Origin of the sequence: Paraburkholderia sp. GAS448 (assembly GCF_050435685.1) — a bacterium.
In the GTDB taxonomy this organism is placed as follows: Bacteria; Pseudomonadota; Gammaproteobacteria; order Burkholderiales; family Burkholderiaceae; genus Paraburkholderia.
In genome coordinates, this window is sequence record NZ_JBNDKT010000016.1 from 1 (window position 1) to 115,343 (window position 115,343).

Here is a 115,343-nt window from a genome sequence, read left to right on the forward strand (position 1 = left end):
ATAATCACCAGCAGGCATTGGCCGTCCGAGTTCTCGCTGCGCAGCCCCGTATGAATGCCGTCGACCCACCAATAGACGTAGTGCGACTCCGACAGGTCACGCCGGCTCCAGGCCACATGCTCCTCGGCCCATTGCGCCTTCAGCCGGCTCACCACGTTGGCCGACAGGCCCCTGGCGTCCTCGCCCAGCAGCACGCTTAACGCTTCGCCCATGTCGCCCGTCGAGATGCCCTTCAGATACAGCCACGGCAGCGCCGCGCTTACCCGGGGCGACTTCCTCACCTACGGCGGCACAATCGACGAATTGAATTTCACGCCTGATCCTGATCGATCGCGCACCTTCGGCACCTTCACCCGAATCGGTCCGGCCGCCGTCAACACCTCGCGTTCCGGCAAGTACCCGTTGCGCACCACGGCCCGTTGCGCGTGCAGAGTCTTGACGTTCGCGAAGCGCTCCAACAGCTCTCCCAGTTCCGCTTCGATCGCCTGTTGAATCACTTGCCGCGCCCCTTGACGGACCAATTCGTCCAGGCCCAGACCGGTTTCCGATAGACCGATGACTGCTTTTTCCGTAAACTTGCTCATGGTGGATGGTTTTGTTGTTCGCTGGTTTCCGACTTCGACAATCAGATTCTCAGCTGAAACCTCCACCGCCTTCAATCTCCCGCCTCAACTCCCCCGTACACCAGATCCGAGCATATCTCCGTAATGGCTGTGCGTGCGCCGTTATCAATTGGTAAAACGCGGCCGCAGCATTCGCAGGCTGACCCAGTTTGCATTTGTGTCGGCACGCCCGCCCGGTATCGGGGAAAGCACCGCTCGCCCAGCGTATCGGCACGTCCTATGCCTAGGGTATCGCAGGACCAGCAGAACGCGGTGATCGACATGTCAGACTCAGCAAAGGGAATGTGCCAACGCGGCGATGCTTCCTTGACCATAGGGGCTCACCTGGTAACACGGCGCCTCGGTTACACGCATCACGGCATCTATGTCGGCGATGGCAAGGTCCTGCATTACGCAGGATGGTCCCGTTCGCTGCGTCGCGCCCCCGTGCAGGAGACTTCTCTGAGAGAGTTTGCCGACGGCCACGAGATCCGCGTCGAATGGACGCCCAACACAAGGTACTCGCGTGGCGAAGTGGTTCAGCGGGCCTACTCGCGCCTCGGCGAAGACTGCTACCGGGTGACCACGAACAACTGCGAACATTTCTGCGCGTGGTGTCTGTGCGGCGAAAGCCGAAGCGATCAGATCGACGCCCTGATCGCCTTTCCGCAGCGCTGCCTGCATTCAGTGGTCAACATGCTCACGCAATTCGTGCGCGCAAATCCGATCCGTGTCTCCACCGATCGGCTCGCCTTCTGACGGAGCCATCCGCTCTGCGCGTCTACACCAAATGAACGGGCACGCGCGTGCGCGGCGCTCTCACAAGTGTGGCCGCGAGCGCCAACCGGCGTAAGACGCTTCACCAAATGGACAGGCCATTCCGCGACGTTTTGACCATTTGATCAACTGGGTGCCGGGGTAAGTACTGACATAGCCATGGCGATTCGCCGCGCAAGTGGCGGCAGGCGAACAGCCAACCCCAAAAGTCGACGGCGGACCCAGCCCTTGATAATCGAAGTCCTGAGCCAGGACGGCGAGCCGATCCTGTCGGCATGGATTTTGCCTAGAATAGAGACGGAGACACCCGAATAGACATAAAAGGAGGCGCTGTGACAGACAGCACTGCGCGGTTTTCGGCGAGCATGCGGGAGGGGATCGAGAACCTTTCGCGACGCCTGAAATTCGTCAGACAGGAGGGACACATCTGGCTCGGCGAGAATCGCATGATTCTCCTTCACACAGCCACGCTGGGCGCCTTGCGCAAGGAACTCGTCGACACACTCGGCCTCGAACGCACGCGGGGCCTGTTCACGCGAATGGGCTTTCAGTCCGGTATGCGCGACGCAGAACTCGCCCGCGCATTACGCCCCTCAGCGAGCGATTTCGGCTTGCTTGAACTTGGGCCTTGCCTGCACGTGCTCGAAGGCAACGTACGGGTAACGCCTATCGAAGTTGATATCGATATCGCCCAGGGAAGGTACTACGGGGACCATCTGTGGGAAGACTCGTTCGAAGCCGAAGTGCACCGGAAAATCTTCGGGCTGAGCACCGATCCTGTCTGCTGGATGCAGGTCGGCTATGCGAGTGGGTACACGTCGGCGTTGATGGGGCGCACCATCCTCTACAAGGAGACGCTGCGTTCGGGCTGCGGCGATCCACATTGCCGCATTGTTGGCAAGCCCGTCGAAGAGTGGGCCGACGGCGACGAGATGCTGAAGCTCTATACGCCCGATCCGGTCATCGAAACGCTGTTACAACTGCAGAGCGAAGTGGAGAACCTGCGCTCGCTGCAGCAGGAAGTGGCGCAGCCGGAGGAACTGGTCGGCACGTCCACGGGATTCCTCGCAGCGTGGGGACTCGCGCAGCGCGCGGCGTCGAGCGACGTGACTGTGCTGTTACTCGGCGAAACGGGCGTCGGCAAGGAGCGCTTCGCGCGCGCATTGCACAGCGTGAGCAGGCGGCGCGACAAACCCTTCGTTGCAATCAACTGTGCCGCCATGCCCGAGGAGTTGCTCGAAGCCGAGCTGTTTGGCGTTGAGCGCGGCGCGTTTACCGGCGCGCATCAGACGCGGATCGGCCGTTTCGAGCGGGCGGATACCGGAACGCTTTTTCTCGACGAAGTCGGCGAACTCTCGGCGTCGGCGCAGGCCAAGCTGCTGCGTGTACTCCAGGAGGGCGAGTTCGAGCGCGTCGGCGATGACCGCGTGCGCAAGGTCGACGTGAGGGTGATCGGCGCGACCAATGTCGATTTGACCGAAGCGGTCCAGCGCGGCGCATTTCGCAAGGATCTGCTGTACCGGCTCAATGTTTATCCAGTCACGATTCCGCCGCTGCGCGGGCGGACCGACGACATTCCGCGCCTCGTCGAAAGATTTATCGCGAAGTACAGCGTGCGGCACAGCAAACGCGTGCTGGGCCTCACCGATCGTGCAATAGCCACATTGCGCGCCCATGCGTGGCCCGGCAATGTGCGTGAACTCGAAAACGCAGTCGAGCGCGGCGTGATCCTCGCCCGCCCGGGTGGCCAGATCACTGAGCACGATCTGTTCGCCGCTCTGCCGGAATCCGTGGACGACAGCGCCGCGTCGCTCGACGAGCGCGGCCATCCCTTGCGCGAAAACTCGGATTTTGCCGATGCCTTGTTCGATCACATGATGCGTGAAGGCGTACCACTTGACCGGGTTGATAGCATGCTTATCGAAGCGGCGGTCGAACGTGCGGGCGGCAATCTGAGTCAGGCGGCGAGAATGCTGGGCATCACGCGGCCGCAGCTTGCTTATCGCTGGCGTAATCGCGACAAGGCCGTCCAACCCGCGGACAAATGATCACGCCGCTCCAGTTGACCATGCGGGCCGCCCATTGGGCGGTTTTTTTTCGTGCGATGCGTGGCTCGCACAGTGTTTGATCAATTGATCAAACACCCTGCCAAGTCATAAGTGCGGCCTGTGCCACGCATGACTCGCGCACCACACCGCAATGCCTGTTTCGCCAACTCCAGAGGTCATCAAGCACGCCGCTGCAATCACGTCGTACGCAAACAATCATCCTCACGGCCGCGCGTCTGCGGGCTCTTCATCAAATGATCAAACAGCTGGCCATCGCTTGATGCTTTGATCATCGCTTCGTGCTGCGATATCGCCAGATTCGCGGTTTTTCTTCGGGCAAACCCTCGCCTTTTTCTGCAAAAACGCACATGGCACAGGTCATGCAATAGAGAAGAAAAACGAGGAGGCGACGATGCAAGATCCGAGACCGCTGTTCGATCGAACTCAACGATTCGTTCGGATAACTGCACAACGGGAAGACGGCTATGTCGAATTCGATTTCTCTGTCGGCGACCCCGATCTCGCTGTCGAACTGATCATGAACCGAACCATGTTCGATCGCTTTTGCCACGTGAACGCGGTTCGCACCATCACGCAAACCGACGAACAGATCGACCTCACGCGCGAACGCTGGCGATACGAGGGCTAGCCCAAGCGAAGCAGCTCATTCAGAAAAGTAGTGGACAAACACGGAGACAATCTCATGCAAATCGAAATCAAGACGCTCAAGTCCCAGCCGCTGCGTCAAACCTATGGGCATGTCGCGCGCCGGTTTGGCGACAAGCCTGCTTCGCGTTACCAGGAGGCGACCTACGACATCCAGCCCACCACCAACTTTCACTATCGGCCAACCTGGGCGCCGGAATTCGAGTTGTTCGACGCGAGCCGCACGCAGATCCGCATGAAGGACTGGTACGCGCTGAAGGACCCGCGCCAGTACTACTACGGCGCGTATGTAACGGCGCGTGCGCGGCAACAGGAAGCGGCCGAAGGCGCGTTTGATCTTGTGGAGCGTCGCGGACTGCTTGCCGCACTGTCGTACGAATGGCAGGAACGCCTGATCGCCGGGATGCTACCGCTGCGCCACATCGAATGGGGCGCCAATATGAACAACACGCTGTGCGCCGATTATGGCTACGGCACGGCGATAACGCAGGCCTGCACGTTCTGCGCGATGGACCGGCTCGGCATTGCCCAGTATCTGTCGCGTATCGGTCTCGCGCTCGACGGCAACACTGGCGTCGCGTTGGAACGCGCAAAGACCGCGTGGCTGGAAGCCGAGGCATGGCAACCCATGCGGCGCCTCGTCGAGGACATCTTCGTGGTCGAAGACTGGTTCGAGTCTTTCGTTGCGCAGAACCTCGTGCTTGACGGCCTGCTGTATCCGCTCGTGTATCAGCACTTCGACGCGTTCGCGGCGCAGCACCTAGGCCCGAGCCTCGCGATGCTCACCGAGTTCACCCAACAATGGCAGTCCGATCACGCGAAGTGGGTCGACGCGGTGATCCGCACGGTGACCGCCGAATCGCCAGAGAACCGGCAACGAATTGCCGGCTGGGTCGAGCACTATCGTGCACGCACGCTCGAAGCGCTTCTGCCCGTTGCCGGCACGCTGCTCGACGGTGCGGGCGCTGCCGCACTCGAAGAAACGGGCGCGCAATTCGCCGCGCGTCTTACGAAGCTCGGCGCATTGCCGGTGGCGGCAGTCCAACCCTGAGGCCGTCATGCAGAACGTCTACATCGCATTGCAGAACACCGACGAAACGCGCGCGATCGTCGCCGCGATTGCCGCCGTGAATCCCGAGGCTACGGTCCACGAGTATCCGGCGATGGTGAAGATCGACGCCCCAGGCAAGCTTGTGATTTCGCGCACACACGTATCGGATGAACTGGGCCGCGACTGGAATATCCAGGAGCTGCAACTGAACCTGGTGTCGCTGTCGGGAAACATCGATGAAACCGACGATGCCTTCACGCTGCAATGGCACGCCTGACATAAACCGGAGACGAATGATGGACGCACGCAAGAAGCTGAACCTGAAAGACAAGTACGCGCTAATGACGCGCGATCTCGGCTGGGAGACCAGTTATCAGCCGATGGACAAGGTGTTCCCGTTCGATCAGTACGAGGGCATCAAGATCCATGACTGGGATAAATGGGAAGACCCGTTTCGCATGACGATGGACTCTTACTGGAAGTATCAGGCGGAAAAGGAACGCAAACTGTACGCGATCATCGATTCGTTCGCGCAGAACAACGGGCACATGAACGTCTCGGACGCGCGTTATATCAACACGCTCAAGCTGTTCCTGACCGGCGTAACGCCGCTCGAATACGCAGCGCATCGCGGCTACGCCCATCTGGGTCGTCATTTTCGCGGAGTCGGTGCGCGGGTAGCCTGCCAGATGCAGTCGATCGACGAACTGCGCCACTGTCAGACACAGGTCCATACGCTGTCGCTCTACAACAAGTATTTCAACGGTTTCGCGGAGTGGCCGCATATGCACGACCGTGTCTGGTATCTGTCGGTGCCGAAGTCGTACTTCGACGATGCGATGAGCGCCGGTCCGTTCGAATTCGTCACGGCCATTTCGTTTTCGTTCGAATACGTGCTGACGAACCTGCTATTTATGCCGTTCATGTCCGGCGCGGCATACAACGGTGATATGGCGACCGTCACGTTTGGCTTCTCCGCGCAGTCGGATGAATCGCGGCATATGACGCTCGGCCTCGAAGTCGTGAAGTTTCTCTGTGAGCAGGATCCCGGCAATGTGCCGATCGTGCAGAAGTGGCTCGACAAATGGTTCTGGCGCGGCTTCCGGCTACTGACGCTGGTAGGCATGATGATGGACTACATGCTGCCAAAGCGCGTGATGTCGTGGTCGGAGGCTTGGAAGATCTATTTCGAGGACGCAGGCGGCGCGCTCTTCAAGGACCTTGAGCGCTATGGCCTGCGTATGCCGAAGTATCACGAGATCGCAACGCAGACCAAAGACCGCGTCACACACGAGGCGTGGGCGACGTTCTACAACTATGGCGCAGCGGCTGACTTCCACACCTGGGTGCCGTCCGACGAGGAACTCGACTGGCTCGCTGCCAAATATCCGGAGACCTTCGACAGCGTGTACCGGCCGCGCTTCGAATACTGGCGCGAACAGCAGCAGGCGGGCAAGCGCTTCTACAACGCCAGTCTGCCGATGCTGTGCCAGACCTGCCAGGTGCCGATGTTCTTCAGCGAGCCGGACGACCCGACTAAGATCGCCTACCGCGAATCAACCTATCACGGCATGAAGTTCCACTTCTGCTCGGATGGCTGCAAGGACATCTTCGAAGACGAGCCCGAGAAGTATGTGCAGGCGTGGCTGCCGGTGCACCAGATCTATCAGGGCAACTGTGGCGGCGCGTCGCTCGACGACGTTCTCAAGTACTACAACCTCAACCCCGGTCACGACAATCTCGACTTCGCGGGCTCGCCCGACGAGCGCAACTGGAACGCGTGGAAAGACGCATCCGGCGCCCACGCCCCGAGCGAATGAGCGCGGCGCGAACCGAGAACAGATTAGACGAAGGAGACAAGCATGAGCATCACCGCGATCAAACCCTACGCGTTCGAACCGGCCGACCGCGAGTCGCAGTTTCATGGCAACCGGCTGCTCTACATCGGCTGGGAGGGCCACCTGATGTTCGCCGCACCGATTTGCGTGCCGGTGCAGCCTGACATGACGTTCGGCGCGCTGATGGCGGACGTGCTGCCGGGCCTGTATGGCGCGCATCCCGATTTCGCCGTGATCGACTGGCGCGCCGCACAGTGGTTCAGATCCGGCGAGCCGTGGCAGCCGGACAGCGAGCGCTCGCTTGCCGATAACGGTCTCGTTCACAAGGACGTGATCCGTCTGCGGACACCCGGCCTGACCGGCATTGGTGGTTCGTGCAGCTAACGCGGGAGACAGAGATGGACTACACCGTACGTATTCAACCGCTCGGCCAGACCATCGGCATTGAAGCGGGGCAGACGCTGCTCGATGCCTGTTTGCGCCAGGCTGTGTGGCTTCCGCATGCCTGCTGTCACGGGCTGTGCGCGACCTGCAAGGTGCAGGTCGTCGATGGCGAGATCGAGCAGGGCGACGCGTCGGACTTCGCGTTGATGGACTTCGAGCGGGAAGAGGGCAAGTGCCTGGCGTGCTGCGCGACGCCGATGTCCGATCTCGTGATCGAAGCTGACATCGACGAAGACCCCGACGCCCAGAATTTGCCGCTGCAGGACTACACCGGCACGGTCGTCGCGATCGAAGACGCGACGCCGACCATTCGCGTGATCCGGCTCGCAGTGGAGAGCGCCGAACGTGTTGCGTTTCAGGCAGGCCAGTACCTGAACCTGCATGTGCCGGGCTGCGGGCAGCCGCGCGCATTCTCACTCGCCAATGCGCCGCATGACGGCGAGATCGAGATGCACATCCGTCGTGTGCCGGACGGGGCCGCGACCGGCTGGCTGCATGACGAACTGCAACCGGGCGCGCAACTCAACTTCGCCGCGCCGTTCGGCCGCTTCTTCGTGCGCAAACAGGCGCAGGTGCCGACAATCTTCCTCGCGGGCGGCTCGGGACTGTCAAGCCCAAAGTCGATGATCCTCGATCTGCTGAACGAGGGCTCGAGCTTGCCGATCACGCTGATCCACGGTGCCCGCACACGCGACGAACTCTATTTCGAAGCCTTTCTCAACGAACTGGCCGAGCGCTACCCGAATTTCCGCTACCTGCCAGCCCTGTCAAGCGAACCATCCGACAGCGATTGGCGAGGCTCGCGCGGTTTCGTGCACGAGGTTCTGAAGGCGCAGTACACCGACGCCGCGGGCATCACCGATTTTCGCGGCCACAAGGCGTATCTGTGCGGGCCGCCGCCGATGGTCGAGGCGTGCATCAAGACCCTGATGCAGGGCCGGCTGTTCGAACGCGACATCTACACGGAGCAGTTCCTGTCGGCGGCGGAGGCGAGCGCGGCGGCTAAAAGCCCGCTGTTCCGCATCTGACGGGCTTCGTCGGCTCACTCAAGGAGAGCGGTGATGACGTGGCGGATCAAAGTTGAAAACACCGGCGACACGTTCAGCTGCACGGAGGACGCCACCGTGCTTCATGCGATGGCGGCAACAGGCGGGCGAGGCATTCCGCTCGGCTGTCGCGGCGGCGGCTGCGGCGTGTGCAAGGTGCAGGTGCTGAGCGGCCGCTATCACGCCTGCAAGATGAGCCGTGCGTTCGTGAGCCCCGACGACGAGGCGCGCGGCACGGTGCTCGCGTGCCGTATCAGGCCGCTCACGGATCTGTCGGTGCGCGTGGTCGGCAAGATGGCGCGCTGCATCGACAAGGTGCGTGCACGAACGGTGGCGGAAGAACGCCACGAAGCAACTCACCAGCAACAGGCGCCGGGCGGCGTCTGAACCAGAACGATCAAGGAGACACATCATGGCATTGCAAGGCGTACTGCGACCCGGCCATATTGCGCTGCGGGTCCTCGAAATCGGTCCGGCGTTGAAGCACTACATCGACGTGCTCGGCCTGCATGAAACCGGCCGCGACGCGCAAGGACGCGTCTATCTGAAGGCATGGGACGAACACGACCATCACAGTGTCGTGCTGCGCGAAGCGGACGAGCCGGGCATGGATTACCTCGGCTTTCGCGTCGACAGCGAAGCGACACTCGACCAGCTCGCGAACGCCGTGAAGGAATCCGGTTATGCGAAAGACTTCGTCTGGATCGAAGTCGGCGAACATCTGCATACGGGCCGGCGTTTCCGCTTCACCGTGCCGACGGGCCATTCGATCGAACTCTTCGCGACGAAAGACAAAGTTGGCTGCGCGACCGGCGATGTCAATCCCGACCCCTGGCCCGACGGCCTGCGCGGGATGTCGCCGAGCCGCTTCGATCATTGCCTGCTTTATGGCGACGAACTCGACGATACCGTGAAGCTCTTTCGCGATGTGCTCGGCTTTTCGCTGGCCGAGCAGGTCGTGACGCCGGAGGGCATGCAGATCGCCGCGTTCCTGACGTGCTCGAACAAGGCACATGACATCGCGTTTATCCGCCACGCCGAGAAAAACAAATTTCACCACGTGTCATTCCAGCTCGACAGTTGGGGCGACGTGCTCAAGGCCGCGGATCTGATTTCCAAGCACGACGTTGCGCTCGACATCGGACCGACACGTCACGGCATCACGCGCGGCGCGACGATCTATTTCTTCGATCCGTCCGGCAACCGCAACGAGGTCTTCGCGGGCGGCTATATCCACTACCCGGACAAGCCGACTATCACGTGGCACGACAAGGACCTGGGGCGAGCGATTTTCTATCACGACCGCAAGCTCAACGAGGCCTTCCTGAGCGTGTTGACCTGAGCCGTGCAACTGGTGCAACGAAACGATCGAGACTATTCATGACTGAATTCAAGAACTTTATTGGCGGCGAGTGGGTCGGCACGGATCGCACCTTCGAAGACCGCAATCCGGTCGACAACCGTGTGATCGGGCTCGTGCACGAGGCTGGCCGCGCACAGGTCGACGCGGCGGTGCAGGCCGCGCGCGCGGCCATGCATGGGCCATGGGCGCGCATGACGCTGCCGCAGCGGGTCGAACTGCTGTATGCGGTGGCCGACGGCATCAACCGGCGCTTCGACGACTTCCTCGCCGCCGAAATCGCCGACACCGGCAAGCCGCACGCGCTGGCGAGTCACGTCGATATTCCGCGTGGCGCGGCGAACTTCAAGGTGTTCGCCGACATGATTCGCAATGTCCCCACCGAAAGTTTCGCGATGGCGACGCCGGACGGTGGCGAAGCGCTCAACTATGGTGTGCGCACACCGCGCGGTGTGATCGCGGTCGTGTGTCCGTGGAATCTGCCGCTGCTGCTGATGACATGGAAGGTTGCACCGGCGCTCGCATGTGGCAATACGGTGGTGGTAAAGCCGTCCGAAGAGACACCGGCTAGCGCAACGCTGCTTGGCGAAGTGATGAACGAAGTGGGCGTCCCGAAGGGTGTCTACAACGTCGTGCACGGCTTCGGACCTGACTCGGCGGGTGCGTTCCTGACCGAGCATCCCGGCGTGAACGCGATCACTTTCACCGGCGAGACGCGCACCGGCGAAGCGATCATGAAGGCCGCAGCGAACGGTGTGCGGCCCGTGTCGTTCGAACTTGGCGGCAAGAACGCGGGCATCGTTTTCGCCGACTGCGATTTCGACGCAGCCGTGGCGGGTATCGCGCGTTCCGCATTCGAAAACACCGGACAGGTGTGCCTCGGTACGGAGCGCGTCTACGTACAACGGCCGATTTTCGAGCGTTTTGTCGACGCGCTTGCGGCACGCGCGAAGGCGCTGCGTCCAGGCCGCCCCGACGTGGAAGGCACGACCTTCGGTCCGCTGATTTCGCAGACGCATCGCAGCAAGGTTCTGTCGTACTACGAGCAGGCGCGCGCTGACGGCGCGGTGGTCGTCACGGGCGGCGGCGTACCCGACATGGCGGCCGGGTTGAAAGAGGGTGCGTGGATCGAGCCGACGATCTGGACGGGCCTGCCGGAGAGTGCGCGTGTGATCCGCGAGGAAATCTTCGGCCCATGCTGCCACATCGCGCCGTTCGACGACGAAGCCGAAGTGACCGCGAAAGCCAACGACACGCCTTATGGTCTCGCCGCCACCGTATGGACGCGCGACACGGGCACCGCGCATCGCATGGCGCGCTCGCTCGACGTGGGCATCTGCTGGATCAATTCGTGGTTTCTGCGCGATCTGCGCACTGCGTTCGGCGGCGCGAAACAGTCGGGGATCGGCCGTGAAGGCGGTATCCATTCGCTCGAGTTCTATACCGAGCTGCGCAATGTCTGCGTCAAGTTGTGAGGAAAGCAATGAATCCGTCAAATACAGAAGGACTCGCGCCCGAAACGATTGAGCGCTACGGCGATGAACTCTATCGCGCGTTGCGTCATGCTGAGCCGGTCGCGCCACTGACCGCACGCGAACCTGGCATCACGATCGCCGACGCCTACCGTATCCAGTTGCGGATGATCGAACGCCGCATCGCGCTCGACGGTGAACGCGTGATCGGCAAGAAGATCGGCGTGACCAGCGAAGCGGTCATGAACATGCTCGATGTGCGTCAACCGGACTTCGGGCATCTCACATCGGCGATGGTGTTCGCAGACGGCGCCGCCATCGACGTGTCGCGGCTGATCGCGCCGAAGGCCGAAGGCGAAATCGCGTTCGTGCTGAAACACGATCTCGCGGGGCCGGGCGTGACGAATGCGGATGTGCTGCGAGCAACCGAGGCCGTATTGCCGTGCTTCGAGATCGTCGATTCGCGCATTCGCGACTGGAAGATCCGCATTCAGGACACCGTGGCCGACAACGCGTCATCGGGCGTATTCGTGCTCGGCGATCAGGCGGTGGATCCGCGCGAACTCGATCTCGCACTGGTCGGCATGACGCTCGAGAAGAACGGCGAGATCACGGCGACCGGCGCGGGCGCCGCCGCGCTCGGGCATCCGGCCAACGCGGTGGCGTGGCTCGCGAACACGCTCGGCCGGCTCGGCATGACGCTCATTACGGGCGAGGTGATCCTGTCCGGCTCTCTCGCGGCGATGGTGCCGGTGACTGCCGGCGACTCGCTGCGAATCAGTCTCGGCGGCATCGGCAACGCGTCGGTGCGCTTCATTCAGGGAGATAGACCATGACGCTCGATCAAGCAACGATCGACGCTCTCGCGCAGCGGCTCGACGAGGCGGAACTGCAACGCGAGGCAATCACGAAGATCACCGACGCGTATCCGCAGATCGACTGGGCAGACGCGTATGCGATTCAGGACGCACTGCGTGCACGCAAGGAAGCGCGCGGCATGAAGGTCGCAGGCCTGAAGATGGGCCTCACGTCGCACGCGAAGATGCGCCAGATGAGCGTGACGGACCCGGTGTACGGTTTCCTGACCGATTACGGTTCGTGCATGGACGGTGCGGCGATCGACACATCGTCGCTGATCCATCCGAAGGTGGAGGCGGAAATCGCATTCGTGACGAAGCGGGCGCTTGCCGGTCCCGGCTGTCATATCGGCACGGTGCTCGCCGCGACGGACTTCGTGTTGCCTGCGGTGGAGGTGATCGACTCGCGCTACGAAAACTTCCGCTTCGATCTGAAGAGCGTGATTGCTGACAACACGTCGTCGGCACGCTTTGTGACGGGTGGCCGGCATCGCAGGGCGGAAGGCCTCGACCTGAAGAATCTCGGCGTGGTGCTGGAGAAAAACGGTGAAATCGTCGCGACGGCGTCGGGCGCCGCAGTGCTCGGCCATCCGGCTGCGAGCGTGGCGATGCTCGCCAACATGCTCGGCGCGCGGGGCAAGTCCATTCCCGCTGGCACGCTGATCCTGACCGGCGGCGTGACCGAGGCCATTGCCGTCGCCGCGGGTGATTCGGTCACCGCGCGCTTCCAGCATCTCGGCAGCGTTTCAATGCGCTTCGTCTGAGCGAAACATACCTGCATAAATGGAGAACACTTGTGCCCATCATCCACGTTCATCTCATGGAAGGCCGCACCGACGAACAGAAGGCGCGCCTGATCGGCGCACTGACCGATGCCGCCTTCGAATCCATCGGTGCGCCGCGCGAATCCGTGCGCGTGCTACTGATTGAAATCCCGAAGACGCAGTTCGGGATCGGCGGCAAGACTGCGTCCGCGCTCGGGCGCTAGCGCACCGCACATCAAAGGAAACCTGACCATGACAACCCTACACGGCGCATGCGCGCCGCAAAAAGTCGCCATCATCGGCTCCGGCAACATCGGTACCGACCTGATGATCAAGATCCTGCGTCACGGCAAGCACATCGCGATGGGCGCGCTCGTGGGTATCGATCCGCAGTCGGACGGCCTCGCGCGTGCGCAGCGGCTCGGCGTGCCGACGACCGCCGGCGGCATCGACGGTCTGCTTGCCATGCCGAACTTCGGCGACATCCGCATCGCGTTCGACGCCACCTCGGCAGGCGCGCACAAGCATCACAACGCGCTGCTGCAGGCGCACGGCGTTAAGGTCATCGACCTGACGCCGGCCGCAATCGGCCCGTATGTGATTCCGTCGATCAATCTCGACGACGAGCTCGACGCGCCCAACATCAATATGGTCACGTGCGGAGGGCAGGCGACGATTCCGATGGTCAACGCGGTGTCGCGTGTGGCGAAGGTTCACTACGCGGAGATTGTTGCGTCTATTTGCAGCCGCTCTGCGGGCCCAGGCACGCGCGCCAACATCGACGAATTCACCGAGACCACGTCGAAGGCGATCGAGGTGCTCGGCGGCGCGACGCGCGGCAAGGCCATCATCATCCTGAACCCGGCCGAGCCGCCGCTTATGATGCGCGACACTGTCTTCACGCTGTCCGATCCCGCGGACCGCGACGCCATTGAAGAGAGCGTCGCCGCGATGGCCGAGCGCGTGCAGCGTTACGTGCCTGGTTATCGGCTCAAGCAGCGCGTGCAGTTTGATCTGTTCGACGCAAGTCAGCCGCTGAACGTGCCGGGCGTCGGCCCGATCACGGGCCTGAAAACCTCGATCTTTCTCGAAGTGGAGGGCGCCGCGCACTATCTGCCGGCCTATGCGGGCAACCTCGACATCATGACCTCGGCCGCGCTTGCGTGCGCCGAGCGTATCGCCGAAACGCGGCTCGCGCCGCTCGCGGCCTGATCGCGCAACGGAGCGACACCATGCATAACCGCAAACTTTATATTTCCGACGTGACGCTGCGCGACGGCAGTCACGCGATCCGTCATCAGTACAGCATCGCGAACATGAAGGCGATCGCGCGCGCACTCGACGATGCACACGTCGATTCGATCGAGGTCGCGCACGGCGACGGTCTCTCCGGATCGAGCTTCAACTACGGCTTCGGCGCCCACAGCGACGTCGAATGGATTGCTGCCGTCGCTGAAACGGTCAGCCACGCAAAGGTCGCCACGCTGCTGCTGCCGGGCGTCGGCACCGTTCACGACCTGCGCAACGCTTACGATGCGGGCGCGCGCGTCGTGCGCGTCGCGACGCATTGCACCGAGGCGGATGTATCGAAGCAGCATATCGAGTACGCGTGCGAACTCGGCATGGACACTGTCGGCTTTCTGATGATGAGCCACATGACGACGCCTGCCGCCTTGGCGCAGCAGGCAAAGCTGATGGAAAGCTATGGCGCAACCTGTGTCTATGTCGTGGACTCGGGCGGCGCACTTTCGATGGATGGCGTGCGTGAGCGCTTCCGCGCGTTCAAGGACGTGCTGAAACCCGACACGCAGACCGGCATGCACGCGCATCACAACCTGTCGCTCGGCGTGGCGAATTCGATCGTCGCGGTCGAAGAAGGCTGCGACCGGATCGACGCGTCGCTGGCGGGTATGGGGGCGGGCGCGGGCAACGCGCCGCTCGAAGTGTTCATCGCGGCGGCGGACCGGCTTGGCTGGAATCACGGCTGCAACGTGTACGGCCTGCTCGACGCGGCCGATGACATCGTGCGGCCTCTGCAGGACCGACCCGTGCGCGTTGATCGCGAAACGCTGGCGCTGGGCTATGCGGGCGTCTATTCCAGTTTTCTGCGCCACGCCGAGGCCGCCGCTGCGAAATACGGCCTGAAGACGATCGACATCCTCGTGGAGCTGGGGCGGCGGCGCATGGTCGGCGGGCAGGAGGACATGATCGTCGACGTCGCGCTCGATCTGAAAAAGTAAGTCCCGGCGCGGGTGGCCGCCCAGCCGCCCGCTCATAAAAACTCACGAAAACAATACCCAGGAGACGGCAAGATGGAAGTTCGAAGTGCGTTCAGGCGAGCGATGCTGCTGGCTGGCATTTGCGCCGCGCTCAGCACCAACGTGCATGCTACCGAAGGTGGCAGCGACACGATAGGCGAAGGCGCGGAGGCATTCTTCGCCGGGGCGTTGCCGCCCGCGGGGCTGTACGGACTGCTGTACTACACGCATTACTTCGCGTCGCGCTTTAACGATTCGCATGGCAACAGTTCCGTGTCGGGGTTCAAGCTGAATGCCGATGTGCTGATTCCACGGCTCTTGTACATGTCGAATCTGTCGCTGCTCGGCGGACGCTTTGGCGCATATGCGGTGCTGCCCATAGAGCATCTGTCTCTGGACGCGGGAGGGTCGTCATTCGATCGCACCAATCTTGGCGATCTGATTTTGAGTCCGGCGCTGATTGCGTGGGGTGACGGTTCGCTGCGAACGGTTGCCGCGCTCGAATTCGTGCTACCGACCGGCCAGTACGACAAGAGCGCGGTGCTAAACACCGGCAAGAACTACTACACGGTGAGACCGATATTCGGTGTCAGCTGGTTTCCGATCACTGGACTGGAGATGTCGGCGAAAATCACCTACAGCTTCAATTCGATGAACACCGCGACCGACTACCATTCGGGCCAACTGTTCCACGTCGACTATGGCGCGAGCTACGCGGTGACGACAAAGGCGCGAGTTGGTATTGCGGGCTATTTCGTCAAGCAGACCACAGACGACACGCAATACGGCGCGTCGGTGAACGGGGACGGTTTTCGCGGTCAGGTTTTCGCTGTCGGGCCGGGCTTTCGCTACGAGTTTGCGAAGGGCAGCGTGGACGTGCGCGTAGTGAAGGAGTTTTTCGTGAGAAACAGACCGGCGGGCGAGGCGGTGTGGGCGCGCGCTGTCATTCCGTTCTGACAATCGATCGATGCTGCAGCCACGCAGGCGGCGGCGAAGGAGTTCATCATGACACAGCAAAACGATCCGGAAATCGGCCTGCGGATTCACGCGACAGGACTGGACACGAACTATCACGACGTCGGCGCCGGCGAACCGGTGCTGCTGATTCACGGCTCCGGGCCCGGCGTGACCGCGTGGGCGAACTGGCGTCTCACCATGCCGGCGCTCGCGCGCACGCGCCGCGTGATCGCGCCGGACATGGCGGGCTTCGGCTACACCGAGCGCCGCGCGGGCACGCAGTACGACATGGATCTGTGGGTGAATCATCTGGTCGGTCTGCTGGATGCGCTTGACATCGAGCGCACCGATCTGGTGGGCAACTCGTTCGGCGGTGCGCTTGCGTTGGCGACGGCGGTCCGTCATCCACAGCGCGTACGCAAGCTCGTGCTGATGGGTGCGGCGGGTGTGCGCTTCGATCTGACACCGGGGCTCGATGCTGTATGGGGCTACGAACCTTCAGTCGAAAATATGCAAAGCATCATGAACGTGTTCGCATTCGATCGTTCACGCCTCACGCCAGAGTTGGCGGAGTCGCGCTATCGGGCAAGCATTCGGCCCGGCTATCAGGAGTCGTTTTCCGCTATGTTCCCGGCGCCGCGGCAACGCTGGGTGGATGCGCTAGCATGTCACGAGCATAAACTGGGTGACGTCCGCCAATCGACGTTGATCGTGCATGGCCGCGACGATCAGGTGATTCCGCTAGCCAACTCACTGCGCCTGCTCGAACTGATCGGTCCGTCGCAGTTGCACGTTTTCGGCCAATGCGGACATTGGACGCAGATCGAACATGCCGATGCGTTCAATCAGTTGGTCGACAATTTTCTGACTGATTAGAGAAGCTTGGGGTGTGGTCGATCCACTGCGTGGCGAGGCGCGCACTCCCAGACACCTTCGGCGCAGCCGGGTATGCAGTGTGTGTCACGCCGTTCAGTCAGTGAGTTCGTCCTGCCGACAGGTTAGGGTTTAATCTCGACGGCGCATCCACGTTCATGTCGATTAGTGGATCGCCTAGGCGGAACACTCGCGTCGGCGACGCTTCGGTTTTTCTAGATGGGACAAGCATCTGGGTATGTACCGCTACAGAATCAGTGGTTGTTTGCAATAGACAGGCTCAACTGAACCCTGGCGTACCGACCGGACTCAGTCGGTAACCACATGAGAGACGTGGATGAAAACAACAATAGAAAAAGGACCCGGAGATCGGGAGAGCCCTTATACGCCCCGAACAGCCGAGGACGCGATTGCTCATCTCGAACGGATCCTGTCAGCGGATGGCGCAGATTCATTGTTCAGCCGGACCTACTGGCGCGGACGTGTTCAGCAGGTGAGCGCTACACGAGGGCTGACTCCGCAGCAGCGGGCAAGGCTTGAGAGACTACTTGAGTCTCTCCCTTCCCCGGTTCAGGGCGAAGAGCCACTCGTAGTGGACCCGTACCTTCAGGGTTCTGGTGCAAATAGCTGGTGTGGGCGAGAAGTCTCCAACAAATAAGGATGCTTTATCGATCGAACAGGACAGAATTCCAGACGGCGGGCGCAGCGGTTTCCTTGAGCCTGAGAGCGGAGAAGTCGAACTGCCCCTTGCGAATGCGGTGCATCAACTCGATGCCTGAAATCGTGGTCGCGGCGCTCCTGAACCGTTTGAAGCCGAGCATCACGTTCGTTGTGGACTTGATGTTTCGATGGTCCTGTTCGATCAGATTGGTCAGGTACTTCGAGGACCGAACCTTCGTTTCCTCCGGCAGCAGACCGTCAGCGATCATCTCCCGCACGGCCCGGTGCGAGGCCGCATACCCATCGAGCGTGATCGTCTCCGGTGGCTGGCCCTGATGCTGGATTGCCTTGCTGAAAAAGGCTTTTGCCGCAGCCACGTCGCGCTTTGCCCTGAGCGTGAAATCCACCGTCTGGCCGGCCCGATCCACCGCCCGGTACAGATAAACCCATTTGCCGAGAATCTTCAGATAGGTCTCGTCAACACGCCATGACCGACCTGACGGTATCGCAAAACGATTCCATCGCTTCACGAACTCCGGTGTGAAACGCTTCACCCAGCGCATGATCGTGGTGTGCGCCAGCGACAGTCCCCGTTCGGCCATCATCTCAACGAGATCGCGTAGGCTGAGCTTGTAGCGAAGGTACCAGCGCACCCACAGAACAATGATCTGCCGATCAAAATGCCGTCCATCGAACAACCCCTCCAGACCTTTCCGCTTGCTCATCACCGACCACCAGTTCGTCAAGCTCGCAACTTTAACCCATTCCCCCGAGCCTATTTGCACCAGAACCTGGGTGCCTACCGCTGGATGCTCTCCTCGATCTGCTTCTGGCGCTTGTCGACCTTACAGTTCGAGGTCGTTGTCGATCTGGACAAACGCCACCGACATTTCACCCGGGCGCCGTCGGGCACTCAGGAACACCTCGCGGAACTGATCGTCCTTCACCGCCTGGTCGCGCTTCATTTCGTGCGAGTAGTGTTTCGCTGGCCATCCTGTAGACAAGGCTGGCCGTGAAGCGCGATTCGAACGTAGACCGGCCGCTCCTTGTCGATGAAAACGTAGCGGTCATTCGACATGTCATTACGACCGCATCCGCTTTAGTTCATCGATGCGGAGACGATAGCTTCGTAGAAGACAAGCTTTATCGCCACACCCGTTGCGAGAATTGCGAAGCCATGCCCGTTGATCCGCTCTTAATCGATTCTTGTTGGCCGATACTTTTATCTTTTGATCATAGATTTTTGCCAATGTTTTATCGACATAAGCAAGTTCCGCATCCCCGCATATAAGCTGCGCTTGAACAGTTATGAGCTTGCTGCAATCAAAACTATGCATCAACGCAGGATTCGTCCCATGTTGAGTTTCCAGTAACCCTGGCTTGCATAGCCCTCGCAGAGATTTACACGCGACGTCGCGCCCGGCCCATGCCATGTCTCGCGCACCATATTGCTTGACGAAACGATTGATGCCTGTGTGGCTTACCCCCCTCTGCATCGCATTTGCCGCGATTATTTCGTTACAAAGCGAATCCTCGGCGTAGGTTCGCCCATCGCGCCGGTAGCAACTGTGAAAACCGAGCAGCCCAGTACCAACAACACTTCGGCGTTCCCCAGAAGCGAACAGGATTGAAGCGCAAGCGGACGCGCACCTGGCATTATCTGGAACTACTGTATATACGCGTACTTTATCCATTGCATCGACAACCCGAAAAGCCGCCTCAACATTTCCTCCTGGACTATCTAATACAAGGGCAACGAGTCCTTCGCCATCACGACCAGCCATTTTGGCTAACGCCAGAAACTTCTCTGCATCACCTTCCTGAATCCTCCCTTCCCCGATAACCATTTTCAGCTCAAGTTGTGGTTGGTAGTAGATCTTGAAGTCCATCCCGCGCGCCAGACCGGGAAACATAAACGCAGTGAAACAAAGCCAGGAAAGCAACCGCTGACACAAGCTTTGCGCCGCCGCGTCCTTGGCTGCTGGGTGCTCAGTGCTGCGCATGCACGTCTCCTCGGAATGTCAGAATCACAGCCTCGAATCTGTCATGACCAGTGCAAGGACACAGTAAAAACCTGCTCAGGTATAACCCGTGAAAGGACGTGCATAGAAGCATATTGGTGGACGAGGAAATCGTGCGCTGGATGGCCCGGCGGAAGGCGGTCACGGTGATGGAGATCATCCAGGGCAAGACGATGGTGGCGAAGACCGCCAATCGTTCGATCAGGCGCGCCCTCAGAGATTGAGGGCTGGAAAAATGAATCGAAGACGGGCATAGCGAACGCCCTCACGGCTCTGAATAACGGATATCCCGTCGCACAATACCAACCCCCACCAGTATCGATGAAAGCGGGACGGACTAACTATACAGGGTCGACTGCGGCCGGTCGCGGCAGAGGGGGCTGGGACTAACTAATCGTCACTTATAACGAAAAAAATAGAGGCGGCAATCTGAGGGCAATATGCGTGACATCACGAATAATCAAGCTGCCAATCCAGACACGAAGCCGTTAATTAACGTATCAGATACGAAAAAGATGATCTGGCCCATCAACTGCAGATTTTGCGCGTTGATCGGGATTAGGCCTCCGCCGCCTACGTGCGTACGCTTCTGGTAAGCGGCGCACGCGCCGTGATGGCAAATCTGCGGGATAAGCAAGACCGGCTGAGCCGATGGATCAGAGACCTCGTCGAGCGGCGTGGATACTGGCGCGCGGCGGTGGCCATTGCCGCCATGAATGCGCGGATGGCGTGGGCGGTTTTGAAGTACGGTGATGCTTTCCAACGAGAACCGGTGGAAGCCTGACCGGCACTGCCGCATTGTTCAATCGGACCTTCTCCATGGCGGTCAGAATCATGAACAGATAGAAGATCACTTTGCGCTGCCAACAGTGATGTGAAGTGGGTTGGACCCGCGCGGGGAGTACCTGGAAGATCCTCAAGGTCCAGTTCGTCGACGAAGATGTAATGGACGCCTCCCTCCCGCGTTGGGCGCAGAGGCGCAGCAGGAACGGCGGAGCCCTCGCTGTACCCACTTCATCGCGGGTGATCGACGGCTTTGCCAAGTTGATAGCGATGGACGGGGATGTCAATCGGCCACTGCAAGACGTATGAAATGACAGTTGCCGGATTCCGTGCACGGCGCCGATTGGCGCCGTGCGAACGTCAGGCGGCAATATGCCTCGTCAGAAGTGGTGGCGGATGCCGACACGGCCGACGAACTGGCTGTTCGTCGATGACGGGCCGTATGCATCTGGATTCGCGGCCACTTCGAGGCCCGTACCGGCGGCGGCCTCGCCGTCCGCAACCTTCACGTACCCACCTTGCACATAGACATCGGTGCGCTTCGACAGGTTATAGTCTGCCATCAGGCCGAACTGATGATATTTCGGCTTCGCACTGCCCGACGCGCCTTCGTACTTCGCCTCCGTAAATGTATACATGCCGCCGACGAAGAGCGGATCGTTCACCTGGTACTTCGCGCTCAATTCGAAGTTGTCAAACTTGATCGCCGATGCCGCGCCAAGCGTTGGGCTTGGCGTCAGATTCGCATACTGGGTCGCGGTCGGCGCCTTGATGTCCGAATGCGTGTACACGAAGCCCAGTGTCGTTGACCCAATTACATAGTTGATGCCTGCGCCCCAAACGCGATGGCGTTGCGCGGTCCAGCTGCCGTCCGGTTGGCCGTTCGGGCCGATCGCGACCGCGCCCGCCGACCCGCTATTGGGATTGTCGACGTTGAGGAACGCCGCGGCAGCTGTGAGCGAACCATTCACGTATTGCGCGCCGACGCTTTCCGCGCGATTCAGCGCAAAACTCGATGAATTGCTGAACGCGTAGGTCGCGCCGAACGAGAATCCACCGAACGTCGCGCTGTTGTATTGCACCGCGTTGTTGAGCCGGAAGGTGTTCGACGTATTGTCGTTGTCGTAAGGATGGGCGAAGATCCCACCACCCCAGTTGCCGTTCACAGTCAAACCGGCAAGGTACTCGACTAGCGAATCGTATTGGCGTCCCAAAGTGACGGAGCCCACCGGTGCACTCGACAGACCGACATACGCCTGACGGCCGAACATCTGGCCTTCCTCGCCGAGCTTGCCGTTGTTCACGTTGAAGCCGGATTCGAGAGTGAAGACCGCCTTCAGCCCGCCGCCGAGGTCCTCGGATCCGCGCATACCCCAGCGGGAGCCCTGCGCATCGCCGCTCGACATCACGAACTGATGGTGACCACCGACGTTGTTCGCATAGTCGAGCCCTTCGTCAATCAGGCCGTACAGCGTGACGGTGCTTTGCGCATGGGCGACACCAGCTACGGACATCATCGCGGTCAGCACCGCGAGGGAAGTAATGGTTCTTTTCATAGTGTTAGTCGTTGTTGTTCGAATAAATCAAGGTAATGGGGAACTGTGCTGCGCAACGTCATTCGCCGTAGATGTCAAAATCAAAATACTTGTGGTTGACCCGGCCGTACTCGCCGCTCTTGCGAATGTCGGCGATCGCCTGATTGATTTGCGAGGCAAGTTCGTGGTCGTTCTTGCGGATACCGATCGCCACACCATCCCCGGATACGCGACGATCTGTGACTTCCGCGCCAACGAACGCGAAACCTTTGCCGCGCGGCAACTTGAGAAAACCAAGGTCGGCCTGCACAACAGGCTGGAACGTCGCATCGAGCCGCCCGTTCACCAGGTCCTCATAGACCTGGTCCTGGTTTTGGTACGCCACGATGTTGGCGCCGCCGGGCGCCCATTCCTGTCGCGCGAACGCCTCCTGCGAGGTACCTTGCTGGATGCCGATGCGCTTGCCGCGCAGCGACTCCGCAGTCGGCTGAAGGCTGACGCCCGCGCGGGCGACAAGACGTGACGGCCCGGCGTAAAGTCGATTCGTGAAGTCGATCTGCTCGCGGCGGACCGGCGTCGCGACCATTGCCGACAGCACCGCATCGAACTTCCGTGCTTTGAGTGCGGGAATCATTGCGTCGAAGCTCTGCTCGACCCACTCGCACTTGGCGTGCAGATCCGCGCAGATCGCATTGCCCAGATCGACGTCGAAACCGACGATCGAGCCATCCGGCGCCTTTGACTCGAACGGCGGGAAGGTCGGATCGACGCCGAACCGAATGACCTGTGGACTGCCGGCCATCACGGCACAAGGCATCGCGGCCATCAATACAAAGCTTGCAAATGTCAGTCGTTTCATGGGGGTCTCCTCCCTGTTATGGAACAAAATTGCGCGATGCCACGCGAGGTGGACGCGTTCGGAAAAGCAGATCGCTACGCGAGGAAGCGCTCAACGAGACGTACCCAGTAACTGGCACCGGTCGCAAGAATTGCGTCGTTGAAGTCGTAGTTCGGGTTGTGAACCATGCAGCTGCCTTCGCCGTCACCGTTGCCGATGATCAGGTAGCAGCCCGGACACTGTTCGAGCAGGAATGCGAAGTCTTCGCTGCCAGTCAGCGGCTGGACGTCGTTCAGCACACCGTCCTCGCCCAGCCAGTCGAGCGCGACGCGTCGCGCGAAGTGCGTCATCCCGTCGTCGTTGACAAGCACCGGATAGCCGTCGACCTTGCCAATCTCCGCTGTCGCGCCGTAGACCGCCGCCTGTGCCATCGCGACCTCCGCGATGCGGGTCTTCAAGTAGTGGCGAACCGCAGGCTTGAGCGCTCGCACAGATAGACGCATTACCGCCGAATCCGGAATCACGTTGGGCGCGTCGCCGGCATGGATCGCGCCGACGGTGATGATCGCCATATCGAGCGGCGCGACGTTGCGCGACACAATCGTTTGCAATGCCAATACGATCTGCGCGCAGACGACCACGGGATCAACCGCCTTGTGCGGTATCGCTCCATGACCACCGCGCCCGCTCACGAGGATCTCGAGGTCGTCCGCCGATGCCATGAACGGGCCGGGCAAAAAGCCAAGCTTGCCCGCGGGAAAGCCTGGCATGTTGTGCATCGCGAACAGGGCGTCGCAGGGAAACCGTTGGAGCAGCCCGTCATCCAGCATCCGCTTCGCTCCGGCGCCGCCTTCCTCGGCGGGCTGGAAGATCAGGTTGAGCGTGCCATTGAACGCGCGCGTCTGCGCCAGTTGGCGGGCTGCGGCGAGGAGCATCGCAGTATGGCCGTCGTGTCCGCACGCATGCATCTTGCCGGGGATCGTGCTGGCGTAGGGTAGCCCTGTCCGCTCCTGGATCGGCAAAGCGTCCATGTCGGCGCGCAGGCCAATCCGGCGCTTGCCGTCGCCGACGCGCAGTTGCCCGACTACGCCGGTCCCGCCGATCCCGCGACAGACCGTGTAACCCCACTCGGCGAGCTTTGACGCGACCAGCTCGCTCGTCGCGAATTCCTCGTATGAAAGCTCCGGATGAGCGTGAATCTGCCGGCGCAGCGCAATCATCTCGAGCTCGAAATCGAACGTGTCGCCCAGAATCGGGGTGGTACGCATAGGAGTCTCTGTTTGTTGTACGTGACCGTGAAAGTAGTTGATCCCACAACAGCCGGGTAGGCGTAAAATGCGCACGGTGGCAATTTTTTGTTGTCACCCAGCGTGCCCGCTCAGCGAAGGCATCCGTAATCTCCCCATGTCGAGCGAGTCCCTTCTCATTGAAAGTTCATCAACTCAATGCGCTCATCACCATTGCCGATACGGGCAGCATTCGCGCAGCAGCGCGGACGCTCGGCCTGTCTCCCGCGGCGTTGACCCGTACTATTCGTGACCTCGAAGCGAACTTGCACGTGCCGCTCGTCAATCGCAGTGCGACCGGCATCACCTTTACCGAATACGGCCGATCGCTCATCGTGCATGCGCGGCTCGTCGTTGGACAGATCGCGCAGGCGGAGGCGGAAATCGATGCAATGCGGCATGCACCGGCAGGCAAATTGACGGTAGGTGTAACGCCGTGGGTCGCGTTTGCGTTTCTTCCAGAAACGACCCGCCGCTTTCTGGAGCGGATGCCTGATGTGCAGCTGGAATTCTATGAAGGACTGTTGGGCGTCGTGCAGCCGAAGCTTCGCGACGGCACCATCGATTTCGTGATAGGGCGGCCGGCGCCGGCGACGATGCAATCGGAGTTCAGAAACGTGCCGCTGTTTGTCACGCATTCGACCGTCGTCGCCCGTCGTGGGCATCCGAAGGCACACTCCCGCTCGCTGGCCGAACTCACCGATGCGACGTGGCTGTTGCCATGGGACCTGAGCAGTCAGGATAGCCATGCGCAGATACTGTTCAAGCGGTACGGCCTCAGCGCGCCCAAGCGTATCCACTTCGTTCATTCGCTGGCGATTACGCTCGCTCAGCTGGTCAACTCAGACATGTTGAGCATCTTTCCGTGGCCGCTCGTCGAAATCGACATGGTGCGGGAGCGGGTGTGTGCTTTGCCGATCGGGGAGGATCTCGAGGAAACGTCAGTCGGCATCATTTCGCGGCGTGGGCAGCCGATGAGTTCCGTGGCGGAATGCTTCGTTCAGTGCCTTAGGGACGTCGTCAGCGATGACGTGCGCTCTCAGAATCCAGAGCGGCGGCGGATGTTTCATTCGATCGAAGTGGTAGCTTGAACGGGGGGTGTCGATCCATTCCCTACGACCCATATGCCTATTATCTGCAGACCGATCGAACGGTGATTGGCAAGACTCGGCCGGTTGCCGCCTTTCGACACTTCGGGTCTCGCCTGCCGACCCGTCTGACAACGTTTTCATTGGTCAGAGTGGCACACGAGATGCGAAGAGATCGAGTCTTTCATTACGACGCTTTGTGTTGCACGATCACATGAGCCGTGAGCGTTCGGTCCTTCCAGAATACGGCGTGCACACGCGGTTGCAGGTGGCGCAGCAAATTCGCGTCCACGTTGTCGAATCCGAGCAAAACTGCGGGACTTCGGCCCGTTCCAGCCAACCGCTCTAAGTCTCACAACTATCTCAAGTCGGCGGCGACCGCTGCAAGGCACGAAAGGCCTCTACGTCTCGATGGACGAACGATGAGTTGGTCGAATGTGCTATTGAAGCAACAACGCCACACAGCGGTCTGAACAACGTTACGCGGCTTTGAAGCGATGGAGTATTTCGTGCGGGGAAGCCGACGCGAATTGGAAGTAGCACCATTTTGAGTTACAAAATGGCAGACAGCGTCCAATGCTATGGCGGCTTCGCCGCAAGCGCATTCGATATGCAGGGAGGTGCTCATGAAAATTTGCCTACCGCGGTCGTTCGTAGTTGCTGCGGTGCTTTCTGGATGTCGTCCATGGCGGCGCGTTCGCGAAGACCGAAAGCTCCCATCCCGCATCGGACAAGCAGATTGCTGCACTTTTCGATCGCTGGAACGACACTGAAAACTGGCGACCCGGAGAAGGTCGTGGCGAATTACGCGGAGATACGGTCAAGTCTGGTGTATGAGCGGTTGATGAACGGCGACCTCAGGCGGCGAGTTTCTGCTGACGGGGTTGATCGTCTTGCACCGGTTCGCCGTCCTTGAAGGCAATGCCTTCCAGCAACAGCTTGATCTGTTCGGGGCCGTTGATGCGCCGCCATGTTTTCTCAGCTTCCTCGATCAGTTTGAATGCCAGACCCAGGAAGGTTGGTCGCGACACGCAGTTGCGTGTGCGCGTAGTTCGGTGCCGCACGGTCGCGAACGTCGACTCGATCGCGTTTGTCGTTCGCAAATGCTGCCAGTGGTCGGCCGGGAAGTCATAGAAAGCAAGCAGGCTTTCTCGATCCTTCTTCAACGTCTCAGTGGCCTTCGGATACTTTGCCGCATAGATCGTCACGAACCGATCGAAGGCGGCATGCGCCTCGGCGCGCGTGGCGGCCATCCATATCGCCTGCAGATCTGCTTTAGCTTTGCCTTGCTGCGATTTCGGCAGCGCGTTCAGGACGTTGCCCATCTTGTGGAACCAACAGCGCTGGCCTCGCGTCGCGGGAAACACTTCCTCCAGTGCGGCCCAGAAGCCCATCGCGCCATCGCCGATGGCCAGCAGCGGACCAGCCTGCAGGCCTCGCGATTTCAGGTCGAGCAGCAACGCCTGCCACGACGCCTTCGACTCGCGATATCCGTCGCCGATCGCCACACGCTCCTTGCGCCCATCCGGCTTCACGCCGATGATCACCAGCAGGCATTGCCGGTCTGAATTCTCGCTTCGCAGCCCGGTGTGAATACCGTCGACCCACCAGTACACGTAGCGCGACTTCGACAGATCACGTCGGCTCCAGTTGGCGTGCTCATCGGCCCATTGCGCCTTCAGTCGGCTCACCACATTGGCCGACAGGCCTTTCGCCTCATCACCGAGCAGCACGCTCAACGCCTCGCTCATGTCGCCCGTTGAGCAGGTAACCATTGCGCACCACCGCGCGTTGCCCGTGCAACGTGTTGACGTTTTCGAACTGCTCCCAGCAACGCCGCCAACTCTGCTTCGATCGCCTGTTGAATCACCTGCCGGGCTCCGTGACGGAACAATTCGTCCAGGCCCAGACCGGTTTCCGATAGACCGACAACCGCTTTTTCCGTAAACTTGTTCATGGTGGATGGTTTGTTGTTTGCTGGTTTCCGACTTCGACAATCAGATTCTCAGCTAAAACCTCCACCGCCTTCAGTCTCCCGCCTCAACTCCCCCGTACACCAGATCCAAGCATATCTCCTGATGCAGGCGTACACCCATCACTCCGCATTCAGTCTGCGGTTTGACGATCAGGCCGGGCATATCGCACCTGGCCGCCCCGCGTCGCTCGCGGTGCTGTCACATGACCTCCGCGCGGTGGAATCACATCGACTGGCGGAGGTGGATGTGGCAATGACGCTGTTCGAAGGCGAGGCCGCGTATGGCGGTCTCGATTGAGGATACGACACTTGCCGCGTGTGGAAGACCACGACGGATGCAAACGGTAACCATCCGACGACAGACTCGCCTGAGAGATTGAAGTCGGTTAATGCATGTGCCGGGTCGATACCGTGCCACTACTGCGGCAAGTTCGCGTTGCCGGTCTCGGTAAGCTTGCATGCCGCGACAAGAGAAATCACGAGGCAGGCGATCATGTACCAGGCGGGTGACATCACGTTCCCGGTCACCTTGATCAACCAGGCCGCCAGGAGTTGAGCCGTGCCGCCAAACACCGCCACGGCCACGGCGTATGCACTGCCCAGATAGCCGGCACGCGCATGTTTGGGAAAATTCTCGGGCATGAGCGCATAGGCAGGCGCGGAGCCCATGGTGTAGAAGAACATCATGACAACGACCATGCTGACGACAACCGGCAGTATCGGGTACTGGTTCATCAACCAGAATGCTGGGTAGAGGAGAGCGATAAGCGCAAGGCGCCCGTACACGATCAGCGGTTTGCGGCGCTGGAGCTTATCGGAGAGCGCGCCCCATAGCGGACACAACACCAGCGAGCAGATTGCAGCACCGATTGAGGTCAACATCGAAAGCTTATGCGGTAACTTGAGATATTGGGTTGAGTAGACCGGAATGTAGTAGACCAGCACATACGTGGCGACCGTGGTGCCCATGATGGTAAAGATGACAAGAAACCATTTCCGCACCAGGACCGGGTCAAGAACGGCGATCTTTTGTCCGTGCGCCTGCAGCGGCTCGTCGACCACATGCCTGCGCAGATAGATACCGACTGGCATGATCAGCGTACCGATCAGGAACGGCACGCGCCATCCCCATTCCAGCAACTGGCTGTCCGTAAGCGAATAGGTGAGCAGTGCGGCGGTGCCGGAGCCGAGGAGTGCAGCGGCACCCTGGCTGGCGAGCTGCCAGCTTGCGCGAAAGCCGCGGGCGCCATCCGACCCGGTCTCCAGCAAGGTTGCAGTAGCAGCACCAAATTCGCCGCCCTGGGCAAAGCCCTGCAACAGGCGGGCAGCGATGACCAGCACCGGCGCGGCTAATCCGATCGATCCAAAGCTCGGCGCCAGTCCAATGACCGCCGAGCCAATCGCCATCAGGAAAATGGTCAAAGTCAGTGCTGAGCGGCGTCCCCGCTTGTCGGCATAGTGACCGAGCACGAAGCCACCGAGCGGGCGGGCCAGAAATCCGATGGCAAACGCAGAAAGCGCGAGCAGCGTAGAGACAACCGGATCGTTCGCCGGGAAGAACACTTTGGCGATTGTCAAAGTGAAGAAACTGTAGACCGTAAAGTCGTAAAACTCGAGAAGGTTGCCGACGGTGGCTGCAATGACGATCCGGGTTGCGGAGGTGGACCTGGGCGTGGCTGTGGACGTGGCAGTCGATGTGGGTGTGGCTGACATTCGTTGGGCTCCTGATTCGGGTGCTTCCGATGTGCCGTCCCGGCGTGATACCACGATGGACGGTTCTTTTTTTTGGGGCTATGGGCTGATGCTTATTGACTGGGTGCGAGAAAGCGTTCGACGAGGCGAGTCCAGTAGGCCGCGCCTACGGTCAGGTTCAGGTCATTGAAATCGTAGGACGCGTTGTGCAGCATGGGTACGCCTTCGCCGTTTCCGAGGCGCAGGAAGCATCCGGGCTTGCGTTGCAAGTAGTACGCGAAGTCTTCGCTGCCGGCTATCCGGTCGAATGGATCGATGACACATGCTTCGCCAACCAGTTCTCGCGCCACTTGCGCCGCCAGTTCAGTCTCCGCTGCGCTGTTGATGACTGTCGGGTAACCGGCAACATAGTCGATCTCGACCTCTGCACCATGACCCTCCACAAGCGATTGCGTCAGGGCGCGGATGCGTGTCTCAAGATGCTTGCGCACCTGGGCGTCGAACGATCGCACGCTCAGGCGCAGGTGTGCTTTTTCGGGGATCGCGTTGGCGGCGTGCCCAGCGTTAAATGCTCCCACGGTCACAACGGCCGTCTGCATGGGATCTACGTTGCGCGATACGACAGTCTGGAGCGCGACGATCAGCATCGCACCTATCATCACAGGATCGATCGCCAGGTGGGGGCGTGCCGCATGACCACTGCGTCCGCGTATGACGATGTCTACGATGTCGGAGGCCGACATGAACGGGCCACTTCGGAACATGAAGGTGCCGGCAGGGTAGCCCGGATGATTGTGCAATCCGAAAATCGCATCGCATGGAAACCGCTCGAACAAGCCATCGGCAATCATCCGTTTTGCACCGCTGTCCGAACCACCGATCTCCTCGGCGGGTTGAAACACCAGATGAACGGTGCCGTCGAACCGGCGTGTGCGCGCGAGATGACGGGCGGCGCCCAGGGCCATTGTCGTGTGACCGTCATGACCGCACGCGTGCATCTGCCCCGGTGTGACGCTGGCATAGGGCAGCCCGGTTTGCTCGGCGATTTTCAGCGCGTCCATATCCGCGCGGACGGCCACCGCGCGGCTTGACGACCCGGCTTTCAGCGACGCCACCATACCGGTTCCTGCCAGGCCGCGCGTCACTTCGTAACCCCAACGTTCAAGCGTTTCTGCGACGAAATCCGAGGTCTGAAATTCTTCGTATGCCAGTTCCGGATGCTGGTGCAAACGATGACGAATGTCTTTCAGCTCCGCTGCGAGATCCGTTGTTTCATCGAGGGTGCACAACGTGCAGGTTGATCGCATATTCGCCAGGTGAAGGTGAGTGGGTTCGAGAAATCAGTATCCCAACCCGAAAACTCACGATCAATGACGTTCTCAGGCAGATAATGTTGACCGTGACATCAACATTTTTTTATATGAAGAATGCCTCTGAAGAACCTCGCGTGAGTGGCCCCAACACGCTGACCACCCGCAGCTTGCGGTATCTGCACGAGATTGAGGTTCATGGTGGCGTACGTGCTGCAGCGGACGCCCTGGGCATCAACGCGTCCGTCATCAGCCGGCAGGTGTCGCATCTTGAGCGGGAGCATGGCGTCACGCTGCTCGAGCGACGTGGCCGGCGCGTGGCGCTGACAGAAGTCGGCCTCGGCCTGGTTGAACATTACCGCGAGAGTTGCCGGCGCGACGCCCAGATGCTCGCGCAACTGGAAGACTATCGTGGACTGCGGCGCGGGCGGCTGGGCGTCGGCGTTGGAGAGGGCCGCATGGAGACGCTGATTGCAACCGTGCTTGAACCGTTCAGCGTTCAATTCCCCGACATCATGATCGAACTGCGCAGCGGCACGACTGCGGAAATTGTCACCATGGTGCGCAACGGCGACGTAGATCTGGGACTCTGCACGGGCGGAGGCAACGACCCTGCCATCCGGACTCGCACGTTCCGCGCGGCACCGTGTTGCGCGCTCGTGAGTCCGCATCATCCGCTAGCGGCCAAACGGACTATCCGCTTCAAGCAGCTACAGGGCGAACGCCTGATCTTCATGCCCGCCCACTACAATGTTCAACAATACGTCGACTCGATTCTTCGTGCCGACCGGCTCAATTTGACGCCGTCTTACCGATGCGATCAATTCTCGACCGCGCAAGCGATCGCGGCGGCCGGGTTAGGGGTGGCCTTCATGTCGACGGATGCGGCCAGGCTTTATCTGGAAGCGGGAAAACTCGTGTCACTGGAAATCGACCATCCCATCGCCCGCGAATTCAATAGCCAGGTGATAAGACGCGTAGGCGGGCACCTGTCACCTGCGGCCGAGGCGCTTTGGAAACAACTCATTCAGGCAATGAGAGGTCGCTAGTTTTTTCGCGTCGCTTGGACGCGACTTCGATTTCAGGCGCTTTGCGTTCCGAATCGATCGCGACTTTGAGCGATTCTGTCAACTCATAGTCAGCCGCGTCGGCTAAACCCCTAATACATGCTTCACGAAATTGCAGGCGCTGCACGTATTGACGGCTTGCATAGCGATAAATTTCGGTTCAACCCGGCTTCTGCCTACTAATCGTCCGCTTCGTAGAAGCCTGAACGTCTCTTCAGGGTCGTGAACGAACCGCTCGCGCGGAAGGGGGCTCCGGCAAGCGCGTGTGGTTCACGGGAGGTCCGCCGCGCGGTTCCGTATGTTGGCGAATGAGGCAATCCGCCTCGTTCTCCAGCAGGAGCCCAATCATGACCTCCCCACAGGCAAACGCCAGTCCACTGCGCCAGCGCATGACCGACGACATGCGCATGTGCCATGCTTGCGCCGAAGACGCAGGACACCTATCTGCGCATCGTGCGCGAATTTTCCCGGTTTCTCGGGCGCTCGCCTGACACGGCCACCATCGAGGACCTGCGGCGCTACCAGCTGCATCTGGTCGATCACGGCACGTCGCCGTGGGCGGGACGGATCACGATTGACCGCCGTCCCATACGGGAGTCCATGATCGAGGACGACACGAGAGTCGCCACTGTACGGACCGGTTCTCTGGACGCCGAAATGCCAGCGAACTATCTTGAAAGCGTGTCTTGCGCAACAGTTTTCGACGTGAGAGGAACTGTGCCATGTCAATGTCTGCAACCCTTCAGGACTCCCTGCGCAGCAAGGGCTTCCGGTAGGAAAACGTGCAACATCCGACGGGCACCCGTGACCGGATGCCATCCATGCGCCGGGATGGCGCTGCTGATACCCGGCGACTGGCAGCGCCGGGAATATTGCTTTTGCCTGAAGCATGAACTTCATCACTCTGTTTCTGTGCGGGGACGTGATGTTGGGACGCGGTATCGATCAGATACTGCCGCATCCGAACCGGCCCCATCTCTTCGAACCCTATATGCGTTCGGCGAGAGACTATATGAGCCTCGCCGATGCGAAAACCGGGCCGTTGCCGGAGCATGTCCCGTTCGGCTACGTGTGGGGCGATGCGCTGCGCGAACTGGAGCGCATGAGTCCTGACGCCCGCATCATCAACCTGGAGACGGCCGTCACGTCCAGCGAGGACGCATGGCCCAGGAAGGGCATCCACTACCGCATGCATCCTGCCAACGCGCCCGTCCTGAGCGTCGCGAAAATAGACTGCTGCGCGCTTGCGAATAATCACGTGCTCGACTGGGGCTACCGTGGGTTGACGGAAACCCTGAATACCTTGCGTGCAGCCGCCATTCATACGGCTGGCGCGGGGCAGGACGACGTCGAGGCGGCCGCGCCTGCCTTGATCGAACTGGCGGGCGGCGGCAGAGTGGTGATCTTTGCCTTTGCGACGGAATGCAGTGGCGTGGGCGACGACTGGGCTGCCGACCGGGGCCGCCCCGGCGTGAACCGGCTCACTGATCTTTCCGCTGACTGCGTGTGCGCGATCGCGGCGCAGGTGCGTACGGTCAGGCAGGCCGCCGATGTCGTTGTCGTCTCGATCCATTGGGGCGCGAACTTCAATTTCGGCATACCTGCGTCGCAGCGGCGCTTCGCGCACGGCCTGATCGATTCGGCCGCGGTGGATGTCGTATACGGCCATTCGTCGCACCACGTGAAGGGCATCGAGGTGTATCGGGACAGGCTCATCCTGTATGGTGCCGGGGACTTCATCAACGACTACGAAGGTATCGGCGGTCAGCAAGCGTATCGCGGCGACCTGGCGCTGATGTATTTCCCCACCCTCGACCTTGTCACGGGCAAGCTGGCCGAACTGTCGATGACGCCGACCCAGACACGCCACTTCTGCATCAACCGGGCGCCTGAAGAAGGCATTCAATGGCTACAGGAAACGCTCAATCGGGAGAGCCAGCCCTTAGGCGCCAGTGTGGAGCGCCGCGCGGACGACACGTTCGTCCTGCGTGCGGTCGCTTAGGCGCCCCACCGAAGCTCGTGTGTCTCGCAAGCTCGGCCGGCTTACGCTGGACGGGTGCAGCGTCACGCGTTGCCTCGTGCATCGCCACTCGTTTTGCCGAGGTAGCGCTCGAACCACTGCACGGCGCACCGCGCAACGGCTTCCAGCGTGCCGGGCTCTTCGAACAGGTGCGTCGCGCCGGGGACGATTACAAGATCCTTCGGGCATTCGAGTAGAGCGAAAACCGCCTTATTGAGTTCGATGACGTTGGCGTCGAGCCCGCCTACCACGAGCAACGTAGGCGCTTGCACTGAGGCGAGGACGTCGGGTCCGACGAGATCGGGCCTGCCGCCTCGCGAAACGATGGCCTGGATCGGGACCGACGACACGTGCGCTGCGCGCATCGCCGCGGCAGCGCCCGTACTCGCGCCGAAGTAGCCAAGGGGGAGGGGTGCTGTCTGCTGCACCGCGATCCAGACCGTCGCTTGCGCGAGACGCGCCGCCAGCAGATCGATTTTGAAGCGGGCAGCAGGATCGGTGTCTTCCTGCTCGGAGAGCAAGTCCATCAGCAGCGTTGCGATGCCGGCCCGGTTGAGTTCGGCGGCCACGTACCGGTTGCGCGGGCTGAGCCGCGAACTGCCGCTGCCGTGCGCGAACAGGACCAGTGAGCGAGCGTCCTGCGGCAACGCGAGCGTGCCCATCAGGCGCGCGTCTCCCGCCGGAATCGTGACTTCCTGCAAATGGAGCCGAGATTCCATGACATCCTCCTTCGCCAGGCGGCGCAATGCCGTCCCGTGCTTGCCTCGCCGGCGCACTATCCATAATGGACTCCCCAGGGCCCGCCTGATACTTCGCATGAGACATCGGGGGGCACTGCCTCACCAACCTTTGCAGGCAAGTGGCGGGCCGACGTCTGCATACCGGTCGTCGAGCGGACTCCGAGCGCGGGATTCCAGCCCGCCCAATTGACGATAAAGCCCGGTTGTCGAAAGGAAGCAGTCCCTCGCGCGATGCTTAGTCTCCACGGCGAATTGTCGACAAGAGTCCACTAATACGAAACGTTGAACGGCTGGTTCCCGTGGCTACGACGGTCTGTTTCACGCCCTGAGGTAGTCCGTCAAGGTTTTTCAGCGTTCGTCGGACGGGCTCGCCGCAAAGCCCCATATCGCGGGTATGTGAAGTTCAACGTTACGTGAACATCGACAGCAGGAAGGATCGCCTGTCCGCGCGTCGACGCCTGAGGTTCGATGCTACCTGCTGACAGCCGGTTGGATGCCTTGTTCTGGTGGCGGTTCGACGCTGTTTTCCGGTGCTGGCTGGCCCTCTTCTTCCTGAAGTGGCTCGACGCTCTCCGCGGTGGCCGGCGAAATGCTCTTGACCACGGCGGGCGGCTCAACGCTCTGCACGGCGGCCGGCGGATTGCTGTTGCCCACAACGGGCGCCTCAACAATTGCCGGCGGGGCTCTGTGCTGTCGTTCGGTGCTCAGGCCCGTTCCGACGTTCGAGGTCGTGGTGTTCGCACTCTTGAGGACGCCGCGCGCATCGAACAGGAACACCGCCGCCGACGTGTGCGTGTCGGCACCACCGATCAGCGACCCGATAAAAGGGATGTAGTTTTCGGGGTGCGGCCTCGACGTCACATACGTGTAAACGAGCAGCATCGAACCATCGTCGAGCGCGGTCTGCACTGATGCCGGGCCGAGCGTGGCCGTCACTTCCTGAATCGTCGTCACGCCACGCCTGAAGGTCGCCATCTGTTCAGGCCTCACTTCGACACCCGCGGACATGCAACCGACCAGCAGCGCACCGCTCAGCAGCCCGAGTACCAGTCCATGTTTCATGTCGCCCCCGCCCCCGTGTTATTTAATTCTAGGACGACGCAGTGCGGTCGGCACGCGCGAGAAATCGGTGCCGGTCCACCTGACCTTGCCGGTTACGCAGTTGTGCCCTTTAACCTCGTCCCGGCGTACGATACCGATTTCCGCCACGGCCGCGGCGAGTTTTTCAACACAATACGTTTACAGCAGTCGTTCGCTTCTTCACGCTCTCGGGGGCATCGCCCATTTCAGCGCGAGCCAATCTAACGATTCATTTTGCTTTTCTGCGTGCTGCGAAAATCGGTGCCAGCGGGTGTGGCATTTCTTCGGATCACAATCGACCGGCACCTGGGCGTCTGACGACCTATCCTCAAGGAAACGGAGATAGGTCATGTCCACGCAGACAAGACGAATATTGACGTTCCTTCTTATGGCTTCGGCCATGCTGGTGGCTGGATGCCAGGGCAACCCTGATAACAGTGCCATGGCCGTGCCGCCTACGGGGCTAACCGAAACCGATGCCTCAGTGGTGTACGGGCAAGGTACCGAAATTATCCCCGAGCGGCCCACCAATAGCGGCGGGGCGATCACACAATGCAGCGTGTCGCCGCCGCTGCCCCCGGGCCTCGTCCTGAACCCGCAGACCTGCGAGATTAGCGGCACGCCGACTGCCGTCACCAATGACATGGTCTACACGATCACGGCTGGCAACGCAGGGGGAAGCGATTCCACCAGGCTGGAGATCGAGGTCAAGGACACCGCCATCGCGCCGGAAAATCTGGGCTACCCTGACAGCTCCGTCGTCTATGTGGTCAACCAGCCGATTACCCCCAATGCGCCCATCACCACGGGCGGCGAGATCACGCAGTACAGCGTGTCGCCTGCCCTGCCTTCGGGACTCTCCCTCGATGCGCAAACCGGAGTGATTACTGGCACGCCTGCGACAGTGGCCGCACCGGCGGTCTACACCGTCACGGGCAGCAACAGCGTGGACAGCGTTCAGACCCAGCTCAGCATCGAGGTCGGACCGCAGATCGTAGCGCCAACCAGTCTCACCTATTCGGATATGGTGCCGGTCTACATCGTCGGTGTGCCGATCGTGTATGACGAACCGCAGGCATCAGGCGGGGAAATCACCCAGTTTTCGGTGTCGCCGCCGCTACCGGCCGGATTGAGCATCGACACGCAGACCGGTGTGATCAGCGGCCTGCCAACCACGGCAGGAGAACCGGTGACCTACACCGTGACCGGCAGCAACCGGGCGGGCAGCGTCACTGCCCAGATCACGATTGACGTGAACAATGCCGTGATTGGCGAATGGCTGCCGGCGGACAACCTGAATCAGGGATGCGCCCGGCTGACCGCCACACTGCTCACGGACGGCCGGGTACTCGTGGCAGCCGGAATCCACGGGCGCGCGTTGTCTGCAGCTGAAGTGTATGACGCCGCGTCTGATACCTGGTCGACGAGCGGCAGCCTGAACCAGGCGCGGCAATATCACACCGCCACGCTGCTACCCGATGGTCGGGTGCTCGTGGCGGGCGGCCTGGGCAATAGCGGGGGAACCGAACTCGCCTCGGCCGAACTGTACGATCCGGCCGCCGGCACCTGGACTCCGACCGGCAGCATGAATCAGGCACGTGCAGACCATATCGCGACGCTGCTGGCCAACGGTATGGTGCTCGTTGCGGGGGGCATCGACATAACCGGTGCGGCAACCTCATCGGCCGAACTGTACGATCCGGCTACGGGCACCTGGACCCCGACCGGCAATATGAACCAGGCGCGGGACCGCCCTATCGTCGCGCGGCTGTCCGATGGCAGGGTACTCGCAGCCGGAGGATCTTTTAGCAGCAGAGGCCAGCTATCTTCGGCGGAACTGTACGACCCGGCTGCTGGTACCTGGTCCCCGACGGGCAGCATGAGCCAGGCGCGTTCACTCACTACGGCCACGCTGTTGCCCGATGGCAAGGTGCTTGTCGCGGGGGGCTACAACGGAACCACGCTTGCCTCAGCCGAACTGTATGATCCAGCGGCCGGCGCCTGGTCGCTGACCGGCAGCATGAACCAGGCACGTTACTTCCACACCGCAACGCTGCTGCCCGACGGGAAGGTAGTCGTGGCCGGTGGCGTGGGGCAACGCTCGCTGTCCTCTACCGAACTGTACGATCCGGTGGCGCGGACCTGGGCACTAGCTGGCAGCCTCAGTCATCCACGCAACCAGCACACGGCAACGCTGCTGCTCAACGGCAATGTCCTTGCTGCGGGCGGCTTGGGCCCAGGCTACCTGTCATCGTCCGAACTTTTTCATTGAGTTCGAGGAGACGCCGATACGAGTGATCTTCTCCATGACTTTCCCCTTCTCAGATGGGTTGCCAGCACCAACCATCGTGGCATATCGCTACGCCACGGGATGTGGAAAGCCCTTTCTAATTCGGAAATGCCATTAATTGACACCGCCGCATTATGAAGACGACGTCACGGTCACGCTCGTGATGCGTCCTTCCTCGTAGTGCACGCGCAGGCAACGTGCCTCGCGCCACAAGGGCAGTTGTGACACTGGCACACCGGCAGCCTCGAAGTGCGGCTCGGGTGGCAGCGGCGGCACGGCATGCTCGGCGTCAGGCTGGCGCGACAGGTATGGTCGACGTAGGACTCCAAACCAGGTGATGCAGGCTACGAGGACTGCGGCAGCCCAGAGAAAAGGCTCCAGGTCCACCGTGAATGCGACATTGACCACTCTCCTGAGAAGCGCCCCGAGCCCCGGGTGGAACCATCCGATGAAGATCACGAACGGCTCGCGCAGAATCCACAGATAGGCCAGCCAGGCCGCAATGGTTAGCGCCAGGTCTCGAACACGCATCCACCACGCGGCGTGTGTCGGAGGAATTCGGGGCGGCCATTGCAGTGGCGGCGCCAGCTTGACTGGGGGCTCGCTCTGCCGCGGGCTGTTTCGGGCAGGCGTTTCTGGATGCGTCGATGCTCCTGAAACCAGGCGCACGCCCCGATCGGGACTGACCCAGGTGCCGCGCATCCGGCCAAGGCGCCAGACGGCGCGTGGCAGCCCGACGATCGACGACAGGGCCTGAAGGACCCAGAACGCCAGGGGATACCAGACGAGCCAGAACAATGAGCGAAATATCCCCTGCTCGAAAGGCTGGTCCAGCCACGCACCGGTGATGGCCTGTGCGAGGTAGGTCAATGCGAGAACCTGGCCCCAGTCGTGCGGGTAGGGCCCCATGGCTGGCCAGAATCCCCGGAAGTTCAGCCCCGGATGTGGCAGCAGTGAAACGAGGGTCCAGCTCAGAAAGCCTATCCCGACCGCGTAGGCCCAGCAGGTGGACACCACGAAGTTGATCCAGACCGGCAGCAGGCGTGGCCGCTTCAGCAAGGTAGGAAAGACCGTTAGCATGACTGTCGTCCCTCCCTCGCTCCATCGAATGCGCTGACGCCACAGCCCGCGCAGCGTCTCCGGCATCAGGATCCAGCACAGCGCCTTGGGCTCGAAGGCCAGGCGCCAGCCGGCGAGCTGGACGCGCCAGCTCACATCGACGTCGTCGGTCAGGGCTGTACGTGACCACCAGCCGGCGTCCTGCAGCGCGCGCTTGCGGAAGGCGCAGATGACTCCGGAGACAGTGAAAAGCGATCCATACACGGTCTGCGCGCGCTTGATGAGTCCGACAAGAGACGAAAACTCCCCCACCTGCAAGCGCCCCAAAAGCGTTGCGTGATTGCGCACACGCGGATTGCCCGTGAGCCCGCCGATCCGCGCATCAGTCTGGAAGCGGCGTACGAGCCACGTCAGCGCGTGCGGCTCAAGCAGCGCGTCGCCGTCAATGCACACCAGCAACTCGTGCCGGGCGGCCAGCGCCCCGGCGTTCATCGCAGTGGATTTGCCCTGGTTGGTGTCCAGATGCACCACGCGCAGCGCCGGCATCTGCAGGGCCAATGCGTCGAGCCAGACACCGGTCCGGTCAGTGGAGCCGTCATTGATCGCGATGATCTCGAAGTTCGGGTAGTCGAGGAGCGTTAGCGCCCCGAAGGTCTCGGCCAACTGCTGCTCCTCATTGTGGCAGGGCACCAGAACCGACACCCCCGGATAGTCCCAGAGCCGGGGCGGTTCCTCTGGCCGTGGCTCATGGCGGCCGCGCAGCCAGACGTAGAGCCAGCCGCCGCTGATCCAGTAAAACGCTGCCACGAAGGGATAACCGAAGCAGAAGGTAGTGATGAGGTCGTGGAAGCTCATTTGAGTCACTCGCAAGGCGAGCCTGCATCAATGCCGCACCGGGAAGACAGACGCCGACACCCCGGGCGCCGCGACAGCCGCCTCGGGCAGGTCTGCAACAGGATCGTCAGGGCACCAGCCCAGTGAGACGCCGCCGTGGCGCTGGAAGTCAGCGGCTGTACGGGCGAGCAGCCGTGCGTCAGGCGGCGTGGCGCCGGTGAACCAGCGGGCAAGCGTAGGATCGACCGGCGCGAGGCGATCGTCGGCGACGGGATCGCCGAAGCCCGCGGGCACCAGGCTGATGTCAGCGAGCGGGTGCGGTGTGGTGGTGGCGCGTCTCGGCGCGAGCCATAGCAACTTCAGCCCGGGTCGCGCGGCATCCAGCACGGCGAAAGCCTGCCAGCCCAGCGCATCAGGCCCATCGCCATGCACGAGGGTAGGGAGCATCGCCTCCCGTCGTTTGCGCACCGCCCATGCGGACCCACTCAGGGGAATGTCCGGGCGATGATCGTACAGGGGTGGCGGATCGTCGAAGCGCATAGGTTGCGTCGGCGCGTCGGTGTCTTCAAGCAGCCACCCGTCCAGCGGCACCAGTCCGCCCAGGTCCTCGTAGAGACGCAGGACACGTGCTTCGTCGCCCAGGGCGGCGAGCGCCGCGTGGTGCGGCAGGCGGGCGTACACCTCCACGCCGGCGCGCGTGTGCATCTGCCAGGCCACGCGCGAGAGCCAGTCGCCCGCAAGTGGCAGTTCGCCGGTCGGGAACCAGGCGGCGGTGATTCGCCCCTGGGCGTCGCGGCGCACGGCGTCGACCACGACGCCAGTCACGCCCAGGGCTCGCACCCGCTCGATCGCATGACCCAGGCGTTCGTTGCTGGTGTTTTCGTCGCCTGCCCACAATGCGGCCGGGTCAAGGCAGACCAGACGATCTACCCGCCTCTCGTTCGGATCGGGCTGCAGATTCTCCACCAGTTCCACCAGCGGCGGGTTGTAGGTGGGCAGGTAGCGAGTGATTCTCAGGGGCTCGTTCAGGTAGGCGGGGCCCTGGTCGAGCACGAATGCGAATTCGAAGCCCGCGTCGCGTGCCGCTTGTGTGCCGATGGAGTTGTAGCGACCGTAAGGCCACGCCAGCGCGCGCGGCGCGCGGCCCAGTTCGCGCCGCAGCGTTGCGCTGCCGGCTTCAAGGTCGGTCCGCAAGCCCGTCGCAAAATCCGCCTCGCTCTGGTAGCCGGAGCCGGCCGAATAGCGACGCGTCACGGTTGCCGGCATGGTGTTGCCCTGCGGGTTGCCGACGACTTCATCGTGTAGCGATTGAGTGTGCAGCGCGAATTCGACCAGGCCGGAGCGCTGCATCTCGCGCGCCTGATCCCAGGTGATGAAGCGCTCGCGCGGCACCATGCGGTCGCCATAGTTGACCATCGAGCCTGCGGGCGGGGCCATCCAGTCGCTGACCAGCGTGGCGACGATCGGATATCCGTAGGCCAGCGCGAGCGGATAGACCCGGGTGTACAGACTACGGTAGCCATCATCGAACGTGATCAGCACGGCCCTGGCTGGCAGCGCCTTTTCGCCGTGACGGGCGCGCGCGAGGTCACCGAGTGAAATTACCGTCCAGCCATTGCCACGCAGCCAGTCGAAGAAGCTCACCAGGCGCTCGGCGGTGACCGCCTCATCGTCCAGGTCCCTTCGGGCGTCGACCACGTCGTGGAACGCGACGACGGCGAAGGTCGGGCTGCCGTCCGTCGGCGCAGAGGATCGTTGCGCGAACGCGGGCCGCGCGGCAATGCAGATGCCCGCCAGCATCAGTGCCAGCACCACCCCGTGAGCCAGGGCGCGCATCGCGGTGTTCAAGGAATGGTTCGCGCTCATCGTCCAAACCTGTGTTCGAACTTCAGGTAACCGATCAAGGTGCGCTCGCGCTGGCCGTCGTACACGTTGCTCCCCCACTCGATACCCCAGGTCAGCGCGGTCCAGGGATCGGACCGCCAGCTCTGTTCGTATGCTGCGCCGCCGACTGCATGCGTGCCGAAGCTCTGCTCGTTGAAGGCGCCCGCAGTAAGCCGCAGTTGCTGCACGAGCGCACGTTCGTAGGCGCGCCAGATGACATGCTGGACCTGTACCTCCACGGAAGGATGCCATGCCTCTCTGGGATTGAAGTACGGAGTGAGTGCAAGGCTGTTGCGCTGCCATTCAAGACGCGGCTTGAGCGTAATGTCCAGGTGCGGCCGATCGAGCAGTTGGAGAGCACCGTCAATCATCACCTGCTCCCGGCGGTTGCCGTCGCTGAAGTTCATGTGCTGCACGTTCACGCCCGCCTGCGTCGATTCGTTCCATGCATAGCGCAGGCCGCCGCGAATCGAATCCGCGGTAATGCCATGGAAGTCCGCCTGCAACGGCGATTCAGGTGAATGCTTCGCGGCGTCTGCGAGGAAGGTCCAGTGGTCGGTGGGCTCCCATTGCACGGCAAGCGAGCCGCCTGATGTGTTCAGGGAACCCATCTGAGACCATGCGAGTGCAGTCAGCTTCCAGTCCGGCCAGAGCGCCTGCGCGCCGCCGCCTACACGGTAGCGTTCGGCGTGACCCTCCTCCAGAGAGTCGGTGCTGCTGTCAGCCAGGCCGATTAACCGCCATGTGCCCGCGAAGGTCGCTGACTCGACCCGAAGGCTGGTGTCCGTGCCGTTTCCGGGCCCGCGAAGTGCCTGGCTCGATGCCTGCCGGCCGGCCACATCGAATTGCACGCTGGGGCCCGCTTCAGCGTCGAGTTCCCGCTCCACCTGCTGGACGGCTGCAATATCCGCTCCTTGCTCCAGCAGCGGCGCGAGGCGCTCATCGGCCCGCAGCAGGCGATGGCGGCGTACGTCTGAATCCACCTGCTGGACGCGGATGCCGAAGTCTTGAGGTGCAAGGGCCGCTGCGGTGTCAATGTCGTCCTCGGCCAGACGGGGCCAGCCCTGCTGCGCCGCGGTGCCGGAAGCCTGCGCGCGCAGCCAGGAAAGGGCGGGTGCGCCACGCTCGAGCGGCGCGACGAGTGCCCAGGCGGCAGCCGGCATGTCGGCATAGCTGTGAATGGCGGCGTCGAACGCCTGAGCTTCGAGCCAGGTTTCGTTCGCACGCGGTGTCTGCAGTTCGCCGGCTGCTCGCGACGGTGGCCCTGCCGCGGCGACCAGGGCGGCGACGGTTGCAAAGGCGGCATCGAAGTCCTCGCTTTCTACCTCGGCGTAGGCGCGCCCCCTCATCAGCGACCGCCAGGGACTATCCTCGTCCTCGTGCCCGTTGGTCGGCAGTTGCTCCAGTGCTTCCTGATAGACGCGGCGTGCTTCTTTGGGGCGCCGCAGTGCGAGCAGTGCATCCGCTTCGGCCTGGAGAACATAGACCGGAACGGTGTCCCCTGACGAGCGCAGGGCTTCAACCTGATCTACCGCATCCTGCCAGCGCTCGCGGTAGCGCAGGGCCACCGCACGGTCGCGCTGTAATCGGGTGATCAGCCCGGCGTCCGGCGGGGTAGCGGCGCGTGCCTCGGCGAGCAGTGCGTCCAGGCGAGCGAGGGCGGGATCGACATCGTCGAAGCGATGCCGCGGATCCGGTGAGCGCGTGTGGAAGGCTATGGCCCAGCGCAAACGCTGGCTCGCCACGCGGCTCTGCACGCCCGGATCGACGGACAAGCCAGGCACATGGGCCGCGGCGCTCGGGGCACCAAGTTCCATCAACACGTCAGCCAGGGCCTGGGAAATTTCGGTGTTGCCGGGTTGCAGGCGCGAGGCCTGCGCGATGGCGGCGAGGGCCGCGTAGCGGTCGCCGGCACGTAACGCGGCGCGACCGCGCTCAAGCAGTGCCGACGCATCCGTCCCGAGCTCGGGTCGATTGTCGCGCCCGGATTGCGTGCTGACGGTCTCGGCTATGCCGGTCGCGGCGATGGCTGGGGCATGGGGGGCGATCTGTGCTGCCACACCGCCGCACACGACCATCCCGGCTATTCCGATCCGCCAACGGGGCTCAGCTAGACAACCCCTCATAATCTTGACGCCATGACGGTTGCAAGTTCAACAGGCGTTTGCGGCTGGATCCATCTACCAGGTCCGCTTTGACCTTGTTGGTGAACGTTGGTGCATGAAGGCGACGCTGGGCGGACTCTGCCTCATATCCCCCCAATACTATGTGCCATGAACCTTACTCGAAAGGAACTTCGGACGGCGCGTGAAATTTTTGCCAGCGAGTTCGATCGCCAATTGACTCAAATCATTGGTTTCGCGCATGCGTCCCGTCGGCAGTATCGCTTCTTTGTCCGGCGGCTTCTGGCGCAATACTGCCCGGCGACTGCCCATGACCGGTGGGCTCCACGCGCGGAATGGCTCACCGCCTTCGTTCATCAAGAGGCTGCGCGCCTGCACGGGCACTCACGCTTGTATTGGCGAGCGCACGGAAAACACCCCTAAAGGCCGGTGCCCCCGCTAGCTACTTCCACTGAAGTAACTGTCGCGAGCGGTCATAAACCGCAGTCAGCGCTGCTGGTGCAAGTACGCCAAACCCCTCATGCAGCAACGCTGCATCCCCACGCTATTGCAAATGCGTCCATCACGAGAACCACGCGGGCTCCATCGCCCAGAACATTACCCAACGTAAACGGGCTATTGGGCGACACGCTGACACGACGCCTGGGATATCCGCAAAACCTCAGCTGCCATCCCTGTGCGACTTGCGCGCGGCGAGTGGCCGTGATCGTCGGGAGAAGGGCCGTCAGGCGCATCCCGTTCGCACGCCCGTGGCCACGCATCGAGCTAGTGCCGATCGCGATTTGCACCACAGCCATCAAGATCACCAAAGCTCTTCGTGCGCAGGTAGTTGAAGATGAGCGAGACGCTGGTCGCTTCGTCAAGTAGCGCGGTGTCGATCTCGAGGTCAGGCTGTTCAGGGTGCTCGTAGGGCGCCGAAATTCCCGTGAACGACGGGATGATGCCCGCTTTAGCCTTTACGTAAAGGCCCTTTGGGTCGCGCGCCGCACAGGTGTCCACCGATGCAGACAGGTAGGTCTCGAAAAAACGCTCCGCGCCGATGATGTTACGGGCCATGGCACGGTCTTCCCGCATCGGCGAGATCAGCGAAGTGATGACGATCAATCCGGCATCGTTCATCAACTGTGCAACGTGAGCGACACGGCGGATGTTTTCCCGTCGATCTTCGGGACGAAAGCCGGGATCGCTGGTGAGGCCGTGGCGGATATTGTCCCCGTCCAGAACGTAGCAGGGATGGCCCAGCGCGACAAGATGCCGCTCAAGCTCGTAAGCGATTGTGGATTTTCCAGAGCCAGACAGGCCCGTCAACCACAAAGTCAGCGGCTGCTGCCGGAGCATCGAAGCTCGTGCCTCGAAATCCACCGCACCAGTAAATCGCCGTATGGAGCCTCTGATTTCCCCGCTTTCTGGAACCAGTCGGGGTCCCTTTGCTTGGCGATTATTGACGGGCTTGTACACGGAAGTAGGAGTTGCACCAAAGGGTATTGGATTCGGTTGTGGACTCGCCAATTTACTTCTCCCGCTGATTCACGCGACCAACCGGGCACGGAAAGCCCGGCTTCGTCACGCTTGGGCTTATGTCGATCTTCGAGCGCGGGCCACACGCGTCTTGTGTCGCCGGCGAAGATTCCTGGGTGATGTCATTGGTGACGACCGAGTCCGTGCGGTGTGTCGACATCTCGACCCGGAACGGCTTGACTTTGTGATGTTTTGGAAAGCCCTTGTTCTTGATCTTGATCGTCTCGCCGTGGTAAAGGGCTGCGGCATCCCACTGCAGCGAGTCGACGTGCCTGTATGGCGGTTGGTCGGCGGAGTCCTCAATCAGCCAGTTACTGCGCAGTGGACAGTAGCGCGTCTCGCCCGGCGATTCCTTGAACAGAATCAGATCTTTCGTCGCATACCGTGTATCCATCAGGACGCGACGTACTGGCAGGGCTTTATGATGGACCACGTTGACCAGCATGTCTCGTACGTGATGGAGCCTGGACTTGCCGTCATCGTCCGGATCGTAGATGCGGTGATCGATGATCCAGTACTCGCCGCTGTGCGCCTTCACGCAGGTGCAGTTCACCACGCCGATGACGAAACAATGTAGTGGATTCCGAGGCGGCTGCTGTGGTCCTCTCCCAGATTCCAGAGCACGAGGTGACGCTTAGACCTGAGGCGCGCGATCACCCCGCGCTCGGAGGCCTTCCGAGTAATGTGGAAGCCGTTCCCGGCGCCTCGGTTGTTCAGGATGACCTGGCTTTCCCACGACGCAACGAGACTATCCCGCGCCATGTAAACCCAAGTGAAGGCAAGTGATCCGTTCGCCTGTACAAACTCTGGCGGGCGGCCGAAACGGTGCGGCTTGAATGGCGAGGCGGTGGCAACGTACTTTTCGTTGTCGACCGCCCGCACGAACTCAGCATCGACCGCGTAGGTATAGCGCTGCTGACCCAAGGCCCGAAGGATTTGCTCCACTGTCGGAACCAGACCCTCGAGCCGCTTTGGCAGTTCGTTCTTCTCATCCTCGTGTTTGGACATTAGTTATCTGCTCAATCCGGGTCAGCCACCTCCAGTGCCGCGAGCGCATTGACTTTGTCGAGCCGCACCTTTTCAGGTAGCGACAACATCCGGGATTGTTCCGGCGCTAGCGCGGCACGATCCTCGAACGGCAATCCTGCTAATACCTCTGCAGGGGACAACTCGTTCAATGCGTCCTGCTCGGACACGAAAAAGGTGTTGACCTGCATCCGCGATTTCCTGTTGAGGATTTCGAGCACCTTTGGCAAAAGTGAAGGGACATCACTCACGAACTGCCACGAAGGATAGGCGCGACCGTTCTGCATACCGAGCGGAATCACACTGTAAAACTTCGTGTGATCCCTGCGGTAGAGGGAGCTCTTCGACATGCCAAAGCGCTTGAGTACCTCCTCAGGGCTCAATCTGGAGACTGGCAACGTCTTCGCTTCCGACGCCGGTCGGTTTGTGCCGTCGTCCAGCAGCATTTTGCCCAATGAGGCGGCAACCGCTTCGCGCGCCGCGTCGCTAGCGAACAGGTCCCTGCCGCTTTTGGCGAGAGACTTCTGCAGTCTGTCAGACACGCCCTCAAGAAGGTACTGCGCGACCCGATCAAGCAACACCGCCGGATCACCTGAGTACTGCCCCTTCACAAGCGCGAGCAAATCTGTCTTAGGCGCGCTCTCTTGTTTCGCTTCATTGCCAGTTCCATTTCAGCTCCTGACTGCTCAGGAAATATCAGGAGGTGCACCGATCGGCGCTGCCACACGGGATCGCGGCGCTACGCAGATAGTCCACATTAGTTTTCCCAGTTTTCCCAGTTTTCCCAAATGTCTCATCCACCTATTTTAGGACGCACCAACCATCCCCCTGGTGCCTTAAACCGTGCACCAGGACCGGCGACTTGAATCCGAAGGCTAAAGGGGCATCGCACGACCAACCCCCATATCAGTTCACCCGCCGCCGACATGCAACCCACCTTGAAAACGTCCCGAATACTGTATATATATACAGTATTTTTACATATCCAGACTGGAGGGCGTCATGGAGCATCTGGATTTTGACGACTGAGTCCCTCCCGTGCCTTCCTGTTGAAGCCTTGCGCGGGGACTCGTGCTATCGCATAGCTGCCGTGAGCGTGCGCGGCCGGGGCGTCGGGGATCCCTCGCGCTATCCGGCGGCAACCGGGGTGACAAGGCCCGTGATACGTATCACGGGCCTGAGCATGTTGCCGCGAAGAGTGGTTCAATCGCAGCGCGCGACACTCGCGCCGCGTCACTGAGCACGCGTCCTGCTTGTAATCCGCCATACCTAACATATTCTTTCTCAATGTGATCAGCCGAATGCGAATGTGAACGCGAGGGAACTATGAGCGACGGCCCTGCAATTGACGCTGCCGTCAATATGAAAGCCGCGTCGGGCGACGCGCCCGGCTATGCGTTTCAGCATGACGTAGTGCGCAATCTCATAACCCGTCAGGCGCGCTATCCCGACATCGCGACGTCATACGACTGGTATGCGGCGCTCGCGTTCAGCGTGAGGGACCGCATGCTCGCGCGCTGGGCCGCGTCGACGAAAACCTATGCGGCGAAGGACGTGAAGGTCGCCTGCTACCTGTCGGCGGAATTTCTGATCGGCCCGCAGCTCGGCAATAACCTGCTGAATCTCGGAATGGAAGCCGAGGCGCGCGACGCGATGCGCGCGCTCGGCCAGAATCTCGACGATCTGCTCGCCATCGAGGAAGAACCGGGGCTCGGCAACGGCGGCTTGGGGCGGCTCGCCGCGTGCTATCTGGATTCGCTCGCAACGCTCGAAATTCCCGCGATCGGTTACGGCATCCGCTACGAGTTCGGCATCTTCGATCAGGAGATCCGCGACGGCTGGCAAGTCGAGACCACCGACAAGTGGCTGCAGAAGGGCAACCCGTGGGAGATCGTGCGTCCCGACGTGAGCTATTACGTCGGCTTCGGCGGCAGCACGCAAAGCGAGACGGATGCCGAAGGCCGTCTGCGCGTGCGCTGGATTCCGTCGCGCCAGGTGAAGGGCGTCGCGTGTGATATGCCGATGCAGGGTTTTAACGTCAATACGTGCAACGTCCTGCGTCTGTGGAAGAGCGAAGCGGTCGAGTCCTTCGACTTCCAGGACTTCAATGCCGGCGAATACTACGAGGCGGTCGAGGAGAAAGTGGTCTCCGAAACGCTCTCGAAGGTGCTCTATCCGAACGACGAACCCGAAGCCGGCAAACGCCTGCGTCTCGCCCAGCAGTATTTCTTCGTGTCCTGCTCGCTACAGGACATGCTGCGCCTGATGGACGCGAAGGGCACGCCGATCGAGCACTTCGCGGACCTGTTCGCCGCGCAGCTCAACGATACGCATCCGTCCGTCGCGGTGGCCGAGCTGATGCGCCTGCTTATCGACGAGCGCCTGCTTTCGTGGGACGCGGCCTGGGACATCACGCGGCGCACGCTGGCCTACACCAATCACACGCTACTGCCCGAGGCGCTCGAAACGTGGAGCTTGCCGCTGTTTCAGAGCCTGTTGCCGCGCCCGCTCGAAATCATCTTTGAAATCAACCGGCGCTTTCTCGATGACGTGCGGCGCGCCTATCCGGGCGATGAAGCGCGCGTGAAGCGCATGTCGCTGATCGACGAGACCGGCGACAGGAAAGTGCGCATGGCGCATCTCGCGACCGTCGGCAGTCATGCGGTGAACGGCGTGGCCGCGCTGCATTCGGACCTGCTCAAACAGACCGTGCTGCACGATTTCGCAGACATGTTCCCGGAACATTTCCTTAACGTGACGAACGGCGTCACGCCTCGCCGCTTTCTGATGCTGAGCAATCCGGGACTCGCGCACCTACTCGACGAGACGATCGGCGATGGCTGGGCCAGCGATCTCGCGCGGCTCGACGCGCTGGCCGCCCACGCCGACGATGCCGCCTTCCACGAGGCGTGGCTCGCGATCCGGCGCGACAACAAGGCGGCACTCGCTCAGCGCATCAGGAACACGACGGGCATCGACGTCGATCCGAACGCGTTGTTCGATATTCAGGTGAAACGCATTCACGAGTACAAGCGCCAGCATTTGAATGCGCTCTATATCGTCAGTCTCTACCGACGCGTGTGCCGCAATCCGGATCTCGATACGGCTTCGCGCTGCTTCATCTTCGGAGGAAAAGCGGCGCCGGGGTATGCGATGGCGAAGCTCATCATCCGTTTGATCACCGGCATCGCTGAAGTCGTCAACAACGATGCGACGATCAACGGCCGGATGAAGGTCGTGTTCTACCCGGATTTCAACGTGAAGAACGGGCATTGGATCTACCCTGCGGCGGACCTCTCCGAACAGATTTCGACAGCGGGCAAGGAAGCGTCCGGCACGGGCAACATGAAGTTCATGATGAACGGCGCGCTGACCATCGGTACGCTGGATGGCGCGAACGTGGAGATTCGCGAGGAAGCGGGTGCGGAGAACTTCTACCTCTTCGGCCTCACGGCGCAGCAGGTCGAAGAGGTGAAGCGCGCGGGCTATCGTCCTGCGGAATATGCGCAAGCGAGCGACGACTTGCGCGACGCGCTCGACCAGATCGCGCAAGGGCGCTTCTCGCGCGGCGACAAGGATATGTTCCGGCCGCTCGTCGACAACCTCCTGCAATCCGATCCCTTCCTCGTGCTCGCCGATTTCGCGGACTACGTCGCGTGCCAGGAGCGCGTGAGCGAGGCATGGCGCGACACGCGGCAGTGGACGCGCATGTCGATCATGAACACGGCGCGCTCGGGCAAGTTCTCGTCGGATCGTGCGATCAGGGAGTACTGCGAGCGCATCTGGAAGACGCGTCCCGTGAGGATCGACCTTGCTCAGCCCTGAAGCGCGAGTGTGCCGCACTTACCGGACGCAGCCCGGTTCGCGATTCCCGCCCGGCGCGACGGTCGAGCCAGGCGGCGTCAACTTCTGCGTGTTCTGCCGGCACGCGACGGGCGTAGAACTGCTGCTCTACGAGTCCGCCGAAAGCGCGGAGCCGTTCCAGGTCGTCGTGCTCAATAGCGAAGAGAACCGCACGTTCTACTTCTGGCATGTCCTCGTCGAGGACCTTCCGCTGCGCTCCTGCTATACGTGGCGCGCCTACGGTGCGCACGGCGTGCCGCAAATGGACGACGATGCCGCGAGCCGCAAGGAGCTGCTCGATCCGCACGCGCGCGCCGTGAGCGATCGCTTCTATCGGCGCGACCAGGCCGCCGATGCGCATGGAGCCGAACACGCGTCACTCAGGGCCATCGTCGCGGAGCCGCTCGACAGGCGCGATCACGTCGACGTTCACACGCTCGACGACGCGATCATCTACGAGCTGCACGTCGACGGCTTCACGCGGCATGCGTCGAGCGGCGTGCGCCATCCCGGCACCTTCGCGGGCCTGATCGAAAAGATTCCTTATCTGAAGGCGCTCGGCGTCACGCACGTCGAACTGCTGCCGGTGATGGCCTTCGACGAGCAGGACATTCCCGCATCCGCCGCCGCGCTCGGGCTGCGCAACTACTGGGGCTACAGCACGCATAGCTTCTATAGTCCGCATCCGCGCTATTGCGTCGAGCCGGCGAGAGCACCGCAGGAGTTCCGCGCGTTCGTCGACGCGCTGCATGCGGCGGGCATTCGCGTGCTGCTCGATGTCGTGTTCAATCACACGTCGGAGGCCGGCACGAACGGCCCCGTGATCCACTTCAAGGTGCTGGCGAACGAAGTCTTCTATCAAGTCGACAGGAACGATGCGCGCCACTATCGTGATTACACAGGCTGCGGCAACACGGTCAACTGCAATCATCCGCTGGTGTCGGCGTTCATCATGCGTTCCCTCGAATACTGGGTGACCGAGCTCGGTGTCGATGGCTTTCGCTTCGATCTCGCGAGCGTCTTCGCGCGCGGCGTGCATGGAGAGGTGCTGGAGGTACCGCCGCTGCCCTGGGCGATCGAGGCGTCGCAGGTGCTCGCGCGCGTGCCGTTGATCGCGGAGGCTTGGGATGCGGGCGGCCTCTATCACGTGGGCGCGTTTCCGGGCATGGCGTGGGCCGAGTGGAACGGGCGCTACCGCGACGTGATCCGCCGCTTCGTGCGCGGCGACCCGGGCATCATCGGGCAGGTGTGCTCGTGCATCGCGGGAAGCGCGGACCTCTACCAGAACGACGGCAGGCTGCCCGCCAACAGCATCAACTTCGTGACGTGTCACGACGGCTTCACGCTGAGCGATCTCGTCAGCTACGACGCGAAGCACAACGAGGCGAACGGCGAGGATAACCGCGACGGCAGCAACGAAAACTTGTCGTGGAATTGCGGCGCGGAAGGCGAGACGGACGACCCGGCGATCATCGGCCTGCGTCGTCGACAAGCCCGCAACTTCATGGCGATTCTGCTCACGAGCCAGGGCGTGCCGATGCTCCTCGCCGGCGATGAAATCCTGCGCAGCCAGCGAGGCAACAACAACGCGTTCTGTCAGGACAACGCGCTCTCGTGGATGGATTGGCATCTCCCCGACGATGCGCTCGACATGCTGCGCTTCGTGCGCGAGATGATCGCGCTGCGCAAGCGTCACGCGAGCCTGCGCCGCCGGCGCTTTCTCACCGGGCGTCCCGTGAACGGGCAGAGTCATCCTGATGTGGCATGGCATGGCGAGCGGCTCGACGAGCCCGCATGGCACGACCCAGGCGCGCGCTTCGTCGCGTTCACGATCGCGGGACGGGCACCGGGCGAATCCATGTTGCACATCGTCTTCAACATGAACGACGATGCACGTGACGCCGCGCTTCCCGTCCTTGAAAGTCGGAGCTGGCGGCGCATCGTCGATACGGCCGCCGAACCACCGCAAGATATTGTGCCGGATGTCGAAACAGCGAGAATGGAACGCCGTGCGTGCCGTGTCGAAGCGCACAGCGTCGTCATCCTCGAATCATGCTGAATGCGCACGGTCGTGCTGGACTATCCGCCACAAAGCGCCTTTAATGTTCGTGTACTGCTGCGTTGCGTTGTCCACTCACAGGAGGCGGCATGGATGCAGTCAGAACCTTCCTCGAGAATCAGTCGCTGTTCGCGCTGTTTCTGACCATCGCGCTGGGTTACCTGATCGGCGAGATAAATATCAAGGGCGTGGCCCTGGGTTCCGGCGCCGTGCTCTTCGTCGGGCTGGCGGTCGGCGCATTCGCGCCTAAGTCTGCGCCGCCAGCCTTGCTGGGCACGCTCGGCCTGCTGTTCTTTCTGTATGGCATCGGCATACAGTACGGCGCGCAGTTCTTCAGGGGGCTGACGAGCCGCGAGGGCGTCAAGGCGAACGTGGCCGCGTGCCTCGGCGTGATCATCGCGGGTCTCGTCTCGTGCGGCTTCATCCCGTTCGGCATCACGCTCGCCGATGCGCTCGGCATGTTCGCGGGCAGCGGGACCAGCACGGCGAGCCTGCAGGTGGCCATTGCATCGATGAAGAGCAACGATGCCGCCGTGGCCTACAGCGTCTCGTATCCGTTCGGCGTCGCCGGACCAATTCTGTTTCTCTATGTGTTGAACGTTGCGCTGAAAGTAAAGATCCAGAAGCCGCCGGCGAAGATACTTGAAACGGCAGAGATCGCGCTGAGAAACATGAGCCTCTTCGGTCTCAAGCTGTCGGAACTGGCGAGTCGCCTGCCTTCGGGCGTGTTGATCGCCGCGGTGCGACGCGCGCATCACAATCAGTTGGCCACGGCCGACTTCACGTTGCGAGCCGACGATGTGCTCCTCGCCACCGCCACCGAGCGCAGCCTGCTCGACGAAGCCACGGCCTTGTGCGGCGAGCTGCAGCCGGGGCGCATGGCGAGCCACCGCGAAGACCTCGACTATATGCGCGTGTTCGCATCGAATCCGGCGGTGATCGGCACGGCGCTCGGCCAGATCCGCTTTCCCGATGGCGTGAACTGCTCGATCGCGCATGTGCGCCGTGGCGACGCCGATATGCTCTCGTCGCCCGATCTCATTCTCGAAGCGGGTGACCGCGTCGGCCTGCTCGTCAACCGCACGCATCAGGCAACCATGCGCGCCTTCTTCGGCGATTCGATCAAGGGCACGGCCGATCTCAGCTTCATCTGCCTCGGCATCGGCGCAGCGGCGGGCTTGCTGGTCGGCGCGATCCCGCTGCGCGTGCCGGGGCTCGGCGCCTTCAGCCTGGGCCTCGCCGCCTTGCTGCTGGTCGCGCTATGTCTCGGCAAGGCGCGCCGCACCGGGCCGTTCGTGTGGGTAATGCCCCTGTCGGCGAATCTCGTGTTGCGCAATCTCGGCCTCACGATCTTTCTCGCGCAGGTGGGCATTTCATGCGGGCCAAAGTTCATCGCGACGGTGGGCACCGCAGGTCCGCTCCTGCTGCTCTATGGTGCGATCACGCTGCTGGTACTCGTGGGCGTCACGGCGGTGTGCTGCCTGTGGATCTTCAAGCTGCCCTTCGACACATCCGTGGGCGTGATCTGCGGCGCGACCGGCAATCCCGCTATTCTCGCGTTCGCCAATCGCATCGCGCCGACGGATCAGCCCGACATCATGTACGCGATGATTTTCCCGTCGATGACTATCGTCAAAGTGCTTTTCGTGCAGATCGCCATATCGATTGCAACCGGCTAGCCGCCGCCACGCCGAGCCCGATAGAGGGTTGAAATCCGGATCGAAGAGGAGCCCATCATGGAAGTAGCGATATTCAGCTCGACGCCTTACGAGCGCCAGTTTCTCGACGAGGCGAACAGGGCAGAGCATCACAAGCTCAGGTACATCGACGTGTCGCTGGATATGGACACGGCCGGTCTCGCCGCGGGTTACGGCGCGGTCTGCATCTTTGTCAATGACAAGGCCAATGCCGACGTGCTCGAAGCCTTGCACAGGGGCGGCACGCGTCTGCTCGCGCTGCGCTGCACGGGTTTCAACAATGTCGACCTGGCAGCCGCGGAGAAGCTCGGCATGAAGGTTGTTCGCGTCGTCACGTATTCGCCGAACTCGGTGGCGGAGCATGCGGTCGCGCTGTTGCTCGCAATCAATCGCAAGGTGCATCGCGCCTATAACCGCACGCGCGACTCGAACTTTTCACTCGATGGCCTGACCGGCTTCGATCTGTGCGGCAAGACGGTCGCGGTGGTCGGCACCGGGAAGATCGGCTGCGTGTTCGCGAAGATCATGCTCGGCTTCGGCTGCAAGGTGATCGGCTACGATCCCTATCACTCGGCGGAATTCGAAGCGCTCGGCCTGCGTTACGCGACGCCGGGCGAGATCGGCGAGCAAGCCGACATCATTTCGCTGCATTGCCCGCTCACGCCCGCGACTCATTACATCATCAATTCGGAGACGCTCAAGCGCGCGAAGCCTGGCGCGATCCTCATCAACACGAGCCGTGGCGGACTGATCGATACGGAGGCCGTTATCGAGGCGCTGAAGACCGGTCTACTTGGCGGACTAGGGATCGACGTCTATGAACAGGAAGCGGATCTTTTCTTCCGCGATTTGTCGAGCGAAATCATCACGGACGATGTCTTTCAGCGTCTGGTCTCGTTTCCCAACGTGATTGTGACGGGGCATCAGGCGTATCTGACGCGCGAAGCGTTGACGACCATCTGCGAGACCACGCTGAAAAGCGTCACGGCCTTCGAGGAGAATCAGCCGCTGGAAAACGAGGTGAAGGCTCAGTAGGGGTGCTCAGATGCTCACGAAAAGGCCGTCGGAGGAACAAGCCGCCCGCACGCGAGAACCCGTGCTCGATACCGTCGATCGCGTGTCCGAGCTGTGCTTCGGCCTGTTCATGGCGTTGACTTTCGTCGGTACCGTATCTGCCGCGACGAGCGGAGAAGACGCCGGGCGCAAGATGCTCTACACGGCGCTTGGCTGCAATCTCGCGTGGGGTCTCGCCGATGCTGTCATGTATCTCGTGCGCACTATCGCGGATCGGTCTCGCAGGCATGCGCTCGCGCTCGCCATTAAGCGCGAACGCGATCAGGCGGCGGGCGTGCGCGCGCTGCGCGAACGAGTGTCCGCATCGCTCGACCCGTTCATCTCCGACACCGATCTCGAATCGATACGCAAACGCATTGCCGAAAGCGATAGCCTGCCCGAGCGTGCGCGCTTCGAGCGCGATGACTTTCTCGCGGCGCTGGGCATCTTCATCATCATCGTGCTTTCGACATTTCCGGTTGCGGTGCCGTTCGTCATCTTCAGTCATGTTCCGACGGCGCTGCTCGTCTCGCGCGTGCTGACGCTCGCGATGTTGTTCTTCTGCGGCTTCGCCTTGGGCGGCTACGCAGGCTGGACCGGCTGGAAAGGCGGACTTTCGATGATGACGCTGGGCGTGCTCCTGACGATGGCGATCATCGCTTTAGGCGGGTAACCGTTCCGTCTTATAGGTAGCTCGACTTGGTTGTCCGTTTTAATTGGGGTGTTGCGCCCGTGTATAGCACTCGAAGGCAAACGAGGAATTGTTGAGGGCCGTTAATTCTGCTAGGGAACCACTGATTTATTCCGCCGGACGGTCATCGTTGAGCACGACTAAGACGTTGTAGAGAAGCCCCCCGGAACAGGCATAGTGAATGAAGCGGCAGATCAGTTTTGCGAAAGCGGAATGCACCGGCAAGAAGCGCGTGACTCGTCGACAGCGCTTTTTGACCGAGATGAACAGTGTCGTGCCTTGGGCGCGTCTGCTGGCGGCGCTCGAACCGTACTACCCGAAGGGCACGCGAGGGCGTCTGCCGATCGGGTTGGAGCGCATGCTGCGCATCTACTTCCTGCAGCAGTGGTATGGACTGTCGGACGAAGGCTTGGAAGATGCGCTGTATGACAGCATCGCGATGCGCGCCTTTGCCGGGATTGATCTGGCAGTCGAGAACGTGCCGGATGCGACGACTTTGCTGAAGTTCCGTCGCTTGCTGCTCGAGCATGATCTGACGCGCCGGCTGTTCGACGAGATCGGCATCTCGCTGTGCGAACGCGGGTTGATGATGAAGGAAGGCACGCTGGTGGATGCGACGATCATCGAGGCACCGCCGTCGACCAAGAACGCCGAGAAGCAGCGCGACCCAGAGATGCATCAGACCAAGAAAATGTAACGAGTGGCACTTTGGTATGAAGGCACATGTCGGCGTGGATGCCGACTCGGGGCTGGTGCATAGTGTAGTGGGGACAGCCGCCAATGAATCGGATGTCTCGCAGGCGCATGCCCTGCTGCATGGTCATGAAGCGCACGCATTCGGCGATGCGGGCTATACAGGCGTGGAGAAGCGGGAGGAGATGCAAGGCGCCACCGTAAAGTGGCATGTTGCCATCAAGCGCGGCAAGATCAAGGCGATGCGCGAAGGCGCATTGAAGGATCTGCTGATCGCTGCGGAGCGAACGAAGGCGCAGATCCGGGCGCGGGTCGAGCATCCCTTCCACGTGATCAAGAATCTGTCTGGTCATCGCAAGGTACGCTACAAAGGTCTGGCGAAGAACACAGCGCAGTTGTTCAGCCTGTTTGGTCTGGCCAATCTGGTGCTGGCCAAGAAATCGTTGTTGGCCAGTCATGGGAGCAGTCCGTCCTGAGTGCGCCAAGAGCGCCAGGGGAAGGCGCAAACCGGCGCTTTTCGCGAAAAAAGCCGCTCGGCATGTACTTATATTTTGCATTGCGAAATTACGTGATCAGTTCGACAATCCGATCGACACAAAGACGTTATTGATCAGCGCTTCCCTAGTGGGTGCAGTAATTCGGCTAATGTGGGCCATCTCAGCGGGGCATATGACCTGATGCCGCGTGTGAAGATCACGGATCTGCTGCTCGAGGTAGACCAATGGACCAACTTCACACGTCATTTCACTCACCTGAAAAGCGACTCCGAACCGCCCGACCGGACGCTGTTACTGACCGCGCTCCTCGCTGATGCGTTCAACCTCGGGCTGGAGAAAATGGCCGATGCCTGTCCGGCCACGAGCGGGGCGAAACTGTCATGGCTGGTAGCCTGGTATATCCGTGACGAGACCTATCAGAAGGGGCTGGCCGAACTGGTCAACTATCAGCATCGGTTGCCTTTCGCCGCGTACTGGGGCGAGGGCGTCACCTCGTCGTCCGACGGTCAGCGCTTCCGCGCCGGAGGCGCACGGTCAGGCCGCCGGATATCGAAACGCGAAGTATGGCAACGAACCGGGCGTACTGTTCTATACGCACATCTCAGACCAGTACGCACCGTTTCACACCAAGGTCATTAATTCGCCGGTGCGCGACGCCACGCATGTGCTGGATGGCTTGCTATATCACGAGTCAGATCTGCGTATCGAGGAGCACTACACAGACACTGCCGGCTTTACCGACCACGTGTTCGCGTTGTGCCACTTCCTTGGATTCGAGTTTGCGCCTCGCATCGCCGATCTGGCGGACAAGAACCTGTATGTGCCCGGCAAGCCGGGGGACTGGCCAGCATTGTCGTCGCTGATCGGCGGTTCGATCAGCCGGAAACTGATCGAACGGGAATTCGAAGACGTGGTCCGCCTGGCCGCATCGATCCAGCAAGGCACAATGACGGCTTCCCTCATCCTGCGCAAGCTCAGCGCGTATCCGCGGCAAAACGGTCTCGCTGTCGGCCTGCGTGAACTTGGCCGCATCGAGCGCACGCTGTTCACACTGAAATGGTTCCAGGACCCGGCGCTGCGCCGCCGTGTGTCTGCCGGACTGAACAAGGGCGAAGCCCGCAATTCGCTGGCGCGGGCGGTGTTCTTCTACCGGCTGGGCGAGATACGGGACCGTTCATACGAAAACCAGCGCTACCGGGCAAGCGGCCTGAATCTGGTGGTGGCCGCGATCACGTTGTGGAACACGGTGTATCTGGAGCGGTCGATTGCCGCCTTACGGCGGCAGCGGGAGATCGGCGACAGCCTGATCCCGCACGTCGCGCCGCTGGGCTGGAATCACATCAACCTGACAGGCGACTATGTGTGGCACGCGAACAAACGCGTCGCCAAGGGGCGATTCCGGCCGGTGCGCGCGGTGAAATCGACCAGGGTGCGGTCTTAGCGTACGAAAAAATCCGTTTCTTGAGGGCACCCCTATCTGCCAGCAGATGGCTGAGTACACCCCTGTCATCAAGCGGGGACACGACGGTAGCCGTGCAATGAAGCGAAAGTAGAAGCGTTTTGGAAGTAAAAGTAGAGGCACCCTCGGCGCAAGTGGTCCACGTCGCCCACCCAGACGGTCGTCATGTCCGTTCCGGTCGAACCCTATTCACCGCCGCGTGCGCAGAGCTCCGGCAACTTTTCGCTCGATCCGTCATCGCTACGTTGCGGCCCTGTCGGTGGAACCGCTCTGTTCGTTTTTCTTTCCCGCCGCTCGCTGCGCCGCCCTTCCGCACACTTCACGACGTCCTCCAGAGATTGCACGTGTTCTGGCGTAGTACGACCAAAGCGCTTGTGATAACAATGCGCGATAAATTCCGAGAGGGGGCGCTTCCACGGTTCCTGCTGCCCGTTAGCCAGTGACCCGAATTTTCGGGGATTCAATCCCAGTTCGCGCGCCATCTGGATATGAGCATGGCTCAATCTGAAACGCTGCCTCGCTTCAAACCACCGTTGAAGTTTCGATGGTATCGGCATCAGTGTTCACCTCTGCGCCAGCTTGCGGCGGTCAACCGCTCCACCGCCGCGTAATAACGCGCCTGCGAAGTCGCAGCATCGTCGTTCTGATCCGTCTTCAAAATATCAAACAGATGCTCTGCGACGACTGAGCCGATCGCGTGAACCGCGTCGTGTCGCGTAAGTCCTTCTTTCCCGAGGCGATCCATCGCCCGGACCACGGGCTCAAGGTTCAGGGCGATCTGGTTTTCGACGATCGTGTGTAGTGCAGCGTGTGCCGTGACGTTGGGAAGCTTGATCCGGGCGACCCGGTGATACGTTTCGACGAGCGCAATTCGCTCCTGTTCGTCGAGTTCGAGCCATGATTCAGGTTCGGGCGCACACCCGGGGTTGTACTCTTCCATGATGCAAGTCCTGTGCTGACTTCTGCCTGTCGTAAAACTGCCATTTCCAGCCACTTTGCGCTTGAGTCCAGTCATCGGCGGCAAAACGGGCGCCCGTCCCACACCACCGGGAGGGACCCGTTGATGACAACACGCCGGGGCTCGGGCCGTGCAAAAACCGTCCATGCCGTAACCGGATGCATCGAGACGTTATGCGACCCAATGATGCGCCAGCACCGTGGCGACGAACGAATGCCCCGGAATGGCCGCAAACTGCTCCCGCAGACGCCTGTTGAGCTGGTCACGTTCCATGCCGGAAGCAAGGGCCGCATCCGCCAGCGCGCCGTAAGCATCCAGCACATCGCTCCCCGTGATTTCGTAACCGAAGCCTGCAGCCATCCAGTGCAGCGCTGCCGTGCCACAGGCCACGGCGAATTCAGGCTTGCGCTGCGCGAAATCGCGTGCGGCTCGCGTCAGGGTTCGCGGGTCGGTGGGGCCGCGCATCGCGAGCGACGCCGCCTGATCGAGCAGGCCGGCGTCCTTCGCGGCGGCGAACCATTTCCCCTCAGCGCCGGGACTGCTCGCGACCAGGTCGCGGAGAATGCTGTCGGAACTCCTGTCCGGATATTTTTTTGCGATGGCACGGAATGTCGCGAGATGCGTGGTGGCCTGATTGGCCTCGATTGCGTAACGCCGATCGGCCTCGTCCATCATGCCCGACGACAGAAGGATCGCTTCGCATTTGCGGGCGATTGCAGCAGTGGGCGCGTTCAGCCCCCTCGACACTTCCGCGTAACGCAGTGCTTCGGTCGAACGATTTAATGCGATCAGTGCATCCACTCCGTACTGGCGATACCCCCACCAGTTCAGGCGCGCGCCATTCACGAGAGCGAGTAGTTCCTGATGGCGCCGGGCAGCATCGAGCGCACTCAGGCAGGCGGTGGTACCCGCGAAATGCTCCCCCAGTCCTTCAGCGCCCATCACGCGCGCTGTAATCGGCAACAACCTGTCTGCCCATAAGGACGCGATGTCGGGCGACGTACACAGGTCACCCCAGCGATCGCCCAGCTGTTCGATATACGGCATCGGGTCATCCTGGAGCGCGTCAAACAGGCGTTCCAGCCAACGCATCCGGACCGGAGCAGGCACATCCACCCCGGCAATGACCGGCACAAGCGAGTCGATTGCGCGATTCACGGCGGTGCCAATTGCCCCCGACGAGCTGTCTACGTGTTCAAGCGCCGGCGAAAGCTTTTCCGCGCCGTCCGCGGCGAGAACAGGATCGGCACGGGCGATCTGCCGGATCTCCGCCAGCGCTTCTTTCAGCCGCTGGATCGGCAACGCGGATTTCCAGCCGAACGCGCCACGCCGGAACCGCGTGGCGAAAGCCCATTTGTGAGAGGTTGTGCGTGTCATGCTCCGGGGTGCCAGTTCAGCGCGTCTTCATATAGGCGGCGTACAGCGCCGTGTTGAGCGCCTGCAGTTCGCGCCGGGTTTCCAGCAGTTCGTGATGCCGGCCCTGACGCTCCAGACTGAGTAACTGGAGCATCACCTTCGCCGCCCGCTCGGGCGCATTGCGTCGCGAAGGCTCTGCCTGTTTGAACAGCGGCGCGAGGCCGGCCTTTTCCGTGAGTACCCACGCCGGAAACCATGCAAGATCGTCAATGTCGCCGGCGCCGTCGAACGATGTATCGAAGTTGCGCCGCAATGTATTGACGCACGCGTCGCCAAGCCGGCTCAAAAGCTGGTCAAACCGGGATGGAGAAAGCCACGCAAGTTCCACCAGCAATGGCCAGGCCGCGTCCAGACCATCGAGCCGGTAACGTGCCTCCGTCATCCAGCAAAGCGGCGCTGGAATCCGTCGCCAGGATGCGATGCGCGATATCGCATCGGAGGCCTCGGCCCACCGCGCAGCAAGCAGGAAGAGCGGCGCCGCGTGCGCATCCGCGTGGTCCGCACGGAAAGGCAGCGCACCGGCGCGCCCGGCCAGTTCTGACCAGAGCGGTGCGAGCCAGGTCGTCCCGCTCTGCCTCGGGAACACATGCGCGACTGCGGGCTGGACTTCGTGAGATAGCGCCTGGCGAGCCTGCAGGGCGGCTTCGTGACGGTCAAACGGTACCGTCGATCGACCCGCGAGAGCATTGACGATCGAACCGAAATACACCTGGGCGACATCGCCCGGATACTCGTTCGCAAGGGCCTGCAGCGCGCGCCGCGCGCCCGCGGCATCGTACCGCTGCAACGCTGACAGGACGTCATTGCGCAGCATCACGTCGCGGCTGTCGTTGAAAATGTCGAGCTGCATCCGTCGGATTCAGAGCAGTTGGCTGGTGGGACTGATGAGATTATTCCATTTGACCGCGCTTCTCAATTTCCTGTCGTGCTCGTCGACTGACTCGACCATTGCGCGCCGACCGCTCGCGTCGGTGGCCACGGTGCGGACGCGTCCTCAGTGGTCGTGCTCCGTCGGGTCGGCGAAAGATGGTTCCCAGGCCTGTCCGCCGTAGAACACGCCAACGATTGACACCACCTCAGGATCCAGAAGGTAAGCAATGACCACGCGCTGCCGGTAGTGGGTCCAGGTAACAGATCATCGCGCGCGACGCCGCGCTCAGGGAACGTCTGCAGGCGCAGGCAAAAATTCACGATGGCGTCCACATAGCGAGCCGCCGTGACGGGCGAACCCGCTTCAATGATGAACCGTTCTATTTCCTCAAGCTGGTCCCGCGCTTCCGGGGCGAACTGCACCCGGTAGGTCATGCGGCGCCCGAGCGCTTCTTCGCCAGGTGAGCGCGCACCTGCTCGGGCGTGAGCGCGCGCGCGGGCTCCGCGCGCAACGCTTCGGCCGCAGGCATCACCTCGTCGCGCAGCCAGGCCTCGATGGCCCTGTCGCGGGCCGCGAGGGTGCGTAGCCCGTCGCGGATTACCTCGCTTTCAGAAGCATATTCGCCGCTGGCGACCTTGGTGCGGATGAGCTCGGCCATCTCGTTGGGCAGGGTAATGCTGAACTGCTGTGTGGTACGCATGGCGCTCTCCAAGCTGACAGGATTTAATCCTACTCCGTCGACGGGGGTGCTGACAAGGCGCGCCGGCCTTGCGCGGATAACGTGTGGCGGCTGGGTGCGACGGGACAGGACGGGACAGGACGGGACAGGACGGGACGGGACGGGACGGTGCACAGCTTGACGGATCTTCCTGCGGCGAACCATTTCGAAGGAAAAGCCGGATGCGCCTGTGAGGGGCGCGCTTAATAGCCGCTCGCCGGGGCCAGCATCGAACCGCTACACCTCTTCGCCCCACAGCGGCAGGCATAGTCAGCAATCAGTTCGGGAGTAATCGCGTCGTCGATCGTGAGTCCATAGGCAATATAAAGCTCGTCGCCCGGCATCACGTCTTTGAGCGTCTCGATGAAAACCCGCCCCCGCTCGTCCTCGATCGCCTCGCAGTTCGGCTGGCAGGAGTGGTTCAGCCAGCGGGCGCTGTTGCCGCCGACGCTGCCGTCGATGACGCGCCCGTCAGCCAGGCCGAAAATGAACGTATGGCCGGGGGGCTTCGACCATGTCGTGGTTGGTGACATTGTGCGCCTGTTCGACTACTTGCCGCGGGACATGAGTGATCTTCCTCCGATCCGATAACCCAATCTTGGTCGTCACAACGGCTTGGACTGGAATCAATGGCGATAGTCCGTTATCCGAATTGGGAACCGCGCGAGTCCAAGCTGGATCCGGCATCACGCGCTGGCCCGCGCCGCAGAATTGACAACTGTACGCGCTAACCTGCGGCCGGGATCACTCACCGCGACTACGATGTACCTGCGTAGCAATGAAATCCAACGCGCGAGGCAAATGAATCGGACCTTTTTCGCCAAAAAAACAAAAAACAAGCGCTAACCCACTGTATCAAAAAGACTTCCAGCAAATCTGGGGTTCCAGCTTACAACCCCTCACTGGACTGACGCTTCCACCGGGCGTCGCGCATGAGTCTCTGCCCGACGCGGTGGCGCTCTTCATCTCTGATTGCTGGCCCGGCATGAGTCGCACGCAGATGATTGCCCGCGCGAAACGGTGGGGTCTGCGCCTGTCGCTCCGCGCAACGGCGCCGTGTCCGTCCGGCGAAACCGGCGTGTTCGAGTTGCGCTTCAACGATGAGGCAGTGGAATGCGTGATGCTGGCACGGCTACAGCGGGTCGGAGACAGGAGCGGCAAACGCCGACAAACCAGCCGGACTGACGTATCCCGACCCCCGCCACGCGATCCCCGGCAGACCAGGCTGTTCTGACGCGACGGTACCCGACCGCAGTCGCCAAGCCAATGAATTTAGGGCATTTATCGCGACGGGAGCTCAGCCTACCTGTTGCGCATCGCCCGCCTCAGCCTTCCTTCGCTCCCATACGCCATGGTCTCCAGATTCCTGGCATACGAGCGCACCTTCGGGTGGAGCGGTTCCTGGGCGTGTCGTCGATCTCACCCCAAGGGTGTTTGGCGCGATCTTTTGCTGAAAGTAGCCGGCAGTCCGGCCCGGACCGACGATGCTCTGGCAGCAACTACCGTCTCTGCCATTTTGGTATAAAATAGATGCCAAATGGCAGGAGGTGAAATCGTGAACGTCATCGAGAAGGTATCAGCCGATTCATTGCTGGGAGGCCGGTCGGTATTTCCGCGTTCTCCCCGATCCGGCCTTGAATGGGTGGACGTGGTCCGCCACGGCATTTCGTCGCGGGCGCTGGACGCGATGCTCAAATCCATCGGACTTTCGCAAGCAGAACTGGCGCAGGCGCTCGATATCCCGGAGCGTACCTTGGCGCGTCGCAAGCGGGAAGGGGTGTTGAGCCGTGAGGAGTCAGCCAAGCTGCTGCGACTCGCGCGTGTCGCCGCGCGCGCTGCCGAGGTGTTTGACGATCTCGACCTGGCACTCGCCTGGCTTAAGACGCCGGTTGCTGCCCTGGAAGACGCCACGCCACTGAGTCTTGTCGATACCGACATTGGCACCGATAGCGTGATGGATACGCTGGGACGCATCGAGCATGGCGTGTTTGCGTGATGTTCACGGCATGGCGGGTGGTGACCGAGCGATATGCGGATACCGCTTTTTCTGGGGAAGGAGCGCGATTGTACGGTGGCCGGTGGAACCCCAAAGGCGTCGCGATGGTGTATACGGCGCAGACGCAATCGCTCGCGCTGCTCGAAATGCTGGTCCAGGATTCACCGCTGCGTGCCCGCTATGTGATGATCCCGGCCCGTTTCCCCGAGAAAATCGTCGAACGTATCGATCCAGCCAGTTTGCCTCGCGACTGGCGGGATCTCTCGGCGCGGGCCGAGTTGCAGCAGATTGGATCGGCGTGGGAGCGGAAGCTAACCAGCGCAGTGCTGGCTGTTCCCAGTGCGGTCGTTCCTGCGGAATCCAACTATTTGCTCAATCCCAATCATCCAGACTTCGCGCTCGTCGTGGTTGGAGCGCGTGATGAGTGGTTGACCGACCCTCGGTTATTGCGGCGCGCTGCTGCAAAGGGATCGTGACGAGCATCTCGTGTGGCGGTGGTAAGCGGACCATGACGAGTGATCAATCACCCCACCGGCTGTGCTTCGCTGGCTGCCGCCATTCAAGATGCTTGTCGTGTCGTGTCTCTCATCTCGCAGAGCGGTTGGACGTGGCGCCGACGACCGTCAAGAGCTGGCGTCGTGCGGGCCTGCTTGTAGCGCACCGTTACGACGACAAGGGCGGATATCTCTTCGAACCTCCGGGCGCCGACGCACCAGTAAAGTTCCAGCACCAGGGAAAGACCCGTGGCCGACGTTCGGCCGCATAAACACCAACGCAACCGACCTATGAGGTGCACTATGCAGCGTAGCCCTTGGCCTGACTCGAATTCGCACACAGCCCATCAATGTTCAGCTCGAACATCGCCCGGCCGAAGTGCGTCACGCCTTTGCCGCCGGTCGTCGCCGTCTGCGTCGAGCGGAACACGCTCGCCCTGTCGCTGTAGAACGCCACCGGCTTGCCATGCTGTTCCAGATACGCCCGGGTCACTTCAAAGTAGCTGAAGGTCGATTCGGTCGCCGTGAAGTGCAGCGCCATCAGCCGGCTGGTCGCGTCGTCGACATACACCAGCAGCGTGCACGCCGGCGCCCGTTCCTCGAACCAGCGGTGATCGCTGCCGTCAATCTGCACCAGCTCGCCCAGACACGACCGCCGTGCCCGCGGCTGGTAGAGCTTCGGCGGCCGCTGCCGGCGCGGCATCCACAGGCCGGCATCCGTCATCAGGTGCCGCACCGTTTCCTTGGACAGCGCCAGCCTGTGACATTCACGCAGTTTCTCGCAGGCGAGCGTCGGACCAAAATCCGGGTAACGATCCCGGATCAGGTTCAACGCGCGCTCGGCCACGCCGTCTGCCAGCTGGTAGTTGCTCGGGTGCCCACGATGGCGTGACAGCAGCCCCGAAGCGCCCTGGCTGCGATAGCCCGCCAGCTCGTCTGCTGGAATTGTTCGTCGAGAAATACCCGCCCGATGAACTGGGCCATGAAGTCGGAATATTCGAGCCGGTACGGCGATATCACGAAGAGCAGCTCGTCGCGCAATGCGTTATCGTGCTCCGCCAGGTCGAGGTGAGCTAGCCAAAGCTCCTTGGTGCCCAGCCGAAAGGCACACAGTATGCCTACGAGGGAAATGCCCTGGTGGACACGCCGCCTGACCGACGCCTCGAATTTCTCCATCTCCGCGGGCGTGAACCAGTGGCCGCACGCGCCCCTGGTCCGTGTGCAGGGCATCCCCACAAGGGTCAGCCGATGATCGAGAAGCGCTTCGAACAGGTCAAGACCGTACACGAGATCGCGCCGGTGTTCCTGAAGGATGAAGGCCGTATCGAGGCGTTCTTCACGCTGTACTTCCTTGCACTGCTTGTGCAGGCGCTCATTGAACGCGAGCTGCGCCTTGCCATGAAGCGTGAGAATATCGACGAACTGCCTCTTTGTCCCGAGCAGCGACAGTACGCACGCCCCACGACCGAACAGATCCTGCGCCTGTTCAGCCTCGCCGAACGTCACCGCCTGATCGATGGCGCACAGGTAGATGAGCGCCATCCCGAATTCGTCATGCTGCAAAAGCCTTCAGAAAATCCGCAGAACTGGTGGGTCATCGGGCGTATCAGTGCGCGTCGACCATTCTACGGAGGCGGTTCACGGGAGCGTGCGCTGCGTCGTGCCGCCCGACGTACCCGCATGGTGGCTGGATGCGATCCTCGCGCACGACTGGAAGAAAATCGAGCCGGCCGTATTTACCCCCGTGCAGATCGCCCGCATGATCGGGGATCGTTCGCGGGATCTGCCGCTGGCGGTTCGCGAGACCGTCATACGGCGGCTCGAAGCCGCGAACGCACCGCAAACGTGGGTCGAGATGGTGCGCGACACAGTCGCATCCGACGATGCCGACTCCATGCGCGTGTTCGGCGAGTCCCCTCCAGCCGGTTTGAAATTGATCGTCGAGTGACGCCGGTCCGACGTCGGAACCCGCCGTTCAAAAATCCCCGGTGCGAACCGTTCTCCGATAAGAGTCGGCAGCAGTTCGCGAGCACGGTGCAACCGGCGGCTCGCCTCAGGGATTGTCGGCCCGCTCGCCTGCAGGCAAAGGTGAGCTGCGGGCATCGAATCCGGATGCCAAGGAGACTGGACATGGCATTGACATCGAACGGGCTGACGAACGGCGGCGCGACCAACAACTATCAATTCCAGTACGACGACTCGCTCGCGGGCCCGGGCGGCATCGAGCCCGCCCGCACCAATCAGGTCATTGTCGCGGCCGATGCCGATCTCAACCAGATCGCTGGCTGGTTCGCAGGCACGGCGCTCGACGTCAATCTGCGCATCGCCGTGAACATCACGCAGAACGGCGGCGGCGCAAGTTGGAACCTCAGTAACGGGAACCTCACGGTGACGATCAATCCCGCGACGGAGAACGCGAACCAGGTTCGCTATCACCTCGTGATGGAGATGACCGAACAGTTCATGCGGGCTCAGGGCGAGGGCTGGTATGGGCAGGGCACCGAGGGCAGCGAGGGCGAAGGGCTGTCGCGCTTTCTCGCCACCCAGTTCATGGCGATCAACGGATTGGGACCGCAGCCCGCCGGCTTCGACAACAGCAACAGTTGGCTGAGTAGCGCGCGCGCCGACTACGTCAACAACATCGCGTCGACGGATGACGGCCCTGACAAAGTCACCGGGTGCTCGTTGCTGTTCATCTACTACCTGTTCGCGCAGCTCGGCTTCGGCATCAACGCGATCGTAGCGGCGGGTGCGAACACGCTCGGTGGGGTGTACCGTAACCTGACTGGCGACACGGCTAATCCGTTCCCGTTCTTCAAGCAACTCGTGGACACGGCCCTTCCGGGCACCTCAACGATCACGAGCGGCAATCTCGACAACCCGTTCCCCCTCGGCATCCTGTCGTTCTGGGTCGACAAGAGCACGTTCGGCCGCGATGAGGTGACCGACGTTATTGCTTCGCCAACGCACGGCGCCTTCAACAATGCGTTCTGGCTGGTGCTTGAAGGATTCAACATCATCAACTTCAATGCGCTCGGCATAAGAGTTCCGGCACTCTCTGGTCCGTTTCTCGGCCTTCCCCTGATCGGCATTGCCGAGGATGTCGCCGGACCGCAGTTCGAAGACCCGACGAACGTCAAGATCCCACAGCGGATCCGCTTTCCGTTCGACATTACGTTCCAGACCGCGGCGCTTGCGGCATTCCCGAATCCGGGCGGCGGCCCGGCTTTCGAAGTGCTTAACGCGCAGGCCACCGTGGGCGGCAATCCGCTTGCCGGTGCGTCCGCGACGACAGAGTTCGAGCTCGTGGGCGGCGCCGATCCGTATTTCACCAACGTCGATCCAGCGCACGAGAACGTGTTCTATCTGAGCCAGGATCTGCGCGTGTTCACGGCTACGCCGGGCGTGAATCCGGCACCGGTGGCCGGCGCACCGGCGTTCGCGAGCGACAGCTTCGCGGGAGCCTACAGCTACATGCAGGGCGTGCTGACGTTCCTCAACGACCCGAACAATCACTTCACCGACGACACCCAGGATCCGTTCGCCTCAGGCGTGATTCCAGACCAGGGCGCGGCGCTCACCGGGGATTCGTCGGTTACGCCATTTACGGTGCACGCTTTTCCGCTTCAGATATTCAACAACTACAACTTCGCAATCGCGCGGGTGCGGCTGCGCGGCAACCCAGGGCCGGCGGACGCTGCGCACAACGTGAAGGTGTTCTTCCGGATGTGGTCCACACAGACAGCCGACACGGATTTCGTGCCGGGGAGCACGTATCTGAGCAACACCGTAGGCGGCAAGCCCGAGTGGCCGTTGCCGGCGCCCGATTCACATACGCTCCCGTTTTTCGCCACGGGCAACAGTCCGGACTTAGGCAACCCGTCGAACCCTGAGTATGGAACGGGCGGCGTGAACAACCGGACGATCCAGATCGCGTCCGGCGAACAGGCGTTCGCGTATTTCGGTTGCGTCCTCAATGTCTACGACCCGGACAACAAAGCGAACGGCGTGCCGGTACAGACGCTGATGATGGGCACCCATCATTGCCTCGTGGCTGAGATCGCGTACGACGACGCGCCGATCGTCAACGCGAACGGCGTCACGATGAGCCCGGAGAATTCGGACAAGCTGGCGCAGCGCAATCTGCAGGTGACCCACTCGGACAACCCGGGGCCCGCCGACACGCACCGCGTTCCGCAGACTTTCGACCTTCGCCCGAGCCCAACCATTATGGCGACTGCTGGGCAACTGCTCGATTACCCGGACGAGCTGATGATCGACTGGGGCAAGACGCCGGTGGGCAGCGTCGCACATATCTACTGGCCGCAGGTGGATGCGCCTCAGGTGCTCTCGCTGGCGAGCGGGATCTATGGAACGCACCTGCTTAAGGCTTCGGATGCCCATACGATCGACTGCGTAGTGACGCGAGGAGTCACATATGTGCCGATTCCTTCCGGAACGGGCGAGAATTTTGCCGGACTGTTCACCATAGATTTGCCGACGACGGTCACTATCGGGGAGGAATTTAACATCGTTGTGCGAAGGGTTGCGTCACGACGGGCGCGGACGGATGTGCCGCGCGTTGCAGCAAGGCCTCGAGTCGAGGCTGCCGCCGGTAAGCCGAACAGGGCTGAGGTTGCAGAGGTTAACGTGACGGCAGCTGCGGCAACAAAACCAGGCGGCACGCCGGCGATGCGGAACTGGCGCTACGTCGTCGGAACGTTCCAGGTGAAAATCCCCGTCACGACGAGCGCGGTGATGCTCCGCCCTGAGGAAAACACGCTTGCCATCATGAGGTGGCGGTTGCAGCAAATGGCGCCGGCCAATCGCTGGTATCCGGTGCTCCAACGCTACATCGATTACATCGGCGCACGCGTGGATGGCCTGGGCGGCAACTCGGCTGCGATTCTGCCGTCGCCGACCGGCGTGCCGGTCAAACCGCCCAGAGAAGGGCGTGAGCATGAGTTCACCGGCAAGGTATGCGAAGTGCTCTTTGATTGCTTCGGTGACTTCGAAGGGTTTGTGCTGAGCGATTGCTGTCACACGCATGCGTTCAAGGCACGGGAACGCGGGATCGGAGAAGTCGTCATGCGCGCCTGCAAGGAGCGGCTGCTGGTGACAGTTCGCTTCGAAGCCGGACGTGAGGACGCAGTCTGCAGTCTGGCGATCAGATGCTGAGGAACGGTACCATCGGATTTAGACGAGATCCACCGTAGTTTGAAATAGAAGGTCGCGCCGTAGAATTAGTTAGCGTTGCCTTACAAATTGCATGTACGTGGATTTGCGTCTATTAGATGCTGTTCCCCCGGAATGCAAGAGCGCGAGATCCTTGCGCCGATCATACATGCAGTAACGGACCAACTATGGCCCTCTCATTCAACGAATGGACAGAACGTCGGGGCGCTATGGCGTCGATATCGGGAGACTTCAGCAACCCGCGTTGGTTTTTCGACATTATTCTTATTCAAGCGGTCGTACGAGTCGGGATCAGCGGGCGGCAGCTACGGGGGCCGAACTGCCGGCCGCAGCCACCCATCCGTTCGAGAAGATGCGGCCTTCCCATTTGCGCGTTTGCCTGTTGTCGTTCATTCGTTGACTCCAAAAATGTTCTTGCGGATCACGTTGCACCTGCTGATCTGCGAGACGGATCAGCTTGATTCGCCCGCGGTGGTCCACGCGGGCGACGGTCAAACCAGGAAACGGTCGACCTCTTTCTCCCGCCAGATGATTCCCGCGCCGGGCGCGTCTCCGAAATGCGCATTGCCGTCCTTGAACTGCAGAACGGACTCGACGATCGGGCCGGCGAGATCCATGCGTTCGAGCAAGTGGCACGTCGGGCTGACCGCCAGCAGATGCGCGCTGAATTCCTGAAAGATGTGGCTGGACATCGGCAGGCCATGTTGCTCGGCCAGAGCGCTTGCCCGCAGCCATCCGCTCACGCCGCCGATCTTCATCAAGTCGGGCATGCACAGATCGCACGCGCGTGCCGCGATCGCTTTGGTCATGTCCTCGGGACCGAACCAGTTTTCGCCTAGCTGAACGGGAATCTGCAATGCTTCGCGTATGGTCGAATGTCCCACGTAGTCGTGCTGCAGCGTCGGCTCCTCGATCCACGCGACGCCTTCCTGTTCGAGCGCCTTCCCGCGCCGCACCGCGTCGGGCACCGTCAGGCCCTGGTTGTAGTCGACCATGATCTGAACCGCGTCGCCGACCACCTCGCGTATGGACCGGACGACATTGAGGTCGTGCTCAAGCGTTGGATAGCCGATCTTTGTCTTGATCGCCTTGAAGCCGGACGCGACTGCGTCGCCCGCCCGCTTCCGGGCGAGCTCGACGCCGTCCATGCTGTGGCTGTCGTACGCGGCAAGCGGCCGTGCCGTGCCGCCAAGCAGCTCGACGAGCGGCAGCCCGTGCAATTTGGCCTGGGCGTCCCATACGGCCATGTCGATGCCCGCGGTCGCCATGCGGATGACGCCGGTATGGCCGATCAGGCGGAATCGGGACTGCATCAGCTGGTCGATCACGTAGGGCGCGAGTGGCATGTCTTTGACGACCGCCGCGAGCTCCTCGACCATCTGCCGAACTGGCTTGAGCGCGAGCGGCGCGTAGGTGAATAGATAGGATGTGCCGGTAACGTTCGCATTCGTCTGCAAGTCGATCAGCACGAGCGGCGACGTCGCCACCGTGCCGACTGCGGTCTTGACCGGATATTGCAGTGGAACGTTGACGGCCCGCGCGCGCAGGCCGGTGATGCGGATGTCGGTCATGGTGCCTCGAAAAGTTGAGTGAGCGGCGACGGCACAGGCGCGCCGCCATCTGCGTCCGGCCCGTCCGGCCAGAGGAAGTCCCGCGACAGTTGGCCGATGTCGGGGCAGCCGATCTGCGCGAGCGTGGTGTCGATCTCGCTCTTCAGCATCGACAGCACGGCTTCGACGCCGCGCTCGCCGTCGGCGGCGAGGCCATACAGCGTCGCGCGGCCGAGCAGCACCGCTTTCGCGCCCATTGCGATCGCCTTCACGACATCCGCGCCGCGGCGAATGCCGCTGTCGATCAGCACGGGCGCCGCGATCCGCGACGCCGTCGCACCGAGCGCTTCGAACGGCGCGACCGCGCTGTCGAGCTGGCGGCCGCCGTGGTTCGACAGGATGACGCCGTCCGCGCCCAGCGCGATGCAGCGCTCGGCGTCGTCGGCACAGCTGATGCCTTTGACGAGCAGCCGGTGCGGCCAAAGATCGCGCAGCCATTGCAGTCCTTCCCATGAAAAGCTTGCGTCCATCTGCCGGCTCATCAGCGCGGCCTGAAGCTCGGTATCCTTAGCATCGGTGCTCGCGAAGTTCGCGAGCTGTGGCATCCCGTGCCGCACGAGGTCGAGCGACCAGCGAGGGTGCAGTATGCCGTCGAGCAGCGTGCGCGGGCTGTACCGCATCGGCATTCCGAAGCCGTTGCGCAGGTCGCGTTCACGTTTGCCGTTGACGCCGACGTCGGTGGTCAAAATCAGCGTCGTGTAGCCGGCGCTCAGCGCGCGCTTCACCAGCGATTCCGCGAGCCTGCGGTGGAGGACGTAGAGCTGGAACCAGATCTCGCCGGTCGCGGCCCTGCCGACGGCTTCGATCGACGTGGTCGATGCGGTCGACAGCGTGAACGGAATACCGAACTTTCCGGCCGCGCGCGCGAGCGCCAGGTCGCCGTCCGGCCACAGGATGCCATTGAGGCCGGTCGGCGCGATGACGAGTGGCGCCGACAGCGGCTTGCCGAACAGCGACGTCCGGATATCGCGCCGGCTGACGTCGACGAGACGGCGAGGCTGAAACTTTACATCGTCGAAAACGCGGCGGTTGTGGTGCAGACCGATTTCGTCCTCCGCGCCGCCATCCAGATAGTCGAATACGATTCGCGGAAGACGCTTCCGGGCAAGTGCGCGGAATTCCGCGACATTGACGGGGTGGTTCATCTCTGTCTCCTTGCGCATGCGCTCAAGCGCGCGTCTCGACTTCGATGAGGAACGGCTTGTCGCTGGCAAGCGCCTGCTCGAGCGCCGTCTTCAACGACGCGCCGGAATTCGCATGCAGCGCATCGACGCCGTAGCCGCGCGCGAGTGCGCAAAAGTCGAGACCCGGCACGTCGAGGCCCGGGACGTCTTCGACCTGCAGGACGCCGGCGAACCAGCGCAAGGCACCATATGTGCCGTTTTTCATGATGATGAAGATCGCGGGGATGCCGTATTGTGCCGCGGTCCACAGCGCCTGGATGCCATAATTCGCGGACCCGTCGCCGATCACACCGATGACCTGACGTTCCGGCTTCGCGAGCTGGATGCCGACCGCCGCGGGCAGTGCGAATCCCAATCCACCTGCGGCGGCGAAGTAGTAGCTGCCGGGCTCGGTCATGCGCAGCCGCTGCCACAGGAGGTTGGTGGTCGACGTCGATTCGTTCACGTAGATCGCGTCGCGCGGCGCGATGGCGTCAAGGATATCGAACACACGCTCGGGCGCGAGCGGGCCGGGCAATTCGGGCGCGCAATCGGGACGCGATGGTGTGTTGGGCATCGGCCGCGCGCTCGGCGCCACGGCTTCGCTCAATGCCTGCAGCGTGGCGGCGATGTCGGCGATGATGGCATCGCCCATCGGCGCGCGCGTCGCTTCGTTGATGTCGCACGTGATCGAAATCAGCCGGGCGCCCTTGGGCAGATAGTCGCCGGGCTCGTACTGGTGATAGCGGAACACGGGCGCGCCGACAACCAGAATGAGGTCATGGCCGTCGAGCAGCCTGCTGATGCCTGCGATGCTCGCGGGGAGCAGTCCGCGGAAGCACGGATGAGTCGTTGGAAACGCGCAGCGCGGCGCCGACGGCGCCATCCACACCGCCATCGCAAGCTTCTCGGCGAGCGCAACTCCAAAGCTGTTTGCATTGGCGGCATCGACGTCTGGCCCGGCGACGAGCACCGGGTTTTCGGCCTGCTCGAGCGCGTGCGCGAGCGAAGCCAGCGTTTGCGCGGATGGCAGTCCGGCCAGCTCGACGCGGCGGCGGGCGAGATGCTCGACGCCGCGTCCGGCTTCCTGCTGCCAGTCATCGTACGGTACGGACAGATAGACGGGCCCGGCCGCGGGCGTCGCCGCCGTGTGAATCGCGCGGCTGAGCGCGAGCGGAACCTCCTGTGCGCTGGCGGGCTCGCTGCTCCACTTGACGAGCGGGCGCGGGAGATTGGTCGCGTCGGTATTGGTCAGCAACGCTTCGACGCCGATCATCGAACGCACCTGCTGCCCGGCCGTGACGACGAGCGGCGTATGCGAGTTCCACGCGTTCGCGAGTGCGCCCATCGCGTTGCCGGTGCCGGCGGCGGAGTGCAGATTCACGAGTGTGGGCCGGCCGGTCGCCTGCGCGAAACCGTCGGCCATGCCGACGACAGCGCCCTCGTGAAGGCCGAGGATGTACCGGAAATCGGCCGGAAAATTCTTCAGGAACGGCAGTTCGTTCGAACCCGGATTGCCGAAGAGGGTGGTCAGGCCTTGCTCGCGAAGAATGTCGTGGCATGCCTGGTGAACGGTCGTCATTGCAAATCTCCTGGTCAACGCGCTCATCCTAGGAGTCGTCCAAAAATAAATCCAATCATCATTTTTTTGTTATAAAAATAGATGTTGTCTATATTTTGATGCCGGCATGACGACCGACCTGAACCTGATCCGAACCTTCGTAGCCATCTACGAGATGCGCAGCGTGAGTGCCGCGGCGAAGCGGCTGAACATTACGCAGCCGTCCGTGAGTTACTCGCTGAACCGGCTGCGCGACCTGCTGCAGGATCCGCTGTTTACGCGCACGCGTGGTGGCATGGTGCCGACATTCAACGCGACGCAACTGTTCGATGCGTTCAAGCGTGCGCTCGACGACATAGATGCGGCCATCGTGGCGACGCGGCAGTTCGACCCGCGGCAATCGAGCCGCAGTTTCCGTCTCGCGTTATCGGACCTGGGCGAGCTGCAGTTCTTGCCTCCGCTCGTTCGCGAATTGCAGGCGAGTGCGCCGTCGGTCGGATTGGAGATCGTGCAACTCGACAGCGAGCGCATCGCCGGATGGCTGCAAACCGGCAGCGTCGATGCGGCAGTCGGAAACCTGCGGTCCGTCGGGGGCCAGACGCGCAAGAGGACGCTGTTCACGGAAAGCTATTCGTGCCTGCTCAGCGCGTCGCACCCGTCGATCCGCGACGCGCTGCCGCTCGACGACTACGTGTCGGCCAATCACGTGGTCGTGGCGCCGTTCACCGGTCACCACCTCGTCGAGGACGTGCTGTCGGAGATGGGGCTGACGCGGCGGATTACGCTGCGCGTGCCGCACTTCACGAGCCTGGTGGCGGTGATCGAGTCGACCGATCTGCTGCTGACGCTGCCGACCCGCATCGCGCGCGCGTTCGCAAGCGACGGCAGGATGCGCGTCTTGCCACTACCGTTACCGACGCCGACCTTCGAGGTCAATCTGTACTGGTATCCGCACACGGAAGACTCGGCCGCCCAGCAATGGTTTTGCGACACGATTGCGCGTACGTTGAGCCGTGTCTGAGCTAGTCCCTTTGCAACATCGACCCCAGAAGTCTCGCCAGAGCGGGTTCGGACAGCATCTTCTCGCCTGCGTCCGGCAGCGACGAAATCACCTTGCCGGATTGTTCGATATGCGAGCGGGCAGCCTCGCGCGCAGCAGCGGTGTCGTGGTTCGCAATGGCGTCGACCAGATGTTGACGATGTTTGGCCATGCGCTTCGTGATCTTTCGCCAGTTCTCGAATGAGCCGCCAGTGAGTTCTCTTGCGAAGCCGATCTGAACACTGGCGAGAAATCTGCAAAGCGCGGCAAGCAGTACATTGCCCGACGCTTTGGCGAGCATATCGATAAACAGTCGCAGACCTTCCGCCACCGCTTCGGAATCTGTTCCTTCGTTGATCTGACGTAGTGCCTCGCGCATCGCCTGAAGGTCTTCCTCGGTGGCTCGCCTGGCGGCGAGTTCCGCGGCATAGCCGTTGAGCGCACCCATCACGCCCAACACTTCCGCAATGCCGACGCGTTCGAGTTGCATCATCGAAAGAAGCGATACGCCGATGAGCTGGTCGGCGTCAGCCGTCACATACGCGCCGCTGCCATGCCGTACTTCGACCAGCTGCGCCGTCGTCAAGCCGCGAATGGCTTCCCGGATCGTCGGGCCGCTCACGCCATAACCTTCCGCGAGCTGCTTCTCGGTTGGCAGCTTCGTGCCGCGGGTGAGTTCGCCGTCGAGAATCCGGCTTCGCAAGTCTTCGAGAATCTGTTCGGCGGCATTGCCGCGGGCAAGTCGACGTGTTGGCTGCCAGGAGGGTTCAGTGGGTGTTTGCATGGGTGCATTCCTTTTTGTGCTGGACCTGCGTCTGGCATTACTATACTCTACAAGTCACCTTGTGACTTTGTTAATGTTGGTGCGGACGAAGAATGAGCGACCCTGTCACCCAGAACGAACTGCAATCCATCGAGCGGCTTTTCAGCGATTTCGCCTGGTTTGCCGACCGGTGCGACGCCGAAGCGCTGGCGAACCTGTTTATGCCGGGCGGCGTGTTGTCCGTGGGCGGCCGCGAGTCGGCGGGCAGCGACAACATTGCTGCCGACTGCCGCAAACGCTTTGCCGCGTCCGATCGCAAAACCCGCCACATGTGGTCGAATCTGCGTGTGGAGATGCCGACCGCCGACACTGCGAGAACCACGGCTATCCAGTTGACATTCGAAACCTCCGGCGATGATACGCCGGCCCGCTTGCGCGTGAATGATGTCATCGACGAACTGCGCAAGGGGGCGTCCGGCGAATGGCGGTTTGTCAGCCGCCACATTCGTTGTGAAATGGCGCTGGAACTGCAGCACCAATAGCCGGCCGACAAGAGAAGCAGTCTGGCCGGCCGGACCGCTTTATCCGACATCCGCCTTCAACCCCGCAGGGGCAATACCCGCCGCTGCGCAGACTTCATCTTTCTCCGGGTGATCGCCGCTGACTCCCACCGCGCCGATCACATGGCCGTCAGAATCGCGAATCAGCACACCCCCGGCAACCGGAACGATCCGGCCCGCGGAGATGTCCGTCAGCGCGGTGAAGAAGGCTTGCGCTGCACTCGTGCGCTGCGCAAGCGCGCGACCGCCCGCACCCATGCCGAGTACACCTCAGGCCTTTGCCTGCGCAATCTGCGGCCGCAGGATACCGCTGTCCTCCTCCCGCTTGAATGCGACGAGATGGCCGCCCGCGTCAAGCACCGCGACCGCAAGGGGCTTACAGCCAAGCGACCGTGCCGTCTCGAGTGCGGCGTCCACAATTCCGGAAGCTAGAGCCAATGATAAGGTTTGCATAGGCGTGTCTCGTAACGAAGAGTCATAAAGCAGGCGCATATATCGTTATGCGCCTGAATGCAATTACTCAAGCTGGTCTTCCGGTCTCATTTCCTCCTCGGCGAACTGATCCGACTCAACAACCGGCTGTTCGATGGGTGGCAATCCGACCAGAAACAGTTCCATTGTCGACGTCGCCTCGATTTCGAGTTTTTCCCCCGGATATACCTGCAACGCGGTCAAGGGAGTCAACGGATTAGCGTCTACGGTCCCTTCACCAGACAGGACAACAAACAAACGCTGTGAAGACTCGTCCACCGAAGACCAACTGGCCTCACCGCGCAGGCGTACCATCTCAATCCACACACCGCGTTCCGAAAAGCTCCCCATGAATTTGTGATCGACACCAGGCGATCCTTTCAACATCAGCCAGTTGAACCGCTTGGGATCCGCCACAATCACCTTCCTGTAGCGCGGATGAGGATACTTCAGCCTGACCCCGAAAACTTGCTTCCATACGGCATTGAGCCCCCACTCGCGTTTGCCATCGGAGCGGACGTAAAAGGGGCCGTCAAATCGCCCGCTCTTTTCGAGTTCCTTCCATGCTTGACGCCGCTGCTCGATACTCATGAACCCGTACGTCGACGATCCGCCGAACTGCAACGTGAGCAAGAGACGACCCGCCGGGGTCTGCTCTGTAATCGGGTCCTCCTGCGGCCCATACGCCAGGCCTTCCGGAAAGTAGCCGATCTGCCCTTCCTCCAGAGTCAGGCCCGGCTGGACGTGATACGGTCCCTTCAATGGAAGACGAATCTGTTCGAAATTGTGGCGATGTCGAGGCATACGAAAGTCGGCATCCTGCCTCGCGAGGATATACATGAAATTTTCGGGTGAGGTCGGGTCATCCCCCTTTAGCATGTGCTGAAAGGAAATGGCGCCGGTCGGATGGTCTTTCTTCCAGTTGCCAGGGTCGAATGGAACGATCTTCATCTTGAGCTCCTCTCAGGGTGTATGTCGTCTCGCGTTTAGATTGCCTGTCCCAGATCAGACGCGAGCGAACAGCCAAAATGGCGCACTGCGGGCATCGCGGGCGCGCTGCCGCGTGAATTAAATTTGGCGATAGTGAACAAGGGGCCGGCACTGCTGCCCACCACCAGATCCGCTGCGAACTGGCCGTGAGCTTAAAGGACTGATCTAGTCGGCAAGAGCTTCAGCCAACGTCCGCCCTCATGCATGCCCCTTCGACGCCGAATACCGCGCATGCTTCGTCCTTTTCGGGATGATCGCCGCTCACTCCGACTGCACCTACTACGCGGCCTTCGCTATCGCGAATCAGCACGCCCCCCGCGACGGGCGCGATACGTCCTTGCGAGATGTGCGTCAGCGCGGTGAAGAAGGCTGGCGCTGCACTCGCACGCTGCTCAAGCGCGCGTCCGCCCGCGCCCATGCCGAGTACACCCCAAGCCTTTGCCTGCGCAATCTGCGGCCGCAGGATACCGCTGTCGTCCTCCCGCTTGAACGCGACGAGATGGCCACCGGCGTCGAGCACCGCGACAGTCATGGGTGCGCAGGCTGTCTGGCGTGCTTTTTCAAGTGCCGAGTCAACGATTGCTGCAGCTTGTTCGAGAGAAAGTGAGTGCATGTTGCGTTTTCCTTGAGTCAAATGATCGATCAATGAGGGCTAGTCGTAGAGGTAAGCGCACCGGGACTTTCGGACGATGGACCTTGGGCGCGACCCACCGCGCGACCGCCTTCGTTGTGATCGGCTTTCCTGCGGACGAACCGTCCCAGTATCAGCACGGCAACCGCGGCGCCGGCAGACGTCGCGCCCGCCACCAGAAACAGCGTTTCCGCCGTGACGCCCGCGCCGAGCAAAACGCCGCCCAGCACGGGTCCGACGATTGCCCCAGTGCGGCCGATACCCATCGCCCAGCCGATACCTGTTGCCCGTAGAAACGTGTCGTAGTACACCGCGCAAAGTGCGACGGTACACATCTGCGCACCGATGCTGAACGCACCAGCGACAAAGGTCGTGACGTAGAGCAGCGTCGGCGACCGGCCGACGAAGCCAATGGCCACGATGGCCAATGAGCCTGCGAGATAGGCCGCGCCAATTACGCCGGGGGCGCCGAAGCGATCGGAAAGACGGCCTAGCACGACACAGCCCGCTACAGCGCCGAGATTCAGCATGGATACCGCGAGCACGGCCTGTTCGATATTGAGGCCATTGCCGCGAGCCACGACGGGAATCCAGTTGATGAGGAAATACGTCAAGAGCAGACTGAGAAAGAATGCGGTCCAAAGAAGCAGCGTGGTCGGCCCACGCCCATTCCTGAACAGGCTCGACACCGGTGAGTGCGATTCCTTGGCGAAAAGGGTCAATTTTCCGTTCCATTGCGCCTGCGCGTTCAGACGGTGCAAAACGCGCGCGATCGCTTCGCGGTTGCCGCACAGCGCAAGATATCTCACCGACTCAGGCACGACAGCGAGGAAGACCGGGAGTATGAACAGAGGCAGTGCGCCCCCGACGGAAAACACCATCTTCCAGCCAAACACCTGGATAATCGCAGCCGATCCTACGCCTCCGACCACGGCGCCAAGCGGAAAGCCGCAGAACATCATGCCGACAAGCGTGCTCCTGAGCCGCGCGGGAGCATACTCCGACGTGAGCGAGATGAAAGCCGGCAACGCACCTCCGAGTCCGATTCCGGTTACGAACCTTAGCGCGGTCAGTTCCCCAATCGTTTGCGCAAAGGGCGTCGACAGTGATGCGGCCGCAAAGGTCAGCACGGCGCTCGACATGGTTGCCTTCCTGCCCAATCGATCGCCCGCGGCACCCAGCGCGAGTGCTCCTACAAGGCCGCCCAGAAGGCCAGCCCCGAACACGCGTCCGAACGCTGCCGGCGTCACGTGCCACGCGCCGATGATTTGCGGTGCGACGAACGCAATGGCTTGGGTATCGAAACCGTCGATCATCGCCACCAGTCCGCACAGTAGAAAAATGATGATCTGCAGACCCGTCACCCGCCCTTCGTCGATGATGGATTCGAGATCCAGTTTGCCTGTCGGTTGCATGTATTACTCCATAAACGGACGAGATCCGGTCGCGGACATCAGAAGCGGAAGTTCAGATTGGCGAATACTTTGTATCCCTTCGGAATCGTGGCGCGATTTGGCCCAGGATTGCCGCCCGACGCGCTGGCGCTCACGTCTTTGGTCGCCCAGAGATTCAGCACGACCGGCCCGAAGTCGTAGCCGACCAGGCCGCCCACCGCGAAAAGGTTGTAGCTGCTCACGTTGATCGCGTTGTGATAGAACGCGCTCGACGTATCGTTGGTCACCTGGCCGACATACGACGCGACCGGACCGACCCGCCATTTCCCGAAGGCTTTCGTGGCGACGAAATCCGCGTGAAGAATATTGCCGGTGCGGTATTCGGTTTTCGTATTCGGCGTGTTCATTTCAAGCGAGAAATTGGCCGTCAGATTCCACCCGTCTTTCAGATATGAGAATGCGAGCAGGGGCTGTACGATCCACCAGGGCGCACCCGGATCACCGAGTCCGTTGGGCCCGGAGATGGTGCCGTCCGGAACGGTGACGCCAATACCGGTCTTCACGAAGAGCCCGGTATTGCCCAGTGCCCAGCTCAATTGCACAGGCGCGATGAAAGTGTTGCGCACGCCACCGCTTTGCACGTTCAACGGAGCGCCGGCGTCGGCCATTGTGAACGGCTGCACAATCAGGGCTTCGTAGCGGGCGCCGAAAAAGGTCCAGCCAGGCGTCCAGAGGACGCCCGTGACCGCTGACGCCACGCGGATCGGCGTCGCACTGCTGGGATCGCCAGGACCGTAACGGTGTGCCTGGGCTGTATAGACCTCGTTGAAGCTGTAGAAGCCGGGCGCGGGCGTGGCGGCGGTCATGCCCAGAACCACTCCGGGTGGCATCGACCATCCAGGGTAGCCGGCTTCGTAGGCGTGCGCTGACTTGCCGCCCATCATGGCGGTCCCGGCGAGCGCAACGCACCAGGCATATCTACGTGATTGCATGAATGTCTCCTCCGTATCGGCCTGCTTCTTATCGAGTGGCCTCTTGTCTCGCGCGACTTGCCGTGCGGCGGGCGCGGTGCCGGTATCGCTGGCGCGACCCGGCGCCGGCATCGGGGGCGACGCGGGCCTCGTGCGCCTGAATGGCTGTGTTAGCTGACCTGCTCGCGCTGCGCGGCGTCGATCATGCAACCGCACAACAGACACGGTTCGTTCGAACGGTTGCTCCACGCGTGATTGGTGCCGCGGATCACGACGGTGTCGCCTGGCTGCATCAGTACTTCGTCGACGTCCGTCACCAGGTAGATCTCACCCTTGATGCAGGTGAGGCAGTCGAGGGTGTCGGTGCGGTGCATGCTCGGGTGGCGAGCCAGGTCTTCCGCGCTTGGCTGATGTTTCTGCTGCACCTCGAGGTTCAGCTTCCTGAGTTGCTCGACGTGATGTGCCTTATCCGCGGTATCGGGCGGAATCTCGAGCGCGCGAAACAGCAGGCCGCCAGGGAAAGGCTCACGCGTTGTCACCTCGTTTGCGCGGTCCCGGTCAATGCTGTTGTCCACCGGGACCTCGCGCGCGCTCCACAGCGTTGCACGATAGAAAATCCCCGGGTTGTGCTGGACGTTGGTGGCTTCGTCCAGCAGCACTGCTGATTTGCCGTCCGCATTCGGACCTACGACATAACGCTTCCAGTTCCATTTGGTCATTGAGGTTCTCCTTGATCGGGTCTGTGTCGGGATGCAACCGGCGGTGCTGGTATCAGTCGGGAAAGGCGCTGACCGGCGCAGGCGGACGTTTGAAAGCCGACCCTTCAATGCCGGCATTGAGCGAGGCGACGGTCTGCTCGCAGAAGCGCCGGAACCCAAGCGTGTCGAGGCCGAGGCTGAAAATCCGCACCCCGTCGTCGAGCGACTTGCGGCAGGCGGCGGGCGAAGGATCGAGAACTGGTCCGCCGATCACCGCGACACCGTGCTTTTGCGCCGACCGCAGCACTGTCCGGTAGGCCTCCTGGACGCGCGGGCTTTTCATCATCAACGTGCCTTCGTTCATCGCGTAGGCAAGATCGCCCGCGCCGAAGACGATGATCTTCACTGCGTCGAGCGCGCATATTTCGTCGATGTTCGCCACCGCCTCCGGATGCTCGATCATTGGAATAAGCGCGATTTCCGCGTTGTTCCAGGCGGTGTACTCGTCGAAGTTCCTGAACGCGTAACGGGCCGCGCGGGTTGCCGGGCAAATGCCGCGCTCGCCGATCGGAGGGAAAAAGGCGAACTTCGCGGCCTCCTTGACGTCTTCTGCCGAGCGAACCATCGGCAAAAAGATGCCCATGGCGCCTGCCTCGAGGGCACGACGAATGCCGGTTTCGTCGGAACGGTCCGGCACGCGCACGAAGGGCGCGAGGCCCGCGCGCTCGGCAATGCGCACGCTGTTTTCCAGCGCGCGCACGTCATTGCCCGAGTGCTCGCCGTCGATCATGACGAAGTCGAAGCCGGTCAGGCCCATCACTTCGATAAGCGCCGGATCGCCCGTAAAACACTGCATGCCGAGCGGGATCTCATTGCGCTCCAGCATTTCCAACAGACGGTTTCGCATGAACATCAGATATCTCCTGCGTAATTTGAAGGTGCAAATGGCTTGACGGTGTTTTGCCGAAAAACAAAGTCACCAGGTGACTATATCACCCAAAGACAGGGATTAAACGACGGATGGGGTAAACGATGAATTGCGGAGGACGATGCGATTGCGGGTGTCGCCCGACCAGCGACGTGCGAGAAGCCAACACAGTCGCGCGATTTCTTTGCAGGGCTTTGTTCAGTCGCGTGAACACACCAACGGTACGGCGATTTGTGTCGCGAACCGGTGGCGCCGCGGGCACGTGCGTCGCAGTCTGGGGATAAACTGACCTCACCCAGCGCTAGAATCTGCTCGATTAACGCGCTGGCTCCGCTCGGGCGGGCTTGTGGTTAGAGCGCCGTGGGGCGAGCGCATTGTTTTTTGCGTCGGGGAGGGGGCTTCGCTGGAGGGGTAGGTGAAATGTCGCTTCTAGCGTCGATGCGTGCGTCACCGGCCAAGGAAGAATCCAATCTTCGGGGGCAGTCCAGGTCCAACATGGACACGTATCAGACGGAACCAGAAAATGCGTTGGCGTGATCCGGCACATAGCCGAGCGCGGCGCTGATCGTTTCAGCTTCCTTGCGCAAGGCTGTCGCAATCGGACCATCATTCGAGGAGTCAAACCCACCCGTCGCCCCCAGCGCAGTGAGCGTCGCGCAAAGGTGCCCATTGGCATCGAAAAGCGGCGCGGCGACTGCGCTTATTCCCTTCAGATTCGTATCTTTGACCGTGGCGCAGCCCATTGCGCGAACCTCGCGTTGCAACTGTCCTATCGGATCGGTTGGATCGAGTTGCGCGCGCAAGTCGGCGGGGGCGCGCGCGAGTTCTTCTTTCGCCAGTTTTCGAACTCGCGACTCATCGAGTAAGGCGAGAAAGAGTCGCCCTGTCGCGGACCAGAGTAACGACATGACCGAGCCCGCGCGCACATTCACCGTGACAGGTAACCCCGGCTCCTCAAAGCGAATGATCGTCGGTCCGTGATTGCCCATTACGGCAATGAAGCACGTCACTTCCAGGCTCTCGCGTAAGCGCACCAACGACGGTTCGGACAAGCGAATGGGGTCCGCCACGCGCATTGCTGCAAGACCGATGGAAATGCACTGGGGTCCCAGGCAGTACTGCTGCGTCTCCCCGTCCTGAGTAACGAAAGACTCTTCCATCAGGCTCGCCAGGTAGCGATGGACTTTCGCCGGATTCTCGTGCAGATGGGCGGCCAGCGCGGTCAGGGTCGCACGTCCCCCAAGGGCGGCCAGCTCTTTGAGTACGAGCATCCCGATGGACGCAGACTGCACGCGTTGCCGGCGGTCCCGCGCAGCACGGTCACCCGCCTGCTTTTGAGAATTATTTTCCATTTCGTCATCTTAGCCGATCGGGAGCGGCAGCCGATATGGCAAGGTTTACCCGGATCACGTGATTACGCATTGCGTATTATAGTTACGCAAATGACATCGCATTTGGAGAAGAGCATGGCCGCAGTCGCCCCTGATCTCGGTGTATCGAAGTGTCCTTTCCATGGCGCAGCGCCTGACGCCGCGCTTTCCCCCAGCGGTTGCCCGGTGAGCGCACGCGCCGCTGCGTTCGATCCCTTTGAGGACGGTTATCAGCAGGACCCGCCCGAATACGTGCGCTGGGCCCGTGAGCAGGAGCCGGTTTTCTACAGCCCAAAGCTTGGCTATTGGGTCGTCACGCGCTACGACGACATCAAGGCCATCTTTCGCGACAACATCACCTTCAGCCCGTCGATCGCGCTCGAGAAAATCACGCCGACCGGCCCCGAAGCGAACGCGGTGCTGGAGTCGTATGGCTACGCGATGAACCGCACGCTTGTGAACGAAGACGAGCCAGCGCACATGCCGCGCCGTCGTGCGTTGATGGATCCGTTCACACCCGAGGCGCTTAAGCACCATGAACCGATGGTGCGCGAGCTCGCGCGCGAGTACGTAGATCGGTTCATCAACGACGGCTGCGCCGACCTTGTCGACCAGATGCTGTGGGAAGTCCCGCTCACGGTTGCGCTGCATTTTCTCGGCGTGCCGGAAGAGGACATGGACACGTTGCGCGAATATTCGATCGCACATACGGTGAACACGTGGGGCCGCCCGAGGCCGGAGGAGCAGGTCGAGGTTGCGCATGCGGTTGGCAAGTTCTGGCAGTTCGCGGGCAAGGTGCTGGACAAGATGCGCGAAGACCCGTCCGGCCCGGGCTGGATGCAGTACGGCATCCGCAAGCAGAAGGAACTGCCCGACGTGGTGACGGATTCCTATCTGCACTCGATGATGATGGCGGGCATCGTCGCCGCGCATGAGACGACGGCCAACGCGACCGCCAATGCGATGAAACTGCTCCTGCAGCACCCGCAGGCATGGCGCGACATCTGCGAGGACCCCAGTCTCATTCCCAACGCCGTCGAGGAATGTCTGCGTCACAACGGATCGGTCGCCGCGTGGCGTCGGCTTGCGACGAAAGACGTCACCATCGGCGGCATCGACATCCCGGCGGGCTCGAAGCTGCTCATCGTGACGTCGTCGGCCAATCATGATGAGCACCAGTTCGCGGATGCCGACTTCTTCGATATCCGCCGCGAGAACGCCAGCGGTCAGCTCACCTTCGGTTATGGCTCGCATCAGTGTATGGGCAAGAACCTTGCGCGCATGGAGATGCAGATCTTTCTCGACGAGTTCGCACGCCGGCTGCCACATATGCGGCTTGCCGAACAGCGCTTCACTTACGTGCCGAACACGTCGTTTCGTGGGCCGGAGCATCTCTATGTGGAATGGGATCCTGCACAGAATCCGGAGCGCCACGAACCATCCGTGCTGAAGGCGCGTGCAACGGTGCGGATCGGTGAGCCATCGTCGCATGCGGTGAGCCGCGCGGTGATAGTCGAGAGCGTGTCGGCGTGCGCGGATCGTATCGTGCGTGTCAGGCTCGTCTCCCCGGATGGCAAGCCATTGCCGCGCTGGGCGCCGGGTTCACATATCGATGTTATCTGCGGCGACCCTGGACTCTCACGCCAGTATTCGCTTTGTGGCGATCCGCCGGATCGCGGTGCATACGAAATCGCGGTGCTGCGAGAGCCGGAGAGCCGCGGCGGATCGGCCTGGATCCATGCCAACGTCAAGGCGGGCGATTTACTGAAGATTCGCGGCCCGCGCAATCACTTCCATTTCGCTGCCGATGCGCGCAGGGCGATCTTCATCGCGGGTGGCATTGGCATCACACCGATCAGCGCGATGGCACGAGAAGCAAAGGCTCGGGGTATCGACTACACGATTCATTACAGCGGGCGGCGCCGCGCATCGATGGCGATGCTCGACGAGCTGGCCGCGTTGCACGGCGAACGCCTCCATGTGCACGTATTGGAAGAAGGCTCACTCAACGATTTCACGTCACTCTTCGCGCAACCGGACGAGCACACGCACATTTATGCATGCGGCCCGGCGGGGATGCTCGAAGCGGTGGAGGCGAGCTGCGCGCATTGGCCGGAAGACGCCCTGCGTGTAGAGCATTTCGTATCGACGAAGACCACCCTTGACCCGTCGAAGGAACATGCGTTCGAGATCGAACTGAAAGACTCCGGCCTTGTGATTCCGGTCGCCGCGGATCAGACGGTGCTCGCGGCGCTGCAGCAGGCCAACATCGACGTACAAAGTGACTGCCGGGAAGGCCTGTGCGGGTCGTGCGAGGTACGGGTGCTGGCAGGCAAAGTGGACCATCGCGACATGGTGCTCACGCGCGCCGAGCGCGAAGCGCACAACCGCATGATGACCTGCTGCTCGCGCTCGTGCGGCGGTGAGCGGCTCGTGCTCGAACTGTAAACACGCAGCCGGTTTAAGACTGCCGATGCATACGGGCGAGTCCCGCGATCTGGAAATTTCAGGTCCGGGGGGACGTTCACAACTATTGGTAAGGATGCCGTAATGTATAAGCTGATGAAATGGGCCGATCAACTGCTTCCCGGCGCGAAGACGATTCCGGAGGTACCCGCGCAACACTCGATGGTCTATATCGCGTCGGGCTCGGCTCTCGTAAATGGCGTGGGACTAGCCGCAGGCAAGGCCTGCTATGCCGAGGAAATCCTGACCGTCGAAGCGGGCAACATGGGTGCGGAATTGTGGCGGTGGGGGCTGGTTCGAGACGACAGCGGCCTCGGGTTGTTGAGCGGTACGGGTGTGTTGTCCAGACTGCGAATGGCACGCCGCGTAAAAATGTTCGAGATGATGCCTACCTCGAAGTGGCTATTCCGACTCGATTGCATTGTCGGGTTCGAAGGAACAACCGGACTGCACTCCCATCCCGGTTCGGGAATTCGCTGCTTGATCGAAGGCGATCTTCGGACCGAATCGGAAAAAGGGGAGAACACAGTCAACACCAGACGAGGGGATGTGTGGTACGAGGAAGGTGCCTATCCGCTTGTTTCGACGGTGCGGGACGGGGCGAACACCACGTTTCTGCGCGGAATGATTCTTCCTCCGGAGTATTTGATTTACGGCGAGACGGCGACATGGATTGAAGGGGCCAAAGCCAAATATGCCGAGTGGAAGCCGTTGGAGCAGCGCGTCGTCAGTCTGCGATAGGGGCATTGAAAATGAACACTATCCAACACGTCGGCTTCATCGGCCTCGGACGCATGGGCCAGGCGATCGTGCCACGGCTTCTGGGCGCCGATTTCAGCGTCATGGTATGGAACCGTACTGCCTCGCGGTGTGAGCCCGTCATTGCGGCGGGCGCCACACTTGCAGAAAGCCCCGAAGCGCTCGTACGCACCAGCGATCTCGTGTTCACCATGCTTCACGATGACGCAAGCGTGCTCGACCTATATGCGCGCCTCGCACTTGTGGCAGATGGCCGTCGATTTCTCGAAATGAGCACGGTGCGGCCAAGCACGCACCGCCAGGTAGCGGGCATCGTCGCGCGACATGGGGGCGTTTATACCGACGCACCTGTTATTGGAACCGTCGGTCCGGCTCGGGCCGGCCAGCTGGTCTGTATGCTTGGTGCGCCGGCGAGTGACGAGCCATTACTGGGACCGGTTCTCAAGGCCTTCTCCCGCAAACAGTGGTGGCTGGGATCGGTAGGGTTGGGCGCGGCGATGAAGTTGTCGCTGAACTTGATTCTTTGCAGCTACTGGCAGCTGCTTGGCGAGAGCCTGGCGTTGGCCGAGCGTAGCGGCCTGCCGCGCCAACTCATGCTCGAGGCAGTGATCGACAGCCCGGCCGCCCTTGCCATGTTGCCGGCCAAAAAAGAGGTCGTCCTGGGAGGGAGTTCGACCGCAGCATTCGACGTGGCCGGCCTCTACAAGGATATGCACGCGATTGCCGCCGAAGCTGCAGCCCTTGACGTGCCGATTCCCGGGATGCAGGCGGCCATGGCTCAGGTAATGCAGGCGATAGGCCAAGGCTATGCCTCGCGAGATGTCGCGTCCTTGACGCCTTTCTTCATCGAGGCGGTGAATGCCGCCGAGCAGCAGCCCACATCTGAATCTTCGCGGAAGGCATCATGATCACTGACCATCAGCCCACGTTTACGCACATCGGCCATTCCACGGCCGAAGACTGGCGTGCCCTAATGGCGCATTACAACGATCACGTCTCCCGATTGCCCGATCGGATCATGGCGCACATGCGGTTGATGGCGGGCGACTTCGGCGGCTTTCCCGTGGACCGCCTTACCCACTCGCTGCAGACCGCTACGCTCGCCTACAGCGATGGGCGTGATGAAGAATATGTCGTCTGCGCTTTGCTGCACGACCTGGGTGACCTTCTGGGATCCTTCAATCACCCTGACTTTGCAGCGGTCGTGCTTCAGCCGTTCGTGTCCGAGGCGAACCATTGGATGGTCAAGCACCACGGAATTTTCCAGGGATACTACTTCTTCCATCATTTGGGCCTGGACAAGAACATGCGCGACGAGCATCGTGACAGTCCGTACTTCAAGCAGACCGCCGAGTTTTGCGCCCTCTACGACGGTGCAGCCTTCAATCCCGATCTGGAGTGCCTGCCGCTGGAGGCGTTCGAACCTATGCTGCGCCGGGTCTTCGCGAAGCCAAAAAACTCCGGTGTGTACGCAAGGATGCAGCCGGGCGGTCAGTGATCCGAAGTTGTGCGAGGCCTGAACGCGGGGGCGCCTTTCAGGCTGCGTGCACAGTCCATATAGGCACGGACTGCGCCGCTCGTCTCGTCGGCCCGACTGAGTCGGACGAGTTCTGCGAAATTGGAGACGCCGGAGAGGGGCCGCATGCTCAATCCGGGCATCGCCATCCTGGAGAGCACAGCGGGAATCACCGCAACGCCCAGTCCGGCCGCCACCATGGCGAACAGAGCGTTCGTGCTTGATGCGCTTTCGATGATGCGAACATCGTCACCCAGGATCGCACGCACCAGCGCCACGGATCCCTCCCCATCTTTCTCGGTCACGGGGAGGATGATTTGCTCGGCTTGCAGGTCCCGTGCCGAGACACGCCGTTTCGAAGCGAGCGGATGGTCGTCCGCCATTGCGACGGCGAGCGGCCAGCGCCCCACGCGCTCTGCACGAAATCGCGAATCACTAGCCAGCAAGACGCTCGGACTATAGGTGACGTCCAATTCGCCGTTGAGCAATGCTTCGGCCAGTTGTTGCGGCGCGACTTCGTCTAGATGCACTTCCACTTCCGGGTAAAGCTGACGAAAGCGCCGCAAGTCGTCTATCAGTTCGCCGCCGTAGACGGCGGACCCAACAAAGCCGATTCGCACACTGCCGATTTCGCCCTTCAGCGAACGCTGGACGTCCGAACGCACCCGGTCGGCTTGCGCGAGCAGACGCCGCGCATCCGCAAGCAAAATGCTGCCGGCCTCGGTCAGTACCACGCGCCTGCTGGTGCGCTGGAAAAGCGGCCCGCCGAGTTCCTCCTCCAGCGAACGAATCTGCATGCTCAACGCAGGCTGCACGATGTGGAGGCGTTCTGCCGCGCGTCCGAAATGCTCTTCTTCTGCGACGGCAACGAAATAGCGTAGATGGCGAAGGTCCATGTCAATTCCAGCAATCAGGTTATCTGATCAATCTGTCAATTCAATCTATTTTACATCCATCTGCAAACAGGCGAACCTGTCGCTCGAAAACTCAATGAATTTCGATAACGGGGCAGAAGCTATGAAAGCTCACCATGCTGCACGAACTTCGTGCGTCACCATCACCATGTTAGCGATCTCGTTTCTTTCAGCATGCACCCAGGGCGTGCTCGATCCGAAGGGCAGGGTGGGTGTTGCGGAGAAATCGCTGATCGCAACGTCGACGTGGGTCATGCTGATCGTCGTGGTGCCGGTCATCGTGCTCACGCTCTGGTTCGCGTGGCGATATCGCGCATCGAATTTGAGCGCGACGTATGCACCGACGTGGGCGCATTCGACCGCCATCGAGGTCGCGATCTGGGCGATCCCGTCGCTCATCATTCTGTATCTCGGCATCCTGACCTGGAAGACCACGCACGAGCTCGATCCCTATCGCCCGCTCCAATCGCAGGTCAAACCGCTCGATATCGAGGTCGTTGCGCTCGACTGGAAATGGCTCTTCATCTACCCGGATCTCGGCGTTGCATCGATCAACCAGCTCGCGATTCCCGTCGGGAGGCCCGTAAACTTTCGCATTACGTCTGACTCAGTGATGAACTCGTTCTTCATCCCGCAGCTCGGCAGCCAGGTGTACTCGATGGCGGGCATGCAGACGCGGCTGCACCTGATTGCCGACAAGCCTGGCGACTACGGCGGCGAGTCGGCGAACTTCAGCGGCCGAGGCTTTTCGGACATGAAGTTCCGTGTGCTGGCGACATCGCCTGACGCGTTCAACGCTTGGGTCGCGAAGGTGCGCACGTCGTCCGATCACCTCGACATGGACACGTACAACACCGTGGCCGCGCCTAGCGAGAAGGTGCCGGTGCGCTATTTCTCATCGGTCGATCCGCGGCTCTTCCATAACATCGTCGCGAAGTACAACAACGGCAACGTCCTCGATCCGCAGGACAGCTCGTGCGGCACACAGGAGTAAGGGATGTTTGGCAAACTGACACTGTCGGAGATTCCGTTCGACCAGCCCATCGTCATGGGCGCGGGCGCCTTCATGGGACTCGTCGTGCTGGTCGTGCTCGGCACGCTCACCTATACGAAGCGCTGGAAGTGGCTATGGACCGAGTGGCTCACGACGGTCGACCATAAGAAGCTCGGCGTCATGTACGTCATCGTCGCGCTCATCATGCTGCTGCGCGGCTTCACGGACGCGATCATGATGCGCACGCAGCTTGCACTTGCCTATCGCGCGCCCGGCTATCTTCCGCCGCATCACTACGATCAGGTGTTCTCGGCGCACGGCGTCATCATGATCTTTTTCATGGCGATGACCTTCATGGTCGGCCTGATGAACCTGGTCGTGCCGTTGCAGATCGGCGCGCGTGACGTCGCGTTTCCGTTCCTGAACTCGCTCTCCTTCTGGATGACGGCGGTGAGCGCGATCCTTGTCAACATCTCGCTGGTCGTCGGCGAGTTTGCGCAGACCGGATGGCTTGCCTATCCGCCGCTTTCGGAGCTGCAGTTCAGTCCCGGAGTCGGCGTTGACTACTACATCTGGAGTCTGCAGCTTTCGGGTGTCGGCACGCTGCTCACAGGCATCAACTTCTTCGTGACGATCATGCGGATGCGCGCACCGGGCATGACGTTCATGAAGATGCCGGTGTTCACGTGGACGGCGCTTTGCACGAACGTGCTGATCATGGCGTCGTTTCCGATCCTGACCGTGACGCTCGCGCTGCTCGGTCTCGACCGCTATCTCGGGATGCACTTCTTCACGAACGACGCGGGCGGCAATCCGATGCTTTATGTGAATCTGATCTGGACATGGGGCCATCCGGAGGTGTACATCCTGATCCTGCCCGCGTTCGGGATTTTCTCCGAAGTCGTCGCGACCTACGCCAGGAAGCCGCTGTTCGGCTACAAGACGATGGTCTATGCGAGCTGCGCGATCACGGTGCTGTCGTTTCTCGTCTGGCTGCATCACTTCTTCACGATGGGCTCGGGTGCCGACGTGAATGCCTTCTTCGGCATCGCGACGATGATCATCGCGATCCCGACTGGTGTGAAGGTGTTCAACTGGCTGTTCACGATCTATCGCGGCCGGCTCGAGTTCTCGACGCCGGTGCTCTGGACGATCGGCTTCATGGTGACGTTCACGATTGGCGGCATGACGGGCGTGATGATGGCGATCCCCGGCGCGGACTTCGTCTTGCATAACAGCCTGTTCCTGATCGCGCATTTTCATAACGTGATCATCGGCGGCGTGCTGTTTGGCTATCTCGCGGGCTTTAACTACTGGTTCCCGAAGGCGTTCGGTTTCAAGCTGAACGAGAAGCTCGGCAAGGCAGCGTTCTGGTTCTGGCAGGTTGGCTTCTTCGTCGCGTTCGTGCCGCTCTATGTGCTCGGCTTCATGGGGATGACGCGGCGTCTGAACCACTACGACAACCCCGCATGGCATCCATGGCTGATCGTCGCTGCGGGCGGTGCAGTGCTGATCGCGATCGGCATCGCGTGCCAGCTTCTGCAGCTCGTCGTCAGCATCCGCAATCGGAATCTGCCGCAATACCGCGATACGACTGGCGACCCGTGGGGCGGCCGCACGCTCGAATGGGCGACCACGTCACCGCCGCCCGTGTACAACTTTGCGGTGATCCCGCTGGTGCGCGCGCTGGACGCTCACGCCGACATGCGGGCGCGCGGCGAGGGCCGGTCGATATGGGCGACGTACCGTGACATTCATATGCCGTCGAACACCTGCGCCGGCCTGGTGATCGGTGTCTTCAGCCTCGTGCTCGGCTTTGCGCTCGTGTGGCACATCTGGTGGATGGCGATCGCCGGCCTCGCCGGCATCGTCGCGACGCTCGTGATCTACAGCTCGCGCGACAACGACGGTTATTACATCCCCGCATCGACGGTGCGCCGGATCGAGGAGAAGGATCGCGGCATGCGCGTGGTCGCGCGCGAAGAGGACATGGAACGGGAGGCTAGCTGATGTTGCAGAAAACTTTGAGCGCGAACCTGCGCGATCATGCCGACGATCATCCACCGTCGTATTCGATATTCGGTTTCTGGCTGTACCTGATGACCGACTGCGTGATCTTCGCGGCGCTTTTCGCGACGTTCGCGGTGCAAGGCCGCCAATACGCAGGCGGCCCGGACGCGAAGGCGCTGTTCGACATTCCGGGCGTCCTGATCGAGACGGCGGCGCTGCTCTTGAGCAGCATCACTTTCGGCTTCGCGATGCTCGGCGCGCATCGGCAAAAGCGCGGCGCGGTGCTCGGCTGGCTCGCGGTGACGTTCGTGTCCGGCGCGGCGTTTCTCGAAATGGAGCTGCGCGAGTTCTCCCGTCTGATCGCGGAAGGCGCAGGCCCCGGACGCAGCGCGTTTTTGTCGTCGTTCTTCACGCTGGTGGGCACGCACGGCTTGCACGTGGCGCTGGGCCTGCTGTGGATGGTAATCCTCGCGGTACAAATGTTCCGGCGCCCGACGCTGACCGAGCGTGACATCCGACGCCTGACATGCTTGAGCCTTTTCTGGCACTTCCTGGATATCGTCTGGATTTGCGTGTTTACCTTTGTCTATCTCGTGAGCGTCATCTAAATGGCTCAATCGCATGTTTCCAATGGTGACGATGCTCATGGCAGCGTCGGCGGCTATATCGCTGGGTTCGTTCTCTCCGTGTTGCTGACGGCTGCGTCGTTCGGGCTCGTGCTGGGCGGCTTACTGCCGCCGCGCACCGAGCTCGTTTCACTCGCTGCGCTCGCATTCGTGCAGATCGTCGTACACCTCATTTACTTTCTTCATATGAACGGCTCGTCGAGCCAGCGCTGGAATGTGCTTGCATTCAGTTTCACGGTACTTGTGGCGGCCATCGTCATGGTCGGCTCGCTCTGGGTCATGCACAACGCCAGCTTGAACATGATGTCGCGCTAGACCGCGCTTCGTTACGCTCGTCGTCTTGGGGCTCGTATCGCCTGAGACGAACGGCGTGTTAAATACGTGAAGGACAATGGCAACTCCCAATACGACATCGCGGATCGATTTCGACAATGCCGAAATCCGCAGCGATCTTCTTCACCTTGTTTCCCGAGCCAATGCCGTGCTGGCAAACTCGATCTCGCGGCGCGCGATGCAAGCGCTCAATGTCACGGCGACGCAAGGGCGTTTGCTGTATCTGGTCGATCGGTACGGACTTTCGCATGCCGGCGAAATTGCGCGCGAATGCAATGTCGACCCAACCGCGATCACACGCCTGATCGACCGTCTCGTCAGAATCGGCTTCCTCACACGAGCACGCTGCCTGTTGGACCGGCGCATGATTCGACTCGTCTTGACGCCGCAAGGCCAAGCCGTAGCTGACCAGATGCCAGCGATATTCACAGACGTCTACAACGAGGTGCTGGCCGACTTCAGCCCGGATGAGCATGCATTGTTCAAGGGGATGTTGCGTCGCCTTCTTGCTTCGTGAGGCATCGCCAGGGCCCGGCTGCGCGCTGAACCGCTTCTCGCAGCAACTACACTTCTCTGTCATGCAATTGCCTGACCTCAATCTTCTCTTTGCCCTTGACGTGCTGCTCGAAGAGGGATCCGTCGTGGCCGCCGCGCGCCGCATGAACCTGAGCGCGCCGGCGATGAGCCGCACCCTGGCGCGCATTCGCGAGACAATCGGCGACCCCATTTTTGTCAAGGTCGGGCGCAAGATGGTCCCCACGCCGCGCGCGCTGACGTTGCGAGAGCAGGTCCGGCAGTCGGTGCAGAGCGCACGCCGGCTGCTGGAGCCCGAGCGGGAAGTCGATCTGCCGTCTCTCAAACGAGATTTCAATCTGCACGCGAACGATGTCTTCATCAGCGCGTTCGGTCAGGCCTTGATGGAGCGGGTTTGCGCCGAGGCGCCGCACGTGGTGCTGCGCTTTTCTCCGGAGTGGGACAGGGAGGACACGGTGCTGGAGGACGGCAAGGTCGACCTGTACATCAGCGCTATGCGTCCGATGGGTACGGACGTTCACGTCCAATCTCTATTCACGACGAAATTCGTGGGGATGGCGCGGGACGCGCACCCCATGTTCGATCACGAGATCACGCCGGAGCGCTTTGCACGATACGAACAGATCAGCGTGTCGCGGCGTGGGCGCCCGAACGGCCCGATCGATGTGGCCCTGCAGCGGTTGGGCCTGTCGCGGCGGGTGTCCCTCGTGGCTCCGACGTTCCACTCCGGCGTTTTCATGCTCGGAAGTTCGGACCTGATCCTGACCGTACCCGAGCACGTTGCGTGGGCGGTACGGCGGATGGGTCTGCGAGCGCGGTCGTTCGAGCTGCCGCTGCCGCTCGAGACAGTGGTCGTTGTTCAGGCGTGGCATCCGCGGTTTCAGAGCGATAGTGCGCATCAGTGGCTCCGACGCATCATTCGCGAACTGTGCGCCGGTCACGTGAACGGCGGATCCGGCGTTATGTTGCCTGCGCAATAAGTGCGTTTGGCGCACGGCAGTAGTGCAAAGATTTCAATTTTCGTATTGATCCGCCGTACCTAGACTTGCCGCATTGATATGTGGCCTGCAGAAGGGGAACGGTGAAGTCTATGCTCATGCCAATCGACGCCGTTGTGGCGTCCATGCTGTGGCGGGTCGTAACATGGTGGCGCACATGAACAATGTCGCGCCTGTGCTCCGGCAGACCGAGTCTCCTTCGAAAGCTCCCGCCAACGCCGCTTCGCCTCCGGCGTTTGGTGCGCGAATTCTCGTCGGCATGTGCGGCATTCTCCTCGCTGTTGTGATCGCGCAGATCAACGACCACGTGACCGAAATCGCGATGGACGATATCCGCGGCGCCATGGGGATCAGCCATGACGATGCCTCCTGGCTATCCACGCTTTATCAGGTTGCCCAGGTGTCGGCAATGATGTTTGCTCCCTGGTGCGCGATGACCTTCTCTCTCAGGCGCTTCACGATCGGTGCGGTTGCGGTGTTTGCCGTGCTCGGGCTCGTCTTTCCGTTTGCCTTCTCCACCAGCGCGCTTTACGTATTGCGCGTGCTGCAAGGCTTCGCCGGTGGTTGCCTTCCGCCCATGCTGATGACGGTCGCGCTACGTTTCCTGCCCCCGGGGATCAAGCTGTATGGGCTTGGCGCATACGCGTTGACCGCTACGTTCGCCCCGAATCTTGGCACGCCGCTCGCAGCGTGGTGGACTGAATACGTTAACTGGCGATTCCTGTTCTGGGAGATAGCGCCTCTCGGCTTGCTTTCCATTCTGATGATCGCCTGGGGCCTTCCGCAGGATCCTCTGCGTCTCGAGCGCTGCAGGCAGTTTGACTGGCGCGGGGTGTTGCTCGGCTTTCCTGCGGTCGGAATGCTCGTCGCCGCGCTGGGGCAGGGCACGCGGCTGGGCTGGACGGACTCGCCGCTGATCTGCATGCTGCTCATTGGGGCCGCGATCATGTTCGTGCTGTTTCTGGTGAACGAATGGTTCCATCCATTGCCGTTCTTGAAGATCCAGTTGCTGGCACGGATGAACCTGACCCATGCTCTGATCACACTCGGCGGTGTCCTGCTCATATTCGTCGCGGTTGCGAGCGTTCCCGCAGCCTATCTTGCCGAAGTGAAGGGTTATCGGCCCTTGCAGAGCGCACCCCTTTCATTGTGCGTGGCGTTGCCCCAACTGCTGGCGCTGCCCTTGGTCGCCGCCTTGTGCAACATTCGCGCGATTGACTGCCGCTGGATTCTGGCCACGGGCATCGGTCTGATCGTGTTGACGTGCGGGGTCGGCAGCTACCTCACGTCGGACTGGGTGCGTGACAACTTCTACGTATTGCAGATCATTCAGATCTTCGCGCAACCGATGGCGGTCATTCCGCTTCTCATGCTGGCCACCAACGGAATGGCGCCGGCCGAGGGGCCGTTCGCCTCCGCGTGGTTCAACACGATCAAGGGGCTCGCTTCGGTTGTGGGCACAGGCGTGACTGAAGGATTTTTCGCCATGCGTGAACATTTGCATTCGAACGTGCTCGTTGACCAGCTGGGTAACCGGCCGCATGCGCTGGCCATGGCAAACGACGGCTTTGCCCGGATGACAGGACTACCTCACCACGCCTTTCTGCAGCTTCTCGACGAAAGGATGCGGGAGCAGGCGATGGTTCTCGCTTCGGCCGATGTTTTCCGGTTGATGGCTCTCGTTGCCGTAGCGCTGATCGTGCTGATTCCCTTGATTGCTCCGCGTGTTTATCCGCCCCGTGCCGTCGCCAGCAACTCGACCCGATAACGTCTCGTTTTAGCCATGTCTGAATCCATTCAAAGAAGAAAGCTTTATATCGCTGCCGCCGCCATCCTGATCGTGATTGTGGTGTCGGGAGTGGTCGCAAGATTTGTCTTTTCGTCGTCATCGCAGACGACCAACGATGCCTATGTGACCGCCGATTTCACCGTGGTTTCGCCGCGCGTGGCCGGCCAGGTCACGGTCCTCTCGGTCGATGACAATCAGGTTGTCCACGAGGGCCAGCTGCTCGCCCAGATCGACGACCGGGACTACAAGGCGGCGGTCGCTTCCGCGGAGGCGAATGTCGCAATGGCGAAAGCCGCTATCGACAATGCGTCGGCGAGTATCGTCCAGCAGCAGGCCGTCATCGAACAGGCGGATGCCGCGTTGACCGCGGCTCGCGCGAACTATACCTTTGCCCGGGCCGACTACAACCGCTACACGGACCTGGCGAGTCACGGCGCGGGAAGCGTCCAGAACGCGCAGCAGGCACAATCGCGCATCGATACCGCGCAGGCGGATGTCTCCCGCAACGAAGCCACAGTGAAGGCCGCACGGCAGCAGATCGCGGTTCTGCAGTCCGACCGGGAGCGGGCACAAGCGGCCCTCGCACAAGCACTGGCGACACTGGACACCGCCCGTCTGAACCTGTCGTGGACGCGTATCGTGGCGCCGGTCGACGGCATGGTCGGCCAACGCTCGGTGCGCCTCGGGGCCTATGTCACAGCGGGAACGCCACTGCTTGCGGTGGTCCCGCTGCAGCAAGCCTTCGTTATCGCCAATTTCCAGGAAACACAGCTCACTTCGGTGCGTCGCGGAGAGGCGGCCGATATTCACGTGGATTCCCTTCCAGGCGTTGTGCTGCACGGAACGGTGGACACCCTGGCGCCGGCCACCGGCGTAACTTTTGCCGCCATCGCACCCGACAATGCCACAGGCAACTTCACCAAGGTGGTCCAGCGCATTCCGGTGAAGATCGTACTGCGTCCCGGGCAGCCTGCGTTGCGCAGACTTCGCGTGGGCATGTCGGTCGAGGCGACCATTCACATGGGAGGCTCGCATGTGGACGAAGGCGAGGAGGGCGTCGCACGATGAGCATGCTCAGGGCACGAATCGCCGCAGGGGCGCTTTTGACGGCACTTGCCGGGTGTACCGTCGGTCCGGACTATCACGAGCCAAAGGCCGTGCTGCCGACACAGTGGACCGACTACGCGACCCAGGCTTTCACGGTCGATCGCAGTCTCACGGTACCGGACGATGTCGACGCGCGCTGGTGGACAGCGTTCTCGGACGCGGAGCTTTCCTCACTCGTCGAGCGCGTAGCGGGCGCGAACCTCGATGTCAAGGTCGCCACACAACGGTTCATGCAGGCGCGAGCGGCCCGTGGCATGACCGGTGCCGACGCACTGCCCGCGCTGCAGGGCTCCGCGTCGTATCAGCACGCGCGCTCGAGCCAGAATGGGCTTGTGGACATCTCCGGGTTGAACGGCAAAAGTGACTATAACGTCTGGCAGCCGGGAATCGACGCTTCATGGGAGCTTGATGTTTGGGGACGCGTGCGCCGCGAGATCGAATCGGCTGACGCGTCGGTGCAGGCGAGTGCTGACCTGCGTCGCGGCGTGTTGCTGTCGGCGATGGCCGAGACGGCGTGCGATTACATCCAGCTGCGGGGGGTGCAGGCACAACAGGCCATCGTCCGGCAAAACCTCGAGATCGCACGCCAGAGCTTGACGCTCACGCAGATTCGCTTCGCTGACGGGGTGGCAACGCACCTCGAAGCCGCAGAGGCTGCAGCGCAGGTGAGTGAAATTGAGGCACGCCTGCCGGTGCTGGAAAACCAGCACGTCCATCTGGTCAACGCGCTGAGCTTCCTGCTTGGCAAACCGCCGCGAACGCTGGAGCGCGAACTTGATACCGTACATCCCATTCCTCCTGTGCCGCCTCGCGTGCCCGTCGGACTCCCTTCACAGCTGGCCGAGCGTCGTCCGGATATCACGGAGGCGGAAGCGCGTTTGCACGCGGCGACAGCCGATGTCGGCGCGGCGGTCGGAGACTTCTATCCGCGGATCACGCTCTCGGCGAACCTGAGTCTTCAGGCCATGCATTTCGACGATCTCGACAAATGGAGTTCGCACATGTTCGGCGTAGGTCCGGCGCTGACCGTGCCGATATTCGAGGGAGGCCGGCTGAAAGGGCAACTCGAGCTGCGCAAGGCGCAACAGCAAGAGGCAATGATCGAATACCAGCGTGTCGTGCTCAACGCCTGGCACGAGGTCGACGACGCGATGAGCGATTACGACACACGTCAGGCCAGGCAGGTGAAGCTCGACACCGCGGTAGTACAGGATCAGGTGGCGCTTGAGAACGCTCGCCTTCAATACGTTGCGGGCGCTACGGACTTCCTGAACGTCCTCGCGGTCCAGCGGGATCTGTTGGATACCCAGCAGGCGAGAGCCGTCAGCACCACAGAAGTTTCGCTCGCGCTCGTCGGCCTTTTCAAGGCACTGGGTGGCGGGTGGGAGACCTCCTTCCCGGTGGCGTCTTCGGTGAAGCGCGACAGCCCGCTGCGTACTGGGAACCGCACCTCGATCGACGACAGTGTTTCGCGGCCCTCCATGACAGCGTCAGATCTGGATGAACGATGACGAGTCTTCATTCTTCCGGCTTTCTCGTTCGTGACATCAGGGGGCTTGCCATGTCCGCATTATTCGCGAACGTGCTGCTATTGCACGTTCGCAGAAGCCGCTTCGGGATAAGTCGATTCCCACCCGCCGCCAAGTGCCTTGTAAAGTGAGGCCAGCGTCGTGGAGATGCCGGTGATGTTATCGCTCAGATCCTGTTGCCCCGAAAGGAGGTTCCGCTGTGCATCGAGCACCTGAAGGAATGGGCCTGTACCGGCAACGTATTGCGCCTGAGCCAGGCGGAGTGCCCTTTGATCGTCCTTGACGGCTGCTTCCAGTTGGTCGCGGCGGAGCTGTTGCGATGAATATTGCGTCAGGGCGTTGTCGATCTCGTGCCACGCAGATAGCACGACCCTCTGGTAAGTCACTGCTGCTTCCTGCTGCTGCAATTTGCGAAGGTTGAGCGTACCCTTCAATCGCCCACCCTCAAAGATCGGCACAGTAATCGATGGACCGATTGCAAACTGATGAGACGCCCAATCTCCCAGTTGACTGAACTGGAGTGCCTGCAGACTGGCACTGCCCGAGAGGGTGATTCTCGGATAGAAGTCTGCCGTTGCGACGCCAACTTCCGCGGTTGCCTGATGCAGTGTTGCCTCCGCCTCTCGAATGTCCGGCCGGCGCTGCGCCAGTTCTGACGGGATGCCGATAGGGACCACCGGTGGTGTTGGTGGCACCGGCTTGCTGGATTCAAGCTCAGCCCGCAGCGCACCAGGGGCTTCGCCAAGCAGGAAACTAAGGCGATTGATGGTCTCTTCCTCCTGCTGTTTCAGTTGAGGCACAAGAGCGGCCTCTCTCGATACTTGGGACGCTGCTTGAGCGATATCCAACTCGGTCGCGAGTCCGTGAGCATTCCGCTCGCGTGTGACTCTTTCAATGTCTTTGGCGGCGTTCAGGTTCTCGAGCGTGATGGTGTAGTCGGATTGAATGCCGCGTAGCTGGATATAGTCGCGTGCGACTTCGGCCATGGTCGACAGCAACAGGTCGCGACGCGCATCGGCCTGAATCTCGACGGATGCGTCGGCAGCTTCGACTTCTCGCCTCACCCGGCCCCAGAGGTCCAGTTCCCACGACGAGTCAAAACCCACCTGGAAGACGTTAAAGGGGGACGCATTACTACCCTGATTGGGGGTTACCGTCAGCCCGTTATTTCCGTTTGCAGCCGTAGCCGGATTGGGCGTTTGAGCCAGCGTACCCGCGGAACTCAAAACGCCATTGGCACTCGTGCGTTCGCGGGTGACGCCGGCATTGGCCTCGACGGAAGGATACCGGTCCGCCGCCGTGACGGTGCGCGCCGCGCGGCTCTCGGCAAGCCTGAGTGATGCAACCTTGAGATCAAGGTTGGCACCAGCAACAGCATTCTCCAGGTTTAGCAATTCTGGATCGTTGAACGAGGTCCACCAGGCCGAAGTGACAGGCTGCGAGGTCACGCGACTCTGGCCGGCGTCGTTCGCTTGACATGCCGACGCGCACCAGTTCGTCGGCAGCTGGGCTTCCGGCCGAATAAAGTTGGGTCCCACAGTACATCCGGTTAGCAGCACGACGGCCGCGGCGATTTGAAGCTTAAGGAGATTCATGACGTCGACTCTCGATAGTGGGAAATGCCATCAATGCATCGGCGTAGACTGGCGGCCGCTATCTTTGACTGGCGAAAGCAGCGTTGCCAGCGGAATCATTGCGGCAGCAACGACAGCGCCGTAGATGAAAACGTCGGCGTACGCCAGCACGGCAGATTGAAGCTGGAGGTTACCAAACACGAGCGAGACCGCTTCGCTATGTAATCTGCTTGCGGCCCAGCCAAGAGAACGGAGTGTCGCCTCGTTTTGGGCGACGAGTTCATTGAAAGACTTATTGAGTGGCGTCAACCAGGCCGACAAATGAGCCTGGCGAGCCTGCGTACGCTCCGTGACGAGCGCAGTGGAGACCGAAATGCCGATCGAACCGGACACGTTGCGGAACATCACGAACAGTGCCGCCGCGTCGGCACTTAGCGATTTGGGCAGGCTGTGAAAAGACATGATACTGATCGGGACGAACAAAAATCCCAATGCAGCGCTTTGGATGCAACGCATCATCGCAAGCGTGCGGAAATCGATCGAAGGCACGATCGTATTGCTATACCAAAGCGCGAGCATCATGATTCCAAAACCCATCGCAATCACATAGCGCAATTGCACCACTTTCATCAGGCGGCCGACCGGCGGAATGAGCAGCATGATCGCGACGCCTCCAGGCGCGAGAACCAGTCCGGCCCACGTCGCGGTATACCCCAACGTCTGCTGGGCGAACTGCGGTATGAGCACCGACGTCCCATAGAGGATGACGCTCATGCCGATGATCAGGATCGAACTGATTGCGAAGTTGCGATCCTTGAACACGCGGAGATCGACGACCGGCTTCTTTACGCTCAATAACCAGATGATGGCGCCTGCGATCCCGAGACCCGAAAGGATTGTCAATCGAACGATCAAAGGTGACCCAAACCACCCCTCGTCTTCGCCACGGTCCATCATGACCTGCATGCAGCCCAGCCCGAGCGTGATTAACGACAAGCCTACGTAGTCGACTGATCGCCTCTGCTTGACTGCCCAAGGGGGATCTTCCACGAGAGCGCCGACGGCAAAGCATGCAAAAATGCCTACCGGAATATTGATGAAAAATATCCAACGCCACGAGGCGTGGTCCGTGATGTAGCCGCCAAGGACCGGGCCGAGCACGGGAGCCACAATGGTTGCAATTGCCGTGATCGCGAAGGCTGCCCCGCGTTTTTCGGGCTCGAATGAGTCCAGCACAATCGCTTGCTGATTCGGTTGCAAGCCGCCCCCGAAAAAACCTTGCAGCAGCCGGAACACGATCAGTTGCGGCAAGCTCTGTGCAAGACCACATAGCAGCGAGCAAACCGTGAACATTGCGATACAAATGAGGAAGTATCGCTTTCTCCCGAACACTGATCCTAACCATCCCGAGATGGTGAGCACGATTCCGTTGGCGACCAGATATGACGTGAGCGCCCATGTGGCGTCGTCGGAGCTGATCGACAGACTGCCCGCGATATGAGGCAAGGCGACATTGACGATGGTCGTATCGAGGATTTCCATGAACGCGGCAATCGTCACGACGACCGCGATCAACCAGGGATTGGCGCGCGGCTTCCAGGCCGCGGCTTGGGCTTCGGCTATCGTGTTCATCGCAACTCAACTGTCGGCTCGACCGAAAGATTAAGAGGAAGGGGCCGGTTTGGATCCGTACCGGAGTCGATCACGATCTTGACCGGGACCCGCTGAACGATCTTGACGAAATTGCCCGTGGCGTTTTCGGCTGGGAACGCAGTGAACTTGCCGCCTGAACCGAGCTGTATGCTATCGACATGCCCCTTCAGCTTCAGATTGGAATACGCATCGACGGCAATCGATACTTGTTGCCCCGGACGCATGTGCGTGAGTTCGGTTTCTTTGAAGTTCGCCGTGACCCAAACCTCGGGGCTGACGATGGAGAACAATTGTTGTCCCACCTGCACGTAGTCCCCTTTCTCCACTTGCCGCTTGGTGACCCATCCGTCTTGCGGCGCCCTGACGTCACACCAGCCCACGTTGAGATTTGCCCCGTCGAGGTCGGCCTGGGCGCGCTTGAGCGCCCCTTGGAGTTGCTCGACATGTGCCTTGGCGTCGGCGATGTTCAGGCTGACAGGCTCAGCGATGCGCTTCGCTGCCTGAGCCACCGCTAGCTGCCCGTCAGCCGCGTTTCGTTCAGCAGTGGCGTAGTCGACATCGTGCGATGTCGTGGCTTCTTTGGGGATCTCGTGCTGACGAAGGAATTCCGACTGCGCCTTGAAAAGGTTGGCGCGCTGCGTGGCGAGCGTTGCCTGCGCTTCATCAAACCGTGCGGGATAACTGATCTTGGCGAGCTCTAGTTCCGATTGCGCCGAGGCCAGTTGTCCTTCAGTCGATTCGAGATCGCCTTGCGCATGCGCGCGCGCCGCCATGTAGTCGGTGCATTGAACCTGAATGAGGACCTGCCCTTGATGGACGAACTGATTGTCGGCCACATTGAGCGCAGCGACATAGCCAGCTACGTGGGGAGCGACGGTAATGGCCCGCCCGTCGGTGTAGGCGTCGTCAGTTGAAACCTTGTTGCCGCTCATGAAAGAGTACGCGATGCCACCAGCGGCCAGAATGCCACCGGCTATCGCCGCGACAACGATCTTGTGCTTGCGGATGCGAGGTGCGCGCGTAGCTTGCGCCTGAACGTCCTCCCGCGTCTGTACGTCGGTCATGTTTGCAACTCCTGAACGGGAAACCGGCTTGCGCCCACCGCAAGCCGCGAATACGACCGTCTAGGCACACATCCTATTTTTCGCAAATACATTTGTCAAGCGATTGACAATATCGTAGATATATAGTTTTTATTCATACTAATTTGAGCGGTGCTTTGTCAGGTACGATACTGTTTTGTGCCTGATAGGCAGATCGAGAGGTGAGCAGCTTTGGACAAGACACATTCCGCAGACGAAATGATTTTCCCCCCGCCGTATCTGCGCGACGCATACCTTCGCCGATTTCCGGCGGCTGCCGTCGAGCGACTGGAAACAGTGTTCGCACTGAAAGCGACGACACAACAGGTCACTAATGTGATGAACGTATGGCTGGAAGGGACGGCAGGTTCGCCAGCGAGATTTCAGGTGCTTGCATTACTTTGGGGAGCCGGGGACCGCCTGGTCCCGCATCAGGAGATCATCGCGACGCTGCAGGTCACGCGGGCAGCCGTCTCCGCAATGATGTTCGCACTGGAACAGGACGGGCTGGTGCGCTCAGTGGGCGATCAGGAAGACCGGCGGCGGTTGCTCGCTACACTCACGCCGAAGGGCAAGGAAGTCATTGAGCGCGCGATCGAGTCGAACGAGAAAAGGCTGAAGAAGGTGCTCTCGGGTCTGTCGCGCGAAGAGCTCAAGTTGTTCCAAAATCTGTTGATGCGTATCAAGAATAGCTATGCCAGTTTCGCCCAGGAGAACGTACTGCCTTGAGGCAGTCACTCTTCGATCAAGGCGAGGTTGCGCCGCATTCTTGTTTCGTGACGCGTCGCCAAGGCCCGGCTGCGCGTTGCAACGCTTTCACCCTGGCATCTGAAAAGCCCAACTCATAAACTGGATGACGCGGCGCATGGCGCCGACCGGGCCGGGATCGGCTATATAGTAGGCGTTACGAAAAAATTATGGATAAGGTCGAGACGGCCGAATCCGAAGTCGCGGATCCCGCCGCGCTGCCATCTGGGCGTCTTCGCATTCACGCGCCGACAAGCTTCGGGACGTACTACTTGACGCCGTTGATCGCACTCCATACCCAGCAGTTTTCGGACGTATCGCAATCGATCTCGTCCTCAGTCAACGCGTGCCGGATTTGATCGAAGAGATCTGCTGCCGCACACCAGCGCCGTGGATTCGTCCTCGTCTTTCTCGGACACGGGAAGGATGAATCGCTCGGCTTGCAGGTCCCCCTCCATCGAAGGAATCTGCGTGCTCAACGCGGGCTGCACGATTTGGAAGCGATTTGCGGCGCGTCCAAAAAGCTTCTCTTCTGCCACGGCAACGAAATGGCGTAGATGGCGAAGATCTATGTTGCCCTACACGATCAGATTAACTGATCGATCCGTCAATTCAATCTATTTTACTTCCACCTGCGAACAGACGATCCTGTCGCTTGAAAACTCATGACAGTGAAGGCGGGTTCGCTCGTCGGCGAGCGTGCGTGACACGTCCTCGCGGCTCGGGTTTGCATCGGTCATAACGGCCAATGAAGGCATGCCGGGCATCGTTGTCGTTCCCGGACTCGCTGGTTGCGCCAACTCGCCCTTCGGGCGACCCTTACCAATAGGCTAAACATGAACGTTCTTTGCAGCTTGCGCGATGGCGCGCCGCGATGCCGCTGGCGCGCTTTCCGGCGTGTCGTGCTTTGCGGTTGCACGGTTGCCGCGACGCTAATGACCGCGGGTTGCGCGGTGGGGCCGGACTACCTCAAGCCGACGATCGATATCCCCCCAAGCTTCAAGGAGGGCAGCGTCGAATGGCAACGGGCACAGGCTGACCCGCAGGCAACGCTTTCGAGCACGTGGTGGCGCGACTATCACGACGATACGCTGACGCACCTGGTGGACGAGGCGCTCGTGGCCAATCAATCGATCGCGCAAGCGGAGGCGGCGTACCGGTTGGCGCAGGCCACCGTGGTCGCCAATACCGCGAGCCTCTTTCCGACGATCTCGGCCGGTATCTCAGGGTCGCGTGCGGGAGCGGGTTCTGGCGCAGGCGCGGTAAATGGCAGCGCTTTGAATTCCGGAGTGCACAACACCGTCACTGCGGATGTCGCCGCGAGCTGGGAGCTCGATCTATGGGGGCAAATCCGCCGCGAGATCGAATCGAGCAAGGCGAGTGCGCAGGCTAGCGACGCGCAACTGGCTGGGCAGCGTCTGTCGATTGCCGCAAGCGTCGTGACCGATTACTTCGAACTTCGCCGGGCGGACGTGGATATCGACCTGCTCGAGCAACAACAGCGGATCGACACCCGCATTCTGGATATGACGCGGGCGAGTTACGCACAAGGCGAGTCGTCGAACGACAGCGTGCTGGCCGCGCAGGACACGCTCGAGGTCATCGTCGCCGACCTCCAGTCGACGCAAACGTCACGCGAACAGTATGAGCATGCCATCGCGGTCCTAACCGGCGTGCCGCCCGGCAAGTTTTCGATAGCGTCCGAACCGCACTATGCGTTCGTCGCCCCAGTCGTGCCACTTTCATTGCCTTCGCAATTGCTCGAACGGCGTTATGACGTCGTGAGCGCCGAGCGCACGGCGGCATCGGCGAACGCGGGGATCGGCGTGGCCACGGCGGCTTTCTTCCCGAACCTGACACTGTCGGCACAAGGCGGATTCCAGCATAGCTCGCTCGCCAATCTCTTCTCTGTGCCAAACCGCTTCTGGACGCTTGGGCCCGAGCTGGCGGGGACGATTTTTGACGGGGGCGCCCGGACAGCGGCCGTGCACGAAGCTCGTGCGACGTATGACGAATCGGTGGCGGCGTATCGCCAGGCGGTGTTGTCCGCATTTGAAAGCGTTGAGGACAGCCTGTCCTCCTGGAATCATCTTGGACAACAGGAACGTGCGTTCGCCGATATCTATCAGCGCAACAAGCGGCTCTTCGAGAGTGAGCAAGCGCAGTTCCAGTACGGCTCCGCAAGCGAACAAAGTCTTTTGACTCAGCAACTCACGTTGCTGCTGGCGCAACAGAACCTCGCGGACACGCGGGCGTCGCTGACGTTAAGCAGCGTAACCCTGATCAAAAGCCTGGGTGGAGGATGGCGATGGGACGAAGCAAAGGAGGCTCCTGCCGACGTCGCCACTTCTTCCAGGAGCAGCCGCTGACAGCATGCCCGGCAAGCTTGCGCGCTGTTCCCGTTCCTCGATCTTGCTCACACGGTTTCGATAATGTCACTACTTCTACGCTCACGCCTATCCATTGTCTCCATCGGCCTTCTCTCGTTGTTCGGCTGCGGCAAAAACGATCCACCGCCGGCGCCGCCGGCGCCGCAGGTCGGCGTCATGGAAGCCGAACCCAGCAACGTACCGCTGAATCACAGCTTCGTCGGACGCCTGTCGGCCTATTACAGCGCTAATGTCACAGCGCGGGTTTCGGGCGTGCTGACGAAGCGCCTCTACACGGAGGGCAGTGAAGTCAAGGCAGGACAAGCGCTGTTCCAGATCGATCCCACCTACTACCAGACGGTGCTCGACAACGATCTTGCCACGCTCGCCCAGGACCAGGCGACCTTCGTCAACGATCGCACTACTGCCGAGCGTTATCACGAGCTGTTGCCGATCGGCTCCGTATCGCAACAAACGGTGGACGATGCCGACGCGGCTCTTCGCAGTGCCGCTGCCAAGGTCAAGGCAGACGAAGCCGCCGTCGAAGGCGCGCGCGTGAGTCTCGGCTATACGAAGGTGACCTCGCCCATTACCGGCATTGCCGGTCAGCAGCAGGTGACCGGCGGCGCCGTTGTCGGGAACGGCACGACCGATGCGGGTTCCGGAGGGACATTGCTTGCCACGGTCGAACAGGTCGATCCGCTCTATGTGAACTTCACGATCAGCGCCGCCGATCTGATCACGCTGAAGCAGGCCCAGAGCAAAGGTGATGTTGCGCTCGCCGCGCAAAACAAGACCACCGTCCAGATCATGCTGCCCAATGGCACGCCATACGACCAGCTCGGCACGCTGGATTTCACTGATGTTTCCGTGAACTCGACTACCGGTGCCGTCAGCCTGCGCGCGCAGATACCCAACCCGCAGCATCAACTGCTGCCGGGAATGTACGTATCGCTCAATGTTGACCTTGGCCAGCGTAACGATGTCTACCTGGTGCCCCAACAAGCCATACAGCGCGACACGGTCGGTTCCTACGCGATGGTGGTGGGCGCCGACGGCAAGGTGGTCCGCAAGGATGTCGATGCCAACGATAGCTACCGTAGCGACTGGATTGTGACAGGGGGGCTGGCGCCCGGCGATCGAGTGATCGTCGCAGGTGTACAGGGCGTACGTGAGGGGATGCTCGCCAAAACCACACCCTGGCGAGGTACCGACCAAAACACGAGGTTGTCACAGTCCGGCCCGGCTTCGTCACCGAGCGGCCATCGTTCCGGCAGTAAATCGTAGGGGTATCTCATGTCACGTTTCTTTATCGATCGGCCTGTCTTTGCCTGGGTGATTCCCATTCTGATCTGTTTGTTCGGTGCGATCTCGCTGCAGCACCTCGGGGTTGATTCTTATCCGGACATTGCTCCACCCCAGGTGACCGTAACGGCGACCTATCCAGGCGCAAGTGCCTCGACGATGGAATCAACGGTCACGCAGGTGATCGAGCAGCAGCTGACCGGCATTGATAACCTGCTGTACTTCAGCTCGACATCCAATGGCAACGGGACGGCAACCGTCACGCTGACCTTTGCGCCTGGAACCAACGCGGACATTGCACAAGTGCAGGTGCAGAACAAGGTGGCGCTCGCGCAGCCGCTGCTGCCGTCCGAGGTGACGCAGGAGGGCATCGTCGTGGCGAAGGCGAGTCCCGACATTCTGATGGCCGTCAGCTTGCAATCGAGCAACCCTGCCGTCGATACGGCGCGCTTGAGCGACATCATTGCCTCGCGGATACAGCCCGTCGTTGGCCGTATCAGCGGTGTGGGCAATACTTTCATGCTGGGCTCGGAATACGCTTTGCGGATCTGGCTCAATCCCGACAAGCTGCAAGGCTACGGTCTTTCGACTTCGCAAGTGATGAGCGCCGTCCAGGCTCAGAACGCCGAGTTCGCCACGGGTTCGGTCGGCGCGGATCCGGCGGTCAATGGCCAGGTCTTCACGGCAACGGTATCGGGCGATAGGTTGTTTTCCTCGCAGCAGCAGTTTCGCGACATCATCCTGCGGACGAATACTGATGGCAGCGTGGTTCGCCTGAGCGACGTCGCGCGCATCAGCTTCGGGGCGCAAAGCTACGGCACCTCCGCCGCGTACAACGGCAAGGTTGCGGGCAGCCTCGCCGTCTACCTGCTGCCAGGTGCGAATGCGCTCGACGTGGCCAAGGCCGTCAAAGCCGAAATGGCGACACTGTCTCGCGATTTCCCTCCCGGCGTCACATGGACCGTTCCGTACGATACGACGCCGTTCATCACGGCCTCGATCACCGACGTCGTGCATACGCTCGTTGAGGCGATCATTGTCGTGTTCTTCGTGATGCTGCTCTTCCTGCAGAACGTCCGGGCCACCATCATTCCGACGCTCGTCATTCCGGTCGCGTTGCTCGGCACGTTTATCGGCCTGGCGGCGATGCACTTCTCGCTGAACCAGCTCGACCTGTTCGGGATGGTTCTCGCCATCGGCATCGTGGTGGACGATGCGATCGTCGTGATCGAGAACGTGGAGCGCCTCATGCGCGAGGAAGGTCTCAGTCCGAGAGCGGCCACGCGTAAGGCCATGGGCCAGATCTCGGGGGCGATCGTCGCGATTACGGTGGTGCTCGCTGCGGTGTTCGTACCGTCCGCGCTGCAGCCGGGCGCGACCGGCATGATCTATTCGCAGTTCGCGTTGACCATCGCCGTATCGATGGTGTTCTCGGCATTCCTCGCGTTGTCCTTCACGCCATCGCTGTGTGCTGCGTTCCTCAAGCCTTCGCATCATGCAAGCTCGAACGTCGTCTTTCAATGGTTCAACCGCGGGTTCGACCGGTTCGGCAGCTTATATGTGGGCAGCGTCGGCCGGATTGTCCGACGCACGCCGCGCTGGATGATTCTGTTCGTCACCCTTTCCGTATTAGCCGGCGTTTTTTACACGCGCCTGCCGACGGCGTTCGTCCCCGATGAGGACCAGGGCTTCATGCTGGCGATTGTCAATCTGCCTTCCGGCGCGACGCTGTCGCGTACACAAGAGGTCATGGACGAAATCGGCGGCAGGCTCAAGAAGAGCCCGATCGGCAAGGATATCGATGGCGTCCTGGCATTCGAAGGCTTCAGCTTCGTCGGCCAAAGCGAAAACGTCGGCATGGCGTACATCAAGCTCACCGATTGGAGCAAACGTTCGCAAAGCGCGATGCAGTTGATCCCGCAGGCCAACAAGATATTGCACGGCGTCGACGGCGCGAGGATCTTCATCGTCAATCTGCCCACCATACGTGGACTGAGCCAGTTTGCCGGCGTCGATATGTACCTGCAGGCGCGCAATGGCCAATCGAGGGCCGAGCTCACGCAGGCGGAGGGCAAGTTGCTGGCGGAGGCGGGCCAAAACCCGAAGCTTTTTGGCATTCGGCCCAACTCGCTCCCGGAGGCACCACAGCTTCAACTGGCCGTGGACCGGGTTCAGGCGCAATCGATGGGTCTGTCGTTGCCTGATGTCTATAACAGCATTCAAATGGATCTGGCGCCCGTCTACGTGAATGAATTCACGTACGACGGACGTGTGAAGCGCGTTTTCCTCCAGGCTGATGCGCCATTCCGGATGGGACTCGACTCCCTGGGGCACATCTACACGCCGAGCGGCGTGACGGGGACGTCGTCTGGTTCCAGCGGCGGCACTGCCGGCGTGAGCGGTGCGGGAACATCGCCGGGCGGTGCGTTGCGCCCCGTCAATCCATCGGTGAGCAACAGCGCCATCAGTCCGTACAACATGGTGCCGCTCTCGAGTGTGGTGAAGGCAAAGTGGGATGTCGGCCCGCAGGCGCTCTCGCGCTACAACGGCTATTCGGCAGTCGAGATCGTGGGCATGCCGGCGCCAGGATACTCCACCGGCCAGGCGATGCGGATCCTCGACAACACGGTCGACAAGTCGTTGCCGGCAGGCTTTGCCTCGGACTGGACCGGGCAGTCCTACCAGGAAATCCTGGCAGGGAATTCGGCGATGGCGTTGATGGCGTTGTCGATTGTGGTGGTGTTCCTTTGTCTGGCGGCGCTTTATGAAAGCTGGTCCATCCCCGTTGCGGTGCTGTTGACCGTGCCGCTGGGCCTGCTGGGAATGTCGGTGTTCTGCCATCTGTTCAAGATGCCCAACGATATCTACTTCAAGATCGGCATGGTCACGGTGATCGGGCTTGCCGCAAAAAACGCGATTCTGATCGTCGAGTTCGCCATCGACGGGCAGGCGCGGGGCATGACGCTTTTCGAGGCGGTCATGGATGCGGCGAAGCAGCGTTTCAGGCCCATTCTGATGACATCGATGGCTTTCATCGTCGGCGTGGTGCCGCTTGTGCTGTCCAGCGGGGCCGGTGCCGCGTCCCGTCATGAGATCGGCACTGGCGTGATCGGTGGCATGTTGTTTGCCACGTTCTTCGGTCTCTTGCTGATTCCGATGTTCTATGTGACGGTGCGGCGCCTGCTCGGCGACAAGCTCGATGAAGTCACGCGCAAGCTACGTCATGTCGAGAGCGCCGATGCGGTAGCCGATTCCTGATGACGGTGGGCAATGAAGCGCACTAGGAGAGAAGCGCTTGAAACGCGAGCGCAAATATTGAAGGCCGCAGAACAAGTCTTTGTCGCGCGTGGTGTGTCGCGCGCCTCTCTCGCTGAAATTGCCGATCTGGCGGGCGTCACTCGTGGCGCGGTCTACTGGCACTTCAAGGACAAGATGGCGTTGCTCGAAGCCTTGTTCGAGGATGCTTCGCTGGCGGACGACCCGTTTGTCATGTCGTGGACCGAGGGGGAGCGCGATCCGCTCGGGCACCTGGAAAGAAGGCTGGCCAGGCTTCTGGCCACGGTGCTATCCGCCGGTCCCTCGCGGAGCTTTTACTCGATCATGCTGATGCACTGCGAGATGTCCGCTGAAACCGAATGGATCTGGAGTCGCTTGCATGCCATCTGGCGCTGCGCCGAGCACCAGATGGCACGCGCCCTGAGGGCAGCCATCGCTCACAACCAGCTGAGTGCCGAGCTGGACCCATACCTCGCGGCAACATTTATTCACTCGACCGTGACAGGGTTGATCATCAGAAGTCTGTGCGAACCGCCGCTGGCCGCAACTAGAGCCGTCGCGCGGCTGATTGCTTCGCAAATTCTGTCGGGGATTGGCGGCGGGCACGACACCGGCAGGCATGGCGTCAACCGTCGCGCAATAGAGCGGTGATTGGACCAGCGAAGCAAAGAGCACGATGGACAGCAAAATCACCTACGACTTCGCGTCGACTCGGCGCCTGCTGCTGGCGCTGAACCGCGCTCGCAAGATCCTCACCGCGGAAGCTAACGACGCGCTCAGGCAATTCGGTGTCGATGCCAGGCAGATGCGAATCCTGCTTGAGCTCGCCCATGAACGCGCTAATTCGCCCGGAGCGCTCGCGAAGTTGCTCGACATCGACACCGGGCAGATAACGCGCGTACTCGACGGGCTCGAAAAAAAAGAGCTACTACGCCGCTACCGACGCCTCGACGACCGCCGTGCACTGAGACTGGCGCTGACGGAGCCGGGACGCGAGATGGCGGAACGCGGCGCCCCGATCCTGATGATGGTAGCGAACCGGCGGCTAGCGTTGCTTTCCGACACGGAATCGAACGCGCTGAGTCGTCTTTTGAAGAAATTGTTGGATCAGTGAATTTTCATTTGCGCATTTATCTGATGTTTCAGACAAATAGGCCGTTCAAAAGGGGGGTGCGGCAGAAATCCTGGACTCGTTTATGTTTATGCTGCAAGCCCAAGGCTCTCACGATATTCAAGGGGACTGAGTGAGCCGAGCGAGATTTTGATCCGCTTTTCGTTATACCAGCGGATGTAGGAATCAACTACCTCAATGAATTGGTCAATGGTTGTAGCCTGCCAGTCCCGAGGATAGAACAGTTCCGTTTTCAGCCGCCCGAAGAAGCCTTCGCAGGCTGCATTGTCAGGCGAACACCCTTTGCGCGACATCGAGCGAATCAGCTTCGCGTCGCGGATACGTGAGAGCCACCCCGGCCAGCGATAATGGGCGCCGCGATCAGAGTGGACGACAGGCCGGTCGTTGCGATTGGCCACCTTCTCGATGGCTGCATCCAGCATGGTGTTCACAAGCTCGGCATCCGGACGCGTGCCTATTGACCAGCTGATGACCAGTCCATCGAAGCAGTCGATGACGGGCGACAGATATACCTTGCCAGCCGGGATCTGGAACTCCGTAATGTCGGTGAGCCACTTCTCATTCGGGGCTGCCGCCTGGAAGTCTCGGTTGATGAGGTTCTCCGGCGCAGGGCTGATTTCTCCCAGGTAGGAGCCGTAGCGACGCCGCCTCGTCATGGCAACGGCCAGGCGTTCCTGCTTCATCAAACGCCGCACGACTTTCTCCGAGATGAAGACCTGCTGCCGCCCAAGAGCCGCCCGAATCCGACGATAGCCGTAGCAACGATGATTGAGCTCGAAGATGCTCGTGATGGCGCGACGCACGTCAGCAAACTTGTCAGAGACCCGTAGCCTTGCCCGGTGATAAAAGTATGAGCTGCGGGCAAGGGCTAGTCTGGCAAAGAGTTCTGACAGCGCGTAGGTTTGTCTCAGGGCATCAACCAGCAACGTCTTCTCCCGATTGGTCAGGAGTTGCGGGTCGAGGCCCAGGCCTTCTTTTAACAGTTCATTGGCCTTCTTCAAAATGTCGTGTTCGAGCTGCAATTGCCGGATGTCGCGTCGAAGCGATTCGACCTGCCGCTCCAGCTCTGCCCGCTCAGGGGCTTGCGGCGAATCGTTGTGGCGTTTCATGGATGCCGGAACCTCACGACCGAGTAGCTTGTTTTTCCAGTTGTATAACGTCGGCCTGCTCACGCCTATCTTTCGAGCAATCACTTGCGCACTTTCCTCTCGAGTGCACAACTCGATGACTGCCGCCTGCTTCAACTCGGGAGACTGCGATACGCCGCCTGCTTTGCCGACAATGCGCTTCCTGGTTTCAGGGCGCAGTTCATCAAGCCAGGCCGCGAGTGTTCCGCGCCCCGGATATCCCAGTGCTTTCACGGTGGCAGCAAGACATTGACCATGGCTCAGATAGTGATCCGTAGCAGCTTTTTTTTGTTCGGCCGAGTATTTCGGCTTTGAGCAAATATAACCCGCAGGCAAATCTTGCGATAGTTCGTATGCGCGATACCAACGTTCGAGAGCTTTTGTTGTCGGATAACCCAATTGACGAACGGTCGCTGTAAGACGCTTTCCAAGTCTTATGTAGAGCTTGACCGCTCGGATGCGGTCTTCGTACGAGTACATGGACTACCTCCAGGTAGTCCATGATTTCTGCCGCACCCCCAAGCGCGAATCACGAATTTACCCGACTACAGTCCGAGAAGGAGATTTAGCTCTTGAATTGGGAAGGTTCGAGACCGGAACGATCCGAGAGTGCAGGATTCAATGTCGCGATGCTGCGGCACCTGCCTCATATGAGGCAGGACGGAATCACGGGAAGGAAGGATAGCTGCATCGAATGTTCCGATACCTGGGCGAGACGCCTTCCTGTTCATAATCACCAAACCGCATAAACCGAATATGCAGGCAGAGGTACTTTGTGGCTCGCAACGCGAAAGCAGCGTGTTGACCGCGTTGGGTCGAAGTGCCGCGTGGCCGATATAGCGGCTTCAATGGTGCCCGCAGCACTCGAGCAAGATACGCTACGATTTTTGCGCGCGTTGAGCGAGGAGGTAGGCCGTTCGCTGGATATGGGAGCGCATCAGTAGTTCAGCCAATCCTGTATCGCCGCGCAGAATAGCATCCGTAATTCGCCGGTGATCATCGTTGGCGCACGCTGGCGTGACTCATCAGTTCCCGCGCTTGGGCCCGAAAGAACGTTGTATACAAATGGTCGAGAATGGCCGGAAGTCGGCTGTTCCCACCTATTTCGAGCAACAGGCTGTGATAGTCGGCATTGGCGCGGAAATAAGCATCCGGGTCTTCTGCATCATCTTCTGCTGCATTAAGACGCTTCTGGGCGAGCCTTAGCCTCTCGGCGTAATTCTCCATGCTGATGCGGGAGGCCGCCTTGCTGTCCGCTATCGAGTGTTCCATCCGTTCCACGCCTTCCTCAGTGGCGCAGCATTTGCCGCCTGTCGGTCAAAGCGCCCGGGGTCGTAGTCGACGCCCAGTCCAGTCAAAATACCTTCTCGCTTCGTCCGAGGTTGAGTCACCCTGGATGCACGCAATGAGCGCGGCCTGGCCTGGACCACCAACGTCCTCCTGAAGTCAGGCGCGCTCGCCGGCTAACACTCTCGCATAACCCAGGCTCATCGATGGCCTCAATACGCTCGGCGATTATTCGGTGTTTCCAGCCATTGCCGATATCTACTGGTAGCGAAATGCCGCTCCGACTTCGGTTGCAGTTACCGAGATAGCTCGTCGAGTAAGTCTTCCTGAAGCCCGGTATTAACCTGTTTGAGGTTTCCGTGGAGACGGCCGCCTAAGTCAATCTCGTGGAGATGTGCGGCTGACCATCTAAACGCGACGTGAATCACATGGTGAGGCGCGGCGAGACTGGCTTTGCCTTCAATCTGAACGCGACCGCCAGATAAGTGGCTCGATATTCAGCGGTTCGATGCGCAACATGTAGAGCGAGGGCTTCTTCGCCGTGACGAGACTTTAGATTTAGTTGAGCGGGACGGGCCAGGAGT

At 61.2% G+C, this 115,343-nt stretch carries 97 protein-coding genes and 10 pseudogenes; 60 read left to right on the forward strand and 47 right to left on the reverse strand.

Translation table 11 applies throughout. The features are described from left to right. Positions 1-584, reverse strand: a pseudogene (locus tag P3T23_RS26185) (transposase); the annotation flags it as partial. A gap of 300 nt (positions 585-884) precedes the next feature. On the opposite strand from P3T23_RS26185, the gene P3T23_RS26190 reads away from it, so the two are divergent. From P3T23_RS26190 to P3T23_RS26275, 18 genes are all read left to right on the forward strand, one after another. Continuing rightward, positions 885-1,361 carry a lecithin retinol acyltransferase family protein gene (locus P3T23_RS26190; RefSeq protein WP_429319013.1) on the forward strand — a complete coding sequence of 159 codons (477 nt, stop codon included), beginning with the start codon at positions 885-887 and terminating at the stop codon, positions 1,359-1,361. 350 nt (positions 1,362-1,711) lie between these two features. Further along, positions 1,712-3,427 (forward strand): sigma 54-interacting transcriptional regulator, encoded by a 1,716-nt coding sequence (locus tag P3T23_RS26195; RefSeq protein ID WP_429319014.1) that lies wholly within the window; start codon positions 1,712-1,714, stop codon positions 3,425-3,427. 412 nt (positions 3,428-3,839) lie between these two features. Beyond that, on the forward strand, positions 3,840-4,076 hold the full coding sequence (locus tag P3T23_RS26200; protein ID WP_429319015.1) for a phenol hydroxylase subunit: 237 nt from the start codon (positions 3,840-3,842) through the stop codon (positions 4,074-4,076). A gap of 54 nt (positions 4,077-4,130) precedes the next feature. After that, positions 4,131-5,144: an aromatic/alkene monooxygenase hydroxylase subunit beta gene (locus P3T23_RS26205; RefSeq protein WP_429319016.1), complete on the forward strand. Its 1,014-nt coding sequence runs from the start codon at positions 4,131-4,133 to the stop codon at positions 5,142-5,144. A gap of 7 nt (positions 5,145-5,151) precedes the next feature. After that, positions 5,152-5,421 (forward strand): MmoB/DmpM family protein, encoded by a 270-nt coding sequence (locus P3T23_RS26210; RefSeq protein WP_429319017.1) that lies wholly within the window; start codon positions 5,152-5,154, stop codon positions 5,419-5,421. A 19-nt stretch (positions 5,422-5,440) separates the two neighbouring features. Further along, on the forward strand, positions 5,441-6,964 hold the full coding sequence (locus tag P3T23_RS26215) for an aromatic/alkene/methane monooxygenase hydroxylase/oxygenase subunit alpha (RefSeq protein ID WP_429319018.1): 1,524 nt from the start codon (positions 5,441-5,443) through the stop codon (positions 6,962-6,964). Positions 6,965-7,006: 42 nt separating this feature from the next. Next, positions 7,007-7,366, forward strand: a complete 360-nt coding sequence (locus tag P3T23_RS26220; RefSeq protein ID WP_429319019.1) for a phenol hydroxylase subunit P4 — start codon at positions 7,007-7,009, stop codon at positions 7,364-7,366. Between the two features lie 14 nt (positions 7,367-7,380). After that, a complete protein-coding gene (locus P3T23_RS26225) occupies positions 7,381-8,454 on the forward strand; it encodes an NADH:ubiquinone reductase (Na(+)-transporting) subunit F (protein WP_429319020.1) in 1,074 nt (357 codons plus the stop codon). Between the two features lie 33 nt (positions 8,455-8,487). Next, complete coding sequence (locus P3T23_RS26230) at positions 8,488-8,859, forward strand: 2Fe-2S iron-sulfur cluster binding domain-containing protein (RefSeq protein WP_429319021.1); 372 nt, start codon at positions 8,488-8,490, stop codon at positions 8,857-8,859. A gap of 25 nt (positions 8,860-8,884) precedes the next feature. Then, positions 8,885-9,814, forward strand: a complete 930-nt coding sequence (locus tag P3T23_RS26235) for a catechol 2,3-dioxygenase (protein WP_429319022.1) — start codon at positions 8,885-8,887, stop codon at positions 9,812-9,814. 38 nt (positions 9,815-9,852) lie between these two features. Then, positions 9,853-11,307 carry a 2-hydroxymuconic semialdehyde dehydrogenase gene (locus P3T23_RS26240; protein WP_429319023.1) on the forward strand — a complete coding sequence of 485 codons (1,455 nt, stop codon included), beginning with the start codon at positions 9,853-9,855 and terminating at the stop codon, positions 11,305-11,307. Positions 11,308-11,315: 8 nt separating this feature from the next. Continuing rightward, on the forward strand, positions 11,316-12,140 hold the full coding sequence (gene dmpE, locus P3T23_RS26245; protein ID WP_429319024.1) for a 2-oxopent-4-enoate hydratase: 825 nt from the start codon (positions 11,316-11,318) through the stop codon (positions 12,138-12,140). Next, positions 12,137-12,925 (forward strand): 2-oxo-3-hexenedioate decarboxylase, encoded by a 789-nt coding sequence (dmpH, locus tag P3T23_RS26250; protein ID WP_429319025.1) that lies wholly within the window; start codon positions 12,137-12,139, stop codon positions 12,923-12,925. Before dmpE ends, dmpH begins: the two co-directional genes overlap by 4 nt. Positions 12,926-12,957: 32 nt before the next feature. Further along, positions 12,958-13,149 carry a 2-hydroxymuconate tautomerase gene (locus P3T23_RS26255; protein ID WP_429319026.1) on the forward strand — a complete coding sequence of 64 codons (192 nt, stop codon included), beginning with the start codon at positions 12,958-12,960 and terminating at the stop codon, positions 13,147-13,149. A 28-nt stretch (positions 13,150-13,177) separates the two neighbouring features. Beyond that, positions 13,178-14,137 carry an acetaldehyde dehydrogenase (acetylating) gene (locus tag P3T23_RS26260; protein WP_429319027.1) on the forward strand — a complete coding sequence of 320 codons (960 nt, stop codon included), beginning with the start codon at positions 13,178-13,180 and terminating at the stop codon, positions 14,135-14,137. A gap of 20 nt (positions 14,138-14,157) precedes the next feature. Further along, positions 14,158-15,165, forward strand: a complete 1,008-nt coding sequence (dmpG, locus tag P3T23_RS26265; protein ID WP_429319028.1) for a 4-hydroxy-2-oxovalerate aldolase — start codon at positions 14,158-14,160, stop codon at positions 15,163-15,165. A 72-nt stretch (positions 15,166-15,237) separates the two neighbouring features. Then, a complete protein-coding gene (locus P3T23_RS26270; protein ID WP_429319029.1) occupies positions 15,238-16,140 on the forward strand; it encodes a SphA family protein in 903 nt (300 codons plus the stop codon). A gap of 48 nt (positions 16,141-16,188) precedes the next feature. Then, positions 16,189-17,016 (forward strand): alpha/beta fold hydrolase, encoded by an 828-nt coding sequence (locus P3T23_RS26275; protein WP_429319030.1) that lies wholly within the window; start codon positions 16,189-16,191, stop codon positions 17,014-17,016. Positions 17,017-17,678: 662 nt separating this feature from the next. Here P3T23_RS26275 and P3T23_RS26280 read toward each other — a convergent pair. Together P3T23_RS26280 and P3T23_RS26285 are read right to left on the reverse strand one after the other, a co-directional pair. Continuing rightward, positions 17,679-18,398, reverse strand: a complete 720-nt coding sequence (locus P3T23_RS26280) for an IS6 family transposase (protein WP_429319031.1) — start codon at positions 18,396-18,398, stop codon at positions 17,679-17,681. Between the two features lie 357 nt (positions 18,399-18,755). Continuing rightward, entirely contained in the window at positions 18,756-19,676 is a 921-nt protein-coding gene (locus P3T23_RS26285) for a lysozyme inhibitor LprI family protein (RefSeq protein WP_429319032.1), read from the reverse strand. A gap of 116 nt (positions 19,677-19,792) precedes the next feature. On the opposite strand from P3T23_RS26285, the gene P3T23_RS26290 reads away from it, so the two are divergent. Continuing rightward, positions 19,793-19,918 (forward strand): hypothetical protein, encoded by a 126-nt coding sequence (locus P3T23_RS26290; protein ID WP_429319033.1) that lies wholly within the window; start codon positions 19,793-19,795, stop codon positions 19,916-19,918. A 338-nt stretch (positions 19,919-20,256) separates the two neighbouring features. Next, positions 20,257-20,478: pseudogene (locus tag P3T23_RS26295) on the forward strand (IS110 family transposase); the annotation flags it as partial. A 379-nt stretch (positions 20,479-20,857) separates the two neighbouring features. On the opposite strand, the gene P3T23_RS26300 reads toward P3T23_RS26295, so the two are convergent. The 3 genes from P3T23_RS26300 to P3T23_RS26310 all read right to left on the reverse strand — a co-directional run bounded on the left by P3T23_RS26300 (position 20,858) and on the right by P3T23_RS26310 (position 24,118). Beyond that, positions 20,858-22,033: a porin gene (locus P3T23_RS26300; RefSeq protein ID WP_429319034.1), complete on the reverse strand. Its 1,176-nt coding sequence runs from the start codon at positions 22,031-22,033 to the stop codon at positions 20,858-20,860. Between the two features lie 58 nt (positions 22,034-22,091). After that, complete coding sequence (locus tag P3T23_RS26305; protein ID WP_429319035.1) at positions 22,092-22,871, reverse strand: ABC transporter substrate-binding protein; 780 nt, start codon at positions 22,869-22,871, stop codon at positions 22,092-22,094. Between the two features lie 74 nt (positions 22,872-22,945). Next, positions 22,946-24,118, reverse strand: coding sequence for a M20 aminoacylase family protein (locus P3T23_RS26310; RefSeq protein ID WP_429319036.1), 1,173 nt, complete (start codon positions 24,116-24,118; stop codon positions 22,946-22,948). Between the two features lie 158 nt (positions 24,119-24,276). Here P3T23_RS26310 and P3T23_RS26315 point away from each other — a divergent pair, with 158 nt between their 5' ends. Beyond that, positions 24,277-25,227 (forward strand): LysR family transcriptional regulator, encoded by a 951-nt coding sequence (locus P3T23_RS26315; RefSeq protein ID WP_429319037.1) that lies wholly within the window; start codon positions 24,277-24,279, stop codon positions 25,225-25,227. An 854-nt stretch (positions 25,228-26,081) separates the two neighbouring features. On the opposite strand, the pseudogene P3T23_RS26320 reads toward P3T23_RS26315, so the two are convergent. Then, positions 26,082-27,181 (reverse strand): annotated as a pseudogene (locus tag P3T23_RS26320) (IS256 family transposase). Between the two features lie 121 nt (positions 27,182-27,302). Here P3T23_RS26320 and P3T23_RS26325 point away from each other — a divergent pair. Then, positions 27,303-27,497 (forward strand): amidohydrolase family protein, encoded by a 195-nt coding sequence (locus tag P3T23_RS26325; RefSeq protein ID WP_429319038.1) that lies wholly within the window; start codon positions 27,303-27,305, stop codon positions 27,495-27,497. Positions 27,498-27,616: 119 nt separating this feature from the next. On the opposite strand, the gene P3T23_RS26330 is transcribed toward P3T23_RS26325, so the two are convergent. Both P3T23_RS26330 and P3T23_RS26335 read right to left on the reverse strand, forming a co-directional pair. Beyond that, positions 27,617-28,912, reverse strand: coding sequence for an MFS transporter (locus P3T23_RS26330; protein ID WP_429319039.1), 1,296 nt, complete (start codon positions 28,910-28,912; stop codon positions 27,617-27,619). Positions 28,913-29,004: 92 nt separating this feature from the next. Next, positions 29,005-30,198 (reverse strand): M20 aminoacylase family protein, encoded by a 1,194-nt coding sequence (locus P3T23_RS26335; protein ID WP_429319040.1) that lies wholly within the window; start codon positions 30,196-30,198, stop codon positions 29,005-29,007. On the opposite strand from P3T23_RS26335, the gene P3T23_RS26340 reads away from it, so the two are divergent. The 3 genes and pseudogenes from P3T23_RS26340 to P3T23_RS26350 all read left to right on the forward strand — a co-directional run bounded on the left by P3T23_RS26340 (position 30,189) and on the right by P3T23_RS26350 (position 33,270). Continuing rightward, positions 30,189-31,250, forward strand: a complete 1,062-nt coding sequence (locus P3T23_RS26340; protein WP_429319041.1) for a LysR family transcriptional regulator — start codon at positions 30,189-30,191, stop codon at positions 31,248-31,250. The genes P3T23_RS26335 and P3T23_RS26340 overlap by 10 nt on opposite strands. A 365-nt stretch (positions 31,251-31,615) precedes the next feature. Beyond that, positions 31,616-31,823, forward strand: a pseudogene (locus tag P3T23_RS26345) (phage integrase N-terminal SAM-like domain-containing protein); the annotation flags it as partial. A gap of 334 nt (positions 31,824-32,157) precedes the next feature. After that, the gene (locus tag P3T23_RS26350) at positions 32,158-33,270 is read left to right on the forward strand and encodes a CapA family protein (RefSeq protein ID WP_429319042.1); all 1,113 of its coding nucleotides are present in this window, start codon (positions 32,158-32,160) and stop codon (positions 33,268-33,270) included. A gap of 62 nt (positions 33,271-33,332) precedes the next feature. Here P3T23_RS26350 and P3T23_RS26355 read toward each other — a convergent pair whose 3' ends face one another. Then, positions 33,333-34,007: a dienelactone hydrolase family protein gene (locus P3T23_RS26355; RefSeq protein WP_429319043.1), complete on the reverse strand. Its 675-nt coding sequence runs from the start codon at positions 34,005-34,007 to the stop codon at positions 33,333-33,335. Between the two features lie 492 nt (positions 34,008-34,499). Beyond that, complete coding sequence (locus P3T23_RS26360) at positions 34,500-35,090, reverse strand: hypothetical protein (protein WP_429319044.1); 591 nt, start codon at positions 35,088-35,090, stop codon at positions 34,500-34,502. Between the two features lie 367 nt (positions 35,091-35,457). Here P3T23_RS26360 and P3T23_RS26365 point away from each other — a divergent pair, with 367 nt between their 5' ends. Then, positions 35,458-37,380 (forward strand): kelch repeat-containing protein, encoded by a 1,923-nt coding sequence (locus tag P3T23_RS26365; RefSeq protein ID WP_429319045.1) that lies wholly within the window; start codon positions 35,458-35,460, stop codon positions 37,378-37,380. A gap of 150 nt (positions 37,381-37,530) precedes the next feature. Here P3T23_RS26365 and pgaC read toward each other — a convergent pair whose 3' ends face one another. The 8 genes and pseudogenes from pgaC to P3T23_RS26405 all read right to left on the reverse strand — a co-directional run bounded on the left by pgaC (position 37,531) and on the right by P3T23_RS26405 (position 46,465). Beyond that, a complete protein-coding gene (gene pgaC, locus P3T23_RS26370) occupies positions 37,531-39,312 on the reverse strand; it encodes a poly-beta-1,6-N-acetyl-D-glucosamine synthase (protein ID WP_429319046.1) in 1,782 nt (593 codons plus the stop codon). A gap of 27 nt (positions 39,313-39,339) precedes the next feature. After that, positions 39,340-41,157: a poly-beta-1,6-N-acetyl-D-glucosamine N-deacetylase PgaB gene (gene pgaB / locus P3T23_RS26375; protein WP_429319047.1), complete on the reverse strand. Its 1,818-nt coding sequence runs from the start codon at positions 41,155-41,157 to the stop codon at positions 39,340-39,342. Further along, positions 41,154-43,253: a poly-beta-1,6 N-acetyl-D-glucosamine export porin PgaA gene (pgaA, locus tag P3T23_RS26380; protein ID WP_429319048.1), complete on the reverse strand. Its 2,100-nt coding sequence runs from the start codon at positions 43,251-43,253 to the stop codon at positions 41,154-41,156. The genes pgaB and pgaA overlap by 4 nt, the downstream gene beginning before the upstream one ends. Before the next feature lie 186 nt (positions 43,254-43,439). Beyond that, positions 43,440-43,655: a hypothetical protein gene (locus P3T23_RS26385; RefSeq protein WP_429319049.1), complete on the reverse strand. Its 216-nt coding sequence runs from the start codon at positions 43,653-43,655 to the stop codon at positions 43,440-43,442. 408 nt (positions 43,656-44,063) lie between these two features. Continuing rightward, on the reverse strand, positions 44,064-44,693 hold the full coding sequence (gene cysC, locus P3T23_RS26390; RefSeq protein WP_429319167.1) for an adenylyl-sulfate kinase: 630 nt from the start codon (positions 44,691-44,693) through the stop codon (positions 44,064-44,066). Between the two features lie 184 nt (positions 44,694-44,877). Next, positions 44,878-45,378, reverse strand: a pseudogene (locus tag P3T23_RS26395) (IS701 family transposase); the annotation flags it as partial. Next, positions 45,366-45,824, reverse strand: a complete 459-nt coding sequence (locus P3T23_RS26400) for a hypothetical protein (protein ID WP_429319050.1) — start codon at positions 45,822-45,824, stop codon at positions 45,366-45,368. The pseudogene P3T23_RS26395 and the gene P3T23_RS26400, both read right to left, overlap by 13 nt. Positions 45,825-45,835: 11 nt before the next feature. Continuing rightward, positions 45,836-46,465, reverse strand: coding sequence for a hypothetical protein (locus P3T23_RS26405; protein WP_429319051.1), 630 nt, complete (start codon positions 46,463-46,465; stop codon positions 45,836-45,838). Positions 46,466-47,168: 703 nt separating this feature from the next. On the opposite strand from P3T23_RS26405, the gene P3T23_RS26410 reads away from it, so the two are divergent. The 7 genes and pseudogenes from P3T23_RS26410 to P3T23_RS26440 all read left to right on the forward strand — a co-directional run. Next, positions 47,169-49,667: a glycogen/starch/alpha-glucan phosphorylase gene (locus P3T23_RS26410; RefSeq protein WP_429319052.1), complete on the forward strand. Its 2,499-nt coding sequence runs from the start codon at positions 47,169-47,171 to the stop codon at positions 49,665-49,667. Further along, complete coding sequence (gene glgX / locus P3T23_RS26415) at positions 49,654-51,744, forward strand: glycogen debranching protein GlgX (protein WP_429319053.1); 2,091 nt, start codon at positions 49,654-49,656, stop codon at positions 51,742-51,744. Before P3T23_RS26410 ends, glgX begins: the two co-directional genes overlap by 14 nt. Positions 51,745-51,833: 89 nt before the next feature. Next, on the forward strand, positions 51,834-53,423 hold the full coding sequence (locus tag P3T23_RS26420; RefSeq protein WP_429319054.1) for an aspartate:alanine exchanger family transporter: 1,590 nt from the start codon (positions 51,834-51,836) through the stop codon (positions 53,421-53,423). Positions 53,424-53,480: 57 nt separating this feature from the next. Then, positions 53,481-54,476 carry a 2-hydroxyacid dehydrogenase gene (locus tag P3T23_RS26425; protein WP_429319055.1) on the forward strand — a complete coding sequence of 332 codons (996 nt, stop codon included), beginning with the start codon at positions 53,481-53,483 and terminating at the stop codon, positions 54,474-54,476. Between the two features lie 10 nt (positions 54,477-54,486). Further along, the gene (locus tag P3T23_RS26430; RefSeq protein WP_429319056.1) at positions 54,487-55,167 is read left to right on the forward strand and encodes a VIT1/CCC1 transporter family protein; all 681 of its coding nucleotides are present in this window, start codon (positions 54,487-54,489) and stop codon (positions 55,165-55,167) included. Between the two features lie 199 nt (positions 55,168-55,366). Further along, a protein-coding gene (locus P3T23_RS26435) for an IS5 family transposase (RefSeq protein WP_429319057.1) occupies positions 55,367-56,354 on the forward strand; the annotation gives its coding sequence in 2 pieces (ribosomal slippage) (positions 55,367-55,873 and positions 55,875-56,354; 987 coding nt in all). 198 nt (positions 56,355-56,552) lie between these two features. Then, positions 56,553-57,816: pseudogene (locus tag P3T23_RS26440) on the forward strand (Tn3 family transposase); the annotation flags it as partial. Positions 57,817-58,390: 574 nt separating this feature from the next. On the opposite strand, the gene P3T23_RS26445 reads toward P3T23_RS26440, so the two are convergent. The 6 genes and pseudogenes from P3T23_RS26445 to P3T23_RS26470 all read right to left on the reverse strand — a co-directional run. Further along, on the reverse strand, positions 58,391-58,774 hold the full coding sequence (locus P3T23_RS26445) for a hypothetical protein (protein ID WP_429319058.1): 384 nt from the start codon (positions 58,772-58,774) through the stop codon (positions 58,391-58,393). Positions 58,775-58,963: 189 nt separating this feature from the next. Then, the gene (locus P3T23_RS26450) at positions 58,964-60,169 is read right to left on the reverse strand and encodes a hypothetical protein (protein WP_429319059.1); all 1,206 of its coding nucleotides are present in this window, start codon (positions 60,167-60,169) and stop codon (positions 58,964-58,966) included. Positions 60,170-60,185: 16 nt separating this feature from the next. After that, positions 60,186-61,058: a hypothetical protein gene (locus tag P3T23_RS26455; RefSeq protein WP_429319060.1), complete on the reverse strand. Its 873-nt coding sequence runs from the start codon at positions 61,056-61,058 to the stop codon at positions 60,186-60,188. A 62-nt stretch (positions 61,059-61,120) separates the two neighbouring features. Beyond that, complete coding sequence (locus tag P3T23_RS26460) at positions 61,121-61,513, reverse strand: type II toxin-antitoxin system RelE/ParE family toxin (RefSeq protein ID WP_429319061.1); 393 nt, start codon at positions 61,511-61,513, stop codon at positions 61,121-61,123. Further along, positions 61,510-61,779 carry a type II toxin-antitoxin system ParD family antitoxin gene (locus tag P3T23_RS26465; protein WP_429319062.1) on the reverse strand — a complete coding sequence of 90 codons (270 nt, stop codon included), beginning with the start codon at positions 61,777-61,779 and terminating at the stop codon, positions 61,510-61,512. The genes P3T23_RS26460 and P3T23_RS26465 overlap by 4 nt, the downstream gene beginning before the upstream one ends. A 221-nt stretch (positions 61,780-62,000) precedes the next feature. After that, positions 62,001-62,297: pseudogene (locus P3T23_RS26470) on the reverse strand (SET domain-containing protein); the annotation flags it as partial. A gap of 1,055 nt (positions 62,298-63,352) precedes the next feature. On the opposite strand from P3T23_RS26470, the gene parS reads away from it, so the two are divergent. Genes parS through P3T23_RS26485 form a run of 3 tightly spaced genes read left to right on the forward strand, consistent with a single transcriptional unit; the run spans position 63,353 to position 64,559 of the window. Then, on the forward strand, positions 63,353-63,793 hold the full coding sequence (gene parS / locus P3T23_RS26475) for a type II RES/Xre toxin-antitoxin system antitoxin (RefSeq protein ID WP_201124142.1): 441 nt from the start codon (positions 63,353-63,355) through the stop codon (positions 63,791-63,793). Then, a complete protein-coding gene (locus tag P3T23_RS26480; RefSeq protein ID WP_429319168.1) occupies positions 63,793-64,269 on the forward strand; it encodes an RES family NAD+ phosphorylase in 477 nt (158 codons plus the stop codon). Before parS ends, P3T23_RS26480 begins: the two co-directional genes overlap by 1 nt. Positions 64,270-64,301: 32 nt before the next feature. Beyond that, positions 64,302-64,559 carry a MerR family transcriptional regulator gene (locus tag P3T23_RS26485; RefSeq protein ID WP_429319063.1) on the forward strand — a complete coding sequence of 86 codons (258 nt, stop codon included), beginning with the start codon at positions 64,302-64,304 and terminating at the stop codon, positions 64,557-64,559. Between the two features lie 41 nt (positions 64,560-64,600). On the opposite strand, the pseudogene P3T23_RS26490 reads toward P3T23_RS26485, so the two are convergent. Continuing rightward, a pseudogene (locus tag P3T23_RS26490) lies at positions 64,601-65,302 on the reverse strand (ISNCY family transposase); the annotation flags it as partial. 542 nt (positions 65,303-65,844) lie between these two features. Between P3T23_RS26490 and P3T23_RS26495 the strand changes: the two are divergent. Both P3T23_RS26495 and P3T23_RS26500 read left to right on the forward strand, forming a co-directional pair. Then, positions 65,845-66,235 (forward strand): annotated as a pseudogene (locus tag P3T23_RS26495) (Hsp70 family protein); the annotation flags it as partial. Positions 66,236-66,417: 182 nt separating this feature from the next. Next, positions 66,418-69,465, forward strand: coding sequence for a hypothetical protein (locus P3T23_RS26500; protein WP_429319064.1), 3,048 nt, complete (start codon positions 66,418-66,420; stop codon positions 69,463-69,465). A 509-nt stretch (positions 69,466-69,974) separates the two neighbouring features. Here P3T23_RS26500 and P3T23_RS26505 read toward each other — a convergent pair. Genes P3T23_RS26505 through mdlC form a run of 3 tightly spaced genes read right to left on the reverse strand, consistent with a single transcriptional unit; the run spans position 69,975 to position 73,838 of the window. Beyond that, the gene (locus tag P3T23_RS26505) at positions 69,975-71,054 is read right to left on the reverse strand and encodes an enolase C-terminal domain-like protein (RefSeq protein WP_429319065.1); all 1,080 of its coding nucleotides are present in this window, start codon (positions 71,052-71,054) and stop codon (positions 69,975-69,977) included. Then, positions 71,051-72,238, reverse strand: coding sequence for an alpha-hydroxy-acid oxidizing protein (locus tag P3T23_RS26510; RefSeq protein ID WP_429319066.1), 1,188 nt, complete (start codon positions 72,236-72,238; stop codon positions 71,051-71,053). The genes P3T23_RS26505 and P3T23_RS26510 overlap by 4 nt, the downstream gene beginning before the upstream one ends. Before the next feature lie 22 nt (positions 72,239-72,260). Next, the gene (mdlC, locus tag P3T23_RS26515) at positions 72,261-73,838 is read right to left on the reverse strand and encodes a benzoylformate decarboxylase (RefSeq protein ID WP_429319067.1); all 1,578 of its coding nucleotides are present in this window, start codon (positions 73,836-73,838) and stop codon (positions 72,261-72,263) included. Between the two features lie 106 nt (positions 73,839-73,944). Between mdlC and P3T23_RS26520 the strand changes: the two genes are divergently transcribed. Then, on the forward strand, positions 73,945-74,838 hold the full coding sequence (locus P3T23_RS26520) for a LysR family transcriptional regulator (RefSeq protein WP_429319068.1): 894 nt from the start codon (positions 73,945-73,947) through the stop codon (positions 74,836-74,838). 1 nt (position 74,839) lies between these two features. On the opposite strand, the gene P3T23_RS26525 is transcribed toward P3T23_RS26520, so the two are convergent. Next, a complete protein-coding gene (locus P3T23_RS26525) occupies positions 74,840-75,640 on the reverse strand; it encodes a FadR/GntR family transcriptional regulator (protein ID WP_429319069.1) in 801 nt (266 codons plus the stop codon). A gap of 92 nt (positions 75,641-75,732) precedes the next feature. Between P3T23_RS26525 and P3T23_RS26530 the strand changes: the two genes are divergently transcribed. After that, a complete protein-coding gene (locus P3T23_RS26530; RefSeq protein WP_429319070.1) occupies positions 75,733-76,161 on the forward strand; it encodes a nuclear transport factor 2 family protein in 429 nt (142 codons plus the stop codon). Between the two features lie 39 nt (positions 76,162-76,200). Here P3T23_RS26530 and P3T23_RS26535 read toward each other — a convergent pair. From P3T23_RS26535 to P3T23_RS26570, 8 genes and pseudogenes are all read right to left on the reverse strand, one after another. Continuing rightward, positions 76,201-76,671 (reverse strand): annotated as a pseudogene (locus P3T23_RS26535) (GlcG/HbpS family heme-binding protein). Positions 76,672-76,695: 24 nt separating this feature from the next. Then, positions 76,696-77,601 carry a hypothetical protein gene (locus P3T23_RS26540; protein ID WP_429319071.1) on the reverse strand — a complete coding sequence of 302 codons (906 nt, stop codon included), beginning with the start codon at positions 77,599-77,601 and terminating at the stop codon, positions 76,696-76,698. Between the two features lie 220 nt (positions 77,602-77,821). After that, positions 77,822-78,253, reverse strand: a complete 432-nt coding sequence (locus tag P3T23_RS26545) for a GlcG/HbpS family heme-binding protein (protein WP_429319072.1) — start codon at positions 78,251-78,253, stop codon at positions 77,822-77,824. A 29-nt stretch (positions 78,254-78,282) separates the two neighbouring features. After that, on the reverse strand, positions 78,283-79,686 hold the full coding sequence (locus tag P3T23_RS26550; protein WP_429319073.1) for an MFS transporter: 1,404 nt from the start codon (positions 79,684-79,686) through the stop codon (positions 78,283-78,285). Positions 79,687-79,724: 38 nt separating this feature from the next. Further along, the gene (locus P3T23_RS26555; protein WP_429319074.1) at positions 79,725-80,657 is read right to left on the reverse strand and encodes a SphA family protein; all 933 of its coding nucleotides are present in this window, start codon (positions 80,655-80,657) and stop codon (positions 79,725-79,727) included. Positions 80,658-80,806: 149 nt separating this feature from the next. After that, positions 80,807-81,355, reverse strand: coding sequence for a cupin domain-containing protein (locus P3T23_RS26560; RefSeq protein WP_429319075.1), 549 nt, complete (start codon positions 81,353-81,355; stop codon positions 80,807-80,809). Between the two features lie 52 nt (positions 81,356-81,407). Beyond that, positions 81,408-82,247 (reverse strand): HpcH/HpaI aldolase family protein, encoded by an 840-nt coding sequence (locus tag P3T23_RS26565; protein ID WP_429319076.1) that lies wholly within the window; start codon positions 82,245-82,247, stop codon positions 81,408-81,410. Positions 82,248-82,768: 521 nt separating this feature from the next. Further along, a complete protein-coding gene (locus P3T23_RS26570) occupies positions 82,769-83,614 on the reverse strand; it encodes an IclR family transcriptional regulator (RefSeq protein WP_429319077.1) in 846 nt (281 codons plus the stop codon). Positions 83,615-83,704: 90 nt separating this feature from the next. Between P3T23_RS26570 and P3T23_RS26575 the strand changes: the two genes are divergently transcribed. The 4 genes from P3T23_RS26575 (at position 83,705) to P3T23_RS26590 (ending at position 88,355) form a co-directional block, all read left to right on the forward strand. Beyond that, on the forward strand, positions 83,705-86,080 hold the full coding sequence (locus P3T23_RS26575; protein ID WP_429319078.1) for a cytochrome P450/oxidoreductase: 2,376 nt from the start codon (positions 83,705-83,707) through the stop codon (positions 86,078-86,080). Positions 86,081-86,182: 102 nt separating this feature from the next. Then, positions 86,183-86,839, forward strand: coding sequence for a hypothetical protein (locus P3T23_RS26580; RefSeq protein WP_429319079.1), 657 nt, complete (start codon positions 86,183-86,185; stop codon positions 86,837-86,839). 11 nt (positions 86,840-86,850) lie between these two features. Beyond that, the gene (locus tag P3T23_RS26585; protein ID WP_429319080.1) at positions 86,851-87,765 is read left to right on the forward strand and encodes an NAD(P)-dependent oxidoreductase; all 915 of its coding nucleotides are present in this window, start codon (positions 86,851-86,853) and stop codon (positions 87,763-87,765) included. Beyond that, positions 87,762-88,355 carry an HD domain-containing protein gene (locus P3T23_RS26590; protein WP_429319081.1) on the forward strand — a complete coding sequence of 198 codons (594 nt, stop codon included), beginning with the start codon at positions 87,762-87,764 and terminating at the stop codon, positions 88,353-88,355. The genes P3T23_RS26585 and P3T23_RS26590 overlap by 4 nt, the downstream gene beginning before the upstream one ends. On the opposite strand, the gene P3T23_RS26595 is transcribed toward P3T23_RS26590, so the two are convergent. Then, positions 88,349-89,269, reverse strand: coding sequence for a LysR substrate-binding domain-containing protein (locus P3T23_RS26595; protein WP_429319082.1), 921 nt, complete (start codon positions 89,267-89,269; stop codon positions 88,349-88,351). The two genes, P3T23_RS26590 and P3T23_RS26595, sit on opposite strands and share 7 nt — an antisense overlap. Before the next feature lie 166 nt (positions 89,270-89,435). Between P3T23_RS26595 and cyoA the strand changes: the two genes are divergently transcribed. The 9 genes from cyoA to P3T23_RS26640 all read left to right on the forward strand — a co-directional run bounded on the left by cyoA (position 89,436) and on the right by P3T23_RS26640 (position 99,189). Next, entirely contained in the window at positions 89,436-90,281 is an 846-nt protein-coding gene (gene cyoA / locus P3T23_RS26600; RefSeq protein WP_429319169.1) for a ubiquinol oxidase subunit II, read from the forward strand. Positions 90,282-90,284: 3 nt separating this feature from the next. Beyond that, entirely contained in the window at positions 90,285-92,291 is a 2,007-nt protein-coding gene (gene cyoB, locus P3T23_RS26605; RefSeq protein ID WP_429319083.1) for a cytochrome o ubiquinol oxidase subunit I, read from the forward strand. After that, entirely contained in the window at positions 92,291-92,899 is a 609-nt protein-coding gene (gene cyoC, locus P3T23_RS26610) for a cytochrome o ubiquinol oxidase subunit III (protein ID WP_429319084.1), read from the forward strand. Before cyoB ends, cyoC begins: the two co-directional genes overlap by 1 nt. Continuing rightward, complete coding sequence (gene cyoD, locus P3T23_RS26615) at positions 92,900-93,232, forward strand: cytochrome o ubiquinol oxidase subunit IV (RefSeq protein WP_429319085.1); 333 nt, start codon at positions 92,900-92,902, stop codon at positions 93,230-93,232. It abuts the gene before it with no gap. A 76-nt stretch (positions 93,233-93,308) separates the two neighbouring features. Further along, positions 93,309-93,767 (forward strand): MarR family winged helix-turn-helix transcriptional regulator, encoded by a 459-nt coding sequence (locus P3T23_RS26620; RefSeq protein WP_429319086.1) that lies wholly within the window; start codon positions 93,309-93,311, stop codon positions 93,765-93,767. A 61-nt stretch (positions 93,768-93,828) separates the two neighbouring features. Further along, the gene (locus tag P3T23_RS26625) at positions 93,829-94,764 is read left to right on the forward strand and encodes a LysR family transcriptional regulator (protein ID WP_429319087.1); all 936 of its coding nucleotides are present in this window, start codon (positions 93,829-93,831) and stop codon (positions 94,762-94,764) included. Between the two features lie 175 nt (positions 94,765-94,939). Further along, a complete protein-coding gene (locus P3T23_RS26630) occupies positions 94,940-96,550 on the forward strand; it encodes an MFS transporter (protein ID WP_429319088.1) in 1,611 nt (536 codons plus the stop codon). 144 nt (positions 96,551-96,694) lie between these two features. After that, the gene (locus P3T23_RS26635; RefSeq protein ID WP_429319089.1) at positions 96,695-97,639 is read left to right on the forward strand and encodes an efflux RND transporter periplasmic adaptor subunit; all 945 of its coding nucleotides are present in this window, start codon (positions 96,695-96,697) and stop codon (positions 97,637-97,639) included. Further along, positions 97,636-99,189: an efflux transporter outer membrane subunit gene (locus P3T23_RS26640; protein ID WP_429319090.1), complete on the forward strand. Its 1,554-nt coding sequence runs from the start codon at positions 97,636-97,638 to the stop codon at positions 99,187-99,189. The genes P3T23_RS26635 and P3T23_RS26640 overlap by 4 nt, the downstream gene beginning before the upstream one ends. A 77-nt stretch (positions 99,190-99,266) precedes the next feature. On the opposite strand, the gene P3T23_RS26645 is transcribed toward P3T23_RS26640, so the two are convergent. Genes P3T23_RS26645 through P3T23_RS26655 form a run of 3 tightly spaced genes read right to left on the reverse strand, consistent with a single transcriptional unit; the run spans position 99,267 to position 103,498 of the window. Then, a complete protein-coding gene (locus P3T23_RS26645; RefSeq protein ID WP_429319091.1) occupies positions 99,267-100,802 on the reverse strand; it encodes an efflux transporter outer membrane subunit in 1,536 nt (511 codons plus the stop codon). A 30-nt stretch (positions 100,803-100,832) separates the two neighbouring features. Continuing rightward, entirely contained in the window at positions 100,833-102,413 is a 1,581-nt protein-coding gene (locus tag P3T23_RS26650; RefSeq protein WP_429319092.1) for a DHA2 family efflux MFS transporter permease subunit, read from the reverse strand. Next, entirely contained in the window at positions 102,410-103,498 is a 1,089-nt protein-coding gene (locus P3T23_RS26655) for an HlyD family secretion protein (RefSeq protein ID WP_429319093.1), read from the reverse strand. The genes P3T23_RS26650 and P3T23_RS26655 overlap by 4 nt, the downstream gene beginning before the upstream one ends. Before the next feature lie 315 nt (positions 103,499-103,813). Between P3T23_RS26655 and P3T23_RS26660 the strand changes: the two genes are divergently transcribed. After that, positions 103,814-104,245 (forward strand): MarR family winged helix-turn-helix transcriptional regulator, encoded by a 432-nt coding sequence (locus tag P3T23_RS26660; RefSeq protein WP_429319094.1) that lies wholly within the window; start codon positions 103,814-103,816, stop codon positions 104,243-104,245. Positions 104,246-104,433: 188 nt separating this feature from the next. Continuing rightward, the gene (locus tag P3T23_RS26665; RefSeq protein WP_429319095.1) at positions 104,434-104,622 is read left to right on the forward strand and encodes a hypothetical protein; all 189 of its coding nucleotides are present in this window, start codon (positions 104,434-104,436) and stop codon (positions 104,620-104,622) included. Here the strand turns inward: P3T23_RS26665 and P3T23_RS26670 are convergent. Continuing rightward, positions 104,599-104,835: a LysR family transcriptional regulator gene (locus P3T23_RS26670; protein WP_429319170.1), complete on the reverse strand. Its 237-nt coding sequence runs from the start codon at positions 104,833-104,835 to the stop codon at positions 104,599-104,601. The genes P3T23_RS26665 and P3T23_RS26670 overlap by 24 nt on opposite strands. A 264-nt stretch (positions 104,836-105,099) precedes the next feature. Here P3T23_RS26670 and P3T23_RS26675 point away from each other — a divergent pair, with 264 nt between their 5' ends. From P3T23_RS26675 to P3T23_RS26695, 5 genes are all read left to right on the forward strand, one after another. Next, positions 105,100-106,632, forward strand: coding sequence for an efflux transporter outer membrane subunit (locus tag P3T23_RS26675; protein WP_429319096.1), 1,533 nt, complete (start codon positions 105,100-105,102; stop codon positions 106,630-106,632). Positions 106,633-106,749: 117 nt separating this feature from the next. Continuing rightward, positions 106,750-107,919, forward strand: a complete 1,170-nt coding sequence (locus tag P3T23_RS26680) for an efflux RND transporter periplasmic adaptor subunit (RefSeq protein ID WP_429319097.1) — start codon at positions 106,750-106,752, stop codon at positions 107,917-107,919. 9 nt (positions 107,920-107,928) lie between these two features. After that, complete coding sequence (locus P3T23_RS26685) at positions 107,929-111,195, forward strand: efflux RND transporter permease subunit (protein ID WP_429319098.1); 3,267 nt, start codon at positions 107,929-107,931, stop codon at positions 111,193-111,195. A 12-nt stretch (positions 111,196-111,207) separates the two neighbouring features. Further along, positions 111,208-111,864, forward strand: coding sequence for a TetR family transcriptional regulator (locus P3T23_RS26690; protein WP_429319099.1), 657 nt, complete (start codon positions 111,208-111,210; stop codon positions 111,862-111,864). A gap of 25 nt (positions 111,865-111,889) precedes the next feature. After that, entirely contained in the window at positions 111,890-112,327 is a 438-nt protein-coding gene (locus P3T23_RS26695; protein WP_429319100.1) for a MarR family winged helix-turn-helix transcriptional regulator, read from the forward strand. A gap of 86 nt (positions 112,328-112,413) precedes the next feature. Here the strand turns inward: P3T23_RS26695 and P3T23_RS26700 are convergent, their stop codons facing one another. From P3T23_RS26700 to P3T23_RS26715, 4 genes are all read right to left on the reverse strand, one after another. After that, positions 112,414-113,952, reverse strand: a complete 1,539-nt coding sequence (locus P3T23_RS26700; protein ID WP_429319101.1) for an IS3 family transposase — start codon at positions 113,950-113,952, stop codon at positions 112,414-112,416. A 398-nt stretch (positions 113,953-114,350) separates the two neighbouring features. Continuing rightward, positions 114,351-114,458 carry a hypothetical protein gene (locus P3T23_RS26705; protein WP_429319171.1) on the reverse strand — a complete coding sequence of 36 codons (108 nt, stop codon included), beginning with the start codon at positions 114,456-114,458 and terminating at the stop codon, positions 114,351-114,353. Between the two features lie 10 nt (positions 114,459-114,468). Beyond that, positions 114,469-114,744: an FCD domain-containing protein gene (locus P3T23_RS26710; RefSeq protein WP_429319102.1), complete on the reverse strand. Its 276-nt coding sequence runs from the start codon at positions 114,742-114,744 to the stop codon at positions 114,469-114,471. 311 nt (positions 114,745-115,055) lie between these two features. Further along, positions 115,056-115,256 carry an IS1096 element passenger TnpR family protein gene (locus P3T23_RS26715; protein ID WP_429319172.1) on the reverse strand — a complete coding sequence of 67 codons (201 nt, stop codon included), beginning with the start codon at positions 115,254-115,256 and terminating at the stop codon, positions 115,056-115,058. Positions 115,257-115,343 lie beyond the last annotated feature (87 nt).

Coding starts and splice junctions, on each gene's coding strand:
- P3T23_RS26190 (WP_429319013.1), top strand. CDS start 885: ATGTCAGACTCAGCAAAGGGAATGTGCCAACGCGGCGATGCTTCCTTG.
- P3T23_RS26200 (WP_429319015.1), top strand. CDS start 3,840: ATGCAAGATCCGAGACCGCTGTTCGATCGAACTCAACGATTCGTTCGG.
- P3T23_RS26205 (WP_429319016.1), top strand. CDS start 4,131: ATGCAAATCGAAATCAAGACGCTCAAGTCCCAGCCGCTGCGTCAAACC.
- P3T23_RS26210 (WP_429319017.1), top strand. CDS start 5,152: ATGCAGAACGTCTACATCGCATTGCAGAACACCGACGAAACGCGCGCG.
- P3T23_RS26215 (WP_429319018.1), top strand. CDS start 5,441: ATGGACGCACGCAAGAAGCTGAACCTGAAAGACAAGTACGCGCTAATG.
- P3T23_RS26220 (WP_429319019.1), top strand. CDS start 7,007: ATGAGCATCACCGCGATCAAACCCTACGCGTTCGAACCGGCCGACCGC.
- P3T23_RS26225 (WP_429319020.1), top strand. CDS start 7,381: ATGGACTACACCGTACGTATTCAACCGCTCGGCCAGACCATCGGCATT.
- P3T23_RS26230 (WP_429319021.1), top strand. CDS start 8,488: ATGACGTGGCGGATCAAAGTTGAAAACACCGGCGACACGTTCAGCTGC.
- P3T23_RS26235 (WP_429319022.1), top strand. CDS start 8,885: ATGGCATTGCAAGGCGTACTGCGACCCGGCCATATTGCGCTGCGGGTC.
- P3T23_RS26240 (WP_429319023.1), top strand. CDS start 9,853: ATGACTGAATTCAAGAACTTTATTGGCGGCGAGTGGGTCGGCACGGAT.
- dmpE (WP_429319024.1), top strand. CDS start 11,316: ATGAATCCGTCAAATACAGAAGGACTCGCGCCCGAAACGATTGAGCGC.
- dmpH (WP_429319025.1), top strand. CDS start 12,137: ATGACGCTCGATCAAGCAACGATCGACGCTCTCGCGCAGCGGCTCGAC.
- P3T23_RS26260 (WP_429319027.1), top strand. CDS start 13,178: ATGACAACCCTACACGGCGCATGCGCGCCGCAAAAAGTCGCCATCATC.
- dmpG (WP_429319028.1), top strand. CDS start 14,158: ATGCATAACCGCAAACTTTATATTTCCGACGTGACGCTGCGCGACGGC.
- P3T23_RS26270 (WP_429319029.1), top strand. CDS start 15,238: ATGGAAGTTCGAAGTGCGTTCAGGCGAGCGATGCTGCTGGCTGGCATT.
- P3T23_RS26275 (WP_429319030.1), top strand. CDS start 16,189: ATGACACAGCAAAACGATCCGGAAATCGGCCTGCGGATTCACGCGACA.
- P3T23_RS26280 (WP_429319031.1), bottom strand. CDS start 18,398: ATGAGCAAGCGGAAAGGTCTGGAGGGGTTGTTCGATGGACGGCATTTT.
- P3T23_RS26285 (WP_429319032.1), bottom strand. CDS start 19,676: ATGCGCAGCACTGAGCACCCAGCAGCCAAGGACGCGGCGGCGCAAAGC.
- P3T23_RS26300 (WP_429319034.1), bottom strand. CDS start 22,033: ATGAAAAGAACCATTACTTCCCTCGCGGTGCTGACCGCGATGATGTCC.
- P3T23_RS26305 (WP_429319035.1), bottom strand. CDS start 22,871: ATGAAACGACTGACATTTGCAAGCTTTGTATTGATGGCCGCGATGCCT.
- P3T23_RS26310 (WP_429319036.1), bottom strand. CDS start 24,118: ATGCGTACCACCCCGATTCTGGGCGACACGTTCGATTTCGAGCTCGAG.
- P3T23_RS26325 (WP_429319038.1), top strand. CDS start 27,303: ATGCAGGCGTACACCCATCACTCCGCATTCAGTCTGCGGTTTGACGAT.
- P3T23_RS26330 (WP_429319039.1), bottom strand. CDS start 28,912: ATGTCAGCCACACCCACATCGACTGCCACGTCCACAGCCACGCCCAGG.
- P3T23_RS26335 (WP_429319040.1), bottom strand. CDS start 30,198: ATGCGATCAACCTGCACGTTGTGCACCCTCGATGAAACAACGGATCTC.
- P3T23_RS26350 (WP_429319042.1), top strand. CDS start 32,158: ATGAACTTCATCACTCTGTTTCTGTGCGGGGACGTGATGTTGGGACGC.
- P3T23_RS26355 (WP_429319043.1), bottom strand. CDS start 34,007: ATGGAATCTCGGCTCCATTTGCAGGAAGTCACGATTCCGGCGGGAGAC.
- P3T23_RS26360 (WP_429319044.1), bottom strand. CDS start 35,090: ATGAAACATGGACTGGTACTCGGGCTGCTGAGCGGTGCGCTGCTGGTC.
- P3T23_RS26365 (WP_429319045.1), top strand. CDS start 35,458: ATGTCCACGCAGACAAGACGAATATTGACGTTCCTTCTTATGGCTTCG.
- pgaC (WP_429319046.1), bottom strand. CDS start 39,312: ATGAGCTTCCACGACCTCATCACTACCTTCTGCTTCGGTTATCCCTTC.
- pgaB (WP_429319047.1), bottom strand. CDS start 41,157: ATGAGCGCGAACCATTCCTTGAACACCGCGATGCGCGCCCTGGCTCAC.
- pgaA (WP_429319048.1), bottom strand. CDS start 43,253: ATGGTCGTGTGCGGCGGTGTGGCAGCACAGATCGCCCCCCATGCCCCA.
- P3T23_RS26385 (WP_429319049.1), bottom strand. CDS start 43,655: ATGAACGAAGGCGGTGAGCCATTCCGCGCGTGGAGCCCACCGGTCATG.
- P3T23_RS26400 (WP_429319050.1), bottom strand. CDS start 45,824: ATGTCCAAACACGAGGATGAGAAGAACGAACTGCCAAAGCGGCTCGAG.
- P3T23_RS26410 (WP_429319052.1), top strand. CDS start 47,169: ATGAGCGACGGCCCTGCAATTGACGCTGCCGTCAATATGAAAGCCGCG.
- P3T23_RS26420 (WP_429319054.1), top strand. CDS start 51,834: ATGGATGCAGTCAGAACCTTCCTCGAGAATCAGTCGCTGTTCGCGCTG.
- P3T23_RS26425 (WP_429319055.1), top strand. CDS start 53,481: ATGGAAGTAGCGATATTCAGCTCGACGCCTTACGAGCGCCAGTTTCTC.
- P3T23_RS26430 (WP_429319056.1), top strand. CDS start 54,487: ATGCTCACGAAAAGGCCGTCGGAGGAACAAGCCGCCCGCACGCGAGAA.
- P3T23_RS26445 (WP_429319058.1), bottom strand. CDS start 58,774: ATGGAAGAGTACAACCCCGGGTGTGCGCCCGAACCTGAATCATGGCTC.
- P3T23_RS26450 (WP_429319059.1), bottom strand. CDS start 60,169: ATGACACGCACAACCTCTCACAAATGGGCTTTCGCCACGCGGTTCCGG.
- P3T23_RS26455 (WP_429319060.1), bottom strand. CDS start 61,058: ATGCAGCTCGACATTTTCAACGACAGCCGCGACGTGATGCTGCGCAAT.
- P3T23_RS26460 (WP_429319061.1), bottom strand. CDS start 61,513: ATGACCTACCGGGTGCAGTTCGCCCCGGAAGCGCGGGACCAGCTTGAG.
- P3T23_RS26465 (WP_429319062.1), bottom strand. CDS start 61,779: ATGCGTACCACACAGCAGTTCAGCATTACCCTGCCCAACGAGATGGCC.
- P3T23_RS26480 (WP_429319168.1), top strand. CDS start 63,793: ATGTTCACGGCATGGCGGGTGGTGACCGAGCGATATGCGGATACCGCT.
- P3T23_RS26485 (WP_429319063.1), top strand. CDS start 64,302: ATGACGAGTGATCAATCACCCCACCGGCTGTGCTTCGCTGGCTGCCGC.
- P3T23_RS26500 (WP_429319064.1), top strand. CDS start 66,418: ATGGCATTGACATCGAACGGGCTGACGAACGGCGGCGCGACCAACAAC.
- P3T23_RS26505 (WP_429319065.1), bottom strand. CDS start 71,054: ATGACCGACATCCGCATCACCGGCCTGCGCGCGCGGGCCGTCAACGTT.
- P3T23_RS26510 (WP_429319066.1), bottom strand. CDS start 72,238: ATGAACCACCCCGTCAATGTCGCGGAATTCCGCGCACTTGCCCGGAAG.
- mdlC (WP_429319067.1), bottom strand. CDS start 73,838: ATGACGACCGTTCACCAGGCATGCCACGACATTCTTCGCGAGCAAGGC.
- P3T23_RS26520 (WP_429319068.1), top strand. CDS start 73,945: ATGACGACCGACCTGAACCTGATCCGAACCTTCGTAGCCATCTACGAG.
- P3T23_RS26525 (WP_429319069.1), bottom strand. CDS start 75,640: ATGCAAACACCCACTGAACCCTCCTGGCAGCCAACACGTCGACTTGCC.
- P3T23_RS26530 (WP_429319070.1), top strand. CDS start 75,733: ATGAGCGACCCTGTCACCCAGAACGAACTGCAATCCATCGAGCGGCTT.
- P3T23_RS26540 (WP_429319071.1), bottom strand. CDS start 77,601: ATGAAGATCGTTCCATTCGACCCTGGCAACTGGAAGAAAGACCATCCG.
- P3T23_RS26545 (WP_429319072.1), bottom strand. CDS start 78,253: ATGCACTCACTTTCTCTCGAACAAGCTGCAGCAATCGTTGACTCGGCA.
- P3T23_RS26550 (WP_429319073.1), bottom strand. CDS start 79,686: ATGCAACCGACAGGCAAACTGGATCTCGAATCCATCATCGACGAAGGG.
- P3T23_RS26555 (WP_429319074.1), bottom strand. CDS start 80,657: ATGCAATCACGTAGATATGCCTGGTGCGTTGCGCTCGCCGGGACCGCC.
- P3T23_RS26560 (WP_429319075.1), bottom strand. CDS start 81,355: ATGACCAAATGGAACTGGAAGCGTTATGTCGTAGGTCCGAATGCGGAC.
- P3T23_RS26565 (WP_429319076.1), bottom strand. CDS start 82,247: ATGTTCATGCGAAACCGTCTGTTGGAAATGCTGGAGCGCAATGAGATC.
- P3T23_RS26570 (WP_429319077.1), bottom strand. CDS start 83,614: ATGGAAAATAATTCTCAAAAGCAGGCGGGTGACCGTGCTGCGCGGGAC.
- P3T23_RS26575 (WP_429319078.1), top strand. CDS start 83,705: ATGACATCGCATTTGGAGAAGAGCATGGCCGCAGTCGCCCCTGATCTC.
- P3T23_RS26580 (WP_429319079.1), top strand. CDS start 86,183: ATGTATAAGCTGATGAAATGGGCCGATCAACTGCTTCCCGGCGCGAAG.
- P3T23_RS26585 (WP_429319080.1), top strand. CDS start 86,851: ATGAACACTATCCAACACGTCGGCTTCATCGGCCTCGGACGCATGGGC.
- P3T23_RS26590 (WP_429319081.1), top strand. CDS start 87,762: ATGATCACTGACCATCAGCCCACGTTTACGCACATCGGCCATTCCACG.
- P3T23_RS26595 (WP_429319082.1), bottom strand. CDS start 89,269: ATGGACCTTCGCCATCTACGCTATTTCGTTGCCGTCGCAGAAGAAGAG.
- cyoA (WP_429319169.1), top strand. CDS start 89,436: ATGTTAGCGATCTCGTTTCTTTCAGCATGCACCCAGGGCGTGCTCGAT.
- cyoB (WP_429319083.1), top strand. CDS start 90,285: ATGTTTGGCAAACTGACACTGTCGGAGATTCCGTTCGACCAGCCCATC.
- cyoC (WP_429319084.1), top strand. CDS start 92,291: ATGTTGCAGAAAACTTTGAGCGCGAACCTGCGCGATCATGCCGACGAT.
- cyoD (WP_429319085.1), top strand. CDS start 92,900: ATGGCTCAATCGCATGTTTCCAATGGTGACGATGCTCATGGCAGCGTC.
- P3T23_RS26620 (WP_429319086.1), top strand. CDS start 93,309: ATGGCAACTCCCAATACGACATCGCGGATCGATTTCGACAATGCCGAA.
- P3T23_RS26625 (WP_429319087.1), top strand. CDS start 93,829: ATGCAATTGCCTGACCTCAATCTTCTCTTTGCCCTTGACGTGCTGCTC.
- P3T23_RS26630 (WP_429319088.1), top strand. CDS start 94,940: ATGAACAATGTCGCGCCTGTGCTCCGGCAGACCGAGTCTCCTTCGAAA.
- P3T23_RS26640 (WP_429319090.1), top strand. CDS start 97,636: ATGAGCATGCTCAGGGCACGAATCGCCGCAGGGGCGCTTTTGACGGCA.
- P3T23_RS26645 (WP_429319091.1), bottom strand. CDS start 100,802: ATGAATCTCCTTAAGCTTCAAATCGCCGCGGCCGTCGTGCTGCTAACC.
- P3T23_RS26650 (WP_429319092.1), bottom strand. CDS start 102,413: ATGAACACGATAGCCGAAGCCCAAGCCGCGGCCTGGAAGCCGCGCGCC.
- P3T23_RS26655 (WP_429319093.1), bottom strand. CDS start 103,498: ATGACCGACGTACAGACGCGGGAGGACGTTCAGGCGCAAGCTACGCGC.
- P3T23_RS26665 (WP_429319095.1), top strand. CDS start 104,434: ATGGATAAGGTCGAGACGGCCGAATCCGAAGTCGCGGATCCCGCCGCG.
- P3T23_RS26675 (WP_429319096.1), top strand. CDS start 105,100: ATGAACGTTCTTTGCAGCTTGCGCGATGGCGCGCCGCGATGCCGCTGG.
- P3T23_RS26685 (WP_429319098.1), top strand. CDS start 107,929: ATGTCACGTTTCTTTATCGATCGGCCTGTCTTTGCCTGGGTGATTCCC.
- P3T23_RS26690 (WP_429319099.1), top strand. CDS start 111,208: ATGAAGCGCACTAGGAGAGAAGCGCTTGAAACGCGAGCGCAAATATTG.
- P3T23_RS26695 (WP_429319100.1), top strand. CDS start 111,890: ATGGACAGCAAAATCACCTACGACTTCGCGTCGACTCGGCGCCTGCTG.
- P3T23_RS26700 (WP_429319101.1), bottom strand. CDS start 113,952: ATGTACTCGTACGAAGACCGCATCCGAGCGGTCAAGCTCTACATAAGA.
- P3T23_RS26710 (WP_429319102.1), bottom strand. CDS start 114,744: ATGGAACACTCGATAGCGGACAGCAAGGCGGCCTCCCGCATCAGCATG.